This is a genomic window from Undibacterium sp. TC9W (genome assembly GCF_049339865.1).
GTDB lineage: Bacteria > Pseudomonadota > Gammaproteobacteria > Burkholderiales > Burkholderiaceae_D > Undibacterium.
On sequence record NZ_JBMPPJ010000024.1, the window covers coordinates 1 to 81,993 of the forward strand.

An 81,993-nucleotide genomic window follows, 5' to 3' on the forward strand; every position below is an offset into this window, starting at 1 on the left:
CGCCAGCTCTTTGGCCAGCGCCTGCAGTTTGCTTCTTTCCATTGCGTTTGTCGTCATTTTGGCAATTCCTCATTATAGGAGCTTCATCTGCCAGAATTACTTACACACTTTTATTTACAGGCTCGCAATGACGGATTCTGCATTAATCCTTGCGCCGGTGATGTTGGTATGGGTGCGTTGATCGCTAAATAAGGTATCGACTTTTTCCTTGCCTAGGACGTCGTATGTTTTGCCAGTAATGGCTGTAACATCAATCAAGGCTACCTGGGTTTCATTGGCGACTATGCTCGCCAGCTTGCGGTGCTCGGCAAAATCATTAGCCCAGTCCTTGTGTGGGACGGGTGTTGCGATGATGATGAAAATACCCTTCGCCCTGGCATCTTGTATGTATTTTTTTAAATACCAGCCGTAGCTGTGCACGATTTCAACGCTGCCATCTGGTCTGTTGATGATTTCGGTATCTTCTCCAGTGCTGCGCAATGTGCCTCTGAATTTGCCTCTTGCATCAACCGGACCAACATCATTATGCCCAAACTGTACCAGCAAGAAATCACCAGCTTTCATTTCGCTCAATACCTTGTCCCATCGACCCTCCTGAATATAGGTGCGACTACTACGCCCGCCTATGGCACGATTGATGACATTGATTTTTTTTGAGTCGAAATAGGGTGCTATTTCATCTGCCCAGCCACGCATGGGTGCGTCACTACGAGCTGTGGAGTCGCCAACGATAAAGAAGGAGGGCAATTTAGGGTCAGCCGCCTGATTGATGATCTGTTTGCTTTCTTCCACAACTGGTCTGTCATCTTCTTTCACAGTCTGTGCTGAGGCTACACTAACTACCGCCAGAAGGATTAAAGCCTGCAAGGCCTTATTCCACGAAATAGGGATTGCGCTATGTATAATCATGAAAAGTCCTGTAAACGGTGTCATGGCAGTCATTGAATCAACTGATTATAAGGCGCGCCTCAACGACAACTCAACTGCCATCTGGCTTTTTTATACTGACGATAGCCGGGCTGGCCGGCATGAAAAAGAACTCTGGCGCGTCCGGCTTTGCAGGATCAAAACTTTCCGACTGAGCCAGGATGAATTTTTTCAGAGGTAATTTGCTTTGCCGCACACCTTCCACGATGCACCTGGCCAGCTCATAAGCGCCGTAGGCATTGTGATGGGTACCGTCCCCCGGTTTAAATGCCAGCAAAGACTTTTCTGGCCCCAGTGCTTCATAAAAGACCTTGCTCATGGCATGCAGATCAATCAGAGGCAGGTTTTCTTCTTTGGCGACTTCACGTACCGCATCCGGATAGCCCTTGTGAGAATTGGTGATCGTCATACCTTCAAATGTGCGGCGTTGTACCTGGGTGACCAATACCACCTGCGCATGTTTTTCAGCCAGTGCTGCGGTATAGGTCTTCAGGTTATTTTTGTAAGTGGCGACATCGACCGCCTTCATGTCATTGTGCCCAAATTGGATCAACACATAGTCGTCAGGCTTGACCAGGCTAAGTACTTTGTCCAGCCTGCGTGCCGTTTTAGAAGATGCCAGGGATTCGCCTGACTGCGCATAATTCGCGACACTGATATCCGCTGAAAAAAAGCGTGGCAGCATTTGCCCCCAACTGGCGTAAGGCTCGCCTGGTTGATCGGTGACAGTAGAGTCACCCAGCAAATAAAGGGTGGGCACATTTTCTACTCGTTCTATGCTGATGGCATCTACACTGGAGAGTGGGCCATTGAATTCTAGCGTCAGTTTGTCGTCCCAGGTAAATTGTTCTTCTCCTGTTTCACGGGGCTTCAATTTGACTTCGCCACCGCCAGCAATACCAGGACGGCGTACGTTGACGATGAAGTTTTTTTCTATGCGTTCACCTTTCCTGGTGTTGATTTTTTCCAGCATCAGACGGCGGGTTTCTGCCTTGACGGTCGTCTCAGATTCGCCGTCATCATCACCCAACATGAGTTTGACGCGATAATTTCCCTCGGGTACAGCAACGGAGAACAAGAATGGTTTGGCACTGCTGATGCCATTGCTGGTGGCAATGATTTGGGCACCATTCTCAAAACCGTATCCAGTCTCTGTTGAATAGATAGCATCTGTTTTCACCGCTTTGGACTGCGCTGCAGGCTTTGTGCTGAAATCAAATGAATATGTTTGGGCGTAGAGCGTATTACTAAAGGCGATGCTGCCAATAAAAATCAATAGCTTGAAAGTAGGTATTTTTTTCATCGAAATCAACTCAGGAAATGCTTGCAGTAATAAAAAGCCCTGGAAATTATTGAAGCATTTTAGGGTAGCTATGCGGCAAAGGCCGTCTTTCGGAAAAACAATCAGAGTGGTGATTGGCATTCGATGAAAAACGGCCTGTCTATAGTATTCGAAAGGCCGTTGATTGCCGGATTGCGGTAAGGCCTCATCAGGATTGGCCAGGCGGAGGAGGTCGGCGTATTTCCTGGCGATTATTGCCCGGGCCGCCAGATGTATTGCCGCCAAAGCGATAAGATAGCCCGATATATATCAGGCGACCGTCATAGCGCCGGATATTGTGCTCTTTGAGCGCATCTGTATCGACGATGGTCTCAATTTTGTTTGAGTTAAAGACATCCGTGACGTTGAGAACCAGGTTTAAGCTAGGCGTAATGGTGTGGCGCAGGCTGAAATTAGCAGTGGAATTGGGTTGACGATAACCTTCGCCCGAGAGCGTTTTCCCCTGGGAATTAAGGCTGATTTGCAGCTGATCTTGCTCGCTGAGTTGATAATTAAAGCGTCCGCGCAAACTTAATGAAGATGCTGAGCGCTGAATTTCCTGACCGGCGGTATTCAGGATTTTTTGTTCGATGAATAACAGGTTGCCGCTGGTATTGATGGAAAGCTTGGGCGTTAGCTTGCCGCTGAGCGTGAATTCAACACCGCTGGAGTGATTGCCTCCACCGTTTTCCAGTGTGGTCAGCACGACAGTGTCGTTGATCGGGATTTTTCGAGACAAAATACTGTCGCTTTCTGTGCGATAGTAGCCACGGATATTCATATCCAGCCCGATGACTCTGGTTTCATACGCCAATTCAAAGGAATCTGTTTGCGCCGGCTTCAATTTTGGGTTGCCGCTGGAGTAATTCAGCTCGTCACGATAGACAACAAAAGGATTGAGCTCATTGGCATTGGCGCGACGTATGCGATGTGCATAACTGAAACGCAGGGTGGTGTCGTCACTGGCCTTATAACTGGCAAAGAAGCTGGGAATATAGTTAATGTAGTGATTGGTCGCCTCTATGCGTGCAGTCAGCTGTTGGATATCGATATGCGTATACTCCGTCCTCAGGCCTGCCAGTACACCCCATTTTTCATTCAGGCGCAATTGATACGAACCGTACAGGGCAATATTGGCTTCATCCAGATTATAGCTATTGGTTCGTGACGGATTGAGGATGGCGGTGTTACTGATGGGATCAATATTAAAATAGCTGGTATCAAATTCACTTTTGTTATTGGCTATCTTGTAGCCCATTTTCAAAAGACCCTTTTCATCGGGGCGTTCATAGTCACCGGTAAAATCGACGATCTTGATATTGTTGGCATTATTTTGCTTGCTGTGTACATCGGTAAAAATAATCGGACTGCTCGCATTCACGTTAGAGTATACGTTGGAATACGCATTGGAACTGGCATTGTCCGAACCTGATACACGCAAGTCCAGCCGCATTATTTCACCGTTGATATCTCCCTTGTGGTCATAGCGTCCACCCCAACTGTAGTTGGTGCTTTCGCCACCGCGCTGGGTAGAACGCACATAGTCATTATTGATTTGGCCGGAGTTCAGGTAATGGTCTGTCGATTTTTGGTCATTGTCGCGTCTGGCATAGGAGAAGTTGGCCCCGAGTGTGTCCTTCGTACCGATGTTGTACGTAATCGCAGCATTGACACCGGAAGAATTATTCAAGCCAGCAGAAGCAGATTCCTGAGTACTGTGCTGACCGAGATCAAGACGGTCGCGGACAGCCTCGCCCACTGAATTTCTGCCATCATGGCGGAAGTTGACACCACCCTGTATGCCAAACAGGCCCTCATGATAACTGCCAGATATAGCGCTGTTATAGCGCCCCGCTGATCCGGCATTGGCATTGACGACACCGAAACCCCCGGGTTGGCGATTACGTCGCATGACCAGATTGAGAATGGGCCCACCACCGCCTTCGTTGCCAAACTGCGCGCCAGGATTATTGATCACTTCTATAGACTCTATGTCGTGCGAGGGCATGGCATTCAGCGATGCGCCACGGTTGTCGCCCTGCATCATGGCGGATGGTTTTCCATCGATCAGGATTTGAACTTTAGTGCTGCCGCGCAGGCTGACTGTGCCATCTGCATCTACGGATACAGAAGGGATATTGTTGAGGGCATCAGCAGCTGTACCATTGGTACTGGCGACATCTGATTTGACATCATATACCTGCCGATCAATGCGATTGCTGGGGCGCTCTGCTTGTACGGTCACCGACTGTGGCTCACCACTGCTGCTGACTGGTGCATCAGATACCGCAGGCTTGCTATCTGTTTTGCTTACAGGCCCAGTCTTACTATTTGTTTCTTCTGGATTGGTTTCTGCAGGCTTGACTGGTGCTGCGGCTTTGGCCGATGTGGCAGGTACAACTGGCTTTTCCTGGGTTTGGGCGTAAGCAATTGGATTCATGCAAAAAGCTTCTGTGATCAGCGCACTCACTACCAGCTTATGCGTTGTCTTGCGGCTATGGTGGGCAAATTGCGTTACTATCGCTGGGCAAATTTTTTTACGGCATGTAGTCATGATTTGGGTTTAGTTGAATGCCATTAGATGAAATTGCCAACACTATGACGTAAAAATGTCTGCCTTGTTCAACTTGCTTTGTATCAGTTTGTTGTCAGTAGATACGGGTGCTTCATTTGTTCAATCCGGGTCTGCAACAGTCATTTTTTTCAGGTCCGTCACTGAGGGAATATGCTCACCGATCAGTGCCAGATTTTGTATCGCAGCCAAGCCCCATTGGGCAGTGTCATTGGTGCTTATCCATGGCACTTCATCGACGGGATTGAGGCTATTGACACCCTGAACGCGTGTGGTTTTCAGCAATGGGCCGGGCACGCCACGGTTAACAAAAAACTCGCGCCAGGCGCGCTGTGCCAATGCGGGATTTTTGTTTTTCCAGGCGACGTAGGCGGTGAGTCTGGAATGGCCGTTACGCAAGGAATTGCCAGCACCGTGCGGCATGCCCAGTGCATTGATCTGCTCCTGTTTGCCTGCATTAAAGAGCTCGCAATACTGCAGCCATGCTCGTACAAACCCGGGTTCGTCAGTCAGGGTCACCAGTTCGGCAAAAATTTCTACCGCACCAAAGACGGCGTTCAAATGGCTGGCCGATGCGCGTTTACCAAAAACATTGATCAGGTGGCTGGTATTGACATCATAGGCAAAGCTGTTACCGTTGAAAAAGCCGTGGGGCATGCCGGCAATGTCACGCATGCCGGTCAATATCTTGTTGCGGTATCTGATGTCACCGCTGCGTTCCCATTCGGTCAGCCAGTTGCCAGCGAGTGAACCCCAGTCTGTGCCGAAACCGGCATGTGCCTTGATATTGCTGATGTCTTCCCTGGGTTTTAGTTTGCGCGCGGGGTCTGTGCTCTCCAGTTTTTTGTCGGCGTCTATTAATGAATGCATGATGTCGCCTATGCGTTCATCTGCTGTCAGGTAATAATAAAAGCGCCGATAGACGGCGGCGCTGATGCGTAATTGCTTTGCGCTGCAGCCCCAGTGCTGGACATTATGGCGGGAACCCAGACCGGCAAACTGACCCAGGTGATGGGTATCGACTTCGCTGGTGTGCCTGACCATGGCTTCGGCAAAACGGAAGATGTCTGCCCGTCCGGTGCGCAGAAAGGAATACCAGAGCCAAAGGTCGGGGGATAGTTCAGAATTATCCCAGGCAAAGCCACCGACGTCATAACGCCACTCATGCCGGTCCAGATCATAGCTGTGGCGGATATCACCAAAATCCCAGAAGCCATACCAGTGACGTTGTTCTACCTGTTCCTTATAGAAATTAAAGCGGAAATCGAGCTGGTCTTCAATCGCGGCTTTTACCGGATGCGAGCGATCAGGCAAACTCCACAATCCGCCAAACACGCCGGTCGCCAGGAAATGGCTGGGCTTTGCCACCAGTTGCGGTGGTGTTTGTACCGCTTCGGCAAATTGCACCAGCTTTTCTCTTGAAGGCGTGGCCGCACATACCCATAGGGTTATTTCGCTACTGCGTGCCACACCCATGGGGCTGCCAAAGCCTTTTTCATAATCTTCATAAGTGATTTCCAGGCCTTCGCGTTCCTGATCATGGGTTTCCATACCCATTCCATCATGATAAAACCGCAGGTCCATAGCCGGGGCATCTGGGGACCACATCCAGACGGTGACCTGGGCGGTGTCGGTATGCGCCTGACGGATATCAAGTTGAGTAGGGTGACGCTGCCAGAAATCGCGCAAGCCAAAAGCGACGCCGCCACTGATACCACCTATATAGCCAGTGCCGGGTGATCTGTGTCCCCAGGCGGCTTCTACCCAGCCGTAACCGGATTTAGTACGTTTGCGTATCTTGAAGCCGTCTGCTGATTGTTGTGACAGGGTGTAATCACCCCATGCCGGTACCAGATGGATCAGGCGCTGTATCACATCAGGGAACTGTGTCAGTGGAGGGCAGGCAAGCCCTGCAAGTTGGGCATTGCGTACTGCGGGGCCAGGGTCACGGCGCAGGCCAGTCATATTACGCACACCTTCTGCCCATAAGCCAGCATTTTCACCTGCAAAGCGCACATGCCTGTCATACAGCGCATCACGCATGGGGACGTCGAAGCGCAAGCCTATGCCGCGCAAGAAATCGCGTTGCTCATCGCCATCATAAACAAAACTGTGCATGACACGTATAGTGTCCGCGCCTGCATAGAAATAAAGCCTGAGCACGAAAGGTAGCCAGGCCCGTTTGGCATCCTTGTGCATGCCTTCCACCTTCAGCACCGCACGTACCGGGCCATTTTGTTCAAGACTGACCTGACTGATATTGCTGATGTAATTGTGCTGGCGGGTGGTGCCGCTTTCTCCATCTGGCTGATCATCGCTGATGACGACCAGATTGCCATTGCACATGATTTCTTTGCCATCACGCTGCACGCTGCGGATAAACTGTGCACCCTGACTGGCTACTTCACATACCATCACGCCGGTATCTATCAGATACCCATCTTTACTTTGCCTGACGCTGACGAATTTTTCAGGGGATAGGGCAGTTTTTGCTACAGGTTTGACCTGCAATTCCGAACCCAGGCTGACACCCGCGGCTACGGCATGAGCAGTCCATTTCAAGGTGCCATCAGGCCAGTATGCCAAGGGCCAGCTTTGGGTGGGTAAGTCTTTGCCGTCCTGATTGAGCAGTTGAAACTGCTGGCTTTTGGCTATCTTGCCGCGTGGCCATGGCACGCCTACTGTTACGCCTGTTAATACTTGCGGTGCTTTGCCTTCCAGCCAGTTCAGGCGTATAAACTCATCGGCCTTTACTTCCATGCCTGTATTAACCGCAGACAGATTCTGCGCCTGCAGAGAAGGTAAATGACTGACAAGCGCTGTGGCTGCCGTTGTTTTGATGAAGCCGCGACGAGTTAATTTAAACATTATCCGTTACTTTATAGATCTGGAGATAGCTGCGCCTGTTGCTCGATCGCGCATGGGAAATCAGGGTGTATGTATAAGCTCGGGCTTGGTCACGGTCATGCCATCACCGAGGTGGAAACTGGGGTGTGGCGGCTGGTTGTACCCAGCATTTTGTCCTGCTACCTGCATCCTGTATTGCGGATTGTGCATCAGGCTCGTGATACGATGCGCTGTCGGTATGGTGGTACTGAATACCAGCAGAGCAGTGCTGTCATTATTGCGCCAGACGACTTCTTCACGCCAGTCGCCAAACAGGTCTGCCGACATTACAGGTGTGGATTTTGTGCCATTATTGGATGCGGCATTATAAGTCGCACCGTTGAGCAAACGTTCGAAGGCGAAGGCTTTTGGATTCCATTTTTCTATCAGCGTGCCATCCAGAGATTCACGCAAGAGATCACCGTCCCACCAGACTGCGAAGTTGACGCGACGTGGATGCTGGGGTGAAATTTCCACACCTGCAGCGCTCATCAGCCCACCGACTGATCCCCAACATTCTTCGCCGGGATAAGCAGGGTCTATGTCCATGCATACGCCTCGGCCAACATCGGCACCTTTGCCATCTACGCTCCAGAGTATTTTCCCGGTAGCGGCATCATGCATTTCCAGTCCGTGTGGGCCATAACAACCTGGTGTTTCATGTACCATGTAAATTTGCTGTCCTGGGCGATTGGGATCAAGCTTGCCTACATGCAGGGCATCACCATGGCACAGGCCCGTGCTGTACAGCATTTTGCCGTTGCTGCCTATAGTGGCAGCGCCATAGATGAGGTCGTCCTTGCCATCGCCGTCCACATCAGCGACCGACATCCAGTGTGCTCCCTGGTGATTGACCGGGCCACCTTCGATATCGCTGTCAAATGTCCAGCGGCTGGTGAGTTTGCCATCGCGCCAGTCCCAGGCTGCAATGACTGCACGCGTGTAGTAGCCACGCGAAAAGACGGCGCTTGGACGTTCTCCATCCAGAAATGCCACCGTGCCAAGAAAGCGATCTACCCGGTTGCCATAGGCATCACCCCAGGTCGCGACATCGCCGCGTGCCGGGATATAGCTGGTGCTGGCCATGGCGGCACCGGTCATGCCATTGAAGACTGTCAGGTATTCAGGTCCAGATAAAATATAGCCTTTATCATTACGATAATCGACAGCAGCATTGCCGATGACTTTACCCTTGCCATCGATGGTGCCGTCTGCTGTTTTCATCATGACTTCTGCCTTGCCGTCGCCATCGAAGTCATATGCCAGGAAAGTGGTGTAATGTGCACCCGCGCGTATATTCTTGCCCAGATCGATGCGCCACAATAATTTGCCATCAAGTTTGTAGGCATCGACAAAGGTATTGCCGGTGTATCCAGCCTGGGAATTATCCTTGGCATTAGTGGGTTGCCATTTGACGATGAGTTCGTATTCGCCATCACCGTCGAGATCTGCTGCAGAACCATCATTGAGTACATAGCTGTAGCTTGATCCATCAGGGGTGATGCCATTGGCTGGTTTTTGTACCGGTATGGTTTTGTACAAATTGGTCCATGTGCTTTTTGGGGTATCTGCCAGTAATTCAGCACCGTCAATGACAGGACGTATAGTGTAGCTGCTGGCGGATGTACCTGCATCGTCGGTGAAATTGGTGAGTTTTTGGGGCGCACGATTTAATTTCTCTGACCCTCGATAAATATTGAAACTGATATTCTCAGGATCGGTTCCCAACAGACGCCAACTGATGAAATTGCTTTTGCCGGTATTGATGGCGACGACACCGCGATCCAGCTTTTCCATCTGCTTGCCGTGTGAAGATGTGCTAGCAAGGCTTATGGCTTTTGCTTTTACAGCGGCAGTGATCGCTTCGGCCTGCACCTGACTGCTGCAAACACCAGTCAGGCTGGCAAATACCATGACGCCGGTCAATACATGATTGATTTTCATAGATGCAGATTCTCTGTTTGTCATCAACGTTGCAGATTGGAAGGACTTGGGACCAGTTCTAGCGGCACACCACCACGTACGGCGCGTATCTTGACCAATTCCAGCGGCTCCAGTGCATTGGCAGCCTTGCCATCTGTACTGACTGCCAAGGTAAGCGTATTTTCACCATTCGGATTCAATATGCCTGGTGGCAGGATAAACAGACGTTGCGGACCAATATGAGAGATAAAATTCCCCATATTCCAGCCATTGACAAAAATCAGGATGCGATTTCTGCGGTCAGAACGAGGCTGGCTGGTGTCACCGATGGCGAGACCCAGTTGCACATCATGGCCCACTGGCATATCCAGATTGAAATTAGTGCGCAACCAATAAGTACCTGGCGCTGGTGGTGCTGAGTCCGAACTGGTTTTCTCCCAGCCACTATTATCTGGTTTGGCACCAATCGGCAGATACCAGCCAGCACGTTCACCATAAAGGCCGCCGTTATTCATGGGACCACGTACCAGGTCAGCAATTTCTTCACCGCCTTTATTGCCCTGGATTTTCCAGGTAATTGGTGTGGCAAATTTCTCTTTGATGTCATGCGTCAGTGACGCACTGATCAAGCCACGTGCGACTTTATGTTCGTCATCCGCTGCCAGATCCCAGTTGTGGGAATTATTTCTGACCATGACCGACAGTACATGTTCGCCCACATGCAATGCTTCGGCAGACAGCTTGAAGCTGGCCGTGCCCCAGTTATCTGGCTTGGGTTTTCCGGTTGGCATTTCATTTTCGCCGATGTAGACACCGTCCAGCCACAGTTGCATGAAACCTGCACCACCACCGCCATAGCTTATTTCCAATTGTTCAGGCAGTGGTTTGCCAGCCTGCACTTTGAAATTGCCACGGTACCAGACATCACCGTGGTGAAAACCGTAATCACTCATGCTGAGTATGGGCTGGCCAGCAGGAGGTGTGGTCTTCACGGTTGCAGCCGTGGTGGTCAGGTCAGTCTTGCGCCATTTGCTGTCGTCAAAGACTTTGGCTGCCTCTGGCGAATCCATGCGACGCATCCATGTCTGTTGCATCAGTTTTGGTAAAACAATGTCAGCAGGGCCAGCCAGGGGCTCAGTCGACAAACTGCCATCGGCATTCCTGTTGCTGGTGATGGCGGCAGTATTCCAGGTGATTTGTGTGACGGCTTTTGGTGCCCATATGTCCAGCTTACTGCTTTCGTGGGTATCGCCACTCAGGTGCAGGGTGTTGCCTTGCACATTGGCCTGGCGCACCAGTGCTGGAGAACGCTCAAGGACAGGGCCGTGTGCGGTTTCCTGGCGCCAGAAGTTACGACCTGTTTCATCGTCTGCAAGCAACAGCAGTAAATCTGCTTTGCCACCACCACTGATGCGTACGCGTATCAAATCCTTGTGTACATAATTCAACCGCAGATCGCCGTTTTTAGGATCAAACACTGCATTGGCTGCACCTTCCAGTACTTCGACCTTTGGCTGTGATTGATAACGCAATACGGTTTCGCCATCTTCGCCTTTGCGGCCATACAGCAAGGCGATATCGCGCTCATCCTGTTGCAGGTGGGTCTGGGTATCGGATGTGGTGTAGACCAGATGCTGGCGCTCCAGTGCATAGTCTGACAACAGCAGTTTGACGTTCTGGTCCTTGATACGCAAAGTACCCGCTTGCGGGATCTGGTAGCTGCCATCGCGTGTAGTGAGCTTGAAGCTGAACAGTTCTTCTGTTGTTGAATCGGTCTTGGTATGGATGGCGAAAATCAGGTGCGCGCCGTTGACAGGACTGATATTGTGATAAAGCTTGACCGCAGGATTGGATGCGGTGATTGCCTCGCCTTTATCCATGGCGCTCAACACAGATTTGGCGGCTTCCACAAAATGCCCCATCTGCTTCAGTGTCAGGGCTTTTTCACGCAAGCTACGGCCTTCGTCAATGGCTGCGCCATAATCGTAGGACGTATACACCACCTGCGCCGGAAGCCAGCCCCAGGATGTGCCACCATACATCATGTAGATGGAATGGATGGAAATGCCATTGATCAGATTTGCACTATAGAAGGTGCGCACATAATTCGATCCGGTGCGTTGCGCGGTGCAGTCATAGGTACCGACGCTACCCCAGAAATCAAACCAGCCGCCGCCCATTTCTGCCGCAAAACCTGGTGTATTTGGCGAGGCGAGGGCACCAATCTTGACTGGCCCGGTTCCGGTATTGGCGGGAATTTCACCATACATGCCCCAGTTGGGCACGACATTCGGTTTGCCAATTTCCTTGGTATTGGTACAGCCACCACCCGGGTAGCCGTCAAAGCTGTACAAATCGGTGGGGCCTGGCACCGCATAGGGTGCGCTGGAATTGGGCGGCGTCCAGTTCGGCAGACGACCTGCAGAATTGTGGAACAGCGGTACGCTGATGCCATCGGCCCTGGCTTTGTCTGCCAGGTGTTGCATGTAGCGCTTATGCGTATCCGAGGTATTTGATAACTCGTTTTCCAACTGATAGGCAATGACAGTGCCGCCACCAGTGGTGATTTGATGGCGCGCGATAATCGCGTCAATCTGGGTCAGCCATTCATCTGCAGACTGCATATATTCGGCAGCATCAGTACGGGCAATCGCTTTTTGCCTGGCCAGATAACCAGGGAAACCGCCAAGTGTCAGCTCTGCATTGACATACGGGCCAGGGCGGGCAATGACATACATGCCTTCCTGTTCTGCCATTTCTATCGCCAGTTCTACATTGCGTATGCTGGAAAAATCATATTGATTCGGGCGTGACGAGTGATAACCCCAGTCAAAGTAGATGGCTACAGTGTTGAGCCCCGTGGCTTTCATTTTTTGTATGACATCACGCCACAGTGAGGGATTGGGGAGCCGGAAAGGGTGAAATTCACCTGCCCAGATCATTTCCCTTTTGCCGTCTATCATCAGCGAGTGTTTATCCCAGGTGATCTTTTTCGCTGGCGATTTTGCGGCAGTGGCCTGTTCCAGGACTTTGGTAGGTTCACTGATGACAGTGAAGTGGCGTACCGCACCCGATACGCCACCCAGTTCCTGCTTGGCTGTCCAGGTTTTGAAATTATCCTTGCTGTCGGAATACCAGTAATGCTTGGTCGTATAGTCGTCAAAGTAAATGCGCCAGCCACCATTTTTCAGCTTGACCAGGGACTGACCTTCCGAAGGCTTGCCCCAGCCTGCCCAGTCCCCCGTTTTTTCCACTTTCCATGGACCAGCAAGGGCAGGGGCTGTCGCTATTTCTATGTACTTGCTGGTTTCATTTTTAGTGAAAACCACATAGCGTGCCCCATCCTTGACGGGGAAGGTATCAATGTAATTATTTTGCAGACCTGCCATGGCCTGGGCCTGGGAGAAATTGGCGTATGTCTTGTCCAGCGCATGCAGCACATACGCCCCAAAGGGACCTTTGGTTCCCTGTGTAGATACGGACACGACGATGTGGACCGTGCCATCGCTGTCGGTGAACCATTCGGGTGCCCAGACATTGCTGATTTTGGTATTCGCGTCCGGCAATTGCAGGCGCACGTCACGTACATGCTGCCAGTGGCGCAGGTCGCTGCTTTTGGCAACACCAAAGGTATCCCCAGCCCAGCCGGTAGTGTAAATCACATAATAATAACCATCATCCGCATGCAAAATAGACGGGTCACGCAGCAGGCCCTGTGGCGGTGTATACGCCTCGGAAGCCAGCGGTGCAAAGCTGGTGCCGTCGTAAGATGTAAACAGGCTGAGCTTGTTTTGTGATGTCGAAGGAAAGGCTGACATCAGGAAACTGGTGTCACCCTTGAGCGGAATCACTTTGGGGTTGGTGTTCGGTGGGGCAACCGCACTATTGCTCTGTACCTTGTTGGTACTGGTCAGCCCGAAACTATCCATCAGGGCATCACCAGTGACTGGTGGATTTTGAGACGAATTTTGTGGTGGTGCAGTATTCTGCATTTGCGCATGTGCCAGACACACGCCGCAGGTTAATACCAAGGTCGTCAATCCTGACCGTACTACTGAGTTCATCATTTTCCTTCTGACCATGGTCAAACAAAGAATTGGGAATGAGTAGATGTATGCCCACACCGGGCGATGCGCTATGTCTGTCTGGCTCAGGTACTTGATTGGCCTGGGCTTGGTGTGAGATGTCTCTGTTTTTATCGCCACATTAATAAATAAAGATGCAGCTTATTGTTTCGAGTATCAATTTCGCGTTAAAACCTGTCAACTGCAGCGAGTGATGTAATCACGCTCATGAGCAATAGCAGATTATTTCGGATTTTTTCAGGCAATTTACGGTTTGTTATATGTTATTCACCAAATCAGCTCACGGCAATTGATGCTTTTTTTTTGGAATACTCAGAGATCTGCTCATTATTAATCATCAAGTTGAACATTTTGACTGGACGTTCCCTGGTTTTTTAATGGTAATCTCAATCGATACCGCCATGTATAAAAAGAAAACATATCCAGAAAAATAAGTAGGGGACAAAAAAATTGAGTAAGCAGACATCATCGCCATTGCGACGAAACTTTTTGCGTATGTTTGGTACTGGAGCTGTAGCTACCGTGTTGCCTTTGCATGCTTTACCAGTAATGGCGCAAAGGAAAATTGTTGGGAAAGCCAATCTGGCAGGCAATTTTAATGTCCGGGGTTTCGGTGCCAGCGGCAATGGCAAGAAGCTTGACACTGATGCCATTAACCGCGCGATTAAAGCTGCTGCGGCAGCAGGTGGTGGAACGGTTTACTTCCCGGCCGGTAAATACCTGAGTTTCTCGATTCGCCTGCAAAGCCATGTCACTCTGTATCTGGATGCTGGTGCCACCCTGATTGCTGCAGACCCGGCAAAGCATGGTGGCAGCTACGACGAGGCAGAACCTAACGAATGGGATGCTTATCAGGATTTTGGGCACAGCCACTGGCACAATAGCCTGATCTGGGGCGAAGATCTTGAACATATCGCTATTTTGGGTGGCGGGCTCATATATGGTGCCGGTTTAACGCATGCTGGCCCAGGCCCGCGCGGTACCGCCAAGCCTGGTGATATGCCACTCAGCCTTGGCAATAGCGATCCGCACGGTGAACGCAGTGGTAACAAGGCTTACGGCGCTGATATGGTGGGCAAAGCCAATAAGGCGATTGCTCTTAAAAACTGTAAAAACATTATCTTGCGTGATATCAGTATTTTCAACGGTGGACACTTTGCCTTGCTGGCAACTGCTGCTGACAATATGACGATAGATAATTTGAAAGTGGATACCGACAGGGATGGCTTTGATATAGATTGCTGCCGCAATGTTCACATATCCAATTGCAGTATCAATTCTCCCAATGACGATGCCATCTGCCTGAAAAGCTCATTTGCACTGGGTTATAAGCGCTTTACTGAAAACGTCAGCATCACTAATTGCCAGGTATCAGGATTTGATCTTGGTACATTTCTGGATGGTAGTTTTCAGCGCAAGCAAGAGTTTGCTCCAGACAAGGAGGGCGTGACCGGGCGCATCAAGCTGGGTACTGAATCTAATGGTGGTTTTCGTAATATCGCCATTTCAAATTGTGTTTTTGAGCGTTGCCGCGGGTTGGCCATAGAAAGCGTCGATGGTGCCATTATTGAGGACATCAGTGTCAGTAATCTGACCATGCGCGATTTGACCAATCCCCCTATCTTCATCCGCCTGGGAAGCCGGTTACGTGCACCGGAAGGTGCGGTGACCGGGGCTATCAGGCGTATTAATATCAGTAATGTCACGGTGTCAGGTGCTGATTCGCGTTATGCATCCATCATTAGTGGCGTGCCTGGTTATCCTGTAGAAGATGTGCGTATCAGTAATATGCACGTCTTGAATCAGGGAGGTGGTGAGCTTGGCGAAGTAGCTGTCAATCCACCAGAAAATACTGGTAGTTATCCCGAACCCAGCATGTTTGGCCTCAGCCCCGCACATGCGGTATTCGCACGTCATGTCAATAATCTGGAGTTGCATCACGTTGATATCAAATGTGTGCAGCCAGACAACAGGCCAGCCTTTGCTTTGCATGATGTGAGTCGTGCTTATTTTGACCACGTGAATTTTCCTCTTCAACCTGGCACACCGGGTTTTAGTCTGCTAGACGTAAAAGACTTCTCTGTTAAAAATTGCAGCGGTCTGGCAGATATCCAGCGCAAGCAGGTGGAGCGCGAAAGCCTGTAGTTGTGTGCTGTGGCATTTCTATTGATGGGTCTCTTGAATTGTGCATGTCAACAGCTATGCCAAATTCATATACTTCCGGTCAGTTAATTCATATTTCTTATCGTGTGTGCCCATCTACACTCATGACTTCATTTGCTTAGCCATTGCGTCATGAAAATAACAAAACTGACTACTTACCGTGTTCCTCCAAGGTGGATGTTGCTGAAGATAGAAACCGATGAGGGTATCGTCGGTTGGGGCGAGCCTGTCATAGAAGGGCGGGCGCGAACTGTAGAAACAGCAGTGCAGGAATTTGCGCCTTATCTGATAGGGCAAGACCCGGCGCGCATCAACGACCTCTGGCAAGTCATGTATCGCGGTAGTTTTTATCGCGGTGGAGCCATACTCATGAGCGCCATGGCAGGCATTGATCAAGCACTATGGGATATCAAGGGCAAAGCCCTGGGCGTGCCGGTATATCAATTGCTGGGTGGCCTGGTGCGTGACCGCATGAAAACCTATAGCTGGGTCGGCGGTGACAGACCTGCTGATGTGATTGCTGATATTCGTCGTCTCCGCGAAGCGGGCTTTGATACCTTCAAGATGAATGGTACGGAAGAATTTGGCATCATTGACAGCGCTGCGGCAGTTGATGCCGCGGTAGGCCGTATTGCCGAGATTCGTGAAGCGTTTGGCAGCCAGATCGAATTTGGCATTGATTTCCATGGTCGGGTGGCTGCGCCCATGGCCAAGGTTTTGTTGCGTGCTCTGGAGCCATATCGTCCTTTGTTTGTAGAAGAACCTGTATTGGCAGAACAGGCTGAATATTATCCACGCCTGGCAGAAAGTACGGCTATACCGTTGGCCGCTGGCGAACGCATGTATTCCCGTTTTGAATTCAAACGGGTGTTCCAGGAGGGAGGAATTGCCATCGTCCAGCCTGATCTGTCGCACGCTGGTGGCATTTCTGAATGCCATAAAATTGCCGCAATGGCAGAAGCCTATGACATTGCCCTGGCACCGCATTGTCCTTTGGGGCCGATTGCGCTTGCAGCATGTTTGCAACTCGACTTTGTCGCTCACAATGCAGTCTTGCAAGAACAAAGCATGGGCATCCATTACAACAAGGATGCAGAGCTGCTTGACTACGTCATCAATCGCGAAGACTTGCGCATTACAGATGGCTATATTGCCGCCTTGCCTAAGCCAGGTCTGGGCGTGGAAATTGATGAAGAGCGCGTGAAAGAAGCCAGCCTGCACGCACCAGATTGGCGTAATCCGCTATGGCGTCACCCTGACGGCAGCGTTGCGGAATGGTAAAAATGAATATCACACAAAGCAAGGCAGTTTTGCCTTTGAATGCTAAAGAAAATGTGAGCCTGATTGGTATTGACTGGGGCAGTACAGGTTTGCGGATTTTTTTGATAGGACAGAGTGGTCGGCTTATCGATAGCCAGGAAGCAGCTTCCGGTATTTCTGTCATGCAGGGCGGGCAAACTGCTTATGTGCGGGTACTGCAGGAGTTGGCCGGTGACTGGCTGACAAGCTGGCCTGATGTTCCTTTGCTGGCTTGCGGCATGGTTGGCAGCAAGCATGGCTGGCAAGAGGTGCCCTATGTGCAAAGTCCGGCAGACGCGCATGATATTGCCATCAATATTCTATCTATAGATGCCGGAAATTTACGTCCGGTGCCTTCACGCCTGGGTATTGTGCCAGGCTTGTTATATCGTGGCGATGCGCCTGACGTTATGCGTGGCGAAGAATCCCAGATCGTAGGTGCACTGCAAGGCCAGCCAGACTGGGCTAGCCAGTCATGCGTAGTCATGCCCGGTACACATTCGAAATGGGCCAGTATTGTAGATGGAAAAGTACAGGCTTTTGCCACACACATGACGGGGGAATTGTTCGCCGTACTCAAGCAGCATTCGGTTCTTGGCCGTTTGATGCCTGCCGTGCAGGGGGAGAGTAGTGATGCCAGTTTTATTGCCGGCCTGGATGTTGCCCGCAAGATGATGGCGCAAGGCTTGAGTCATCAATTGTTCAGTGTGCGCACCCTGGGCTTGATGGGTGATATGCCACCTGATGGACTGGCGGATTACTTATCTGGTCTATTGATCGCCAATGAGTTATTGGCTGGTTTGCATTGGCGCTCTGAGCACGGTCTGGCACATGCGCCATTGATATTGATAGGGGATGCGTCTCTTTGTGGGCGTTATTCCCTGGCGCTTTCTCGTTTTGGCGTCAAGCCAGACGCCATACTGCTGAATACCGCACCGGCGGGTTTATGGCATCTGGCGTTCACCGCAGGCATGCTGAGATCCTGATTATGGATATCAACACCACCCGAAGGAATTTTATGAAAACCATTCCCGCCACATTCGATCAGGCATTTGCTGATTTACCCTTGATTGCCATCTTGCGCGGCATACGTCCTGAAGAGGTGGAGTCCATCGCTGCAGATTTATATGAAGCCGGTTTTCGCATTATTGAAGTCCCGCTGAATTCACCATCTGCGCTCGAATCGATAGGCATGCTAAGTCGTTGTCTGCCATCTGATGCGCTGACAGGTGCAGGTACTGTGTTGACGCTGGATGCCGTCCGTCAGGTACGTGATGCGGGTGGACGTTTGATCGTCATGCCGCACGCTGATGTAATGGTCATCAGGGAAGCAAAAAAACAGGGCCTGTATTGCGTACCAGGGGCAAGCTCACTGACAGAGGCATTTGCGGCGATGTATGCAGGTGCAGATGCAGTCAAACTCTTTCCTGCGGAATTGGTCACGCCGCCTATAGTACGGGCGATGCGGGCTGTGCTGCCAGCCAGCTTGCGTCTTCTACCAGTGGGAGGGATTACTCCTGACAACATGGATGACTACCTGCGGGCAGGTGTCAATGGATTTGGCCTTGGCTCAGCTTTGTATAAACCAGGAATGGATACTGTAAAAATAAGAGTCAAGGCACTTGATTTTATAAAAGCCCTCAGAACAGGCATGGCGAAAAAATCAAATGAGGCTTTGCAATGAATCATCTGCAACAGGCTTTGGCGCATACAGCCACCTTGGGTGAAGGCTTGAGCTGGCACGATAATACAGAAAGCTGGTGGTGGACTGATATTGAGGCCGCGAGTTTGCAAAACTGGAAACCTGGTCAGGCTGTAGCCACTTACAGATTGCCAGATAGATTGGGTTCTTTTGTTCATTGTAGTTCAGGCCGTATTTTGCTTGGGTTGGCAAAGCGCCTGTGTTTTGCCAGCTTGCCAAAAAATGCAGCAGTGCCTGCATCATTGGCGCAATTGACGACGAGTCAGGCTACGACAGTCCAGTTGCCAGTACAGTCGCTGGTTGCTGTTGATCCGGCAGAGCCGCGCACACGTGTGAATGATGGGCGTACCGACAGGCGCGGTTACTTCGTATTTGGCACCATGAATGAAGCGCCGGAAAAACGTCCTATTGCCAGCTTTTACCAGTTTTCCATGCCTTACGGCTTACGGAGGCTGGCTTTGCCTGCTGTAGCAATAGCCAACAGCATTTGCTTCAGCCTCGACGGCAAGACCATGTACTTTACCGACACATTAAGCCGTCGCATACAGCAGTGTGATTATGACGCTGAAACTGCCAGTGTCAGTAATATCCGTTTGTTCGCCATACCGGAGGGCGATGAAGCCTATCCAGATGGTTCTGTCATTGACAGGAATGGATGCTTATGGAACGCAGAGTGGGGCGCTGGCAGTGTGGCACAGTACGCGCCTGACGGGCGTTGCCTGCAGCGATTATCGGTTCCAACAATAAATCCTACCTGCCCTGCATTTGGCGGTGTCAATGGTGACTATCTCATGGTTAGCAGCGCACGACAGGAAATGAGTGCCGAAGAATTATCCCGTATGCCAGCTGCCGGTAGTTTGTTTGCGATGCAGATGGATGCGCCGCTCGCAGTTGCCGATACCTTGTTCGACGACAGTGATGCGGGCTCAGTATTGCCCTTGCCCCCTAAAACAATAAAGAGACAATGATGATGAAAAACACAATAAGAGATAGGTGCTTGCAGTTCTTAAATGCCGCTGGCTTCACTTTGGTAGCTGGCTGTTTCAGTCTTGCAGCTTTATCCGCAGCGCAGGCGGCCGATCCAGTGAAAATAGGTTTTCTGGTCAAGCAGGCTGAAGAACCCTGGTTCCAGGATGAATGGCGTTATGCAGAACAGGCAGCTAAGGAAAAAGGATTTTCCCTGGTGAAAATAGGTGTGGCTAATGGTGAAAAGATGATGGCTGCCATAGACAACCTGGCTGCACAGAAAGCCCAGGGCTTTGTGATTTGTGCGCCGGATGTCAAACTGGGTATGGCAGTTGAACGTGCCGCCAAAAGAAATAATCTGAAGGTGATGTCGGTCGATGATCAGCTTGTCGATGGTAGTGGCAAACCGATAGCATCTATCCCGCACATGGGTATCTCGGCCTATGAAATTGGCAAGCAGGTTGGACAGGGCCTGATGGAAGAAATGAAGTCACGTGGCTGGAACATGGCTGAAGTCGGTGCGATGCGCATGGCCTTTGACCAACTGCCTACGGCACGTGAACGTACTCAGGGGGCACGGGATGCCTTAAAGGCCGGCGGCTTTCCTGTTGCGAACATAGTTGATGCAGCACAGGCAAAAACGGATACGGAAAGTGCATTCAATGCCGCCAATATTGCTTTGACCAAACAAACAAAATTCAAACGATGGCTGGTATTTGGCATGAACGATGAAGCTGTTCTTGGTACAGTGCGTGCAGCTGAGGGCAGGGGCTTGCGCAGTGACGCTGTCATAGGAATTGGCATAGGTGGCAGTAAAACTGCATTGAATGAATTTGCCAAACCCAGCCCAACTGGATTTTATGGCACAGTATTGATCAGTCCCAAGCGTCATGGCTATGAAACTTCAGTGAACATGTATAAATGGATAGCAGAAAACAAGACTCCTGCACCGCTGATACTGACTACAGGGGTCTTGATGACACGCAAGAATCAGAGTGATGTACGTGCGGAATTTGGACTTTAGGACATAGCCGATCATGTCAACATCTCAGTCCCCATCTCTTCAGTTTGAAGATGTGTGTAAATATTTTCCTGGTGTGAAAGCACTAAATGGCGTCAGTTTTGACGCCCATGCAGGTACGGTGCATGGCTTGCTTGGTGAAAATGGCGCAGGCAAATCAACGCTATTGAAAATACTGGGCGGTCAGTACAAACCGGATGGAGGGCGCTTGTTGTTGAATGGACGTGAGTGTTATTTCTCGTCTGCCGGTGATGCCATCGCAGCGGGCATCGCCGTCATTCACCAGGAATTGCAATATGTTCCGGAACTGACTGTCGCAGAAAATTTGTTATTAGGGCGTTTGCCGCAAAAACTGGGTTTTGTGAACCGGGTTGAGGCGCGGCGTCAGGTAAGTTTGCGCTTGCAACAAATGGGCGTTGATCTGGATCCTGGTGCCCGGCTTTGTGATTTATCGATAGCTCAAAGGCAAATGGCAGAAATATGCAAGGCTCTGCTGCAAGATGCACAGGTCATTGCTTTCGACGAGCCGACCAGCAGTTTATCTTATCGCGAAAGCGAAATTCTGTTTCGTCTGATACGTGATTTGCGTACGGCTGGTCGTACAATCATCTATATTTCTCACAGGCTGGAAGAGTTATACGCCCTATGCGATACCTGCACGATTTTTCGCGATGGTCAAAAAATCGTCACCTATGCGGTAATGGCCGATGTGCCACGCGATGTACTCATCAACGATATGGTGGGACGTGAACTTAGTGATATTTACGATTACCGGCCACGCCAGCTCCTGGCTGAAAGACTGGTAGTCAGACAGATCAAAGGCGAGACGCTTACGGTGGCTCAAGATTTCAGTGTACGCGGTGGCGAAGTGCTAGGCTTTTTTGGCCTGGTTGGTGCTGGCCGCACTGAGTTAATGCGTCTGTTATATGGTGCGGACAAAAAAGCTGCGGGTTCCAGTGTAGTGCTGGATGGCGTCAATGTGCCTGATCATGGACCTGCTGCCGCCATAGAGGCAGGTATAGTCTTGTGTCCTGAAGACCGCAAAGAGCAAGGCATTCTGGCAGAGGCATCTGTCGCAGAAAACATCAATATCAGTTGTCGCCGCCATGGTCTGCTGGCAGGTCTATTTTTAAGACATAAGCATGAAGCAGAACTGGCTGATCGCTTTATACAGAGATTAAAAATCAAGACGCCGAATCGCGAACAGGAAATTCGTTTGCTGTCCGGTGGCAATCAGCAAAAAGTCATTCTGGCACGCTGGCTGGCAGAACCGGGTATGAAAGTACTCATCCTGGATGAGCCGACGCGTGGCATAGATGTGGGCGCAAAAAATGAAATCTATCGCATCATTTATGAAGTCGCCGAGCGCGGTTGCTGTGTGATTGTCGTGTCCAGCGAATTACCTGAAATATTGGGCATTTGTGATCGCGTCATCGTCATGCGTGAAGGGCAGATCAGTGGTGAACTTGAGCGCAGCCAGGCGAACGAAACAGCAGTTTTGCAATTGGCACTGCCGGATTTGTACGCAGCATAATTATTACAGGAATCTTTCATGTCTTCCCTTAATCCTGCACAGACAGATGATGTATCAACAGTTCAGCAAATAAAACCGGGACAAAACAATAGTATGAACAGTAAGAATATTATGAGGACGACCCGGTACTGGTTGCATGAGCAGAGTATGCCATTGGCATATGCCTTACTTTTTATTGTGCTGTCCTTTTCAGTAGAAAATTTTTTCTCAGGTACCAATATTGTCGGATTGATGCTCTCTGTGGCACAGATAGGCATGGTCGCTTGCACCATGATGATGTGTCTTGCTTCACGTGATTTTGATTTATCCATAGGATCGACTATTGCCTTCACTGGCGTGCTGGGTGCGATCATTCTCGAGCGTAGCGGCAGTATCACGCTCGCAGTTGGCGGTGGTTTACTGGCTGGCGCACTGATAGGCGCAGGTAATGGAGTATTGATTGCCTATTTGCGGGTAAATGCCCTGATTGCTACACTGGCGACCATGCTGATGGTGCGCGGCCTGGCATTCATTGTTTCAAAAGGCCAGGCGGTCGGCATTTCCAATGAAACTTTCATCAGTTTTGGTGACGGTCGTATTTTTGGCTTGCCATTTCCAGTATTGGTTGTTGCAGCCTGTTTTTTGATATTTGGTATTTTGCTCAATCATACTGTGTTTGGAAGAAATACTTTGGCGATTGGTGGTAATCCAGATGCCGCACGTCTTGCTGGTGTCCGGGTCGAACGCTTGCGTATCTGGATATTTTTGTTGCAAGGATTGGTGACTGCACTGGCGGGGCTGATACTCGCATCCCGCATCACTAGCGGGCAACCAAATTCGGCGCAAGGTTTTGAACTGGATGTCATCTCTGCCTGCGTACTGGGTGGCGTGTCCCTGCAAGGTGGAAAAGCCAGAATCACCGGAGTGCTGGTCGGTGTTCTGATCATGGGAACGGTAGAGAATGTCATGAACTTGCTGGATGTAGATGCTTTTTATCAGTACCTGATGCGTGGTTTTATTTTGCTGGCTGCGGTATTGTTGGATCAATTAAAAAACCGGTCTGCGAGGAAATCATGAACGATTCATACTCAGTCAATAATAATCAGATGTGCGAAAGATTGCGTGGCAAGGTCGCCATCATCACTGGCTCCACCTTGGGCATAGGGGCTGCTACTGCACGTCTCTTTGTACAGCAAGGCGCACGCGTCGTACTGAATAGTCACATTCACGATGCTGCTGCTGAGCGTATCTCGTCTGAATTGGGCACCGGGCACAGTCTTTTTGTCCAGGCAGATGTTGCCGATGCTGGTGCCATGCGGGCCTTGGTCGATAAGACGATAACAAAATTTGGGAAAGTGGATGTACTAGTCAACAATGCTGGCATGAACGTGTTCGCAGATCCCTTGCAGATGACAGATGAAGAATGGCAACGTTGTTTTTCTGTCGATCTCGAAGGTGCGTGGAATACTACTCGTGCAGTGCTGCCGTTCATGCTTGAACAGGCTGCTGGCAGTATCATCAATATCGCTTCTGTACATGGACATAAAATCATACCGGGATGTTTTCCGTATCCGGTTGCCAAGCATGCTTTGATAGGCCTGACCAGGTCTCTGGGGATAGAATATGCAGCGAGAGGGATACGGGTTAATTCCATATCACCCGGCCTGATAATGACTGAAGCCATACAATCATGGTTTGCCAGTTGCCCTGACCCGGCGGCCGAGCAACAACGGCAGGCCGCGCTGTTGCCTTGCCGTCGCATAGGAATGCCAGAAGAAGTCGCTTACACGGCAGTTTTTCTGGCCAGCGACGAAGCACGTTTCATCAATGCTACTGATATCCTGATTGATGGGGGGCGCTCGCAGTTGTATCATGATTGATCTTAGCCTCAACTGCTGACACCATGAGCAACACCAACCCCGATCGCTTTGTACGCACACACCTGAAAACACGCCATCTGGTGTTATTGGTTGAGTTGGGACGCCATGGTTCGATTTTTCATGCGGCTGAGGCTGCGCATCTGACTCAGCCAGCAGCCTCCAAATTGCTGACAGAACTTGAGTATGCCCTCGGTGTGCAGTTGTTTGAGCGCCTGCCACGCGGCATATCACCTACCTGGTATGGCGAGATCATGATACGCAGAGCAGGTGCAGCGCTGGCAGAAATGAATGCAGCCCATCAAGAAGTCATGGAGTTGTTGTCCGGTTTAAGCGGTTTTGTCTCGATAGGTTCAGTCATGACACCATCGATGAATCTCATCCCGCAAGCAGTAAGCCTGCTTAAGTCCCGCCATAAGCGCTTGCATGTTGCCATACAGGTTGATACCAGCAAAATACTGATACAGCGTTTGCGTGCCGGAGAACTGGACATGGTCATAGGCCGCATTCTCGATTCTGAATCTGCCGCAGAACTGAATTTTGAACCTCTGACCGATGAGCCTCACAGCCTGATTGCACGTGGCAAGCATGCCCTTGCGCAGCGAAAAAAACTGACTCTGAATGATCTTGCGAAAGAGGCCTGGATACTGCCACCTAATGGCAGTATTTTGCGTGATCGACTCACCTCTCTTTTCTTGTCACACGGCCTTGATCAACCGGTAGAAACGGTAGAAACCTTGTCGCTAACGGTGATTACCAGTTTATTGATGGCCACTGAGATGGTGGCCGCTCTGCCGGAAGACTTAATCCGTACCTATCTCGATGCCGAGTTGTTAACCGTCCTGCCATTTGATCTTGGATTACGTATGGATGCCTATGGTATTGTCACCAGAAAGCAACATCGTTTGTCGCCTGGTGCGCAAGCCATGCTTGATATTTTGCGCGAGTTGGCAGTGCAAGATACGGACAAGTAAATAGCAAGACATTTCAATTATGCATTTCCCGTATTTCTTAATGAGGGATTTCGAATGCCTTGTCTGGCCTTGCTCTTCGGGCGATGAAAAACTCCCATCCAAATTTTTTCAGTGTCTTTTTGATGTATTTTTCTCTCCAATATCGCATGTTGCATCGCATAAAATACCTTGGAAATCTATAATCAGTTTCAATCATTTTTTCATTTTCTCGTCTGAAATGATCAAATTTCTGCTTAAAAACCAATCACTTTCTTGATTCTTTTTTTTATGTGCGTAATTGGATTTCATCATCACTTAAAATCTTTTTCATTGAATCAGCTGGATTGAATGACAGGCCAAAAAAATTGGTCGGATGCAGCTAATAACACAGGCTATACATGGCCGACAAATGGAGGAGACAATTGTGTTGAACAATCGCGGTAAAAAAGAATTTTTTAACCCTAAACTCAAAGGTACAGCCCTGGCTGTACTATCTGTCATGGCTGCCAACTCAGTCATGGCACAGGAAGCAAAAAAGCCAGCAGACACCAAAGAGCGGGCTGATCACGTTGTCGTTGTATCTGGCACCCGAAAATCAGTAGCCTCCGCAATTGACAGAAAACTGCGTGCAGATACAGTAGCTGATTCCATTGTTGCTGAAGATATCGGTCAATTCCCGGACAAAAACGTCGGCGAAGCACTTTCGCGTGTTACTGGTGTGCAGCTGGAACGTTCGTTTGGCGAAGGCACTAGTGTCTCCATTCGCGGTGTTGAGCCGGATTTGAATCGAATTGAAGTCAATGGCGTTTCAGTACTGAGCACTACCGGGGGCGCCGGTCGTGGCGCTGATTTGCGTGAATTGCCCGCAGAATTGATTTCTTCGATAGATGTCATCAAAGGTGTGACAGCCAATATGACGGAGGGTGGTATTGGCGGCTCAGTACAAATTACGACACGCAAGCCACTCGATTTCAAAAAAATGACTGTTGTTGGCAGTGTTGCCGGGGAGCAGGCTCCACAGCGTGGTGGCGTGCAGCCACGTGTCAATCTCTTTATCACCGACAAATTTTTTGATAACCGCCTCGGGCTGATGGCGAATGTTATCTACGACAAGGTCTTGACGCGTGGTGATTTTTCCCGAAATACTTCATGGCGTTACTTCCGTGACTGGGACTTTTCTCCGCAAAAAACGGTTCCCAGTATTGATCCGGTATTGGCAGGCGTAGGTTCCAAAGCTGACTGTTCCAACCTGAGCAGCCCCGCCAATGCAACGCAGACGGCAGCTGCTGCTACCGCCTCATTGCAGGCTAGCTGTGTCTCGCAATGGAATGACTATTCACCACAGATTGCCCGTTATGGTATCTGGGAGCGTGATCATGAAAGAACTTCTGCTGAACTGACGGCGCAATACAAATTTACTGATCGTTTGAACGCCTGGGTAAGCTACCAGACCAATATCCAGAATCAAAAACTCCGGGATTACAACTACGGTACAGACTTCAGTGCGGTCACCCGCTTGTCCAGTACAGGTACTTTGCCAACCTATGCTGCGGCCACTGCTGTGCCAACCGGCGGCTCATGCACGCCGGTTTCAACAACCACGACGCCAGCTGGCATGATTGTGGAAAATCATATCGTTACTCAGTATGTATTGGGTAACTGCCTGGTACCCGGTAGCGCAGCTTCGCCGAATGGCGGGCAGGCAGGCTTTAGCACATCTTTGCGCGATTTTGGATTGAAGATTGATTCTAAATATACGACAGCTGGCTTTACCTATAAAGGTGAACGTCTGGATGTAGAAGGCCTGGCATCATCAGCTAAATCCACGTACAGCAGTGATTCGAATAACCTGATATTGACGCAAAACTCTCCCGGCTTGCAAGTAAATCTCGATTCAGCGGGACAGCCACACTTTACTTATCCATCAGGATACAATCCCTCAAATGCGAATTCTTATGTCTCTGCCCAGTTGCAATACCGTCCATCTGAAACGATCAATAAGGAAGACCAACTCAAACTTGATTTTAAGTATAAGTTGAATACTGATTTTCTTTCTCGCATCTGGTTTGGTGTACAGACGCAGCAGGCAAAATCCAGTCAATACAGCGCAGGTGGTTACCTGGCAAGTGCAGGTAATGATCTGAACAGTACAGCAGATGATGTGTATGTGCAAACAGCAAATATCAATCAGACTTATAGCTATGACCCATTGAACACTACGAATGTGTTGCGTGCAACTGTCGGACCAGCAAATTTTGCAGATGCGAATGCATGGACCAAATCGATTAATGCTTCCGCCATGGCTGCATTAGCGCAGTCAGCATTCTCGACTTCGCCAGGTATTTTCTTCAAAGGCTATAGTGGAGTGAGCAATTTGCCTGCAAACTGGGTTGCGCCATCATTTGCAAGTGTTGCATCTAATTTTGATTTGACGCATTTCAATCACGACTATCTGTATAACGCGCCGGGTAGTGATGGCAAAATGTATCCACAGATTCCTGCTTATGTTGTTGACGAAAAAGTCAAATCTGTCTACTTGCGCGCAGACTTTGATACCGAGTTGTTTGGCAAAGATATCTTCGGCAATATTGGTGTTCGTTATACACAAACTCGCGATGTTTCTCAGGGGTTGTTCAGACAGCAAGTCAACGTAGAAAAGACGCCGGGATCGACGGCCTTCACTACATTAATTGTCTCTAATTCAGTAACAAGTATCGATAACACTTACTCGAATGTGCTACCTAGCTTTAACGCAGGTGCATGGTTGATACCAAATCAATTTCTGGTGCGCATTGGTTGGGGCAAGGTTATGTCTCGTCCAAGAATCACTGATATTGTCCCAAATGCTACTTGTACCAAAAATAGCGGTGCAGCGCAATTTGGTGGTGATGGAACAGATGATTGCACGGCAGGTAACCCTTCTCTGAAGCCGTTCCAGGCCACCAATACAGATTTGAGTTTGGAATACTATCCAAATTCAGATAGTCAGCTTAGTCTTGCTTTGTTCCGTAAAAACATCACGGTTGGTAACGCGGTAAAAACAAATGTCAAGAGTGTGGATTTGTTTAAGGACGGGACTTTGTGGGACGTCAATATGCCCGTCAATTTCCCTGGTGCAGTTACGCGAGGGGTGGAAATTGCAGGCAGAACAGCACTGACTTTCTTGCCGGGTTTCCTGAGTGGATTTGGCGTGGACGCTAACTATACCCGTATGGGCTTTACTTATGCCCCAGGTACTGAGCGTTTGAATCCCTTGGATGGTTCGATTCTGCCTTATGCTGGGATGTCTAAGAATGCCTACAACCTTGGCTTATGGTACGACAAAGACAGATTCAATGCTCGTCTTGCCTACCATTATCGTGATCGTTACTACACTGGCACTGAGGATGTTTCCAAAAACCCGGTTTATAACGAAAAGACTGGGTATCTGGACGCCAAAATTCAATATCGCTATAACCAGTTTATCACTTTCTCTTTTGAAGGCAAAAACCTGACTGATCAGGCAAATATCACGGATGCAGGTGATCTGTCTCGTCCGAATGAGCTGGCATGGTCTGGTCGTCGTTATTTCATCGGTGTATCGATCAAGAATTAATCAGTAAGATTTTTTGTTAATCGCAGTATTTGACCCAGCCATGCTAGTGCAGATGGCTGGTTTTTTATTGCATGCTCTAATTTTTAAATTATTCCTTATGACTTCACATGTAAAGTGCCGGATCGCCATCCTTAGCCTGATATGGATAGTATTGATGTCTGTTGGTAGCGCGCCGTCTGCCCAGCCTGTCTTTAATAATCCTTTAGTGAAGAATCGGGCAGATCCGCAAATATTTTTACACACAGATGGCTATTATTACTTTACTGCTACAGCGCCAGAATATGACCGTATTGAGTTGAGGCGTGCACGCAGCATCAATGAACTTGGTGCTGCAGATACGAAAGTCATCTGGCGCAAAAATGTCAGGGGCCCCATGAGTCATCACATCTGGGCACCAGAATTACATTTTATTGATGGAAAGTGGTATCTGTATTTTACTGCTGGCAGGGCAGATGCTATCTGGGATATACGCCTGTATGCGCTGGAAAGCAGTGCGGTCAATCCTCTTGACGGAGAGTGGATAGAGCGAGGTCAGATCAAGACAGGGTGGGAATCATTTGCCCTGGATGCGACGACGTTTGCCCATGCTGGCCAGCGTTATCTGGTGTGGACGCAGCGTGACCCTGCGCCGGATAAAAAAAATACCAATATCTATCTGGCGAAAATGGATACCCCTTTGTCCATTGCCGGGCCTGCCATTTTATTGTCGCGTCCAGATTATGATTGGGAGAAGCGTAAATACGAAGTCAATGAAGCGCCAGCGGTATTGATCAGGAATGATCGTATATTTATCACCTATTCCGCCAGTGCTACCGACGAAAACTACTGCATGGGTTTAGTGACGGCATCAGCAAATGCGAATCTACTTGATGCAAAGGCATGGAGCAAATCTGCGCAACCTGTATTCAAAAGTAATATTACAAGTAATGAGTATGGTCCTGGACACAATTCCTTCGCGACTACTGCTGATGGCAAAACAGACGTACTCGTGTATCACGCACGCGATTACCGTGAAATCAAGGGTAATGCGTTGAATGACCCGAACAGACATACCCGCGCACAGACATTCAGCTGGAACGCCGATGGAACACCGGATTTTGGTCAACCTGGTGCGCCCATGATTAATCAGGGCAAGCTGGCCGCCAAGCCTTTGTTCAGAGACCCCATCATGGATGGAGCTGCAGATCCTGTGCTTGTGCGTAATATAGGATTGAGGAAATGGTGGATGTTTTACACCAACCGGCGGGCTAATGTTTCTGATGCATCTGGAGTCGCCTGGGTACACGGGACACGCATAGGCATAGCTGAATCAGATGACGAAGGTGCCAACTGGCATTACATAGGCGAAGCAGACATGGAGTTGCCGCCATCCATGGGCGGGCTTGAGTCTACTCATTGGGCGCCCGATATCATCCGGGCTGATGATGGCAGCTATCATATGTTCCTGACGGTGGTACCCGGTATCTTTAATGACTGGAAACATCCTCGCTACATGGTACATCTGCGTAGCCAGGATTTACGTCACTGGCGCAATGCCAAGGTATTGCAGCTTGCTTCTGACAGGGTGATTGATGCCACGGTGCTGCGTTTGCCGGAAGGTGGATATCGCATGTGGTACAACAATGAAGTGGACAAAAAATCTATTTACTATGCTGACAGCGTTGATCTTGAAAAATGGACAGACAAAGGCAAGGCCGTTGGCGATCAAAGTGGGGAAGGGCCCAAGGTTTTTCGCTGGAAAGAGCAATGGTGGATGATTACTGATGTATGGCGTGGGCTGGCTATATATCGTTCAGATGACTTACTGAGCTGGAAGCGTCAGGTGGGCGTTAATCTGCTTGAAATACCAGGCCATGGCGAAGATGACGGCGTCATCGGCGGGCATCCCGATGTTGTCGTCAACGGTGACAGGGCATTTTTATTTTATTTCACCCATCCTGGAAAACGTGGTGCCGACCAGAAAAAAGATGGCAAGGAACAGCGACGCAGTTCCTTGCAGGTCGTTGAGTTATTACTGACTGAGCAGGGCTTGCAGGTTGACCGTGATGCACCTGCTTATGTCCGTTTATCAAATGATTAGCGGCTGAAAAACGCAAAATGGGAACCAGGTAACAGGTTCCCATTGATGAATTTCTGGATCGATTCTGACTTACCTGGACGTCACCAATTCGCGCCACATAGCCTTGTAAGTGAGTAATCCGGTCAGTTCCAGTTTGCTCACGGCAACGGCTTGCGAATTCAGGTTAGGTAATTTTTCCCAGTGATGCAGCATCCAGGCCCCATAAGTGGTGCCACTGGTATCATTTGATAGCTCGATGTTTTGCTGCTGCCGTAAGCTAGCCAGCAATGCTGCCAGATAGGGATTGTTGGTGAAACTTCCCTCAATAATGATATCGCCTTCTGACCTCAGTTTTTCCAGGCAATAATCTGTCATGAGTACGCAATACAGAGTGGCGAGAGCATATCTTTCCTGCATATTTTCTGGTACCTGCCCTGATATTCTAGCCAATTGTCCAGAAAACGGGCCACCTGATTCGGCAAAGCAGGGCAGGGCAAAGGTATTTTGACTGATCAGTTTGCTGATATCGGATAGCGTACAAGTCACAGATTCCTGACCTGCCAGAATGGCAAATTCGCGCCCGCCCATAAAGCGCATGCAGGAAACTGCTTCACCAAGCACATTGGTATTGGCCAGCATATCCGCATGTTCGTCCAGCCCTTCCTGATCTGCGCCCAAGACGGCAGCGATCGTCCAGGTGCCGGTCGATAGAACTGTACGGTGCTTGTTACCCGCATCTTTCAGATGACGTAACAGAGATGCATTGCTGTCATGCACACCGCATATTATTTGGCAATCTGCTGGCAAACCGGTTTCCCTTGCTAATGTGGGACGTATCGTTGCCAGCCTGGTCCAGGCTTTTTGCATGCTAGGGAAAAGGGAAGCCCATCCCTTTTTCTCCACCAAAGAAGAGTATTTCTGCTGCCCGGTGTCCCACAAGTCTGTATGACAACCCAGTGAACTGACTTCAGTTGCTGCAACACCGGACAAGCGCCATGCCCAGTACTGTGGATACATCAGTATATGTGAGGCTTTGGCAAATTCCTGTGGGTAGTTGTTTTGCAGCCAGGCCAGTTGACGACCCAGATTGAGGCCTGCTGGCAAATCAGGAGAATAGCTTTGCTGGTATGGCGGGCGTAGCGGCTGATATTGATGATTATCCTGCTCAGGCAATTCTGACTCATAGTCCAGAACTGGCAGCACCAAGTCATTACCATTCACCAGCGCAGCAGTTGCACCGTGGGTCACAGGGATGATTGCTGATACCCTGGCAATCCGGGAAAACTCACTGAATATCTGCAGCATCCACGACCATATCCGCTCGGTATCATGATGCGGATAGACGCCGTCCTGGACGATGTTATTAGCGCAGCGTTGCTCGGCCAAAGTATTTGCCTGCGCATCAAGCAGGCTGAGCTTTACATTGGTCTTGCCTATGTCAAGAACGATACTGGCGTTCTGCTTCATTTGCTTTTTATTTTCTTTGTTTCTTAAGATTCATCAGACGGGGCAGGGCAATCGTGACCAGCAGCAGGATGCCGACGATGATGGTCATGATAATGCCGGGGATGTTTGCCAATGCCATGCCATAGTTGACGATACCTAATGTCAATACAGCCAGGAACACGCCGATAATCGTTCCAGCGCCGCCCGAGATGCTGACACCACCCAAGATCACCATGGTAATGATTTCCAGCTCCCATCCTGTAGCAATATTCGGGCGAGTACTGCCGATGCGTCCCGTCAGGAAAAACGCTGCAAGGCCAGCCATGGCGCCGGTCAGTGTAAACAGCATGAAGCGGTATTTATCGACTGCCACACCAGAAAATCTGGCAGCAACAGGGTTGTTGCCAATCGCATAGATGCGGCGTCCCCAACTGGTTGCATGCAGCAGAATCGCGAACAGTATCACGAAGAACAACAGGACGATGAATTGTCTGGGAATGAGATCAAAGAAATAGCCCTGGCCCCAGTCGATTAATAATTGCGGATAAGAAGTAAATGCCTGGTCGCCAAGAACCACGCTGGCCAGACCGCGAAACAGTGACACACTGCCTATCGTCACGACGATGGAAGGCAGGGCAAAGCGAGTGACCAGCAAGCCATTCAAACTGCCACAGGCTGCACCAGTAAATATGGCGATGAACAATAAAGTGTAAGCTGGGAAACCATGTGAATTCGCCAGCCCCATGGCAACTGAACACAATGCCAATATGCCGGACACAGAAATATCAATCTCGCGGCAGATGATCAGCAAGGCCATGGGCAAGGCGATCAGTGCTTTTTCACTGAAGTTGAACGTGCCATCCGCCAGATTGTGCAAATCAAAAAAATTCGGCAACACCAGGCTGTTGATAATGAAGGCTGCTACAAACATTATAGCCAGCAGAGTTTCCCAATGCGAGAAGATTTTTTTTAACTGAAAATCTTCGCGGTCGCGTATGGTGTAGCGTGAGCTGTTATTTGATGGTGTCATGGTGGTTGTGTTCACGTACTGCTCCTGATTGCATTTTTTTTCAGCAGTTGCAAAGGCAAAATCTGGCGGCTGCTTTTTTTATTGCTACGGGCATTGATCATGACCGCGGTAAGTATCACAACGCCGGTCAGTGCGCTTTGCCAGAAGGGCGAAATTTTCATGATGGGCAGGGCGTTGTTGATGACTGCCAGGAACAGTGAGCCCAGTACTGCACCAGATACTGTACCCGCACCACCGGCGATATTGATACCACCAATGACGCAGGCTGCAATCACGGTAAATTCAAAGCCATAGGCAATTTCCGTATAGGCCACTGCGTAACGTGCCACCCACAGGTAACCACATAAGCCAGCCATCAATCCTGACAAGCCATACGTCCAGAACAGGCGGCGCGGGGTAGGGATGCCTATATAGTTGGCAGCATTTGGTTGATTGCCAATGGCATACAAGTCCCTGCCAAAATGCGTATAGCGGGCGAGATACCACATCGCAGCAATAACGATGACGGCAATCCAGACCAGGTGCGTAATTCCCAGTAACTGACTGAGTGGAAAGGCGATGAAGGCGGCAGGCATCTGGTGTGACGATACCCAGGCACCACCAGACAATACAAACACCAGGCCGCGATAGACGCTCATGGTGCCCAGCGTTACGACGATAGGCGGCAGACCCAAATAACCGATCAGGTAGCCATTGATCAATCCCAGGCCAAGGCCTATGATGATTGCCACCAAGATAATCAGTAGTAGAGGTAGATCAGGAAGTTTGGAAGCCAGCAAGGCAGACATCATGCCTGATAGCGCCAAATTGGATGCCACTGATAAATCGATGCCACGTGTAATGATGACAAACATCTGGGTCACCGCCAGCATGATCAACAGCGTGCTGTCGGTCAGCAAGTTGGACAGACTTGATACACTGAGAAAAACAGGCGCACGTAGCCCAACAAGGACTATCAGAGAAACGATCATCAATCCCAGCAGAACTTCCCTCTGCTGCAAATACTTCAAACGGTTCATGCTATTTCCTCTGCCATTTCCTTTGCTATCTCCACTATTGATGCATCACTGCCAGACGCCGCAGCAACTACGCTCTCTGGCGTGGCATGTGCTCTGTCAAATATTTTTTTGATATGTCCCTGATGCATGACGATAACGCGGTCAGACATGCCCAGTACTTCCGGCAATTCGGATGACACCAGTATCACTGACAATCCGGTTGAAACCAGTTCGCTGATGAAACGGTGCACCGCAGCCTTGGAACCGATATCGATGCCCTTGGTTGGCTCGTCCAGGATGATGACTTTGGGTTTGGTTGCCAGCCACTTGCCCAGGATGACTTTTTGCTGGTTGCCACCAGATAGCTCGGCGATCAGTTGCGTCAAATGACTAGCCTTGAGTTCCAGTTGTTCGCTGTAGTGTCTTGAAATTGCTGCTTCTTCGCTGCGTCGCCTGCCGAGCAGGAAGCCTATGCGATCAAGGATAGGCAAGGTGATATTTTGCTGCACCGACATGGTCAGATGGCCACCTTGATGTTGCCGGTCTTCCGGAACATAAGCTATGCCATGGGATATCGCATCTTTGGCTGATTTGATGGCCAATACCTTGCCTTCCAGGCTTACGCTGCCAGTGACGCCACTGCTGAGTCCAAACAGGGCTTGCATGACTTCTGAACGGCCCGCACCCACCAGACCATAAAACCCCAGAATCTCACCTTTGCGCAAATAAAAACTGACCTTGTCAAACTCGGTAGGGTGACAAAAATCTTTTACCTCAAGCAAGGTGTCGCCTATGACCATATCTTGCTTGGGGAAGGTTTGATGAATGGAGCGCCCTACCATGAGAGACACCAGATCCGGTTCAGAGATATCAGCCAGTGCTCCTTCAGCAACAAAATGGCCATCACGTAAAACGGTGTAGCGATCGGCTACAGCATAGATTTCATCAAACTTGTGTGAGATGAAAATCACTGCAGTACCGGCGGCGCGCAATTGCCTGATGATGCGGTAAAGCTCTTGAATTTCCCGTTGTGACAGCGATGCGGTCGGCTCATCCATGATGACCACGCGTGCATCTTGCGAAAGGGCACGGGCAATTTCGACAAAGTGACGCTGAGCCACACTCAGGTCCTTGACCTTGGCGCGTACCGGCAGCGACACTTCCAGTCTGGCAAACAGTCTTTCAGACTGCGCTTCCATCAATACCCAATCTACCCGGGCCGGAAAGCCGCACATGGGCTGGCGGCCTATGAAAATATTTTCTGCCACCGTCAATTCGTCAAACATGACGGTTTCTTGATGAACAGCAGTAACACCTGCCAGCATGGCATCTTGTGGATTGGCGAAGCGAACTTGCTTGCCCGCGATATGTATACTGCCGCTATCCGGCTGATAAATGCCATTCAGTGTTTTTACCAAAGTGGATTTGCCAGCGCCGTTTTCACCTATCAGTGCCATGACCTCACCTGCACGCACATTGAGTGCAACTTCGTGTAATGCAATGACGCCTTGAAAGCGTTTGCAAATACCGGTCAATGTCAGAATAGGTGCCGCAGGTGAACCATCCGGGGCGATGGGAAACGGGTTGTGCTCGTTCGTCATTAAGGTCATTAATATAAGGCAAGGCAATAATAGAAAAGAAGTCAGTTGCCTGCGTAAAAAACTGGCAAGCACAAGCATGTGCTGCTGGCATAAATTTTCACATGCAACTGGTTCTATTTCCAGACAGCCCGTTGAAGTGCATCACGGGCCGGTACTGAACAAGTGTCTTTACTTAAAATATCTTGGAGAATTGTTCTACGTTCTCTTTGTCGTAAGTGAAGGGTGGGGCCATTGCTGCTTCACCGTTGGCATCAATCTTGATTGTACCCATGCGGCCTATGGTAAAGCTGCCACCTGCCTTGGCATCTGGATTGCCTTTGATAAATTCATTGGCGATATAAGTCGCAGCGTAACCAAGGTCAATGGGATTCCAGATGGCGAATTCCTTAACGGCACCGCTTTTGACGTGTCCCGCCATTTCTGATGGCAAGCCCAGTCCGGTAACGAATACCTTGCCGACCAGTTTTTCATCGACCACGGCCTTGCTGGCAGCGTTGATGCCAACAGTGGAAGGGGAAATAATCACTTTTAGATTTGGATTGCTGCGCAACAGGCCTATCGCTTCGCGGTAACTTTTATCGGACTGGTCATCACCATACACAGTTGCCACCAGTTTAAGGCCGGCAAACTCAGGTTTTTCCAGGCCTTTTTTCATGACATTAATCCAGATGTTCTGGTTGGTCGCCTGGGCAGATGCAGACAGGATGGCGATTTCACCTTTGCCACCAGTCGCATTGGATGCCATTTTCAGCTGCTTGATACCTATCAATTCAGCATTGGATGGATTGAGCTGCATCAACCGGCCTTCTGGCGCGATCCCGCTATCGAAAGAGATGACCTTGATGCCGCGTTGCATGGCTTTTTTGGTGATAGGAACCAGCGCATTGGCATCATTTGCTGAGATGGCGATGGCATTGACCTTTTGACTGATCAGCGAGTTGATGATTTCTATCTGGCCTTCAGCACTTGGGGTGGTTGGGCCTGTATAAATGATTTCTACATTACCAATTTGTTTGGCTGCTTCTTTGGCACCTTCGTGTGCAGCGTCAAAAAAACCATTGCCCAGATTTTTAACCACGATGGCAATTTTTATTTTGTCTGATTTCTGTTCGCAACCCTGCATGGCACCCAGCATGCTCAATGCAATTGCTGCCAGTATCACTTTTCTTCTTTTCATCAAACTGTCTCCGTCTGGAACATGCTTGCAGACTCAGTGTCATAAGCATTTGTAAATTTATTTAATATGTCTTTTGCTGGCAATTCTTCCGGTGCTACGGTAATGACTTTGACGCCAGACTGCTCAAGCAACTGTACGGCAGAGTCAGACGCGTAATGATCAGTGATGAGGCAAGATACGCGATTCAAGCCACATAGGATGAGACCAGCTTTTTTTGCGAATTTGGAGCTGTCTGCCAGAACGATCAATTCTTCGGCCTGGCTGATCAAACGTTTTTCAGCCTGTATCAAGAGCGGATCTACTTCCATCAGGCCCAGCAATGACAGACCATAAACACTCATGAACATTTTTCCAGCGTAATGATGCTGAGTGATGTCATTGTCAAAAGGGCTGAGGATGACATTCTGTTCGCGATACACGCGACCGCCAGGAACGATGATTTCATTTTCACTGGAGACCAGCAGGCGCTCTGCCATCATGAAAGAATTTGTCAGTATCTTGAGCTTCTTATCGACCAGGAACTCAGCCATCATGAAGGTCGTCGTACCGCCATTGATGATGATGGTTTCACCGTCATTGCACATGTTTGCCGCATAGCGTGCGATTGCCCGCTTTCTGTCGGCATAACATTTGATATTGTTCTGGAAGGTCTCGCTGGTGAGCGCAATTGATCGTTTTACCTGCTGCAGGTTTTCTGCGCCACCACGCGTACGGGTAAGCAGATTACGGGCTGCAAGCCAACTGATATCGCGCCTGACAGTAGCGGGGGATGCGCTGAGCCATGTTACCAGTTGCTGAACGCTTGCTGAATTATGCTCGGCGAGCAGCTTCAGCAAACGCTTACGGCGTTTGTGATTTACCATTTTTGTCTCCGTCTGTTGCCGTCTATTATCTTTATTGCGGCATGCTACCAGTCATTATTTCGTAGTAATTTGCTGGCGTATAGCGAGACTAATCACTTAAAAATCGCGCGTCAATCATAAATCGATCAAATAACTGATTATTTTCCTATGCATTAATCTGGCTATGAAAATTTCAATCATCATGCTGACTATTGTGACTTCGATCAGCTTCTTGATTACTTCTGTATTGACACTCAAAGCTGGCTGTTTTCTACTGACTGCCACTGCCAAAACGGACAAAATGCTTCAAATGAGCAAGTGATGTGATTGATCCGCTCAGATCTTGATCACTCAAGGCTTCAGGCTAAAGAATTTGTCATAAAACACTAATTAATCACGGAGAATGTATGACCTCAACGATGCAAACCGAGCAGAAGAAGCCTATTACTTCACTTTGGGACGATGCATACGCAGCTGGCCTGACTGAGCCAGAATTATTGCTGTATCGCTCAAATCTGCTCGGCTCTGATATGCGCATTACTAACTTTGGCGGTGGCAATACCTCTGCGAAGGTGATGATGCCGGATTACCTGACTGGCGAGCAGGTAGAAGTACTGTGGGTCAAAGGTTCTGGCGGTGATCTGGGAAGCATCAAGATGGATGGCTTCTCAACGCTGTACATGGATAAGTTGCACTCCCTGAAAGGCCGCTATCGTGGACTGGCGCTGGAAGATGAAATGGTGGCTTATTTGCCACATTGCACCTTCAACCTTAACCCACGCGCTGCCAGTATCGATACACCATTGCATGCGTATATCAATCGCAAGCATGTTGACCACATGCATCCTGATTCAGTCATCGCTATTGCGGCCTGTGCCAATAGCAAGGATTTGACGCAAAAAATATTCGAAGGTGAGCTGGGCTGGTTGCCATGGCAGCGCCCTGGCTATGATCTGGGCTTGAAACTGGAAGCAGTTTCCCAAGCGCAGCCGAATCTGAAAGGCATCATCCTTGAAGGTCATGGTCTGTTCACCTGGGGTGATACTGCCAAGTCTTGCTATGAAACCACGCTGGCAATCATCCAGCGTGCCGAATCATGGCTGGAAGAAAATAGCCGTAAGCCAGCATTTGGCGGTGCCAAATACAGCGCGCTGCCAGCCGCAGAGCGTGCCAGCCTGGTTGCTCGCCTGATGCCGGTGCTACGCGGTAAAATCAGTAAAACAGAATTCAAGCTTGGTCATTTTGATGACAGCACAACTGTGCTGGATTTTGTCTGCAGCAAAGACTTGCAGGCATTGGCAGCGCTGGGTACATCTTGCCCTGATCACTTCCTGCGTACCAAGATTCGCCCGTTTGTGATTGACTTTGATCCTTCCCATCCTAACTTTGATCAACTTTTGAGCGGCCTGGATGAGGGCCTGAATCAATATCGCGCAGATTATGTCGCCTACTATGAGCGTTGCAAGCACGAAAATAGCCCGGCAGTGCGTGATGCCAACCCGATTATTTACCTGATCCCTGGCATAGGCATGCTGTCGTTTGCCAAAGACAAGGCAACTGCGCGGATCGCTGGAGAATTTTATGTGAATGCCATCAATGTCATGCGCGGTGCGAATGGTGTTGACAGCTATGTAGGTTTGCCAGAGCAGGAAGCCTTTGATATCGAATACTGGTTGCTCGAAGAAGCCAAACTGCAACGCATGCCCAAGCCTAAAAGTCTTGCTGGCCGCATTGCACTCGTCACCGGCGCCGCCGGAGGCATCGGTCAGGCAGTGGCACGCCAGTTGTTGCAGGAGGGCGCTTGTGTCATGTTGACAGACATCGATGGCGAGGCATTGAGCCAGGCACATCAGGTCTTGTCCAAAGTGGCAGGTAAAGACAACGTAGCCATCGTCAGTGCCAATATCACCCTTGAAAGCGATGTAGACGCCATACTGAATGAAACTTCCTTGCGGTTTGGCGGTATCGATTTGCTGATCTCGAATGCCGGTATTGCATCGTCGGCACCGCTGGATGAAACGACACTGGAAATCTGGGAGCGTAATCAGGATATTTTGGTCAAAGGCTACTTCCTTGTAAGTCGCAGCGCATTCCGTATCATGAAACAACAGCAAATCGGTGGCAGCATGGTGTTTGTAGCCAGCAAAAACGGCTTGGTTGCCTCGGCTGGCGCATCTGCTTATTGCACCGCAAAAGCGGCTGAAATTCATCTGGCGCGTTGCATCGCCCTCGAAGGCGCCGCCCATGGCATACGTGTCAACGTGGTCAATCCGGACGCAGTAATCCGCGGTTCACGTATCTGGGATGGCAAGTGGAAAGAAGAACGTGCTGTCTCGAATAAAATCGATGCAGATGATATCGAAGAATTTTATCGTCAGCGCAGTATGTTAAAACTCAGCGTATTGCCGGAAGATATCGCAGAAGCAGTGTATTTCCTGGCCAGCGACAAATCTGCCAAGAGTACAGGTAACATCATCAACGTAGATGCAGGCAATGCCGCTGCATTCACGCGCTAAAATATAAAAAGTAGATTGACCTGAGTTAGATATCTGATCAGGTCAGCAATGAGACGGAGACATAAGATGGATAAAGTAATTGACCACGGCCAGGTGGCAGAACATAACGCCAAACTGCAAAATAATCTGGATGCCGACTATGCTGCCCTGGGCAGCATCCTGGCCAGACGCGGACAGGATATCGAACAACTGACAGCCAAAGCCCAGACCTTTGCCGTAGCCTTGCCAAGCTGGGGTGTTGGTACCGGTGGTACCCGCTTTGCACGCTTCCCAGGCAAGGGCGAACCACGCGACGTTATGGAAAAACTGGAAGACTGTGCTGTCATCCATCAACTGACACAGGCTACGCCTACTGTATCCCTGCATTTTCCGTGGGATAAAAACAGCGATCTGGCGGCCATGCGTGAATTTGCCAGCAAACATGGCCTGGGATTTGATACCGTCAATTCGAACACCTTCCAGGATCAGGCCAATCAGGAACATACATATAAATTCGGCAGCCTGACAGCCAATGCCAAAGCCGTGCGCGAGCAAGCGGTAGCACACAATATCGAATGTATAGAATTGGGTCGTGCACTGGGTTCCAAAGGTTTGACCGTATGGGTGGGCGATGGCGCCAATTTCCCGGGGCAGCACAATTTGCGTGGTGCACTTGAGCGTTATCTCGACAGCATGCGCGACATCTACAAGGCACTGCCTGCAGACTGGCTGATGTACATCGAGCACAAACTGTTTGAGCCGGCATTCTATGCCACCACGATTGCTGACTGGGGTACCAGTTACGCCTGTGCTACCGAATTGGGCCCTAAGGCAAAATGCCTGGTTGATCTTGGCCACCATACGCCAAATACCAACATAGAAATGATTGTTGCCCGCCTCGCGCAATTCGGCAAACTGGGTGGTTTCCATTTTAATGACAGCAAATATGGTGATGACGATTTGGATTCCGGCAGTATCAATCCTTTCCAGCTGTTCCTGATCTTCAATGAACTGGCCGACGTAGCACAGCGTGACGGTGACGCCTTCAAACCATCTTACATGCTGGATCAGTCACACAATGTGACCGATCCTATAGAAAGTCTGATGTCCAGTGCTATCGAGGTACAACGTTCTTTTGTACAGTCTGCACTGGTAGACCGCAAGGCATTGAGCGCATATCAGGAAAACAATGATGTGCTGCTGGCAGCACAAACACTGAAACAGGCGTTCCGCACTGATGTCAGTCCTATCCTTGCTATGGCACGCGCCCGTTCCGGTGCGGCTATTGATCCGGTTGCCTGCTATCGTGCAACTGGCTATCGTGAAAAACAGGCTACACTCCGTCCACCAAAGGCTGGCGCCAGCGGTAGCGGTATAGTCTGATTCAACTCCCTCTGAAGCCTGTTTGCTGTTGCGCATTCTTGCGTAATGGTGATTTGCTTCAGGGGGATTTTTTTCATAGCCATGTCTCCGTATGGAATGGGCGTAGCGATAAGCTGATCTCCATCCAGGATAGACACCTGCTTTCTGTTTGTCTGGACTATCTTTTCTATGACCAAGCCTACCTTGCCTGTATTTGCAGTTAACGAATTGCGCACCTGCGTCCTATTTTCTCTTGCCATGCTGTGCGCTGGACCAACAATCGCACAAACCAGGGCAGCAGCGAATCTTCCATCTGTGAAAGAAGTCGTCAAAGCCTTCGCCACGCCCCCCGATGATGCGCGCCCCATGGTGCGCTGGTGGTGGTTTGGGCCATCAGTGGAAAAAAAGCAACTGGAACGCGAAATACTGGAGATGAAGGCAGGTGGGTTTGGTGGCTTTGAGATTCAGGCCGTCTACCCCATGGAACTGGATGATGCGGCCAAAGGTACACACAATTATCCATATTTGTCGAAACAGTTTCTCGAACACGTCAGTTTCGCCAATGACAAGGCACGTGCCAACAAGCTCAGGGTAGATATTACCCTGGGTAGTGGCTGGCCATATGGTGGCCCGCATGTGAGCGTGTGTGATGCAGCCAGCCGTTTGCGGGTAGCTGTGATCGAACTGCCCGCCGGAAATGAGAGTTTTGCCTTGCCAGCCATCATGAATGGCGAGAAATTACTGGCCAGCTTCGTTGCCGATGGTACGCCCAAGCAATTGGATAGCAGCAAACTGACCTTGTTTGAACCACAGGTGGTGCCAGGGAAAAGTGGCCGTGCCAGCGTCAAAGCAGCATCCGGCGACCGCGTTGTGGTCTTTTATATCGCCAGCCGTACCGGCCAACAGGTCAAACGTGCCGCGTTGGGCGCAGAAGGTTTCGTGCTCGACCATCTGAGCCGCAACGCCATTGATCATCATCTTAAAACCGTGGCTGAGCCGCTGTTGAAAGCCTTTGGAAAAAATCCACCTTACGCCGTATTTTCTGACAGCCTGGAAGCCTATGGTACAGACTGGACTGATGATTTTCTGGCCGAATTCCAGCGTCGACGTGGCTATGACTTGAAACCACATCTGCCAAAAATTGAATCTGGTATTGGCACAGATGCCGCAGCGATACGGCGTGACTGGGCATTGACCCAAACCGAATTGGCAAACGAACGTTATCTGGTGCCCGTAAATCAATGGGCAAAAGCGCATGGCACCCGTTTCCGCTCCCAAACCTATGGTGAACCGGCTGTGACCATGTCCAGTAATAAACTGGTCGATTTGCCTGAAGGCGAGGGCTATCAATTCCGCCAGTTTTCATTTACACGCTGGGCAACTTCGGCAGGTCATCTGTATGGCCGCCCCGTCATTTCTGCTGAAACCTGGACCTGGCTACATTCACCTGCATTCAGCGCAACACCGCTGGATATGAAAGTCGAAGCTGACCGCATGCTGTTGCAAGGCGTTAATCAGTTCGTTGGACATGGCTGGCCGTATACGCCACCAGGCACGCTGGAACCTGGTTATGCATTCTATGCGGCGGCGGTATTCAATACCCATCTGCCATGGTGGAATGTCATGCCCGACATCAATGGCTATCTGCAAAGAATGAGTTACCTGATGCGCCAGGGCAATCCTGCGAATCAGGTTGCCGTATTCCTACCTACAGACGATGTGTACGCAACTCTGTCTTTGGGTAAAGTATCGGTATCAGCAGAAATGGGCAAATATGTGACGCCTGAACTAAGTGCGCAGATACTGGATGCAGGGCATAACATCGATTACGTGGATGCTGAATCCGTGATGGAACTGGGTATCAATTATCCTGTTCTGGTTTTGCCACATGTAACCCGGCTGTCGCCAGCAGTCGTTACCAAATTGAATGATTATGTGCGTGCTGGTGGCAAAATCATTGCTGTTGGCAGCAAACCATCACTTTCGCCTGGCTATCTGAACGCAGCTAGCATCAGTGCAGAAGTTGTCACAGCATCAGATGCCTTGTTTGCGAATCAGGACAAGGTCAGCCTTGTTAGTAGCGACAGTGCAGTTGGCGCGGCCTTGAAGGCAGCGGTTCCGCCAGATATGGAACTGAGTGCTGAAAAAGAAAACATAGGCTTCATCCGACGCCAGTTGACTGATTCGGATGTCTATTTCATCGCCAATACCAGCAATCGTGATGTGACAGCGAATGCCACCTTCCGCAGCAACTACAAAACAGCTTACTGGTGGAATCCATACGACGGCAAGGTCAGCAATGCTGATGTCAAGCCGGTGTTACGCCTGGAACCGTATGAATCAAGAGTATTGGTGCTGACCGATACGCCACAAAATGCACAGCAGGAACCAAAACTGGCAGATGCCACCACCGTTGTAGATTTAAGCCGTGACTGGAAAGTGCAGTTCAGCGATAAACCGCAAGCGGCAAACATGTCCAGTTTGCGTTCATGGACAGAAGATGAAGCAACACGCTATTTCTCAGGTATCGCCAGTTACACCAAAGACCTGGAATTGAATGCAGCACAATTAAAGGACAGCAAAATCACACTGGATTTCGGTCCTGGCACACCAGTAGAGGTGACGCCAAAAGTACCGAGCGGCATGCGCGCCATGCTCGACAGCCCGGTACGGGAAGCTGCGGTCATCTTCGTCAATGGTCAACGCGCCGGTTCGGTATGGAAGCCGCCTTACCAGTTGGATATCAGTAAGCTGATGCGTGTTGGAAATAACCGCCTTGAGATACAGGTCGCAAACCTGGGATTGAATGTCCAGGCTGGCCATGCCTTGCCGGATTACCGCCTGCTGTCCGCCAAGTATGGACAGCGATTCATTCCTCAGGATACCCATCTGATACAGGCTCAACCTGCCGGCATTCTTGGACCAGTCAAACTGATAGGCGCGAAGTTGCAATGAAATTGTTAGCCCGGCGCTGGTTGCGCCATACGGAAATGGTATTTGCATTGCCTATGCTTTTGCATCTGACAGTCGCTGCGGCATTGATGTCTTTATTGATCTTGACATCGTTTGCCGCTACAGCAAAAGAAATCAGTGCCGGCACCTATGGTGTCACCGGCGATGGCAAGGCGCTCAACACCCAGGCCATACAGAACGCCATTGATGCTGCAGCCAAAGAAGGTAGTACGCTGACTTTCCCGGCGGGCACCTACCTGACCGGCGCCTTATTCCTTAAAACTGGTGTAACGCTGCGCCTGGACAAGGGCGTTACTTTGCTGGGTTCACAAAACATACAGGATTATCCTGTCATGCCTACCAGAGTTGCCGGTATAGAGATGAGCTGGCCAGCAGCATTGATCAATGTGTATGAACAAAACCGTGTCTCCATCACTGGGGAAGGTGTCATTGACGGTGACGGCAAGGTATTCTGGGAAAGCTACTGGAACCTGCGCAAGGCCTACGAGCCACGTGGATTGAGATGGGCATCGGATTATGATGCTGGTCGCCCACGCTTGCTGCAAATCTACAAGGCGTCGGATGTGCGTGTGGGCGATGGCTTGTTGCTGCGTCGCTCAGGTTTCTGGACCTTGCATATCTGTTATTCGAACAAGGTGGTCGTTGACAGCATCAGTATCCGTAATAACGAAGGTGGTCATGGGCCATCTACTGACGGCATAGACATCGATTCTTCCAAAGACATCCTGATCCAGCATGCTGATATTGCCGTCAATGATGATGCAATTGTCTTGAAAGCTGGGCGTGATTCCGATGGCTTGCGGGTCAATCGTCCGACAGAAGATGTGATCATACGCGACATCATTGTGCGCGAAGCAGTAGCTGGATTGAGTTTCGGTAGCGAGACTTCAGGTGGATTCCGCCGTATTGAAGCATATCGCTTCACGGTCATGAAAGATGTGCCGGTAGGTATACTGTTCAAATCGGCACATACACGTGGTGGTTTTGGCGAAGACCTGAACATTCATGACTTTGTCATGAATGACGTGCCAGTGGTATTGCGCGTGATCATGAACTGGAATCCGCAATACAGCTATGCCAAGATTCCTGATGATGTGAAGGATGTACCGGCTTACTGGAAAGTACTGGTCACGCCGGTACCAGAAAAAGACGGTATATCCAGACTGCGCCGTGTCAATATCTCCGGCATCAAGGCACGTGGCGCAAAAACCGCCTTTGAAATTGAAGGATATGCGCAAGCTCCGCTTGAGGATTTTAAGCTCAGTAAACTCGATATTGAAGCAAACACCGGTGGTTTTATCCGTTACGTAAAACGCTGGGAAATGTCGGATTCCAGACTGGTTTTTGAGGATGGCAAACCGGTAAATATTTCCGCAGATTCTGAGGTATCCGGGCTGACCGTCAATGGCTTCGGACCTGCAAAATAAGAATGAAGTAAACAACAATAAAATGAAGGAGAGCACTTTGAAATTTCAAAAAAAATACCTGATGCTTGCCAGCCTGGGTTTTGTCGGCAGCATGTTGCCAGCCCTGGCCTGGACGCAGAATTATCCGCTTCCTACACCAGCCATGCAAGCGATCATCGACAAGGATACTTCACGTCATTTTGGTGATGCACCTGCTGATGGCGGACCTCTGGCAACCGATCTGTCTGCAGAACTGGAACCAGCAGCGATAGAAAAAGTCTTGCGCAAGGTGGCGGATTGGCAACTGGCCCGTTCGCAGGCGCACTTTGGGCGCATCTGGACATCCAGCGTAATGTACACCGGCTTCATGGCAGCATCAGAAGCAACAAACGACAGTAAATATAAAGACGCCATGCTGGCCATGAGCCAGCAACATCAATGGCAACTGGCGAAACGCCTGCCGAATGCGGATGACCAGAGTGTGGCGCAGACTTATCTGGATTTGTATTTCATCAACAAGCAGCCTGAATTCATCGCCCCAACCAAAGGCGACCTCGATACCCTGATTGATCTGAAGACTCTTAAACCAGGTGACGATCGTCTGCCATGGTGGTGGTGTGATGCCTTGTTCATGGCACCGCCGGTATGGGCGAAAATGTATGTGGCAACAGGTGAGCGTAAATACCTGGATTATGTCCATACCCAATGGAAAAACACTTACGATCTGCTGTACGACAAACAAGAACACCTGTATGCCCGTGACGTCAGCTATATCAACAAGACTGAACCCAATGGCAAGAAAATTTTCTGGTCACGCGGCGAAGGTTGGGTCATGGGTGGTATAGCCAGGACACTGGACTATATCCCCAAGGATGATCCACAACGTCCATTCTACATACAGCAGTTACGTGAAATGTCAGCCCGCATAGCGCAGTTGCAGGATGAAAACGGCCTGTGGCATGCCGGTTTGCTGGACCCCGCTACGTACCCCTTGCCTGAAATCTCTGGCTCAGCCCTGTTTGTATATGGCATGGCTTATGGCATCAATCGCGGCATTCTTGACCCCAAGGAATACCAGCCAGTAATCGCGAGGGCATGGAAGGGTATCCTGAAGCACGTCTATGCAGATGGCAGGTTGGGCGGCATACAGCAGACCGGTGCCGAACCAGCCTTTTACAGGCCCGCATCCAGCTTTGATTATGGTGTCGGTGGCTTCATGCTGGCCGCTGCCGAATTGAAAAAGATGGTCACAGTCAAACCAGCGAAATAACAGCAGGAGAGCCATTCATGATAACGCGTGCTTTCCGGATGAAACTGAAACCAGGCAATGTAGAGGAATATCACCGCCGCCACGATAATTTGTGGCCAGATCTGGCAGATGCATTGCGCGCTGCCGGTATCTATGATTATTCCATTTTTCTGGATGAAGAGACTTTGCATCTGTTTGGCGTACTCAAATTGCATCCTGATCACCAGATCGATGACTTGCCCAAACATCCTGTCATGCAACGCTGGTGGGATTATATGGCAGAGCTGATGGAAGTCGAGGCGGATAACCGTCCCAAACAATTGGCATTGAAATCTGTGTTTTATTTCGAGTAAATAAAAAATCGCCAGCCCATAATCTGATATGGGCTGGCGATTTTGATATGTGTTTTTCAGTATATTTTACTGCTTATTTCCCTTGTGACTGACTGTCGGCTTGCAGTATTTTTCTGTCCCTTAGCCATTCTTCGGCACGATGAGGCCAATCGGATGCATTGCCGTTACCAAGCCGCATAGCCATGCCATGTGTACCGCGTTCAAACAAGAGCATTTCCGCCGGTACGCCAGCTTTGGTCAGTGCCTGATAAAACAGGATACTGTTTTCGACTGGAACGGTTTTATCATTCTGGGTATGGATCAACAGGGTAGGGGGTGTCGCGCTGCTGACCTGTTTTTCTAACGACATCAGTTGCATGGATTCTGCGCTGGGTGATGCACCCAGCAAGGCTTTACGTGATCCTGCATGTACCGATGGGTCTTGCATGGTAATCACGGGATACATCAGTATCATGAAATCAGGGCGTGCATTGACACTATCAAGTGCAGTACCGGTTCGTCCCAAAGGGTGATCGAACAGGGTGCCAGCACTGGCCGCCAGATGGCCACCTGCTGAACTGCCCATCACGCCTATGCGATTAGGGTCTATGCCATATTGCGCTGCGTTGGAACGCACCAGACGAATGGCACGCAAGACATCCTGTAAAGGGGCAGGTTGACCAAATTCAGCCAGGCGGGATTTAAGCACAAAGCTGCTGACACCCAGGGTGTTGAGCCAGTGTGCGTATTGCTCGCCTTCACGCAGGGTAGACAGACGTACATAGCCGCCGCCGGGGCAAATGATCACGACGCTGCCATTTTTTCTGTCGGCAGCAGCAGGATAGAAAGTCAGGTTCGGTTCGCTGACATTTGAAGTGCGACCATCAGCCACTTGTTCTGGCCCTATGCTTTTCGCGCCCGGTACGCCTTCTGGCCACAAGCTGATGGCACTGGATTGTGCATGAGAAGAAATGGCCGACAAGGCCAGTAACAAAGTGAAAAAAAGTCGTTTCATGGCAGTAAATGAAGTATGTTATAAAAAATATCGATTCCATTTGAGAAAGAACATCATGCGTCAACTTTCCCGTTTTTTGAAGCCTTTTCAATTATCAGTATTGTCGGTTGCATCCATCCTGTCTGTCATGGCCAGTCCCGTTGTTTATGCGGATGAACTGTTCAATGGCCGAGATTTCAAAGGTTGGGAAATCCAAACCACACCGGCTAGCAAGATTGAAGACGTGTTCAGCATCACAACTGACGGCGTGATCGCTTCTGCCGGCAAACCTTCGGGTTACATCGCGACCACGGAAAGCTATAAAAATTTTGCTCTGCATGCAGAATGGCGTTGGACTGGCGCGCCCGGAAATGGCGGCGTTCTGATACATGTCAGCTCTGGTCCCAAAGACAAGGTCTGGCCACTGAGCCTGCAAATTCAAACCAAATACAAAAATGTCGGTGACTTGCTGCCCATGGCCGGTGCCAGCTTTGCCGAATCCCTGACAACGGCCGAGGGAGCGTATCCTCCCATCAAAGCAAAACTGGCCGATAGCGAAAAACCCGTTGGCGAATGGAATAGCTGCGACATTCTAGCCAAAGATGGATCGGTTGAAGTCAGGATCAACGGCGTAGTGCAAAACAAAATAAGCAAATCAAACCCAGATTCTGGTCACATCGGTTTTCAGCTTGAAGGCACCGCGTATGAATTGCGCAATGTACGCATTCAAAAACTCGATTGATGCTACCAAGCCAAGCCATGTGGGTAACATGACCTTGATATTCAATCAATTAGGCACAGGGATAATACAGATATTCAGTGTCCGGTTATCTGCAGACAGCATGGCCGACTGGATTTCTATCTTTTTCCCATCCGGGCTAAAGGTAGGGTGAGGGTGGTCTGCCGCTGTATCCTTGTGCCCGGTGCTGAGCATACTCATCTTGCCGTTCAGGCGGTCTATCAGATAGATACTGCGACTGAAATCATCGCCAACTGCCCAGCGGCCATCGCTTGATCCATGCACATGCCATAAGCCACTGCCTGATGGTGTTTGTCCAGCAATACGCATTTCACGTGTACGCAAATTCACAATGGCAAGGCCACTTGGTTTTTCGCGTGTGCCAGCATTGCCCCAACCCGTATCTTGCCCAGGATTAGCACCTTCAACGGCAGTGCCCTTGTTGGCACTATTATTTGTTCCGACGATACTGCGATGGCCCATAATCGCCATCGCCACTTCATCTTTTGAAATGACGGCTTCGTGGGTCACCCATTCATAATCAGCTTCAGGATACAACGGGCGCAAGCCACTGCCGTCTGCCATTACCACCCAGGTGCGCTGAGGTGATTTACCGCCAGTTTCCCAGCAAAAAATGATTTCACCCGGATTCCACAGATTCGCCTGAATGTGGCCGATCTGGAATGGCACTGAGATAACGTGGTGTATCTCCCCTGTCTTGACATGCATTTTTGCAATGCCACCGGGGCCCGCACCCATGTTTCTGGGACCGAAGCTTTTCTCTATACGTGCATTTTTAGGCAGATATTTTGCGGCCTCCTGCGACGTCTCACGGAAATATATCCATTCATCGGCAGCATCCAGCGCCAGGTCGGCGGCTTGCCCGACTTCAGCGGGTACCATGCCACATACGCGCTGGTAACTTTCCGGTGTTTTCATCTTGCCAGTTTTGCTATCGGCAAATACCGCCGCAAGATCAACCTCTACTAGTTCAAGTGGTGTAGCCTGGCGTGGCCGGACAGATTTTCCTTCGCGCGGAGATTTATCCGTGCTACGCATGAAATATAGTTTCATGGCACGGGTCGATACATTCAGCATGCCGGTATAGCCGCCTTCAGATACCTGTACGATATCCCCGGTTTGTTCATTGACGGCCATCGCTTCACCTTTTGCGATACCTGAGCGAAAGATCACCCATTGCCCATCGGAAGTCCATTGTGGATGGGTAGGATAGATTTTTGAATCACCATGCGGCTGGCTGGTCAGAAAGGTCAGCATGACCCCAGTAACCGGGTCTTTGACCACTTTGCGTTCACTGGGGAAACGATGCCCTATTTGCGCAAAGGCTGATGTGGACAAAAGGCAGAACAGGCACAGGAAAAGGTTCAGAAAAAGACTGGGCATGCGAGCAGGCAAGATACGAACAGAGATATGAACAGATAAGCGCTTCATGGAATTTTGATATGTGTGAGAGTAAACGGTTAAATCCCGGATGCGAATTTTCTCAACACGCTTGAGTGGAATGGCATCAGTGCCGCCTATTGTGCTTGGTTTTCAGGCAGTTTTTTCATAATTTGCACTGCACAATCAATAGTGATCATTTTTTTGATTCTTTAAGCAAGTCTTGCAGTCAGTTACAAGCTCTCGAATAAAATGAAATCATGTGTCGAGGCTGTTGATTTCCCCATATGCACTCACGTGTATGATGACCTTCAGTCTTTCGCTACCCGACGATACTTAACCATCATTGCCATCATCCATCTATGAATACCAATATGTCTGCGGTACGCCGCCTGATCTGTGTAAGTGTGCTGGGCTGGACTTGTTCTGCCCAGGCGCAAACCACACCGCCACCTGCGGTAAATACCGACCCTAATGCGGCAGCGCGTATTGTGTTACCCGAACCGGCGAATCCGCAATTGCCGTCGGTATTCTTGATTGGTGATTCAACCGTACGCAATGGTCGGGATGATGGCCAAAACAAGGGGGCAGAAGGGCAGTGGGGTTGGGGTAATCCTATTAAGGCCTATTTTCAGGCGGATAAAATCAATGTCGTTAACCGTGCCATCGGCGGTCTCAGCAGCCGTACTTATCTGACTGGTGGGCACTGGCAAAGAAGCCTTGCATTAATGAAGCCCGGCGATTTCGTCATCATGCAATTCGGTCACAATGACAATGGACCGCTTAACGACACCAGCCGTGCGCGTGGAACCATCAAAGGCACAGGTGAAGAGGTCGAGGATATCGATAATCTGCTGAAAAAATTACCAGAATCAGTACATAGCTACGGCTGGTATTTGCGCAAATTTATTACCGAGGCCAGAGCCAAAGGCGTGCAGGCCATCGTATGTTCTCCCATACCCCGCAAGAACTGGGATGCAAATGGAAAAATCAATCGCAGCAAAGCCAGCTATGGTGGTTGGGCTGAACAGGTTGCGAAACAGGAAAAAGCGGATTTCATCGATCTGAATGAAAACATTGCCGCTGCCTACGATGCCATAGGCAAGGATGAGGTGATGAAACTGTTCCCTGTAGTGACACCAGATGAACATACCCATACCAATCTGGCTGGTGCAGAATTCAATGCACGTGTTGTCGTGGCGGGTATCAAGACCTTGCAATATGCGCAGTTGAAAAAATATTTAAATGATAAATCAGTCGATCTCAAATTGACTGCAGCATCACTTAAATAGCATTTCAGAAAATGACACTCATGCCCCATTGTTTAATGAACCTGCGATCGGTTTGCATGGTGCTTGCGTCCATCGTCGTCATGACTCAGGTTATGCCTGCTGCTGCGCAATCGACTGAATCCACTTGCAACCTTGGCAAGCCTGGTAAATTAATTTACCAGGATGATTTCGATACCGATCTGAGGCAATGGCAGGTAGAGTCTGTCGACACAAAAAATTCCGATATCAGTGTTGGCAATAACCAGCTTTTGATAGATGCGGCGAAAGGTGCAACAGTGTGGTTCAAACAAAAATTATCTGGCGACATCTTGATCATATATACCCGCAAGGTAGTGATGGAACAGGGGCGCAATGACCGGCTGTCTGACCTGAATCAATTCTGGATGGCGACCGACCCGCGTGATCAAAACATCTTTACCCGCAAGGGCGTATTTGAGCAATACGATGATTTACGCCTGTATTACGCCGGTATAGGTGGCAACGCCAATACCACGACCAGGTTTCGCAAATACCAGGGCAATGGTGAGCGTAGCTTGCTGACCGAGTTGAATGAACGCGACACCTTATTGCAGGCAAACAGGGACTACGTCATAGAAACTGCGGTGTACCGAGGCTGCACACGCGTTCTGGTCGATGGCAAAGTGTTCTTTTCATACAGGGACAAAGATGCCCTGAGGGATGGCTACTTTGGGTTCCGCACAACACAATCCCGGCAACAAATACGTGACTTCAAGGTTTACCAGTTGGAATGAATACCCACAAGATTTATTTATAGAGCAAAAAAAGATGATAAAGATGAGACAGAGAAACCAATCCGGCCTACGTTCAACATTCAAATTATTGGCCATCGCAGGCATCAGCTGCATGCTGCCATTCAGCATGAACACAGTAGCTGCCGCCGGTAAAATAAATAGCGCAAACAACGCAGCCAAGCCCGCCAATGACGTCACCGCGCCCCTGCATTTGATGCAACCTGATTACCCAACGCCGTATGGGCAACCGACAGCAGAAGACGTCAAGAAAGTGCTGTACCGCGTACATGCCTATCTGGACAATGTTACGCCTGCCAAAATTATTGATGGCAAAACAAAAAAGCAGATTACTGATTTTTCCCAGATCAATGACGATACGATACTGGCCCCGGGCGATTATCGCCTGACCAGCTACGAATGGGGCGTCACCTACGCAGGCATGCTGCTGGCCGGCAGTGCCACGGGTGATAAACGTTTTAGCAATTACGCCAGTGAACGCCTTGGTTTGCTGGCTGATCTGGCACCGCATTACATTGCCCGTCTGAAGGCTAATCCGAAAAGTCCTTCACCTATCCGTTCATTGTTGCAGCCCCATGCACTGGATGATGCAGGTGCCATGTGTGCCGCCATGATCAAAGCTACCAGGGAAGGTGTGTCCAATAAACTGTCCAGCCTGATTGATATTTGCAGCAGCTACGTCAGCACCAAAGAGTTCCGTCTGCCGGATGGCACCCTGGCCCGCAACCGTCCGCAACCGAATACCTTGTGGCTGGATGATCTGTTCATGAGCGTACCAGCCCTGGCACAAATGGGTAAATTAACGGGCGACAGCAAGTATTATGACGATGCTGTGAAACAGGTCAAACTGTTTTCTGACCGCATGTTCAACAAAGAAAAAGGCGTGTATATGCATGGCTGGGTGCAGGATATGGGTGTGCATCCGCAATTCCACTGGGCCAGAGCTAATGGCTGGGCCGTCATGACCATGGTTGAATTGCTGGATGTACTGCCACCAGACCATCCTGGCTATGCCGACGTATTGGCGCAATTGCAGGCCCATGTCAAAGGTCTGGCGTCCTATCAACATGGCACAGGCTTCTGGCACCAATTGCTGGACCGTAATGACAGTTACCTGGAAACGTCTGCCACTGCCATCTACACCTATGCTATGGCACATGCCATCAATCGCGGCTTTATCGATAAACGTGCTTACGCACCAGTAGTTATTCTGGCGTGGAATGCGGTAGCCAGCAAAGTGACACAAAAAGGCCAGGTGGAAGGTACTTGTGTGGGTACAGGCATGGGCTTTGACCCGGCGTTTTATTACTACCGCCCGGTGAATGTATTCGCCGCGCATAGCTACGGCCCCGTATTGCTGGCTGGTGCAGAGGTCATCAACCTGATGAAGACCAATACCTTTGAAATCAATGATAGCTCATTGCAGGTCAAACTAGCGAAGCCTTGAATAAACCATGAATAAGCTCTGATTTAGTGATCTTCGAGGCTAGCCTGGAATAAATTGGTATCGACAATGCCTCATAAATCAGGAGGAGAAATGTTTGTGTTGAAAGCCAGCATAAAGGCAGGCATATTTTGTTCGGTAGTGCTTTTATTTGCGGCTATTGCCGTTCCGGTTTCTGCTGGCAATCAAGTCAGTATCAGCATTGATGCGAAAAAACCTGGCTCTGTCATTAATAAAAATGTTTACGGCCAGTTTGCAGAACATTTGGGCAGGGGTGTTTATGAAGGCATGTGGGTAGGACCAGATTCAACTATTCCAAATACAAAGAGATGGCGCAATGATGTTGTCGCTGCGCTAAAAAAAATACATGTGCCACTGGTGCGCTGGCCCGGTGGTTGTTTTGCGGATGAATATCATTGGCGGGACGGCATAGGCGTACGTGAGAACCGTCCAGTCAAGATGAACACCAACTGGGGCAATGTGGAAGAACGCAATGCCGTTGGTACCCATGAGTTTTTTGACTTGATTGATTTGCTGGGTGCAGATGCCTATGTGAATGGCAATCTTGGTTCTGGCACGCCGCAGGAAATGGCAGAATGGCTGGAGTATATGACGGGTGACGGCAAGTCAACTTTGGCAGAATTACGCCGCAAAAATGGCCGCGACAAGCCATTTAAAGTCGCTTTCTTTGGTATCGGTAATGAGGCCTGGGGTTGTGGCGGCAATATGAAGCTTGAGCACTACACCAGCCTGTTCAATCAATACGCCAGTTTTTTGAAAGCTCCAAAGGCTTATATGCCAAAAATCATTGCCAGTGGTGGTCATGATGATGACACCAGCTGGACAGATTATTTGACCAGGAACATCCACGAACAATGGAATATGCGTTTTGATGGTGTCAGCTTTCATTATTACACTCTACCAACCGGCACTTGGGAAAAGAAAGGCAAGGCGCTTGGTTTTGGGGAGGATCAATGGATATCCACGCTAAAAAATACATTGCGCATGGATAGCCTGATCAGGAATAACGTTGCCAAGATGGAGGTCAATGACCCCAAGAGCAAAATTGCTTTCAATGTGGATGAGTGGGGAACATGGTATGACGTGGAACCGGGTACGAATCCTGGATTTTTATATCAACAAAACAGTTTGCGCGATGCTCTGGTTGCTGCCTTGAATTTCAATATTTTTCATGCCCATGCAGCGCGTGTGCGTATGACCAATATTGCCCAGATGGTTAATGTCTTACAGGCCATGATATTGACTGATAAAGACAAAATTTTACTAACGCCAACTTATCACGCATTTGAAATGTATGTGCCATTCCAAAATGCGACAAGCTTGCCACTCACGATTAGCAATAACCATGAATACAGTTTTGGCAAAACCAGTATCCCTGCAGTAAGTGCCTCTGCAGCTCGTGCGCTTGATGGAAAAGTATATTTGTCGCTGGTGAACACTAATCCTAATGAGAGTGTTGAGATAGATATTGATGTTGCAGGCGAAAAAATAGAAGCTGCCAAAGGCCGCGTACTGACTGCAAAGACCATGGATGCACACAACACTTTTATCCGGCCACAATCAGTACAGCCAGACAGTTTTAGTTCCAGTGCAAAAGCAGGCAGGTTGACATTGAATGTGCCAGCCAAGGCGATAGTTGTGGTGGTGCTTGAATAATGGCGAGATACCTGTCGTTCAACTATCTGAAATCATACCAATGAGGAAGCTAGGGCAGGAAGCAGAGCCGACTGTCGTAATGTAATCAGACAAATAGTTCAGTTTAAAGGCGAATTGCGTGAAATTTCTCTGTTTGTACTTGATTGTTGGCATTTTATATTTGCAACCGCAATGTCAACTTGCCGCTGCAGAAGTCAGTGTGCACGACCCTGTGATGGTAAAAGAGGGAGGTACATATTACCTGTTCAGCACCGGGCCAGGCATTACTTTCTATAGCTCTACCAATATGAAAGACTGGCGGCCTGAGGGCAGGGTGTTCGATGGCGAACCTGTCTGGGCACGCAATATTGTGCCAGGCTTCAATGGCCACATCTGGGCGCCAGACATACAGTTCCACAGTGGAAAATACTATTTATATTATTCAATATCCGGATTTGGGAAGCTGACTTCAGCAATTGGTGTCACGGTTAACAAGACGCTCAATCCTCACTCGCCGGATTATCACTGGGAAGATCAGGGAATGATATTGCAGTCCGTTCCGGGGCGCGATTTGTGGAATGCCATTGACCCGAATATTGTCACCGACAGCGAAGGCCAGGCCTGGATGTCATTTGGGTCCTTCTGGTCGGGCATCAAGCTGGTGAAATTGAACGAGGCATGGACAGGTTTGGCAGAGCCACAGGAATGGCATGCGCTTGCAAAGCGTACTCGTCCGGCTTTTACACCGGATGAAACAGCTGGGCCCGCAGAAGTTGAAGCACCTTTTATTTTTAAAAGAGGGGATTACTACTATCTTTTCGTTTCCTGGGGCCTATGCTGTCAGGGAGAAAAAAGCACCTATCATCTGGTTGTCGGACGTTCCAAAAGTCTGACTGGACCGTATCTGGTATTACACGCGTACGAGACCGCTGATAAATATCTGCAAAAACTGAAAATTCTTGACATGCAATGGGACGCAGAACTATGGCCATTCGTTGATGCCGCTCAACTCGACACTTACCGCAGCGTACAGTTGCCAGGAAAATAGCTTGAATTATCCATCATGATTGTTCATATCGCATCATTGTGGGACAAAGTTTGCTGCACGTATTGAGTTAACTTTAATAACTCGCATCAAATAAAAAAGGCTTGCAGATAAGATATCTGCAAGCCTTTTTGTATTCATTGGTCGGGGCGAGAGGATTCGAACCTCCGACCCCGTGCACCCCATGCACGTACGCTACCAGGCTGCGCTACGCCCCGACACTGAGCGAAAGATTATAGTATATCGTGGCGAATTTTGCTATGTTTGGCCAGAAACTTCTTAAATGCTTGCCTTGATGAAAATATTTGTCCGATTTTATTCATTATTTGACTGAAATATTTTCATAATTCGGGAAAAACTGTGAAAATACCAGTCCTAGGTCGCCGTATTGCTACGGTGCTTAAAAACATTTCTGAATAAATACAAGATGACAATTAAAATCAGTCAGAACTTTGACGCGGGAGCGATCGAAGTCGTCAAGGCGGAACAAGCGGGGGCCATCGATTTAAATTTGCGCAAGGACAGCCATGCCGATATCTGGCAGTGGTTTCACTTTCGCTTGCAGGGTGCGCGCGGTCAGGAGACCGTCATGCGCATCCTCAATGCGGGTGACGCTACTTATGCCAAGGGCTGGGAAGGCTATCGCGCGGTAGCAAGTTATGACAGGGCCAACTGGTTCCGTGTTGATACCGAGTTTGATGGCAAGGTCATGACCATACGCCATACACCTGAGCGTGACAGCGTGTATTACGCTTATTTTGAGCCTTACACCTGGGAGCGTCACCTGGCCTTACTGGGTGGGGTAGAAAATTCTTCTATTGCGCGAGTTGAAGACCTCGGCAATACCGTTGATGGCCGTGACCTGAACCTGATCGTTGTCGGTGACCCTGCTGCTGAAAAGAAAGTGTGGATCATTGCGCGCCAGCATCCAGGCGAAACCATGGCTGAATGGCTGGTGGAGGGCACTTTGAATGCCTTGCTGGACCCATCCAATCCAATCGCGCGCAGTATCTTGGACAAAGCGGTTGTATATATTGTGCCTAACATGAACCCGGATGGTTCTGTACGCGGCAACCTGCGCACCAATGCAGCCGGTGCCAACCTGAACCGTGAATGGATGACACCTTCGCTGGAAACCAGCCCGGAAGTGTATTACGTCAAGAACAAGATACATGAAACCGGTTGCGACCTGTTCCTGGACATCCATGGTGATGAAGCCTTGCCTTATATCTTCGTGGCTGGCAGTGAAATGCTGGCAGGCTTTAGCGAAAAGCAGGCGCAGGAGCAGCAGCATTTTGTCGATAGTTTTTGCAAGGCCAGTCCTGACTTCCAGACCAAATACGGTTACGAAGCATCCAAATACAATGAGGATGTGTTGAAGCTGGCATCCAAGTATATTGGTCATACCTTCAAATGCGTATCGCTTACGTTGGAACTGCCATTCAAGGACAATGCCAATTTGCCGGACGCAGAAGTGGGTTGGGACGGTTCTCGCAGTATCAAACTCGGTGAAGCAATGTTGCAACCGATTTTGGCTACATTGAGTGCATAATTCCGGTATTTATTGATCGGAGTAGTAATGGGCGTAGAAATTGAACGCAAATTCCTTGTTGTGAATCAGGATTTCAAACAACAGGGGCAGGGCACATTTCTGCGCCAGGGTTATATTTGTTCTGATCCGGGTCGCATCGTACGGGTACGCATAGAAGCAGAGCTTGCGATGCTGACCATCAAGGGCATGTCAACGGGCATTAGCTGTGGCGAATGGGAATACTCCATTCCACTGGCCGATGCGCAAATCTTGCTGGATACAGTCTGTCAGCAACCTCTCATAGAAAAAACACGTTACCGCATTTCTATTGCTGACCTGGTTTGGGAAGTGGATGAATTCATCGGTGATAATCTCGGCCTAATCGTGGCCGAGGTCGAGCTTGAATCCGAGCAACAGCAATTTGACCGTCCGGCCTGGCTGGGGGACGAAGTCAGCCATGACAGGCGTTATGCAAATGCGAATTTACTCAAGCACCCCTACAAGGACTGGGCATAATCATGGCCAAGCTGATTTTCACTCAGCAGCTCAGTCGCTTTACTGAGGTTCCTGAGGTGGAAACCCTGGCTGATAATTTGCGCGATGCGCTGGAAGCAGCATTTCAGGTCAATCCTACTTTACGCGGCTATATCCTGGATGAACAGGGCGATCTGCGTTTTCATGTGGTGGTTTTTATCGACGGCAAACGCGTTATGCAACGCAGTGGCTTGCGTGACCCTTTAAATTCAAATAGCCAGGTCTATGTCTTGCAGGCTCTTTCAGGAGGCTAATGATGAAAGCAATGGTAGCGACCCGCAAGGGTTTGTTTGAACTGATCCATATTGACGGTAAGTGGAAGCTGGATCAGATCAGTTTTCTTGGTGAGCCTTTGAGCATGTGCCTGCATGACAAACGTGATGGTGCTATTTATGCTGCATTGAACCTCGGGCACTTTGGAGTCAAGCTGCACAGACGCGATGAAGGCCGTGACGACTGGACTGAGATCGTCGTGCCAGCCTACCCTGAACATGCCAAGACGGAAGATGACGTCGAATGGAAGCTCAAGGCCATCTGGTCTATGGAAACCGGTGGTGGTGACGAGCCTGGCGTGTTATGGGCCGGAACCTTGCCTGGTGGCTTGTTCCGCTCAGCAGATCGTGGCAATAGTTGGGAATTGGTGCGCGGTCTATGGGATAAGGAAGAGCGCAAGGAGTGGATGGGTGGCGGCTACGACACGCCAGGCATACATTCGATATGCGTCAATCCGCGCAACCCTCAGCATATCTTGTTGGGCATCTCCTGTGGCGGTGCCTGGAAAACAGAGGATGGCGGAAAAAATTGGGTGTTGTCTGCGTCCGGTATGCATGCTGCCTACATGCCACCTGATTTGGCAGACAAGCAAAATATCCAGGACCCGCACCTGATTGCACGCAGCAAATTCGCCAGCCATGTTTTATGGTGCCAGCATCACAATGGTATCTGGCGTAGTGAAGACGATGCTGTTAGCTGGCAGCAATTGCATTTGCCTGAAGGTATTCCAGACTTTGGTTTTGCTGTAGCGGCTCACCCGCGCAACCCCGATGTCGCCTGGTTTGTGCCTGCCGTGGCAGATCAAAAGCGTGTACCCCTGCATGGTGCCATGAGTGTCACGCGTACACGGGATGGAGGCAAGACCTTTGAGTCTTTGAGAAGCGGCCTGCCACAACAAGATTGTTATGATCTGGTGTATCGCCATGGACTGGCTGTGTCAGAAAATGGCAAAAACCTGTTGATGGCTTCGACTACCGGCAATTTATGGGCGAGCGAGAATGAGGGGGATGACTGGTATCAGATATCAGCTAATCTGCCACCGATTTACGCCGTTAAATTTTATTAATCTGGTCCACATGAGTCAATAAGGCCAGAGAATATACGTTGGCCTTATTGCATTTCAGGCGCTGGGTCTTTGTGGAATTCGCTGTGCCGGATCATAGAAGAAAGTTTCTTCCGCTATGCATTCACCTTCCCAGCGCTGATAGGCAAGTTCTTCCATCTGTGTAACACTGCCGTCCAACCACTCGAATCTGAAAATCCAACGGATGACGACATGGTCGCCATTCACCAATACCGGATGCACGCAGGTAGATGTTACTGATCTGGCGCGTGACATGACGGCATGTTCAGCGTTCACATGCGCCGCACGGCCTATTCTGGGCTTGGCCTGGTTTTCCTGCATGCTGGAATTTTCGGTATAAAACTCTTCACATGCTGCAGCATGTTCGTTCGCTTCAACTTGGGCGATGAAGCGCTTTAATGTGTCTTGACTGGGCATGGGCTCATTCCCTGAGAAATGGGTTTTAGCGGGATTAATAGACGCGTGAAATTGATTCTGCCACGCACACTGGTTTATCCTGGCCCTCACGTTCTATTGTTACTTCCCAGTTGAGTTGCGCACCATCCTTGATGTCCTCGATTTCCAGCAGTTTCAAGCGCGCGCGTACCCGGCTGCCGACAGGCACAGGGGAGGAGAAGCGAACTTTGTTGAGCCCATAATTAACCCCCATTTTGACGTAGGTAAGCTTGATGGCATTGGCAACCAGCATGGGTAGTAGGGACAAAGTCAAAAAGCCATGTGCAATCGGCCCGCCAAATGGTGACTCACGTTTGGCTCTTTCTACATCGATATGTATCCATTGGTGGTCGCCAGTCGCGTCAGCAAACGTGTTCACTCTTTCTTGGCTGATTTCTACCCACTCTGACTGAGCAACTTCTTGGCCTATCAAGTCTTTTAATTCAGCAAGGCTATTAAATTCTCTCATCATGTCTCCTTATTGTTTATTTTTTTAATCTGGACGACGACCAAACATGCCCATGCCGGCAATCGTGCAAACCAGCTTGCCCTCCTGGTTATGCGCTTTCCATAAAGTATTGATGACGCCGCGGTCTGGCTTGGATGTAGAGAGTTTACTGCCTGTAGTCTCGGCGGTGACAGTCAGGGTGTCGCCAGGGCGCACTGGCAATATCCAGCGTATTTCATCGACGCCAGGTGAACCCATGCTGCTTGAATTGGCCAGGAAGCCATCGACCACCATACGCATGATCATGCCGCAGGTATGCCAGCCGCTGGCGATGACGCCGCCAAAGATGGAATGACTCGCTGCTTCTTTATCGACGTGAAAAGATTGCGGGTCAAATTGCCTGGCAAATGTGATGATTTCTTCTTCCGTGACTACGCGCTGCCCCAGTTCTATAACTGTGCCGGGAACAAAATCTTCAAAATACCAGCGATCTGTTTTGATGCTCATAGTGTGTCCTCGTTGTTTCCTTATTGTTTTAAAAGGCAAAAAAAATCCCGAACACCGTCGGGATTCTTCTGCAGCATTCAGGCTGCGCTTTTAAAGCCGGGTTGTGCGACAAATCTGGCCAGGTGATGATCAGTGTCACCCAGTGTCAGCTCTATCGTGGTCAGGCGTTTGAACATGTGGGCAACCGGGAGTTCATTGGTGACGCCCATGCCACCATGCAATTGCACGGCTTGCTGGCCTATATATTTGGCTGCCTGGCCTATCCTTGCCTTGGCGGAAGATACTGTGCGGCGGCGTTCTTCGACATCATCAGAGGCTATCTTGACGGCAGCCAGCGTTGCCATCGAACGGGCCTGTTCCATTTCCATGAACATTTCTGCCATACGATGTTGCAAGACCTGGAATTTACCGATAGGTACGCCAAATTGCTGGCGGGTTTTCAGATAATCCAGGGTAGCTGCGGTAATCGCTTCCATGATGCCTATGGATTCTGCACACAGCAGGGTAACGCCGTAATCGGCCACCGCATCCAGTAATTCCCAGCCACCATCCACTGCGCTTAACAGCGCATCTGCACCGACTTGTACATTGCTGAAACTGATATCAGCAGCACGATAACCATCGATGGTGCGGTAATCGCGAAGGCTGACGCCTACTGCATTGGCATCAACGATAAACAGGCTGATGCCATTCGTATCGCGTTGTGCTCCGCTGCTGCGTGCAGAGACAATCAGTTTGTCTGCCTGGGCGCCGTGCAGCACCACGGTCTTGCTACCATTGAGTACAAAGCCATCGCCATTTTTGCTGGTCGTGGTGGCAATGTCAAACAGGTCATAACGTGATTGTCTTTCTCCGAGTGCATTCGCCAGCTTGACTTCGCCGCCAGCGATTTGCTCCAGCACATTTGTATGCTTGCCGGATTTTTTCAAAAACTCTGCACCCATGACAGTGGCAAAGTAGGGCTCGATAACAATGCCGCGGCCCAGTTCCTGCATGATCACCAGCATGTCGATGGCAGAACCATTGAAGCCGCCTTGCTCTTCTGGCACAGGCAGGGCCAGTGCGCCCAGCTCTGTCAGACCACCCCACGCTTTATCGGATATACCTTCAGCCGATTCTATAATCTGTTTGCGCTGCTCAAAGCCATAGTCTTTTTCTACCCAGCGACGCAAGGCATCAGCAAACTGTGTTTGTTCTTGTGTTAAGTTGAAATCCATTTTGCTCTCCTCACAGGCCCAGGATCATCTGGGTGATGATATTTTTTTGAATTTCGTTGGAACCACCATAAATGGAAGTTTTGCGGAAATTGAAGTAGTACGGCGCCAAAGGCGCAGCATCATCGTCACCGACTATGCTATGTACAGTCTCACCTTCGAGGAAGGCCGGATCAAAAGGCAAGCCGTAAGGGCCAACCGCTTCTACCATCAGCTCAGTCAGCCGCTGCTGGATTTCCGTACCCTTGATCTTGAGCAGGGAAGCTTCCGGGCCTGGGCGGCCACTATCTTGCGAAATGACGCGCAGAACTGTAATTTCCAGCGCCATTAATTCCACCTCCAGGCTGGCAACCTTGCTGGCATACACCGCATCATCAATCAGCGGCAAGCCGTTCTTTTGATGTTTGGCGGCGATGCGCTTGAGGAATTGCAATTCACGTTTGGCACGGCCTACGGCTGCGATATTCGTGCGTTCATGGCCGAGCAGGTATTTCGCATAGGTCCAGCCCTTGTTTTCTTCGCCTATCAGGTTCTCTACCGGGACTTTGACATTGTCGAAGAAAACTTCATTTACTTCATGGTCTTCGTCGAGCATGATAATCGGGCGCACTGTAATGCCCGGCGTTTTCATATCGATCAGCAGGAAAGAGATGCCTTCCTGTTTGCGTACACCAGTGTCAGTGCGCACCAGGCAAAAGATCATATCTGCGTGCTGGGCCAGGGTGGTCCAGGTTTTCTGGCCATTGACGATGTAATGGTCACCATCGCGCTCGGCGCGGGTTTTCAGGGATGCAAGGTCTGAACCTGAGCCTGGTTCTGAGTAACCCTGGCACCACCAGTCTTCACAACTCAGTATGCGTGGGAGGTAATAGTCTTTTTGCGCCTGGTTGCCAAATGCCATGATGACAGGGGCCACCATATTTACACCAAATGGCAGAATGGCAGGTGTGCCAGCGCGGGCACATTCTTCTTCAAAGATATGGCGTTGGGTGGCTGTCCAGCCTGTGCCGCCATATTCTGCCGGCCAACCTGTGGCTACCCAGCCTTGTTTGGCGAGTATTTTGTGCCAGCGAACAAAGTCTTCTCTGGATAGGCGTTTATGATTCAATACTTTTTGCTGCAGGTCTTGTGGAAGATTGGCTTCCAGGTAGGTGCGCACCTGATCCCGGAAGGCAAGGTCTTCTGCCGTATAGTTCAAATCCATGTTGTCTCCTGTTTTATGATGGCCGCAGCAAGCAATTAATAAGAAAGCAGAAAAAAGCACGACCGTTCAAAACTAATTGTACAACGGATTTTCACAAATGTGCCAGGCAAAATTGGCAGCCAATATTTGAGTAGTAAAAACTTGTTACAGGTGGGCTTAAGGCATTTGCATGGGCAAGAAGGCAATGCCATGCATTTCTACTATCTCGCCTTTAGCCAGGAAGCCAAAGCACTCATAAACGGGAATGGCATTCAGGGAAGAATTGACAGTGAAACTACCCGTATGCCCTTGTGCTGCAGCATACTGGCGGGCACGCTGCCATAGCTTGCTTGCCAATTTTTGCCTCTGATATGAGGGATGAACGAATAGATGGAATAGATGGCTCAGGTCTCGCATGGCGATGAAGCCAGCCAGCGTTTCACCGTGCAATGCAAGAATGTAGTGGTAGCGTGAATCAGAGAGATAAGAAAGTTCGGCAGATTCTGATACTGACTGTAAAAATAAATCCGCACCGCTGCCATCCGGATTGACGCAGAAATCCCGGGCGAACAACTCGATCAATTGACTGATGATCAATGCGTCAGCAGCCAAGCCATCCCGAAAATGTAATTCAGGGTTCATGCCGGAGATGGTTTGCTCGCTGTTATGTGCTGGATTGTCTGTTGCCGTCATCTATCGCCATCAAACTATACAATTCAATTTTTTCGTTTAGTGGAAATGAGTTGCACCCGGAGTTGGTGTGTCATCCGGCATCTCTGTATGTACCAGATCATTTTCCCGGTCTGCAAACAAGGGTGTGCCGCAATCATCGCAGAATTCCATCGCGAAAATTTCTTCCAGCTGAATAACGTCGGTAACACCGCATTCTTGCAAAATACCGGGGATTTCGCCAGCAAGTTGCTCGTTTTCATCCAGATTAACGGCAATGATCTGGTCTTCTGCCTGATACAGCGGCCAGACTACGCCATAGATCACTTCAGGAGCATCACGCAGGCAAAAACTGATGCGGTATTCATCAATTTGCCCGGGATTTTCCTGCTCACCAAAAGATGCAATGATGACGGTGAACTGATCTGCCTCTTTACCCAGAGTTTGTGTCAGATAAAACATGGCAGAACGTATGGTCGCCGGACGTATTCTGATATCTGCTTCACGACAAGCTGTGTAATAAGCTTCTGGCAGTAAAATCTCTATGCCGCATCCAGGTAACAGGCGCTTGATGGTTGCATCGGTTTGTTGCTGCCATTCCAGCAAAGCATCACTTTTGGCTTGTGCGCAATCATAGGGTGCGTCAATAGTTTGCCACTGGAAGAGTGGGGCGCCTTTTTTGACAAGCAACACACCAAGCACATACCGTATATCTGCCAAAAATGGAATGGTATGAGCACGTTCAGCTTCTACCGGTGCAGACACATGTTTGAGCATGGCCAGACTATGCCGCTCCAGCAAAGCATAGGTTTCTACGTGGCTGCGTGGCAATTGATCTATGGAGTACAAACCTGGCAGCAAGCGCAACTGCGCTTCATCTGCCAGCAAATGTGCGTTTAATTGCGTGTGCAATATGCTCAGCGTTTCTGTTGGGATTCTGCCCGAGGCAATTTCAAAACGCGTCCATGCCAATATGGGGGCAGCGATCAGCAAGCTGGTATAAGATTGCCCATCATGCTCAAACTGCGCGCAGGAGCTCACAGATTCCAGCGTTTCAGTCAGGACCTCATAGCCATTGGGATGAGTTTGGAACAAGTGTTCAGTCGCTGCCTCCAGCATATCCTGATGATGTTGCTTGAGACTCTTGGTCACCAGGGCATCCAGTTTGGCCTGCCAGTCCAGATCTTCTATACGGCTGGCAGATTGTGCAACTGCGAGCGCAAGATTGGCGACGCGCTGGCTTTCAGCGGCGAGTTTAAGACGGTTTCTTTTTATAGGGCGACGCATACTGAAATAGAGTAGAGGGGGTTAAGCCCATTGTAACGGCAATTTGCCTCGCCCCCGGTGAATGAGTTTATTTCTTTGCGTACTGTGTTTTTCCAAACAAAACTTCTCTTGCCTTGTCATTATTTTCCAGTGGTTTGCGCAAGTCAGCCAATACTTGCACGCCGCGTTGTACTGCAGGGCGCTGGCTGATGGTATCAAACCAGCGCTTGGCATTCGGGAATTCTGCCCAGTCTATACCCTGATTGGCAAATGAACGTGTCCATGGGAAAGTCGCTATATCGGCGATGCCATATTCCTCTCCTGCCAGATAAGTGGTTTTTTCCAGCTGTTTATCGATGACACCGTAGATGCGCTTTGTTTCGTTAGTATAGCGATCAACGGCATAGGCTATCTTTTCAGGCGCATAGATGCGGAAGTGATGGGCCTGGCCCAGCATGGGGCCAACACTGCCCATCTGGAACATCAGCCATTGCAGCGCTTCATATTTCTCCCTGTCGGTTTTTCCAAGGAATAATCCCGTTTTACCAGCCAGGTAAATCAGTATCGCGCCCGATTCAAACAGGGCGATAGGTTTGCCGTCAGGACCATCTGCATCAACGATGGCAGGAATCTTGTTATTTGGTGATATCGCCAGGAAATCGGCTTTGAATTGATCGCCAGCGCCAATATCAACTGGAATGGCGCGGTAAGGTAAGCCGCATTCTTCCAGCATGATGTGTACTTTGTGTCCGTTTGGTGTCGGCCAGGAATAAACGTCTATCATTGCATCCCTCTTTAATGGGTTGATGAAAACAACAAGTATCCATTATGCATAGATTCATGCATTTGCGCTTTAATCCAAAATAAAAGTGCTGCACCCGCATCTGACATGTTGTGCAACGACTTTATACTTCGGCTTTATACTCAATGCTCGCCAAGCATAAAGATAATATGAAAAAAACTGCACTGCCTGCTTTATTTGCCCTGCATATTGCCGTGTTTTTATTCGGAGCTGCAGGCGTGCTTGGCAAGTCGCTGGCCGTCAGTTCTTTAATGCTGGTATTTGGACGTACCTTGTTTGCCGCCTTATGCCTGATACCTGTGCTGGCATATCAGCGGCAATTGCATGTTCGAGATGTTTCAAGGAGCGTCGTCCTTTGCGGTTTTCTACTGGCGGTGCACTGGCTGACTTTTTTTGCCTCACTCAATTTTGCACCTGTTGCTTTTGGCTTGATGGGCTTTGCGAGTTTTCCTCTATTTGTGGCATTGCTGGAGCCGTGGTTTTTTAAAGAACCAAGAAGGGCGCAGGATGCCTGGGCTGCCTTATTCGTTGTCTTGGGCATGGTGGTGATGGTTAGTGGCACTTCTTGGGGTAATGGTGCACTCCTTGCTTTGGGGCTGGGGATATTATCCGGTTTCAGTTTTGCTTTGCTGGCGATGGTAAATCGCTGGCAGGGTAGCCATATCCCGCCATTTAAATTGGCCTTTCTGCAAAATGCTGTGGCAGCTTTTTTGCTTTTGCCTTTCGTAATATTGACAGGTGACCTGGCAGGTAACACCACACAAACCTGGTCGGGATTGATATTGCTGGGGGTGGTGTTTACCGCTTTGTCTCATGGTTTATTCATGTTCAGCCTGCGTCATTTATCGACCAGTTTTGCCAGTATCATGACTTCACTGGAACCAGTGTATGGCATGTTGCTGGCATTCCTGTTTTTGCGGGAAACACCGGGAATGCTCGAATTAACCGGCGCTTTCATCATCATGGCAGCCACCGCTTATGCCAGCTATCGGCACCAGGCACACTAGTTTGTTGACCGTCCAGGCCTGCCCCCGTCTTTTCTGCCAAGCCCATCATTTGTGTCTTTTTTGGATCAATTTTGATTTTGCATAGAAGTAGATAAAATAGTCTAGACAAAATGATCTAGACCATATAATCTACATCTTAATCAATTATCTACAAGAGCACGATATGGGCAAAATCATTTCACGTAAACCGACGGCTGCGGAGTTGGATTTGTTGCGCCTGATGTGGCAACTGGGACCATCAACCGTCAAGGAAGTACATCAGGCAGCGGTGCAGGACAGACCAGAGTTGTCTTATGCAACCATATTGCGGCTCATGCAGGTCATGCATACCAAGGGCTTGCTCAGCAGGGACGAAACTCAGCGCTCCCATGTCTATGCTGCGGCCCAGGCACAAGATTCTCTACAGACAAATCTCTTGAAAGATTTGATCCACAAGGCTTTTTCCGGCTCAGCCAAAGATTTGGTGATGGCAGCCCTGCGCGGCCATGTCAGCAAAGAAGAGCGGGAAGAAATTCAAAAATTGCTGAATGAGGATGAAAAATGAGCCTATTTTTTCAACACCTCGTCACTGCGCTGGGCTGGGCCTTGTTGCATTTTGTATGGCAAGGTTTGCTGATCGCCTTGCTGCTGGCTGTGTCCTTGTATTTTATTGGTTCTACCCAGGTAAGAGCACGTTATGCAGTTGCCTATATTGCCTTGCTTGCCTGCATTAGCCTGCCTGCCAGCGAATTTTTCCTGCGAGTCGATGCCGTACATGTCAGTAATGGATTCAATACACTGAGTGAAGTTCCTGCCTACTTGGGATTTGATGCTTCATCGGCATGGATGGGGTTTTTCCCATGGGTAGAAATGCATTTGAGCGATATGGTGGGGGTATGGTTCATCTGTGTCGCGGCTCTGGCAATACGTCTGTGCATGGGCTTGTTCTGGATTTCTGCTTATACCCACCCACATCGCAGCAAATCAGACTCACGATGGCAGTCGCGCATTGATCAAATGAGCGAAAAATTTCTCATCCGCAGCAAGGTGATATTCAGGGTAGTTGATGATCTCAATGGCCCTGTCACTGTCGGTATAGTCCGCCCCATGATACTCCTGCCCAGCGCAATGCTTACGGGCATGCCAGTTGATTTGCTGGAAATGCTGGTGGCGCATGAGATGGCGCACATCAAACGGCATGACTATTTGTTGAATTTGATTCAATCGCTGATAGAAATCATCTTGTTTTACCACCCGGCAGTTTGGTGGATATCGAGGCAGATTCGTAATAACAGAGAAGAAATTGCGGATGATCTAGCCGCAAGAGTTACAGGCGAACCGCGGCGTCTTGCTCTTGCACTTTCTGAATTGGCTAATTTCCAATTCATAACCCCTCAACTGGCCCAGGCGGCCCAAGGAGGAAATCTTATGTCCCGTATCAAACGTCTCATCAAACCTGAAGTAAGAACCCTGAACTGGAAAGCAGCATTCCTTATTCTTAGCCTAGTATCAAGTTCCTTGACCTTGTTTGCTCATGCCAATGTATCGTCTCCAAATGCTACAAAAGAAACTGGCACTGCGAAAGATGCCAGCACTGAAAAAATGCTTTACCGGGATGATGACAAGAAAGGTGATAAAAGACCCGTCATTGATTTTGCCAAATGTCGTCCCATGTATCCCAAAGAATCCATGGAGAAAAAAGAATCCGGAACGGTATATATGTCAGTGCTGGTTGGGGCAGATGGTGACATACTGAATACTAAAGTAGATCGTTCCTCCGGTTACCGGATGCTGGATAGTGCCGTGGTAGCTGCGTTGAGAAGCTGCAAAGAAAAAGCGATACCAGGCAAAATCAATGGCGAGTATGCGCAAATTTGGACGAAAGTGCAGTTTGTCTGGAAATTAGCGTAAGCATGTTTTAATGGTGGCAGGCTGACTGCCACCAGCTTTCAACTGGGAGATTGGCAGCATATCCCTTTACACATATCAACTGAAGTGCCTTGATGACTTGCAGCCAAATATTGCGGAGGCGGATGTTGAACTGAAGTCTTTCAAGGCTGCTGCAGACGAAACCTCGGAGCAGTTGGATGCACAATCCACTGAAATGCCAGTGTCAGACATCAATGTATGAGACAAATCTATCGTGAGCGAGTTGTTTTTGCCGGGCGCATTTATGTGTAAAAGAATCCCTTCATTGTATTAACATGACCATGCTTTATAAATATCAGAAAATCATTTATGCAATTAACCCATTTTACTGACCTGGGACTACGCGTGCTCATGTATCTGAGTCACAAAGACAGACAAGAGCCTGTGACAATCAGTGAGATTGCCAGTAAATTCTCCATCTCCCGTAACCATCTAGTCAAGGTGGTGCATTTTCTTGCGCAAAAGGGCTGGATCATTACGACCAGGGGGAAGGGGGGCGGCATGGCCTTGGCGCAAGATATAAAGTCTTATAGGCTAGGCAGCATTATCCGCGAACTTGAAGGTGGGGATGCATTGATAGACTGCGCCACTCCGCCATGTGCATTGCGTGGCAATTGCCAGCTTAAGTCTTTACTTGATGATGCATTGCTGGTGTTTTACACTAAGCTTGACCAATACACACTACAAGACGCTCTCGGCGGCCGGACGCAGGAAGCTATCATCATGTTGCATCAATCCGGTTTTATCGATAGTGCAAAATTCAAGCATCTTCCTTAAATGCCCTGGTAACTGACCAGCTATCTTCATGGGCGAGATACCATCTCATTCGTCATTGAATCTTGTATTGCTTATTCTTCATTATTATTTTTTAAAAAATGCTAATATGCTTACAAGGTCATGTAATAAGACCATCTGGCACGTAGGCGTGATGTTTTTGCAAGCAAGATAATTTCTTGGCAAGAAATAGCTACGGCTGGGACAGCGCCAATATGAGCATTTAGCTAATGCCAGGAGTTCAGATGACAGTATCCCAGATGCAAGCCCGCATTTTGATAGTCGATGATGAAACCGCACACATGCAGGCATTGTGTGATTTGTTGCGTGACCATAACTATGAAACTACAGGCTTTGCCAATGGCATCGAAGCGCTGGCATATCTTCGTAACAATGCATTTGACTTGTTGCTGACAGATTTAATGATGCCTGATCTTGACGGCATTGCCATGGTTGAGTCTGCCCGCAAGATTGATGCTGATCTTGCCTGTATAGTCATGACGGGTGAAGGTAGTATCACCTCTGCAGTCAAGGCGATGAAGGTCGGCGCACTTGACTACATTATCAAACCATTCAAAATTTCAGCAATCCTGCCCGTGCTGGTGCGTGCCCTTGAGACGCGTCAGCTGCGCATGGCGAATGCCAGACTGGAGCAGCAACTACGCGAACATACTGCCGAACTGGTAATCTTGAATCAGGATCTGGAGCAAGCCAGGATGCAGGCAGAAATTGCAAATCGTGCAAAATCGACATTTTTGTCGAATATGAGCCATGAATTGCGCACACCTCTGAATGCCATACTTGGTTTTGCCCAGATTCTGGCATCTGATAGTCTGCAAACCAGTCTTGATGAGAAAAAAGAATTCGCCAGGCACATAGAGGAAGCTGGCAGCCATTTGTTAGCACTGATTAATGAAATTCTTGATCTGGCAAAAGTAGAGTCAGGGGCGATGAAATTAACTGCAGAAGTCATCACTCTTGATGAGGTATTTGCAGAGTGTAAAACAATGATAGAACCGCTGGCCCAGAAACGCGGAATTAATGTCAGTTTTGCAGAAAACACTTGCCTGCATGTGAATGCTGACCGGATTCGCCTGAAGCAAGTATTGATTAATCTGTTGTCGAATGCCATCAAATATAACCGTCAAAATGGCACGGTCAGTGTTGTAGCACATCTGGAAGATGATCTGCATGTCTGTATTCAAGTCATCGACACTGGCGTTGGCCTTAGCACCGTTCAACTGGAAACCATTTTCCAGCCCTTTAACCGTCTTGGGCGCGAAGTATTCAATGAAGAAGGAACCGGCATAGGTCTGTCACTGGTCAAACACCTTGTCGAGGCAATGGATGGTCGCATAGGCATCAATAGCCAGGTAGGTTCAGGCAGTACATTTTGGGTCAGATTCCCCGGTTCTGCTGCCGACAGCCAATACCGGCAACCAGACATTAAAACGATGTTTTATGAGTCTGCGCAGGGCCCAAAATCAAGTACGCAAAAATGCCTGCTATATGTTGAAGATAATCCTACCAATCTGAGGCTGGTCGCCGAATTGATACGCCTGCGCTCTGACCTGATTTTATTGACCGCTACGGACGGCTTGTTGGGTATAGAGCAGGCACGCCTGCATTTGCCAGACCTTATTTTGATGGATATCAATTTGCCAGGTATAGACGGTATAGAAACCATGCGGTTTTTGCAGAGCGACCCGAGGACTGCGCACATCCCGGTCATTGCTGTGACTGCAAACGCAATGCCTGCTGATCTTGAAAATGGAAAAGCAGCTGGTTTTTTTTCTTACATCACCAAACCTATCAATATTGAAGAGTTTGGATTGGCGGTGGACAAAGCAATGGAGTTCGTTGCAAATAAAGCTTCGATTTAAAGCATCAGCATCGTCATGCTGATGAACACTTTTTAGTGTCTTACGTCAGAAAGGATGACCATGGAGCAGACATCAACAAATAGCCTTGCACACATAGACAGGTGGCAAAAGAACAGACAAAAGGCATTCAAGACTATCCCTTCTGAAGGAAAAGTAGTGAAATATCTGGGGAAAGAATTCCAGGTTTTTCCTGAAACCTTCTGGCCATTCACAGATAGCCAGCCGCTGGTGAAGAGTTTTAAAATTAAATCGGGCGAAAGCGTGCTTGATGTAGGTACTGGCTCCGGGGTGATTGCTATTTTTGCATGCTACGGCGGCGCCAGCAAGGTGACGGCTGTCGATATTAATCCTGCCGCTATTAAAAGTGCCAAACACAATGCAAGGCTGCATGGTTTTGAAAAACTCATGAGAGTCAAAAAATCCAACCTGTTTCAGGAACTGGAAGGAGAGCAGTTTGACGTCATTACTGCTAACCTGCCATTTCGCAACAAGCCCGCACATGACGTAGTCGCCAGTTCGCAATGGGATACTGATTTCAAGACGAATACGCAATTTTTTGCAGAAGTTGGCAAGTACCTCAAACCAGAAGGTCGTATTTATTTTTCTCAATCTAATTTTGGTGCCATTGATGAGATCAAGGCATTGGCAAAAGCTGCCGGTTTGACTGTCAGAACACTGGCGAGCGCAGCGGCAGACAAGGCAGAGACAAAAAAATTCTATGCCTTTGTGATGAGGCGTGCAAAGCAGCCGGGTTAATGATGGACGTCATAGACGCTGTCAATGATTTGCGCCAGATAGCGCATACCGATCTGGCCGCGCGGGTCAAGAACGTGGCAGTTATTCTGACGTCGCCCAGATCTGGCTCCAGCCTGCTTAAAAGCGTGTTGTCATCGCACCCCGGGATTGCCTCACTTGACGGTGAAATGGAACCATTTCTTGCGCTGACGAGAAATGGTTTTTCCTTTAATGCAGACAGCGATGCACTCAAGTCCATCAATAATCAAGACGTCTTGCTTGATAATATTTTTGATGACATGACTTTTCCCTCGGAGGGCGAGTCCGACTATGTATTTTTGAAAAACAGATGGCGTAAACGTCTGTTAATGCAGTTTCCAGCCTTATTCTCTGAAGAGCGGGCCTATCACCAACTCCTGCACGACCTGGAGGCGGTTTTTCGTCTGGCGACAGAAAAGAGTATGCAGGGCGAAGCTATGCTGCAAGATCTGGTGCTTTCGCGTGTGTTTAAAAGTGAAACCTGGAGACAGGATTATTACGACGGCAAAAAAAATCCTGCAGCCAGTCATTATTTTAATGAACCTTTCAAACTCGAAGAACCGCCATTCGTTATCCCTCGCCAGCATCGGCGACAGTTGGAATCTGCTGATGTTGAGCAAAAAATCTTGCTATTCAAGACCCCTCCAGATGTGTACAGGATAGGCATGTATGAACAGTTGTTTCCACATGCCAGGATCAGGTATCTGCATCTGACCAGGGGTTATGCGCAATCAGTGAATGGCTTGATGGATGGCTGGTTGTCACCGGTTGCTTTCTTTTCACATGATCTGGAGCGTATAGGACTCGATTTATCAATCAGGGGATATTCCGATACCGTGAGTTTTGGCAAACGCTGGTGGAAATTTGATTTGCCTCCGAACTGGCAAGAATACTTGAATAGCAGTCTGGAAGAAGTCTGTTTGAATCAGTGGTTATCCGCACATCAGGCCATTATTGATAGTCGGGTTAGCTCTTTGTCTGTTTCATTTGAAGAGTTTTTATCAGACCCTGCTGTAATCATGCAAAAAATTACTTCTTATCTGGGTTTGCCAGAAATGCGGAGTTTACCTGTTTTTCCAGTGACGATGGCGACGGAGGCACCCAAAATTCGACGCTGGCACAAGCGTGAAACCGATTTGCTACGCATGGGGAAAAGAAAGGATGTGCAAATGATGATGGATAGCTTAGCTTATTCCATGAATCCGGAAACCTGGTTATGAATAAACACTTACTCATTCCCTTTCTGACGGGGCAAAGAAGGGATGGTCTTGGCCGCGTTAATGACGTCAGTACACATCCCTGGGAAATATTGAATGTTCCTGAGTTCAAAGAAACCGCCATTTCTGACGCGAATGAAAAATTGCGCAGAATGGGGCAGATTTATGCAAATCTGGCTATCAGGGTCCAGCAAATCACTGAGCAAGGTGACCGGGCAGTGTGCATAGCTGGTGATTGTTTTTCTACTATAGCTGTAGTGACAGGACTGCAAAAAGCGGGCAGGCAACCTGACCGCATATTGTGGCTGGACGCACATGGCGATTTTCACACCTGGGAAACCACGCTCACCAAATACCTGGGCGGTATGCCTCTGGCCATGTTGGTCGGACGGCGCGACAGACGCAAGAATGAGCGCGATGCCATTGGCGCTTTTTTAAAGGAACTTGGTATCAAGGCTTATCCAGAAGAACAAATCATTCTGTCTGATGCCCGGGACCTGGACCCTGGGGAAAAAGAATTTTTGGAAAGTTCAAAAATCCGGACTTGCAAAATTGAAGAGATCAGCAAATATCTATCACTGGATGAAAACATTTATTTGCACTTTGATACCGATGTGATTGATGACAGGCCAGAAATGCCTGCACTTAAATACCATGTCCGGCAAGGGCCATCTCATGCACAGATATCGGCACTTTTTTCTGTATTGCGGCAATTTAAAATTGTCGCAGTGTCTGTTTCTGCCTGGCACGAAGAACAAGACCTGGATAATAAAACCGCTATTGCTTGCTTAAATTTACTTGAGGAACTAGAATAAAAAACAATGTTTCATCATTGCATGATGTGATGCAAGTTGCAATGCAAGCGCATGCAAAATAAATGCTTGTACCACTCTTGAATGTTCGACGCGGCTCTCACGCTTGTCTTATACAATATTGCATGAGTTGGTAAAGTGGATTGAAAAGAGGGAAGCGGCATGGCAGGCATCAAGCTCGGGCAATTTTCTTACAAGTCAGTTCTCATCTGGCTTGCCTGTATGCTTGGTGCATTCCTTTTCTTGAGTTTGATTTATGTCTGGCTCATTCGGTCACCAGCGTCCAGGGCACCACTGGAACAAGTTATCATCGCTACCAATACTGAATATGTAGGCACCTGTTCCATTACCGCAGCCCGCGAGCGGGGTTACTTCGCCAAAGAAGGTATTGTTGTACTCATACAGTCACATTCCAGTGGCAAAGCTGCCATGGAAGCCGTCGTTCAGGGGCAGGCACACCTCGGGACTGTAGCCGATATTCCTGTCATGTTTGCCGGGCTGGACCAAAGACCGGTTGCAGCGATAGCCACCATTTTTAAAACTGACAAAGACCATGGCATAGTCGGACGCCGTGACCGGGGCATACTGCAGCCTGCAGACCTCAAAGGTAAGCGGGTCGGCGTCACGCTCAGCACCTCAAGTCATTTCACTCTAAGCGCTTTTTTGAACCGCCAGAAACTGTCGGTCAAAGACGTGACCATGATTAATTACAAGCCCGAAGAGTTTGCTGACGCGATAGAGCGCGGTGAAGTCGATGCAGTCGCCACATGGGAGCCATTTCTGAATACCATGATGACCAGGCTTGGTGATAATGGCGTAGTTTTTTATGGCAAAGATGTGTACGAAAGCCTGTACAACGTAGTTGGTATGCGCAGTTATATTTCTGCTGAGCCAGAAACCATCAACAAGGTATTGCGGGCACTTGATCAGGGAAGTAATTACTGCAATGAGATGCCTGACGCTGCCCGCATATTGCATGAGGCAGGAAAAAAGACCAATACTAAAGAACAAAGAACGGCATGGACTACCTATCGTTTTGAAATTGGTCTTGACCAGGGCTTATTGCTAGCACTGGAAGATCAGGCCAGGTGGGCAATCAAGAACAAGTTGACCAATAAGACCGAAGTACCGAATTACCTTGATTATATTTATCTGGACGGTATGGAAAAAGTCAAGCCGTCGGCAGTGACCATCATTCATTGAGATTCCAAAGTGAAAATTTCAACCCGGCTGAAATTTGCGGAATTAATATCTTTAGCCATCGTGGCAATGATTGTTGTCATCCTGTTGTCCACCACTTTGCAGATGAAGCGCGAGATCGCCAAAAATGAAGCGGCTGGCGAGCTATTGCAGGCAGTAACTTCTTTGCGTTATCTCACACTGGAATATGCCTTGCGTCACGATGAACGCACCAGGGCACAATGGCAGTTACGCAGCACCTCTTTGGCAAAACGTCTGGCTGGCCAGGAAGAATTTACCGAACCGGCGGATAAAGAGGCAATAGCCGAATTGAGAGATGGTAACGAAAATATAGCGCAACTCTTTTCTCTTTTGGTCGGCAATCATCGAGAGTTGATGAAGGAAAAAGATAAGGCCGAGATACTGGAGGAATTGGAGTCCCGCTTATTGGGGCAAATCACCAATAAAACCCAGGCCATGATTTCTGATGCCTTGAGTTTGTCTGAACAAAGCCGTATCGGTGCCCTGAACGCCCAGCAGCGGGCCTTTAATGCGGTGATTCTGTTTGGTGGCATAGTGGTATTGGTCGTGACTATCACTATCTATATTACGCTGCGCAGTGTCAGCCGGCCTCTGGAAAAACTGCGTGAAGGCACAGCGATTGTCGGCGCAGGCAATCTCGATTTTTCCCTGCGGTTTGACAGCCAGGACGAGATAGGAGATTTGGCACGCGCATTTGATGGCATGACAGAAAAACTCAAACTGACCACTGTCTCCCGTGATTCCCTGGTTGATATTAACGAAACCTTGCAGGCAGAAATCATAGAGCGTCAGCAAATCGAGAAAAAAGCACAGGCACAGCTTGCCCGCTTGAATTTGCTGCATCAGATTACCCGTTCGATAGGAGAGCGGCAAGATTTACGGAGTATCTTCCAGGTTGTCATCCGTAGCCTCGAAGACCATCTTCCTGTGGATTTCAGTTGCGTTTGCCTTTATGACCAAGGTAAAAACCAGTTGCAGGTCACCAGCGTTGGCTTGCACAGTGAGTCTTTGGCGCAACAATTATCCATGACCCAGAATACCCAGGTCTCTATAGATGAGAACGGCCTGTCGCGCTGTGTACGTGGACAATTGGTCTATGAAGCGGACATCAGTAAAGTTGATTTTCCTTTTCCTCAAAGACTGGCTGCTGGCGGACTCAATGCCCTGGTGATGGCGCCGCTGAGGGCAGAAAGTACCGTGTTTGGCGTGCTGGTCGTCGCCAAACGTGAAGCTCATAGCTTTAATAGCGGTGAATGTGAGTTTTTAAGACAGTTGAGCGAGCATGTGGCGCTGGCTGCCAATCAGGCACAACTTTATACCGCGCTACAACAAGCATATGATGATTTACGCCAAACCCAGCAATCCATCATGCAACAAGAACGTCTGCGTGCGCTGGGGCAAATGGCTAGCGGTATAGCTCACGACATCAACAACGCAATCTCGCCTGTTGCACTTTATACTGAATCCTTACTCGAAACAGAAAAAAACCTGAGTGCTAAAGGCAGAAATTATCTGGAAGTCATTTCGCGTGCAATAGATGATGTTGCCGCAACTGTCGCCAGGATGAGAGAATTTTATCGCCAGCGCGCACCACAATTATCTCTGTCGCCTGTCAATGTAAATAGCCTGGTCCAACAAGTCATAGACCTCACCCGTGCCAGATGGAGCGACATGCCACAACAACGCGGCATTGTCATCAATGTGCATACCGAGCTTGCACCGGATTTGCCGGACATCATGGGCGTGCACGGTGAAATAAGGGAAGCGCTGACCAATCTGATTTTCAATGCTGTTGATGCGATGCCGGAAGGCGGAGTACTCACTTTACGCACCAGTATGGTTCAGGATTTGCTGGAATCGACTAAGGAAGTCATCTTAAAACAAGTCCACATTGAAGTCAGCGATTCAGGTGTAGGCATGTCTGACGATACCAGGCGCAGGTGTTTGGAGCCGTTCTTTACCACCAAAGGTGAGCGCGGAACCGGGCTGGGCCTGGCCATGGTCTATGGCATGATAGAAAGGCATAGTGCTCATATCGACATCCTGACGGAAGTTGGCAAAGGTACTACCATGCGCATGAGTTTTCTCGTACCCACGACAGTCAGCCCAATTGCCAGAACACCGGCTACAGAAACTGTGCCTACACACCGGCGCATACTGGTGGTTGATGATGACCCCATGGTTTTAAAGTCCTTGCGCGACATACTGGAGATTGATGGCCATAGCGTATTCTCGGCTGACGGTGGTCAGGCCGGGATAAATGCGTTTAATGAGGCGCATGTAAGAGGGGATACTTTTGCTGTTGTCATCACCGATCTTGGTATGCCATATATCGATGGCCGCAAGTTGGCCAGCTCCATCAAGGAAGTGTCACCCACGACTCCCATCATCATGTTGACAGGTTGGGGGCAGCGCCTGGTCGATGACGGTGACTCACCCTCGCATGTGGATTGCGTGCTGAGTAAACCACCCAAACTATCAGAGTTGCGTGAGGCGTTGAGGAAGATACTGTGATCTTTTGATATCCAAGCCAATACTGTCATGACTTGCTTTTAATGCCTGCTTGCTGGCGAAAACAAAAAAATATCTGAATTGCAATCTGCTGACATTTAATATCAGTTTCTAAGCCTCCAACTGCCAAAATCCACGTAATTCATCAAAGTTCGCACAAAATAGTGAACTTTCCCTCTGTTTTTAAGACTAAACTGTCGCGCCTTGGACTTGCTCCAAGGTACCAAGAGGGAATCATTCATAATTTTCACATCTTTTTATAACAATATGATGAAAAAAACACTTACCACGCTGGCGGTCATGAGCCTATGCCAGATAGCTAGCGCAGATGAAGGCATGTGGATGCCTCAGCAGTTGCCACAAGTCGCCAAGCAACTTAAGGCAGACGGCTTAAAACTGGACCCTGCAACATTGACCAAATTGACTGAGTTTCCTATGGGGGCCATTGTCAGTCTCGGCGGTTGCTCAGCTTCCTTTGTATCCCCACAAGGCTTGGTCGCAACCAACCATCACTGCGTCTATAACAGTGTTGCCCACAATTCAAAGCCAGAGCGCAACTTGCTGGCAAATGGATTCCTAGCGAATAATCTGGAAGAAGAATTGCCTGCATCTCCTGGCTCACGTATCCTGGTGACCAAGGAAGTCAATAATGTCAGCGGCAAGATCATCGACAAGAATACCGCCAAGCTAAATGGCAAGGCACGCGTCGATGCCATCGAAAAAAATTCCAAAGCGATAGTCGCCGAATGCGAAAAAGATGTTGGTCATCGCTGCAACGTCTATCCTTACTACGGTGGCCTTGAGTATTACCTCATCAAACAACTGGAAATCAAGGATGTGCGCCTGGTTCACGCACCGCCTGAAGGCGTAGGCAAATTTGGTGGTGATACCGACAACTGGATGTGGCCGCGCCACACCGGTGATTACGGATTTTACCGCGCTTATGTCAGCAAAGACGGCAAATCTGCCGACTACAGCAAAGACAATGTACCTTACGTACCAAAACATTTCCTGAAGCTGGCCAAAGACAATCTAAAGGAAGGCGACTTTATCATGGTGTTGGGCTATCCAGGTCGCACCAACCGTCATCGCCTACCATCAGAAGTCGCATACACATTTGACTGGAACTATCCGACGTTTGTGAAGAGTTCAGGTGATATGCTGGCCATCATCGCCAAGGAAACCAGTAGCAATCCAGATGCGAAACTCAAATACGCCGGTCAGGTTGCAGGCATCAATAACTACTACAAAAACCGTCAGGGTATGCTCGACAGCTATGCGGGCAGCGATATCCTGGCACGCAAAACCAAAGAGCATGAAGAGCTGAAAGCCTGGATCAACAGCAATCCCGCACGCGCCAAAGAATTTGCCAGCGATATTGATCAGGTAGAAAAATTGATCGCAGAGCGCGATGCTCTGGGTAAGCGCGATTTTTACCTGGCCAGTTCTTCTCCACGCTTCTTGTCTACTGCGCGCACTTTGTACCGCTTGTCGAATGAATCGACAAAAGCGGATGCGGAACGCAAAGCAGGCTTCCAGGTACGCGACCTGCCTCGCTTCAAAGCTTCAGTAGATGCGGTCGAACGCAACTATGATGAAAAAGTCGATAAGGCTCTGGTCTTGTACAACCTGAGCAAATACGCCGCACAAGCCAAGGCTGACCGCAATGCCAATTTTGATGCCGCATTGGGTATCAAGGATGGCATGTCTGAAGCTGACTTGAAATCCCTGCTTGATACCTTGTATGCTGGTAGCAAACTGGGTGACAAGGCAGCACGCAGCGCGTGGTTGACGGCAAAACCAGAAGACTTCAAAGCCAGCAATGACAGTTTTGTCAAAGCAGCCGTGGCGATGTATGAAGGTGGTTTGAAGCGTGAAGCTGAAGATGAAGAATTGATGGGCAAAATCCAGCAAGCCTATGGCAATTACATGAAGGCAAAAATCGCCTACATGAAGAGCAAAGGGCAGGCAGTATATCCAGATGCCAACAGCACCTTGCGCGTTACCTTCGGCAAAGTGACTGGGCGTGATCACGGTACTGCTGATGGCCTGGCATGGAGCGCCTTCACGACAGTCAATGGTATCCCGCCAAAAGCAACCGGCACTGGCGAATTCAATGCACCAGCTGCACAATTGGCTGCCATCAAGGCCAAAGACTTCGGCAAATATGTTGACCCGCAACTGAAGACAGTTCCGGTGAACTATCTGGCGACTTTGGATATCACCGGCGGTAATTCTGGTTCCGCTGCCCTGAATGCCAAAGGTGAATTCATCGGTCTGGCATTTGACGGCACTCTGGATTCGATTATTTCCGACTGGGACTACAACAAGGCCAACTCCCGCTCTATACAAGTTGATCTGCGTTATATGTTATGGCAGATGAAGCATGTAGATAAGGCTGATCGTCTGTTGAAGGAAATGGGCGCAGAGTAATCAAGCAACTGCCTCAAAGTTAAAAGCCCTGCAAGTCACATTGCAGGGCTTTTTTATCTGATGATGTTAAAGCTCGTATTTATTGCCTGCAGTGGAACGGATAGGGTGCGTGTCATAAATCAAATCCAGATACTTTATCTTGTTGCTATCCGCATCAAACGTAAACAGGTCCATGACTTTGAAGGTGATTAAAGTCCCGTCACGAACTGTCCAGTCATATTGGAAATAAGCTGTTGCATGATGTTTCTTCGTTGTGCTGACAAAGAGAGCCTGTAAAAAAATCTGTGTAAGTTCTCCCGGAACTATTGGTGAGCGTTGATGCGCTCCCCAAATTCTATATCAAAGCGATTCAATGCCTGTCGCCAGTGTTGTATAGGCATGGTCCATTTCTTT

General features: G+C 49.2%; 61 protein-coding genes and 1 tRNA gene. 39 read left to right on the forward strand and 23 right to left on the reverse strand.

Annotated elements, in window-relative coordinates; genetic code table 11:
- Positions 1 to 114: 114 nt before the first annotated feature.
- The 6 genes from ACO0LN_RS24870 to ACO0LN_RS24895 form a co-directional block, all read right to left on the reverse strand.
- Complete coding sequence (locus ACO0LN_RS24870) at positions 115 to 909, reverse strand: rhamnogalacturonan acetylesterase (RefSeq protein ID WP_422978521.1); 795 nt, start codon at positions 907 to 909, stop codon at positions 115 to 117.
- 70 nt (positions 910 to 979) lie between these two features.
- On the reverse strand, positions 980 to 2,107 hold the full coding sequence (locus ACO0LN_RS24875; RefSeq protein ID WP_422978523.1) for a rhamnogalacturonan acetylesterase: 1,128 nt from the start codon (positions 2,105 to 2,107) through the stop codon (positions 980 to 982).
- 310 nt (positions 2,108 to 2,417) lie between these two features.
- Positions 2,418 to 4,802, reverse strand: coding sequence for a TonB-dependent receptor domain-containing protein (locus ACO0LN_RS24880; RefSeq protein WP_422978525.1), 2,385 nt, complete (start codon positions 4,800 to 4,802; stop codon positions 2,418 to 2,420).
- Positions 4,803 to 4,922: 120 nt separating this feature from the next.
- The gene (locus ACO0LN_RS24885; protein WP_422978527.1) at positions 4,923 to 7,688 is read right to left on the reverse strand and encodes a Tat pathway signal sequence domain protein; all 2,766 of its coding nucleotides are present in this window, start codon (positions 7,686 to 7,688) and stop codon (positions 4,923 to 4,925) included.
- A 60-nt stretch (positions 7,689 to 7,748) separates the two neighbouring features.
- Positions 7,749 to 9,650, reverse strand: coding sequence for a rhamnogalacturonan lyase (locus ACO0LN_RS24890; protein ID WP_422978529.1), 1,902 nt, complete (start codon positions 9,648 to 9,650; stop codon positions 7,749 to 7,751).
- Between the two features lie 23 nt (positions 9,651 to 9,673).
- Entirely contained in the window at positions 9,674 to 13,693 is a 4,020-nt protein-coding gene (locus ACO0LN_RS24895; protein ID WP_422978531.1) for a beta-galactosidase, read from the reverse strand.
- 516 nt (positions 13,694 to 14,209) lie between these two features.
- Between ACO0LN_RS24895 and ACO0LN_RS24900 the strand changes: the two genes are divergently transcribed.
- The 12 genes from ACO0LN_RS24900 to ACO0LN_RS24955 all read left to right on the forward strand — a co-directional run bounded on the left by ACO0LN_RS24900 (position 14,210) and on the right by ACO0LN_RS24955 (position 30,883).
- Positions 14,210 to 15,859: a rhamnogalacturonidase gene (locus ACO0LN_RS24900; protein ID WP_422978533.1), complete on the forward strand. Its 1,650-nt coding sequence runs from the start codon at positions 14,210 to 14,212 to the stop codon at positions 15,857 to 15,859.
- A 150-nt stretch (positions 15,860 to 16,009) separates the two neighbouring features.
- The gene (gene dgoD / locus ACO0LN_RS24905; RefSeq protein ID WP_422978535.1) at positions 16,010 to 17,158 is read left to right on the forward strand and encodes a galactonate dehydratase; all 1,149 of its coding nucleotides are present in this window, start codon (positions 16,010 to 16,012) and stop codon (positions 17,156 to 17,158) included.
- Between the two features lie 2 nt (positions 17,159 to 17,160).
- Entirely contained in the window at positions 17,161 to 18,162 is a 1,002-nt protein-coding gene (locus tag ACO0LN_RS24910) for a 2-dehydro-3-deoxygalactonokinase (protein ID WP_422978537.1), read from the forward strand.
- A 32-nt stretch (positions 18,163 to 18,194) separates the two neighbouring features.
- Positions 18,195 to 18,860 carry a 2-dehydro-3-deoxy-6-phosphogalactonate aldolase gene (locus ACO0LN_RS24915; protein WP_422978539.1) on the forward strand — a complete coding sequence of 222 codons (666 nt, stop codon included), beginning with the start codon at positions 18,195 to 18,197 and terminating at the stop codon, positions 18,858 to 18,860.
- A complete protein-coding gene (locus ACO0LN_RS24920) occupies positions 18,857 to 19,846 on the forward strand; it encodes an SMP-30/gluconolactonase/LRE family protein (protein ID WP_422978541.1) in 990 nt (329 codons plus the stop codon). The genes ACO0LN_RS24915 and ACO0LN_RS24920 overlap by 4 nt, the downstream gene beginning before the upstream one ends.
- A gap of 2 nt (positions 19,847 to 19,848) precedes the next feature.
- Complete coding sequence (locus ACO0LN_RS24925) at positions 19,849 to 20,868, forward strand: arabinose ABC transporter substrate-binding protein (RefSeq protein ID WP_422978631.1); 1,020 nt, start codon at positions 19,849 to 19,851, stop codon at positions 20,866 to 20,868.
- Positions 20,869 to 20,881: 13 nt separating this feature from the next.
- Positions 20,882 to 22,399 (forward strand): L-arabinose ABC transporter ATP-binding protein AraG, encoded by a 1,518-nt coding sequence (gene araG, locus ACO0LN_RS24930; protein ID WP_422978543.1) that lies wholly within the window; start codon positions 20,882 to 20,884, stop codon positions 22,397 to 22,399.
- An 18-nt stretch (positions 22,400 to 22,417) separates the two neighbouring features.
- Positions 22,418 to 23,455 carry an L-arabinose ABC transporter permease AraH gene (gene araH / locus ACO0LN_RS24935; protein ID WP_422978545.1) on the forward strand — a complete coding sequence of 346 codons (1,038 nt, stop codon included), beginning with the start codon at positions 22,418 to 22,420 and terminating at the stop codon, positions 23,453 to 23,455.
- A gap of 29 nt (positions 23,456 to 23,484) precedes the next feature.
- On the forward strand, positions 23,485 to 24,258 hold the full coding sequence (locus ACO0LN_RS24940; RefSeq protein WP_422978633.1) for an SDR family oxidoreductase: 774 nt from the start codon (positions 23,485 to 23,487) through the stop codon (positions 24,256 to 24,258).
- Between the two features lie 23 nt (positions 24,259 to 24,281).
- Positions 24,282 to 25,229: a LysR substrate-binding domain-containing protein gene (locus tag ACO0LN_RS24945; RefSeq protein WP_422978547.1), complete on the forward strand. Its 948-nt coding sequence runs from the start codon at positions 24,282 to 24,284 to the stop codon at positions 25,227 to 25,229.
- A gap of 403 nt (positions 25,230 to 25,632) precedes the next feature.
- Positions 25,633 to 28,803, forward strand: coding sequence for a TonB-dependent receptor (locus ACO0LN_RS24950; RefSeq protein ID WP_422978549.1), 3,171 nt, complete (start codon positions 25,633 to 25,635; stop codon positions 28,801 to 28,803).
- A gap of 154 nt (positions 28,804 to 28,957) precedes the next feature.
- On the forward strand, positions 28,958 to 30,883 hold the full coding sequence (locus ACO0LN_RS24955; RefSeq protein ID WP_422978551.1) for a family 43 glycosylhydrolase: 1,926 nt from the start codon (positions 28,958 to 28,960) through the stop codon (positions 30,881 to 30,883).
- A 69-nt stretch (positions 30,884 to 30,952) separates the two neighbouring features.
- Here the strand turns inward: ACO0LN_RS24955 and ACO0LN_RS24960 are convergent, their stop codons facing one another.
- The 6 genes from ACO0LN_RS24960 to ACO0LN_RS24985 form a co-directional block, all read right to left on the reverse strand.
- Entirely contained in the window at positions 30,953 to 32,329 is a 1,377-nt protein-coding gene (locus ACO0LN_RS24960; RefSeq protein WP_422978553.1) for an FGGY-family carbohydrate kinase, read from the reverse strand.
- Between the two features lie 7 nt (positions 32,330 to 32,336).
- Entirely contained in the window at positions 32,337 to 33,353 is a 1,017-nt protein-coding gene (locus ACO0LN_RS24965; RefSeq protein ID WP_422978555.1) for an ABC transporter permease, read from the reverse strand.
- Positions 33,350 to 34,357 carry an ABC transporter permease gene (locus ACO0LN_RS24970; protein ID WP_422978557.1) on the reverse strand — a complete coding sequence of 336 codons (1,008 nt, stop codon included), beginning with the start codon at positions 34,355 to 34,357 and terminating at the stop codon, positions 33,350 to 33,352. Before ACO0LN_RS24970 ends, ACO0LN_RS24965 begins: the two co-directional genes overlap by 4 nt.
- Positions 34,354 to 35,937 carry a sugar ABC transporter ATP-binding protein gene (locus tag ACO0LN_RS24975; protein ID WP_422978559.1) on the reverse strand — a complete coding sequence of 528 codons (1,584 nt, stop codon included), beginning with the start codon at positions 35,935 to 35,937 and terminating at the stop codon, positions 34,354 to 34,356. Before ACO0LN_RS24975 ends, ACO0LN_RS24970 begins: the two co-directional genes overlap by 4 nt.
- A gap of 172 nt (positions 35,938 to 36,109) precedes the next feature.
- A complete protein-coding gene (gene rhaS, locus ACO0LN_RS24980; RefSeq protein ID WP_422978561.1) occupies positions 36,110 to 37,114 on the reverse strand; it encodes a rhamnose ABC transporter substrate-binding protein in 1,005 nt (334 codons plus the stop codon).
- Positions 37,114 to 37,977 carry a DeoR/GlpR family DNA-binding transcription regulator gene (locus ACO0LN_RS24985; RefSeq protein WP_162059020.1) on the reverse strand — a complete coding sequence of 288 codons (864 nt, stop codon included), beginning with the start codon at positions 37,975 to 37,977 and terminating at the stop codon, positions 37,114 to 37,116. Before ACO0LN_RS24985 ends, rhaS begins: the two co-directional genes overlap by 1 nt.
- Before the next feature lie 386 nt (positions 37,978 to 38,363).
- Here ACO0LN_RS24985 and ACO0LN_RS24990 point away from each other — a divergent pair, with 386 nt between their 5' ends.
- The 6 genes from ACO0LN_RS24990 (at position 38,364) to rhaM (ending at position 47,794) form a co-directional block, all read left to right on the forward strand.
- Positions 38,364 to 40,472 carry a bifunctional rhamnulose-1-phosphate aldolase/short-chain dehydrogenase gene (locus tag ACO0LN_RS24990; RefSeq protein WP_422978564.1) on the forward strand — a complete coding sequence of 703 codons (2,109 nt, stop codon included), beginning with the start codon at positions 38,364 to 38,366 and terminating at the stop codon, positions 40,470 to 40,472.
- 66 nt (positions 40,473 to 40,538) lie between these two features.
- The gene (gene rhaI, locus ACO0LN_RS24995) at positions 40,539 to 41,834 is read left to right on the forward strand and encodes an L-rhamnose catabolism isomerase (protein ID WP_422978566.1); all 1,296 of its coding nucleotides are present in this window, start codon (positions 40,539 to 40,541) and stop codon (positions 41,832 to 41,834) included.
- 168 nt (positions 41,835 to 42,002) lie between these two features.
- A complete protein-coding gene (locus ACO0LN_RS25000) occupies positions 42,003 to 44,768 on the forward strand; it encodes a glycosyl hydrolase (protein ID WP_422978568.1) in 2,766 nt (921 codons plus the stop codon).
- On the forward strand, positions 44,765 to 46,213 hold the full coding sequence (locus ACO0LN_RS25005) for a glycoside hydrolase family 28 protein (protein WP_422978570.1): 1,449 nt from the start codon (positions 44,765 to 44,767) through the stop codon (positions 46,211 to 46,213). Before ACO0LN_RS25000 ends, ACO0LN_RS25005 begins: the two co-directional genes overlap by 4 nt.
- Positions 46,214 to 46,250: 37 nt before the next feature.
- Positions 46,251 to 47,462, forward strand: a complete 1,212-nt coding sequence (locus tag ACO0LN_RS25010; RefSeq protein ID WP_422978571.1) for a glycoside hydrolase family 88/105 protein — start codon at positions 46,251 to 46,253, stop codon at positions 47,460 to 47,462.
- A gap of 17 nt (positions 47,463 to 47,479) precedes the next feature.
- Positions 47,480 to 47,794, forward strand: coding sequence for an L-rhamnose mutarotase (gene rhaM, locus ACO0LN_RS25015; protein ID WP_422978572.1), 315 nt, complete (start codon positions 47,480 to 47,482; stop codon positions 47,792 to 47,794).
- A 73-nt stretch (positions 47,795 to 47,867) separates the two neighbouring features.
- Here the strand turns inward: rhaM and ACO0LN_RS25020 are convergent, their stop codons facing one another.
- Positions 47,868 to 48,788 (reverse strand): alpha/beta hydrolase, encoded by a 921-nt coding sequence (locus ACO0LN_RS25020; protein WP_422978574.1) that lies wholly within the window; start codon positions 48,786 to 48,788, stop codon positions 47,868 to 47,870.
- A gap of 55 nt (positions 48,789 to 48,843) precedes the next feature.
- Between ACO0LN_RS25020 and ACO0LN_RS25025 the strand changes: the two genes are divergently transcribed.
- On the forward strand, positions 48,844 to 49,509 hold the full coding sequence (locus ACO0LN_RS25025; RefSeq protein ID WP_422978576.1) for a 3-keto-disaccharide hydrolase: 666 nt from the start codon (positions 48,844 to 48,846) through the stop codon (positions 49,507 to 49,509).
- 45 nt (positions 49,510 to 49,554) lie between these two features.
- Here ACO0LN_RS25025 and ACO0LN_RS25030 read toward each other — a convergent pair whose 3' ends face one another.
- Positions 49,555 to 50,958, reverse strand: coding sequence for a hypothetical protein (locus tag ACO0LN_RS25030; protein WP_422978578.1), 1,404 nt, complete (start codon positions 50,956 to 50,958; stop codon positions 49,555 to 49,557).
- Positions 50,959 to 51,269: 311 nt separating this feature from the next.
- Here ACO0LN_RS25030 and ACO0LN_RS25035 point away from each other — a divergent pair, with 311 nt between their 5' ends.
- The 5 genes from ACO0LN_RS25035 to ACO0LN_RS25055 all read left to right on the forward strand — a co-directional run bounded on the left by ACO0LN_RS25035 (position 51,270) and on the right by ACO0LN_RS25055 (position 57,117).
- Positions 51,270 to 52,199: a rhamnogalacturonan acetylesterase gene (locus ACO0LN_RS25035; protein WP_422978579.1), complete on the forward strand. Its 930-nt coding sequence runs from the start codon at positions 51,270 to 51,272 to the stop codon at positions 52,197 to 52,199.
- Positions 52,200 to 52,234: 35 nt separating this feature from the next.
- Complete coding sequence (locus tag ACO0LN_RS25040; RefSeq protein ID WP_422978581.1) at positions 52,235 to 52,951, forward strand: DUF6250 domain-containing protein; 717 nt, start codon at positions 52,235 to 52,237, stop codon at positions 52,949 to 52,951.
- Positions 52,952 to 53,078: 127 nt separating this feature from the next.
- Positions 53,079 to 54,416, forward strand: a complete 1,338-nt coding sequence (locus ACO0LN_RS25045; RefSeq protein ID WP_422978582.1) for a glycoside hydrolase family 88/105 protein — start codon at positions 53,079 to 53,081, stop codon at positions 54,414 to 54,416.
- Positions 54,417 to 54,506: 90 nt separating this feature from the next.
- On the forward strand, positions 54,507 to 56,090 hold the full coding sequence (locus ACO0LN_RS25050; RefSeq protein ID WP_422978584.1) for an alpha-N-arabinofuranosidase: 1,584 nt from the start codon (positions 54,507 to 54,509) through the stop codon (positions 56,088 to 56,090).
- Between the two features lie 160 nt (positions 56,091 to 56,250).
- On the forward strand, positions 56,251 to 57,117 hold the full coding sequence (locus ACO0LN_RS25055) for a family 43 glycosylhydrolase (protein ID WP_422978586.1): 867 nt from the start codon (positions 56,251 to 56,253) through the stop codon (positions 57,115 to 57,117).
- Between the two features lie 138 nt (positions 57,118 to 57,255).
- Here the strand turns inward: ACO0LN_RS25055 and ACO0LN_RS25060 are convergent.
- Positions 57,256 to 57,332: transfer RNA gene (locus ACO0LN_RS25060), tRNA-Pro, on the reverse strand.
- A 209-nt stretch (positions 57,333 to 57,541) separates the two neighbouring features.
- Here ACO0LN_RS25060 and ACO0LN_RS25065 point away from each other — a divergent pair.
- Genes ACO0LN_RS25065 through ACO0LN_RS25080 form a run of 4 tightly spaced genes read left to right on the forward strand, consistent with a single transcriptional unit; the run spans position 57,542 to position 60,518 of the window.
- Positions 57,542 to 58,666, forward strand: coding sequence for a M14 family metallopeptidase (locus ACO0LN_RS25065; protein WP_422978588.1), 1,125 nt, complete (start codon positions 57,542 to 57,544; stop codon positions 58,664 to 58,666).
- Between the two features lie 27 nt (positions 58,667 to 58,693).
- Positions 58,694 to 59,161 carry a CYTH domain-containing protein gene (locus ACO0LN_RS25070; RefSeq protein WP_422978590.1) on the forward strand — a complete coding sequence of 156 codons (468 nt, stop codon included), beginning with the start codon at positions 58,694 to 58,696 and terminating at the stop codon, positions 59,159 to 59,161.
- 2 nt (positions 59,162 to 59,163) lie between these two features.
- Positions 59,164 to 59,433 (forward strand): MoaD/ThiS family protein, encoded by a 270-nt coding sequence (locus ACO0LN_RS25075; protein WP_422978592.1) that lies wholly within the window; start codon positions 59,164 to 59,166, stop codon positions 59,431 to 59,433.
- A gap of 2 nt (positions 59,434 to 59,435) precedes the next feature.
- Positions 59,436 to 60,518, forward strand: coding sequence for a WD40/YVTN/BNR-like repeat-containing protein (locus ACO0LN_RS25080; RefSeq protein WP_422978594.1), 1,083 nt, complete (start codon positions 59,436 to 59,438; stop codon positions 60,516 to 60,518).
- Positions 60,519 to 60,572: 54 nt separating this feature from the next.
- On the opposite strand, the gene ACO0LN_RS25085 is transcribed toward ACO0LN_RS25080, so the two are convergent.
- From ACO0LN_RS25085 to ACO0LN_RS25120, 8 genes are all read right to left on the reverse strand, one after another.
- A complete protein-coding gene (locus ACO0LN_RS25085) occupies positions 60,573 to 60,953 on the reverse strand; it encodes a nuclear transport factor 2 family protein (protein ID WP_422978596.1) in 381 nt (126 codons plus the stop codon).
- A gap of 34 nt (positions 60,954 to 60,987) precedes the next feature.
- Positions 60,988 to 61,440: a MaoC family dehydratase gene (locus ACO0LN_RS25090; RefSeq protein WP_422978598.1), complete on the reverse strand. Its 453-nt coding sequence runs from the start codon at positions 61,438 to 61,440 to the stop codon at positions 60,988 to 60,990.
- A 24-nt stretch (positions 61,441 to 61,464) separates the two neighbouring features.
- On the reverse strand, positions 61,465 to 61,926 hold the full coding sequence (locus ACO0LN_RS25095; protein WP_422978600.1) for a MaoC family dehydratase: 462 nt from the start codon (positions 61,924 to 61,926) through the stop codon (positions 61,465 to 61,467).
- 77 nt (positions 61,927 to 62,003) lie between these two features.
- Entirely contained in the window at positions 62,004 to 63,143 is a 1,140-nt protein-coding gene (locus ACO0LN_RS25100) for an acyl-CoA dehydrogenase family protein (protein ID WP_422978602.1), read from the reverse strand.
- 10 nt (positions 63,144 to 63,153) lie between these two features.
- Positions 63,154 to 64,344, reverse strand: a complete 1,191-nt coding sequence (locus ACO0LN_RS25105; protein ID WP_422978604.1) for an acyl-CoA dehydrogenase family protein — start codon at positions 64,342 to 64,344, stop codon at positions 63,154 to 63,156.
- A gap of 156 nt (positions 64,345 to 64,500) precedes the next feature.
- Positions 64,501 to 65,016, reverse strand: a complete 516-nt coding sequence (locus ACO0LN_RS25110) for a GNAT family N-acetyltransferase (protein ID WP_422978606.1) — start codon at positions 65,014 to 65,016, stop codon at positions 64,501 to 64,503.
- 36 nt (positions 65,017 to 65,052) lie between these two features.
- Positions 65,053 to 66,279, reverse strand: a complete 1,227-nt coding sequence (locus ACO0LN_RS25115) for a DUF2863 family protein (RefSeq protein WP_422978608.1) — start codon at positions 66,277 to 66,279, stop codon at positions 65,053 to 65,055.
- A 67-nt stretch (positions 66,280 to 66,346) separates the two neighbouring features.
- Positions 66,347 to 67,042, reverse strand: a complete 696-nt coding sequence (locus ACO0LN_RS25120; protein ID WP_422978610.1) for a glutathione binding-like protein — start codon at positions 67,040 to 67,042, stop codon at positions 66,347 to 66,349.
- Positions 67,043 to 67,209: 167 nt separating this feature from the next.
- Here ACO0LN_RS25120 and ACO0LN_RS25125 point away from each other — a divergent pair, with 167 nt between their 5' ends.
- The 11 genes from ACO0LN_RS25125 to ACO0LN_RS25175 all read left to right on the forward strand — a co-directional run bounded on the left by ACO0LN_RS25125 (position 67,210) and on the right by ACO0LN_RS25175 (position 81,600).
- Positions 67,210 to 68,067, forward strand: coding sequence for a DMT family transporter (locus tag ACO0LN_RS25125; protein ID WP_422978612.1), 858 nt, complete (start codon positions 67,210 to 67,212; stop codon positions 68,065 to 68,067).
- Positions 68,068 to 68,230: 163 nt separating this feature from the next.
- Positions 68,231 to 68,611: a BlaI/MecI/CopY family transcriptional regulator gene (locus ACO0LN_RS25130; RefSeq protein ID WP_422978614.1), complete on the forward strand. Its 381-nt coding sequence runs from the start codon at positions 68,231 to 68,233 to the stop codon at positions 68,609 to 68,611.
- On the forward strand, positions 68,608 to 69,957 hold the full coding sequence (locus ACO0LN_RS25135; protein ID WP_422978616.1) for a M56 family metallopeptidase: 1,350 nt from the start codon (positions 68,608 to 68,610) through the stop codon (positions 69,955 to 69,957). Before ACO0LN_RS25130 ends, ACO0LN_RS25135 begins: the two co-directional genes overlap by 4 nt.
- Before the next feature lie 327 nt (positions 69,958 to 70,284).
- Positions 70,285 to 70,752 carry an RrF2 family transcriptional regulator gene (locus ACO0LN_RS25140; RefSeq protein WP_422978618.1) on the forward strand — a complete coding sequence of 156 codons (468 nt, stop codon included), beginning with the start codon at positions 70,285 to 70,287 and terminating at the stop codon, positions 70,750 to 70,752.
- Positions 70,753 to 70,994: 242 nt separating this feature from the next.
- Positions 70,995 to 72,632 (forward strand): response regulator, encoded by a 1,638-nt coding sequence (locus ACO0LN_RS25145; protein ID WP_422978619.1) that lies wholly within the window; start codon positions 70,995 to 70,997, stop codon positions 72,630 to 72,632.
- Between the two features lie 60 nt (positions 72,633 to 72,692).
- Positions 72,693 to 73,388, forward strand: a complete 696-nt coding sequence (locus tag ACO0LN_RS25150) for a methyltransferase (protein WP_422978621.1) — start codon at positions 72,693 to 72,695, stop codon at positions 73,386 to 73,388.
- Between the two features lie 2 nt (positions 73,389 to 73,390).
- Entirely contained in the window at positions 73,391 to 74,626 is a 1,236-nt protein-coding gene (locus ACO0LN_RS25155) for a hypothetical protein (protein ID WP_422978623.1), read from the forward strand.
- Positions 74,623 to 75,438 (forward strand): arginase family protein, encoded by an 816-nt coding sequence (locus ACO0LN_RS25160; RefSeq protein WP_422978625.1) that lies wholly within the window; start codon positions 74,623 to 74,625, stop codon positions 75,436 to 75,438. The genes ACO0LN_RS25155 and ACO0LN_RS25160 overlap by 4 nt, the downstream gene beginning before the upstream one ends.
- 159 nt (positions 75,439 to 75,597) lie before the next feature.
- Positions 75,598 to 76,638 carry an ABC transporter substrate-binding protein gene (locus tag ACO0LN_RS25165; RefSeq protein ID WP_422978627.1) on the forward strand — a complete coding sequence of 347 codons (1,041 nt, stop codon included), beginning with the start codon at positions 75,598 to 75,600 and terminating at the stop codon, positions 76,636 to 76,638.
- Positions 76,639 to 76,704: 66 nt separating this feature from the next.
- On the forward strand, positions 76,705 to 79,170 hold the full coding sequence (locus tag ACO0LN_RS25170) for a response regulator (protein ID WP_422978635.1): 2,466 nt from the start codon (positions 76,705 to 76,707) through the stop codon (positions 79,168 to 79,170).
- 267 nt (positions 79,171 to 79,437) lie between these two features.
- A complete protein-coding gene (locus ACO0LN_RS25175; protein WP_422978629.1) occupies positions 79,438 to 81,600 on the forward strand; it encodes a S46 family peptidase in 2,163 nt (720 codons plus the stop codon).
- The last annotated feature ends 393 nt before the right edge of the window (positions 81,601 to 81,993 follow it).

Bases quoted from the DNA above. Each gene is read 5' to 3' on its own strand.
- ACO0LN_RS24910 (WP_422978537.1), top strand. From the start codon at position 17,161: ATGAATATCACACAAAGCAAGGCAGTTTTGCCTTTGAATGCTAAAGAA.
- ACO0LN_RS25080 (WP_422978594.1), top strand. From the start codon at position 59,436: ATGAAAGCAATGGTAGCGACCCGCAAGGGTTTGTTTGAACTGATCCAT.
- ACO0LN_RS24890 (WP_422978529.1), bottom strand. From the start codon at position 9,650: ATGAAAATCAATCATGTATTGACCGGCGTCATGGTATTTGCCAGCCTG.
- ACO0LN_RS25165 (WP_422978627.1), top strand. From the start codon at position 75,598: ATGGCAGGCATCAAGCTCGGGCAATTTTCTTACAAGTCAGTTCTCATC.
- ACO0LN_RS25040 (WP_422978581.1), top strand. From the start codon at position 52,235: ATGAACCTGCGATCGGTTTGCATGGTGCTTGCGTCCATCGTCGTCATG.
- ACO0LN_RS25050 (WP_422978584.1), top strand. From the start codon at position 54,507: ATGTTTGTGTTGAAAGCCAGCATAAAGGCAGGCATATTTTGTTCGGTA.
- ACO0LN_RS25075 (WP_422978592.1), top strand. From the start codon at position 59,164: ATGGCCAAGCTGATTTTCACTCAGCAGCTCAGTCGCTTTACTGAGGTT.
- ACO0LN_RS24915 (WP_422978539.1), top strand. From the start codon at position 18,195: ATGAAAACCATTCCCGCCACATTCGATCAGGCATTTGCTGATTTACCC.
- araH (WP_422978545.1), top strand. From the start codon at position 22,418: ATGTCTTCCCTTAATCCTGCACAGACAGATGATGTATCAACAGTTCAG.
- rhaI (WP_422978566.1), top strand. From the start codon at position 40,539: ATGGATAAAGTAATTGACCACGGCCAGGTGGCAGAACATAACGCCAAA.
- ACO0LN_RS25035 (WP_422978579.1), top strand. From the start codon at position 51,270: ATGAATACCAATATGTCTGCGGTACGCCGCCTGATCTGTGTAAGTGTG.
- ACO0LN_RS25100 (WP_422978602.1), bottom strand. From the start codon at position 63,143: ATGGATTTCAACTTAACACAAGAACAAACACAGTTTGCTGATGCCTTG.
- ACO0LN_RS25070 (WP_422978590.1), top strand. From the start codon at position 58,694: ATGGGCGTAGAAATTGAACGCAAATTCCTTGTTGTGAATCAGGATTTC.
- ACO0LN_RS24920 (WP_422978541.1), top strand. From the start codon at position 18,857: ATGAATCATCTGCAACAGGCTTTGGCGCATACAGCCACCTTGGGTGAA.
- ACO0LN_RS24925 (WP_422978631.1), top strand. From the start codon at position 19,849: ATGAAAAACACAATAAGAGATAGGTGCTTGCAGTTCTTAAATGCCGCT.
- ACO0LN_RS25085 (WP_422978596.1), bottom strand. From the start codon at position 60,953: ATGCCCAGTCAAGACACATTAAAGCGCTTCATCGCCCAAGTTGAAGCG.
- ACO0LN_RS24955 (WP_422978551.1), top strand. From the start codon at position 28,958: ATGTCTGTTGGTAGCGCGCCGTCTGCCCAGCCTGTCTTTAATAATCCT.
- ACO0LN_RS25120 (WP_422978610.1), bottom strand. From the start codon at position 67,042: ATGATAGACGTTTATTCCTGGCCGACACCAAACGGACACAAAGTACAC.
- ACO0LN_RS24960 (WP_422978553.1), bottom strand. From the start codon at position 32,329: ATGAAGCAGAACGCCAGTATCGTTCTTGACATAGGCAAGACCAATGTA.
- ACO0LN_RS25135 (WP_422978616.1), top strand. From the start codon at position 68,608: ATGAGCCTATTTTTTCAACACCTCGTCACTGCGCTGGGCTGGGCCTTG.
- ACO0LN_RS25155 (WP_422978623.1), top strand. From the start codon at position 73,391: ATGGACGTCATAGACGCTGTCAATGATTTGCGCCAGATAGCGCATACC.
- ACO0LN_RS24880 (WP_422978525.1), bottom strand. From the start codon at position 4,802: ATGACTACATGCCGTAAAAAAATTTGCCCAGCGATAGTAACGCAATTT.
- ACO0LN_RS24945 (WP_422978547.1), top strand. From the start codon at position 24,282: ATGAGCAACACCAACCCCGATCGCTTTGTACGCACACACCTGAAAACA.
- ACO0LN_RS25000 (WP_422978568.1), top strand. From the start codon at position 42,003: ATGACCAAGCCTACCTTGCCTGTATTTGCAGTTAACGAATTGCGCACC.
- ACO0LN_RS25125 (WP_422978612.1), top strand. From the start codon at position 67,210: ATGAAAAAAACTGCACTGCCTGCTTTATTTGCCCTGCATATTGCCGTG.
- ACO0LN_RS25065 (WP_422978588.1), top strand. From the start codon at position 57,542: ATGACAATTAAAATCAGTCAGAACTTTGACGCGGGAGCGATCGAAGTC.
- ACO0LN_RS24940 (WP_422978633.1), top strand. From the start codon at position 23,485: ATGTGCGAAAGATTGCGTGGCAAGGTCGCCATCATCACTGGCTCCACC.
- ACO0LN_RS25110 (WP_422978606.1), bottom strand. From the start codon at position 65,016: ATGACGGCAACAGACAATCCAGCACATAACAGCGAGCAAACCATCTCC.
- ACO0LN_RS24970 (WP_422978557.1), bottom strand. From the start codon at position 34,357: ATGAACCGTTTGAAGTATTTGCAGCAGAGGGAAGTTCTGCTGGGATTG.
- ACO0LN_RS25030 (WP_422978578.1), bottom strand. From the start codon at position 50,958: ATGAAGCGCTTATCTGTTCATATCTCTGTTCGTATCTTGCCTGCTCGC.
- ACO0LN_RS24895 (WP_422978531.1), bottom strand. From the start codon at position 13,693: ATGAACTCAGTAGTACGGTCAGGATTGACGACCTTGGTATTAACCTGC.
- ACO0LN_RS25170 (WP_422978635.1), top strand. From the start codon at position 76,705: ATGATTGTTGTCATCCTGTTGTCCACCACTTTGCAGATGAAGCGCGAG.
- ACO0LN_RS24985 (WP_162059020.1), bottom strand. From the start codon at position 37,977: ATGGTAAATCACAAACGCCGTAAGCGTTTGCTGAAGCTGCTCGCCGAG.
- ACO0LN_RS25130 (WP_422978614.1), top strand. From the start codon at position 68,231: ATGGGCAAAATCATTTCACGTAAACCGACGGCTGCGGAGTTGGATTTG.
- rhaS (WP_422978561.1), bottom strand. From the start codon at position 37,114: ATGAAAAGAAGAAAAGTGATACTGGCAGCAATTGCATTGAGCATGCTG.
- araG (WP_422978543.1), top strand. From the start codon at position 20,882: ATGTCAACATCTCAGTCCCCATCTCTTCAGTTTGAAGATGTGTGTAAA.
- ACO0LN_RS25150 (WP_422978621.1), top strand. From the start codon at position 72,693: ATGGAGCAGACATCAACAAATAGCCTTGCACACATAGACAGGTGGCAA.
- ACO0LN_RS24885 (WP_422978527.1), bottom strand. From the start codon at position 7,688: ATGTTTAAATTAACTCGTCGCGGCTTCATCAAAACAACGGCAGCCACA.
- ACO0LN_RS25160 (WP_422978625.1), top strand. From the start codon at position 74,623: ATGAATAAACACTTACTCATTCCCTTTCTGACGGGGCAAAGAAGGGAT.
- ACO0LN_RS24870 (WP_422978521.1), bottom strand. From the start codon at position 909: ATGATTATACATAGCGCAATCCCTATTTCGTGGAATAAGGCCTTGCAG.
- ACO0LN_RS24975 (WP_422978559.1), bottom strand. From the start codon at position 35,937: ATGACGAACGAGCACAACCCGTTTCCCATCGCCCCGGATGGTTCACCT.
- ACO0LN_RS25145 (WP_422978619.1), top strand. From the start codon at position 70,995: ATGACAGTATCCCAGATGCAAGCCCGCATTTTGATAGTCGATGATGAA.
- ACO0LN_RS25005 (WP_422978570.1), top strand. From the start codon at position 44,765: ATGAAATTGTTAGCCCGGCGCTGGTTGCGCCATACGGAAATGGTATTT.
- ACO0LN_RS25095 (WP_422978600.1), bottom strand. From the start codon at position 61,926: ATGAGCATCAAAACAGATCGCTGGTATTTTGAAGATTTTGTTCCCGGC.
- ACO0LN_RS25090 (WP_422978598.1), bottom strand. From the start codon at position 61,440: ATGAGAGAATTTAATAGCCTTGCTGAATTAAAAGACTTGATAGGCCAA.
- ACO0LN_RS25175 (WP_422978629.1), top strand. From the start codon at position 79,438: ATGAAAAAAACACTTACCACGCTGGCGGTCATGAGCCTATGCCAGATA.
- rhaM (WP_422978572.1), top strand. From the start codon at position 47,480: ATGATAACGCGTGCTTTCCGGATGAAACTGAAACCAGGCAATGTAGAG.
- ACO0LN_RS25105 (WP_422978604.1), bottom strand. From the start codon at position 64,344: ATGGATTTGAACTATACGGCAGAAGACCTTGCCTTCCGGGATCAGGTG.
- ACO0LN_RS25140 (WP_422978618.1), top strand. From the start codon at position 70,285: ATGCAATTAACCCATTTTACTGACCTGGGACTACGCGTGCTCATGTAT.
- ACO0LN_RS25020 (WP_422978574.1), bottom strand. From the start codon at position 48,788: ATGAAACGACTTTTTTTCACTTTGTTACTGGCCTTGTCGGCCATTTCT.
- ACO0LN_RS25115 (WP_422978608.1), bottom strand. From the start codon at position 66,279: ATGCGTCGCCCTATAAAAAGAAACCGTCTTAAACTCGCCGCTGAAAGC.
- ACO0LN_RS24900 (WP_422978533.1), top strand. From the start codon at position 14,210: ATGTTTGGTACTGGAGCTGTAGCTACCGTGTTGCCTTTGCATGCTTTA.
- ACO0LN_RS25025 (WP_422978576.1), top strand. From the start codon at position 48,844: ATGCGTCAACTTTCCCGTTTTTTGAAGCCTTTTCAATTATCAGTATTG.
- dgoD (WP_422978535.1), top strand. From the start codon at position 16,010: ATGAAAATAACAAAACTGACTACTTACCGTGTTCCTCCAAGGTGGATG.
- ACO0LN_RS24990 (WP_422978564.1), top strand. From the start codon at position 38,364: ATGACCTCAACGATGCAAACCGAGCAGAAGAAGCCTATTACTTCACTT.
- ACO0LN_RS25045 (WP_422978582.1), top strand. From the start codon at position 53,079: ATGAACACAGTAGCTGCCGCCGGTAAAATAAATAGCGCAAACAACGCA.